The organism is Actinacidiphila sp. bgisy167 (assembly GCF_057707665.1).
Map to the genome: position 1 here is coordinate 1 of NZ_JBYIQP010000026.1, position 81,029 is coordinate 81,029.

The following is an 81,029-nucleotide window of genomic DNA, read 5'->3' on the forward strand; positions in this document are numbered from 1 at the left end:
GAGGCGGAGGGGGGAACCCCCCCCCCGGGCCGACTTCCCCCCGCGGCGGTTGCATCACTACCATCGACTCCCACGGTCAAGTCGCCGCAACCGCTGGGGGATCCGTTGACCTCGCACCGTCCGTCCGCCTACGTCGCCGTCACGGCGGCCGCCGTCCTGGGTGCCCTGTACTTCGTGCCCAACGCGTCCGCCAGCGCGGAGCACACGGCGAGCACCACCGCGCAGTCGTCCGCCTCCACCGCCGCCCTGACCAGGTCCGGCACCGGTCAGGAAGAGCATCTGGCGGACACCGGAAGCGTCGACACCACGCCGTACCTGGTCGGCGGTACCGCCTTCCTCGGCCTAGGCGCGGCACTCCTGATCAACGCCGGCCGTCGCGCCCGCGACGTCCACTGAAGTCCCCTCCCGCCCGGTCCCGGCCCGCGGGCCGGGACCGGGCGGGTCCGGGTTTGGGCGGGTCCGGGTTTGGGCTCAGGAGAGCGGGCCGGTCACCGACTCGGCTGCCGCCACCAGGGCGCCGCCGCGCACGAAGTCGTACGCCGCCGCCAGATCCGGGGCCAGGAAGCGGTCCGGACCGGGGCCGCCCACTCCCGCCTCGCGCGCCGCCTTCAGCACCGCCTGGGTCGCCGGGGCGGCCACCAGAACCTCGCTGCCCTGCACACGCAGCTCGACGGCACGGGCGGCGGCCATCAGCTCGACCGCGATGATCCGGGCGAGGTTGTCCACCGACTGCCGCAACTTGCGCGCGGCCGACCAGCCCATCGAGACGTGGTCCTCCTGCATCGCCGAGGAGGGGATGGAGTCCACCGACGCGGGCACCGCGAGCCGCTTGTTCTCGCTGACCAGCGCGGCCTGCGTGTACTGGGCGATCATCAGGCCGGAGTCCACGCCCGGGTCGTCGGCCAGGAAGGCCGGCAGGCCGTGCGAACGGCTCTTGTCCAGCAGCCGGTCGGTGCGCCGCTCCGCTATGGAGCCGAGGTCGGCGGCGGCGATGGCCAGGAAGTCCAGCACATAGGCGACGGGCGCGCCGTGGAAGTTGCCGTTGGACTCCACGCGTCCCTCACCCGCGGTGTCGCCGAGGAGGACGACCGGGTTGTCGACGGCGGCGGCCAGCTCGCGGTCGGCCACCGTCATGGCGTGCGCCACGGTGTCCCGGCCCGCGCCGGCCACCTGCGGGGCGCAGCGGATCGAGTACGCGTCCTGCACCCGCGGGGCGTCGTCCTGGTGGTGCCCGGTGAGCCCCGAGCCGGCGAGCACACGGCGCATGTTCTCGGCGCTGGCCGCCTGACCGGGGTGCGGGCGGATCGCGTGCAGCTCGGGCGCGAGCACCTTGTCGGTGCCCAGCAGCGCCTCCAGCGACAGCGCGGCGGTGACGTCGGCGGCGGTGAACAGCCGGCGCAGGTCCTCGATGGCCATGACGAGCATGCCGAGCATGCCGTCGGTGCCGTTGATGAGGGCCAGGCCCTCCTTCTCGCGCAGCTCGACGGGCTCGATGCCGTGCTCGGCCAGCAGCTCGGCGGCGGGGCGCACGACACCGTCGGGGCCCTCCGCCTCGCCCTCGCCCATCAGCACCAGCGCGCAGTGCGACAGCGGCGCCAGGTCGCCGGAGCAGCCCAGGGAGCCGTACTCGTGGACGACGGGGGTGATGCCCGCGTTGAGCAGCGAGGCCATCGTCTCCGCGACGACGGGACGGACCCCGGTGCGTCCGGAGGCCAGGGTCTTCAGCCGCAGGAACATCAGCGCGCGCACGACCTCGCGCTCCACACGCGGGCCCATGCCGGCGGCGTGCGAGCGGACGAGGCTGCGCTGCAGCTGTGCGCGCAGCTCGGGGCTGATGTGCCGCACCGCGAGCGCGCCGAAGCCCGTCGAGACCCCGTACACCGGCTCCGGTTTCGCCGCCAGGGCGTCCACGACCTCGCGGGCCGCGGCGATCCCGGCCAGCGCCTCCGCGGACAGCTCCACCCGCGCACCGTCGCGGGCCACCGCCAGCACATCCTCCGCCGTGACCCCGTGGGCCTCGACCACCACGCTATGCATACCCATATTCACGAACCCTACGGACTGTATCGCTACCTGTCACGTGCCGGACGGACCTCTTCCGCGCAGCCCGGGCGCCGACGGGGCGGGGACTTCCGGGCTCTGCTCCTGACGCCGGCCACCCGGCTGCCCGGCCGCCGCTCAGTCCCGCCCGCGGAAGCGGCGCCGCTCCACGTCGGGGCCCGCGGGCTGGTCGGCCAGGCGGACCACCGGGTCCTCGGGCGCCCCACGCCCGGCGACCACCGGCTCCACCGAGTGCAGCGCCTTCGCCCGGTACTGGGCCGCGTCCGCCAGCCGGAACAGCCGGCGCCCCGAGGCCACCACGCCGATCTCGGCGTCCGTGGACGCCACCCCCACCGCCACCCCGTCGCCCAGGCCCAGCCACTTGGCGCGCACGCACAGCTCCTCGGCGACCGCCACGACCTCCTCGGCGCTGTGCCCGACCGAGAGCAGGCAGAACTCGTCGCCGCCCAGCCGCGCCACCAGGCTGCCCTCCAGGGCGGACCCGCACAGCGACAGCACGGAACCGAAGCCGACCAGCAGCCGGTCGCCGACGGCGTGACCGAGCTGGTCGTTGACCCGCTTGAGCCCGTTGAGGTCGCAGACGACCAGGCTCACCGGGGTCCCGTCGGCACGGTGCCGCTCCACCGCCTCCTCCAGCCGCTGGTCGACGGCCCGCCGGTTGGCCAGCCCGGTCAGCGGGTCGCTGAAGGCCAGCCGGCGCACCTCCGCCAGCCGTTCGGTCTGGGCGATCCCGGCGGCGGTGAGGGTCGCCAGCACCGTCGCGAACTCGGCGTCGTCCCGGTCGAAGACCGGCCGTCCGGCGCCCCGGGCGACGTACAGCTCCCCCCAGGCGAGCCCGTGCAGCATGATCGGCGCGATGACGCAGGAGGTGCGGCCCCGCCGCCGCAGCGTGGCCACCCGCTGGTGGCAGTAGGCACCGCCACGGCCCGGGCACGGACCCTCGGCGGTCTCGATCCAGGCGTGCGGCTCACCGCCCTCGGTCCACTTGGCGTGCAGGAACTCCACGATCTCCGGGAAGTCCGCGACCGAGTACACCTCCTCGGCGGGTTGCGGCTCCTCCCCCGGCGCCAGGTCCCCGTCGTTGACCAGGACCCGCAGCCGTCCCCGGTCGCGCTCCCAGCGGGAGATCGCCGCCATGGAGCCGCCTAGCGCGACCCGTGCCGAGGAGGCGGCGCCGACGGCCGCCTCCATCGGCGACTTCGCCGCCGCCACCGCCCGCGCGAGTTCGGCGACGGCGCGCAGTCGAGCGTCCCCGCCGGTGCCGTTCATGCGCCCGTCTCCTGTCGCAGCCAGCAGATCTTCCTACCAGTCTGCGACAGTCGCACGGCCCCGCACGTCACGCGGCGGCGGCACGGTCGTGTCCCCGCTCAATCACTCACCCGGCCACACCGGGTCGCGCTTCTCGTTGAACGCCGCGACGCCCTCGGCACGATCCCCGGAGAAGGCCACCGCCCGCCACGCCGCGTCCTCCACATCCAGCCCGGTCCGCAGATCCGCCCCCTGCCCCAGACGCAGCGCGCGCTTGGCCGCCCGCAGCCCCACCGGGGAGTTGGCCGCGATCGTGGCGGCCAGTGCCAGCGCCTCCACGCGGTCCTGGCCCTCCTCCGCGAGCACGTCCACCAGCCCCAGCGCCAGCGCCTCCGCCGCGGGCACCCGGCGACCGGTGAAGACCAGCTGCGCCGCCCGCGCCGCACCCACCCGGCGCGGCAGCAGCTGCGTGCCGCCACCTCCGGGGATCACACCCACCGTGACCTCGGGCAGCCCGACGACGGCCGTGGGGTCAGCGACGATCACGTCGCACGCCAGGGCCAGCTCGTACCCGCCGCCGAGGGCGAAGCCGTGCACCGAGGCCACCGAGGGCATCGGCAGCTCCAGCACGCCCGTGTAGGCGGCCCGCGTGTGCGGGCGCTGCCGCGCGAGGTCGGCGTCGGTGAAGGAGTTGCGCTCCTTGAGGTCGGCGCCCACGCAGAACGCCCGCTCATGGGTGGAGGTGAGCACGACGCAGCTGACCGAGCGGTCCGCGGACAGCGCCGCGCACGCCTCGGTGAGCGCCCGGGCCATGTCCGTCGAGATGGCGTTCATCGCCTTGGGCCGGTCCAGCACCAGTTCCGCCACCCGCCCGGCGTCACCGTGCCTGCGTACCGCCACCCACTCGCCAAACCGCTGCTCGGTCATCGCGCCGCCACCTCCGGGTCGCCGTTAACGATCGTGAACGTCGACGGCCAGCGTAGTGGCCGCGCCCGCTCAGCCGCCCCGGCGGTTCAGCAACCAGGGCTCGACCACGCCGAGACCGCGCACCGGCCGCCGCCACATCGGCTGCAGACCGAAGCGGTACTTCTCCTCCGACCCGGGCTCGAGCTCCGCCTCCGACTCGGGCGCCTCGCCCGCCGCGACGAGCGCCTGCGCCAGCTCACCGTCCACCAGCACCGCATTTCGAGGCGCTATCGAGGTCAACCGGCTCGCCAGGTTCACCGTGGTGCCGGCGCCGGTCTGGCGCCGTCGACGACCGCGAACCCCGACCACGATTTATTAGTGGCCGCGCCCGCTCAGCCGCCCCGGCGGTTCAGCAACCAGGGCTCGACCACGCCGAGACCGCGCACCGGCCGCCGCCACATCGGCTGCAGACCGAAGCGGTACTTCTCCTCCGACCCGGGCTCGAGCTCCGCCTCCGACTCGGGCGCCTCGCCCGCCGCGACGAGCGCCTGCGCCAGCTCACCGTCCACCAGCACCGCATCCCGAGGCGCTATCGAGGTCAACCGGCTCGCCAGGTTCACCGTGGTGCCGAAGACGTCGCCCATGCGGGTCGTGACGGTGCCGAAGGCCATGCCGACCCGCAGCGCCGGCATGGTCTCGTCCCCGTTCATCGTCTCGATGAGCCGCATGCCGATCTCGGCGGCCGTGCCGGCGTCGTCCGCGACGAACAGCACTTCGTCGCCGAGGGTCTTGATGAGCCGTCCGCCGTGCGCGGCCACCTGGTCGGCGGCCGTGGTCTCGAACGCCTCCACCAGCTCGCCGAGTTCCTCCTCCTCCAGCCGGCGGGTGAGCCGCGTGAAGCCCACCAGGTCCGCGAAGCCGACGGCGAGCCGGCGGTCCACCGCCTCCTCGTCGTCCGAGCGGACGACCCGGCTGGTGGCGGCGGCGAGCTGCCGGCGCCACACGTACGTCAGGAACTCCTCCAGCTCCGGCAGCAGCAGCTCGACCAGCGGGTAGGCCACCTCACCGCGGGTCATGCCCGGTTCGGGCGGCTCGGTCAGCTCCTCCAGGAAGGAGTCGGTCTGCCACTCGGCCAGCCGGGCCGTGGTCTGACCGGTGGAGCGCGCGACCTGGATCGCCGTGCTCTCGCTGATCAGTCCCGCCTCGACCAGACCGGCCAGCCGCCGCAGCGCCAGGACGTCGGCCTCGGTCAGCGCGCGGGCCTGGCCTATGTCGGCGAAGCCCATCGCGCGCCAGAACCGGGCGGCGAGGTCCATGGAGACGCCGGCACTGCGGGCCGCCTGGAAAGGGGTGTAGTGCCGTTCGTAGCCGATGATCAGCTGTTCCAGGCGGAGCGCGATCGGGTCCTCTTCGAGGACGTGCCCGCGGGCGGAAGCGCCCCGTTCCTCGGGCTCCTCACGCTCCTCGCGTTCCGGCTGCCCGTCGTCAGGCCCGCCCGGCTCTTCCTGCGGCGGGAGGCCGCTCGCGTCGTCCACGGTCACCGCCCGCCCCCTCCTGGGTCCCTGCGCACCGGCCCTTCCGATCACCGCGCCGGAGGCTGCCGCCTCAACAATACGGCAGGTGTGGCCTGGCTCACTCTCCCGCCGGGCGCACATGGACGACGTCGCCCGCGCCGACCGCCCGCTCGCCCTCGCCGGTCGCCACGACCAGCCGCCCGTCGTCGTCGACCGCCACCGCGCGCCCGGTGATCGTCTCCCCGCCCGGCAGTTCGGCCCGCACGGTGCGGCCCAGCGTCACGCACCCGGCGGCGTACGCCTGCTGCAGCCGGGAGCCGCCCGGCTCGCCGCCGGCGCCCAGCCACTCGCCGTACCAGTCGGCGAGCGAACGCAGCACCGCGCGCAGCAGCGGATCGCGGTCGGTGACCTCGGCCCCGGCGAGCGCGAGTGAGCCGGCGGTCGGGACCGGCAGCTCCGCCTCGCGCAGTGTGACGTTGAGGCCGATGCCGATGACCACGGCGTCGTCGCCGACGCGCTCGGCGAGGATGCCGCCGGTCTTGCGCTCCTCGCCGCCGACCGTGACGAGCACGTCGTTGGGCCACTTCAGCCCGGTGTCCACGCCCGCCGTCCGCGCCACGGCGCTCGCGGTCGCCACGCCGGCCAGCAGCGGCAGCCAGCCCCAGAGCCGGTGCGGAACGGCGGTCGGCCGCAGCAGCACGGAGAAGAAGAGCCCGGAGCGGGCGGGGGCCTGCCAGCGGCGGTCCAGGCGGCCGCGCCCCGCGGACTGCTCCTCGGCGACCAGGACCGCGCCCTCGGCGGCGCCCTGCCGCGCCCGGGCCCCCAGGTCGCTGTTGGTCGAGCCGGTGGAGTCGACCACGTCCAGGTCGGTCCACAGGCTTTCCGGGGTGACGATCGCGCGGCGCAGGGCGGTCGCGTTGAGCGGTGGCCGCTCCAGGTCGGACCAGCGGTTCGAGGTCATGATCCCAGCCTAGGGTCTGCCCCCCGGATCGCCGCGGACGCGGCCCGCCCGGCTCCGGGACGACGCGGCGGCCGGGAAGGCGGACCCTGGGAGTGGGTGTGTCCAACGCCGCACTGACCACGCAGCATCCGCGCGGTTACGCTACGGAAACAGCGTTCTACCCGCCAGTCACATCACACCCCCCAAACGACCCGACGAGAGCAGGAGAGCCGCCCCCCATGGCCGAGCCGGAGATCGACATCCACACCACCGCGGGCAAGCTGGCGGACCTGCGCCGCCGCAGTCACGAGGCGACCCACGCCGGCTCGGCGCGCGCGGTGGAGAAACAGCACGCCAAGGGCAAGCTGACCGCCCGCGAGCGTGTCGAACTGCTGCTCGACGAGGGCTCCTTCGTCGAGCTGGACGAGCTGGCACGGCACCGCTCGACCGCCTTCGGCCTGGAGAAGAACCGCCCCTACGGCGACGGCGTCGTCACCGGCTACGGCACCGTCGACGGCCGCCCGGTGGCGGTGTTCTCCCAGGACTTCACCGTCTTCGGCGGCGCGCTCGGCGAGGTCTTCGGCGAGAAGATCGTCAAGGTCATGGACTGGGCGCTGAAGACCGGCTGCCCGGTCATCGGCATCAACGACTCCGGCGGCGCGCGCATCCAGGAGGGCGTCACCTCGCTCGGCCTGTACGGCGAGATCTTCCGCCGCAACACCCACGCCTCCGGCGTCATCCCGCAGATCTCGCTCATCCTGGGCCCCTGCGCGGGCGGCGCGGTCTACTCCCCCGCCATCACCGACTTCGTGGTGATGGTCGACCAGACCTCGCACATGTTCATCACCGGCCCGGACGTCATCAAGACCGTCACCGGTGAGGACGTCGGCTTCGAGGAGCTGGGCGGAGCCCGTTCGCACAACACCGTCTCCGGCAACGCCCACCACATGGCCGGGGACGAGAAGGACGCCATCGAGTACGTCAAGGCGCTGCTCTCCTACCTGCCGTCCAACAACCTGCAGGAGGCCCCGGCCTACCCGCAGGAGGCCGAGCCGGCGGTCACGGCGCAGGACCTCGAACTCGACACACTGATCCCGGACTCGGCGAACCAGCCCTACGACATGCACCAGGTCGTCGAGCACGTCCTGGACGACGGCGAGTTCCTGGAGACCCAGGCGCTGTTCGCGCCCAACATCGTCACGGGCTTCGGCCGGATCGAGGGCCACCCGGTCGGCGTCGTCGCCAACCAGCCGATGCAGTTCGCCGGCTGCCTGGACATCAACGCCAGCGAGAAGGCGGCGCGCTTCGTGCGCACCTGCGACAGCTTCAACATCCCCGTCCTCACCTTCGTCGACGTCCCCGGCTTCCTGCCCGGCACCGACCAGGAGTGGAACGGCATCATCCGGCGCGGCGCCAAGCTGATCTACGCGTACGCCGAGGCCACGGTGCCGCTGATCACCGTCATCACCCGCAAGGCCTTCGGCGGCGCCTACGACGTCATGGGCTCCAAGCACCTCGGCGCCGACCTCAACCTGGCCTGGCCGACTGCCCAGATCGCCGTCATGGGCGCCCAGGGCGCGGTCAACATCCTGCACCGCCGCTCCCTGGTCGAGGCGGGCTCCCCGCAGGAGGCCGACGCGCTGCGCGCCCAGCTGATGCAGGAGTACGAGGACACCCTGCTCAATCCCTACACCGCCGCGGAGCGCGGCTACGTCGACACGGTCATCCTGCCCTCGGAGACCCGCCTGCACCTGGTGAAGGCGCTGCGCACGCTGCGCAACAAGCGCGAGAGCCTGCCGCCCAAGAAGCACGGCAACATCCCCCTGTAAGGAGCGCGCCCACTCATGGTGATCAAGGTCGAACGGGGCAACCCGACCCCCGAGGAGCTGGCGGCCGTCGTGGCCCTCGTCCAGGCCCGGGCCGCGGCGGCCGCGCGGCCCGCCGACGGTCCGCCCGCGGCCGACGAGTGGGCGTCCCCCGCCCGGAACGTCCCCCTCGGGGTGCCGCGCCCGGCGCCGGCGTCCTGGCGCTCCACCTACTGGCCGCACTGACCCGCCTGCCGACCGCGCCGGCCCGCGCCGGACGCCGGGCCGGTCCGGGGCGGCTTGGGACGTCCTGGCTGATCAAGGCGGTCTGCCCGCGCCTGAGTATCCGTACTCAGGCGCGGGCGTCCGCCAGGGCGCAACCTGGACGGCATGCTGTGGTCAGACCCGTCCGAGGAACCCCCCGACGAGATGCGGCAGGCGCAGGCGATGCTGCGCCGCGCGATGCTCCTGATCGCCGTCGCCGTCGTCCTGGTCACCGCCCTGGTGGCCTGGCACGGCTGACTACGATGGCGCACATGACCGACAGCAGCCGCACCCCCCGTCCGCTCGTCCTCGCCTCGGCCTCCCCCGCGCGCCTGGGGCTGCTGCGGCAGGCCGGCCTCGACCCGCGGGTCGTCGTCAGCGGTGTGGACGAGGACGCGATCAGCGCGGACAGCCCCGCCGAGCTGGCCCGGGTGCTTGCCGAGGCCAAGGCCTCCGCGGTCGCCGCGGGGCTCCGCGACGCCGAGGTCGTCATCGGCTGCGACTCCGTCCTGGATCTGGACGGCCAGGCCCTGGGCAAGCCCGTCGACGCCGAGGACGCCACGGCCCGCTGGAAGTCCATGCGCGGCCGCCACGGGGTGCTGCGCACCGGGCACTGCGTCATCGATCTCGCCACCGGCCGCCGGGTCTCGGCGACCGCCTCCACCACGGTGCGGTTCGGCACCCCGGACGACGCCGAGATCGCGGCCTACGTCGCCTCGGGCGAGCCGCTCCACGTGGCCGGCGCGTTCACCCTGGACGGCCGCTCGGCGCCGTTCGTCGAGGGCATCGAGGGCGACCACGGCAACGTCATCGGTCTCTCGCTGCCGCTGCTGCGCCGTCTGCTCGCCGAGCTGGACCTGCGCATCACCGACTTCTGGGTCTGATCCGACCGCCCGGCGCCGGGCGGCCCGGCATCGGGCCCGGCCCGGCCGGTTCGGCCCGGCTCACACCGCCGCGGGGGCGACGGGCGGCGGGGGTGTGCTCCCGTCGGGCGCGTCGCGCCGGACGGCTTGCGGCGTCTGCCCTGCGTAGAGCACGAGGGTGAGCACCACGAACCCCAGGACGACCATCATCACCGCGTACGCGGCCCAGCCCACGGGGGCGGCCAGCGCCGCGCCCAGGACCCCGTGGGTCACCGCGCACAGCAGGAGGGCGATCCGTCCGACGCGGCCCGGGGCCCGGTCGCGGCGCGCCATCCGCACGAGGACGGCCGCGCATGCGATGAGGAAGAGCGCCATCGCCACACCGGCCGCCCAGGCGCCCGCCGCCATCGCGCCCGGGTCGAGCCCGGCCAGGGACATCTGCTGGTGGCGCACGGCGATGCCCATGATCCAGTGGACGAGGGCGAAGCCCAGGGCCTCCAGGACCAGCACCACGGCCGCCGCCGCGGCGACACTTCTGCGCACTGCGCCTCCCCGTCCCAGGCCCCTATTACCGGCGGTATTCCCCGAGGCGCACGCTACTAACGGGTAGAAGATGCGGCAAGAGTCCGCGCGGCACCACCCGTATGGGGCGCAAGTCCGGCAAAGATTTACCCGGGCCTTCGTGGAGTTCCCACAAAAACAGTGCCCCGTCGGTCACGGTGGAGGGCGGTGACCGGGCCCACACCGCTGGGCTCCAAGCACCGGGATAAAGAGGGCTTTACCGTAGGAAGCCAAGGCATCCGGGTCCCGATGCGGGGCCCGAATCACCCTCCGTGTGGGCAAGCTCACCCCCAGGGGTGCCTCGGCACGAAGTGTCGCCAGTACCTAAACTCTGCTTGTTTCAAGGAGGGAGCCATCGTGCGCAAGGTGCTCATCGCCAACCGCGGTGAAATCGCAGTCCGCGTCGCCCGTGCCTGCCGGGATGCCGGGATCGCCAGCGTGGCCGTCTACGCGGAGCCCGACCGGGACGCGCTGCATGTGCGCGTGGCCGACGAGGCGTACGCGCTGGGCGGTGACACTCCGGCCACCAGTTACCTGGACATCTCCAAGGTCCTGACGGCCGCGGCCGAGTCCGGGGCCGACGCCGTCCACCCCGGCTACGGCTTCCTGTCGGAGAACGCCGACTTCGCCCAAGCCGTCCTGGACGCCGGGCTCACCTGGATCGGCCCCCCGCCGCAGGCCATCCGCGACCTCGGCGACAAGGTCGCCGCGCGGCACATCGCCCAGCGCGCCGGAGCCCCCCTGGTCGCCGGCACCCCGGACCCCGTCTCGGGCGCCGAGGAGGTCGTCGCCTTCGCGCGTGAGCACGGTCTGCCGATCGCGATCAAGGCCGCCTTCGGCGGCGGCGGACGCGGCCTGAAGGTCGCCCGCACGCTGGAGGAGGTCCCCGAGCTCTACGAGTCGGCCGTCCGCGAGGCCGTCGCCGCCTTCGGCCGCGGCGAGTGCTTCGTCGAGCGCTACCTCGACCGCCCGAGGCACGTGGAGACCCAGTGCCTGGCGGACACCCACGGCAACGTCGTGGTCGTCTCCACCCGTGACTGCTCCCTGCAGCGCCGCCACCAGAAGCTGGTGGAGGAGGCCCCCGCGCCCTTCCTGACCCCGGAGCAGAACGCCCAGCTCTACGCGGCGTCCAAGGCCATCCTCAAGGAGGCCGGCTACGTCGGCGCCGGCACCTGCGAGTTCCTCGTCGGCACCGACGGCACCATCTCCTTCCTGGAGGTGAACACCCGTCTGCAGGTCGAGCACCCGGTCACCGAGGAGGTCACGGGCATCGACCTGGTCCGCGAGATGTTCCGCATCGCCGACGGCGAGGAGCTCGGCTACGACGACCCGCCGATGCGCGGCCACTCCTTCGAGTTCCGCATCAACGGCGAGGACCCGGGCCGGAACTTCCTGCCCGCCCCCGGCACCGTCACCCGTTTCGATCCGCCGACCGGACCCGGTGTCCGGCTGGACGCAGGCGTCGAGGCCGGCAGCGTCATCGGCCCGGCCTGGGACTCCCTGCTCGCCAAGCTCGTCGTCACCGGCGCCACCCGCCAGCAGGCCCTGCAGCGCGCCGCGCGCGCCCTCGCCGAGTTCCAGGTCGAGGGCATGGCCACCGCCATCCCGTTCCACCGCGCGGTGGTCGCCGACTCGGCGTTCGCTCCCGAGGTCTACGGCGAGACCGGTCCCTTCACCGTCCACACCCGGTGGATCGAGACCGAGTTCGTCAACGACATCAAGCCCTTCGCCGCCCCGGCCGACGCCGAGGAGGACATCGAGTCCGGCCGCGAGACCGTGGTGGTCGAGGTCGGCGGCAAGCGCCTGGAGGTCTCCCTGCCCGCTTCGCTGGGCATGACCCTGGCCCGTACCGCCGCCGCCGGCGGCGCCCGCCCCAAGCGCCGCGCCGCCAAGAAGGCCGGCGCGGCCGCCTCCGGCGACTCCCTGACCTCCCCGATGCAGGGCACCATCGTCAAGGTCGCCGTCGAGGAAGGCCAGCACGTCAACGAGGGCGACCTGGTGGTGGTGCTCGAGGCGATGAAGATGGAGCAGCCCATCAACGCCCACCGCTCCGGCACCGTCAAGGGCCTCACCGCGGACATCGGTTCCTCCGTGTCCTCGGGCGCTCTCCTCTGCGAGATCAAGGACTGACCTCTCCCTCGCGGACCGCAGCACGAACACCGCGGGTCCCGGCCGCTCGTCCGGCCGGGGCCCGCGGCGTCTCGCCGTCAGGGGCCGGCGGCTACCGCCTGCGCGGGGCCAGGTCGGCGATCCGGGCCGACTGCTGATCCCCGCTCAGAGGGGTGGTGCGCAGCGGTGACATCCCCGACATACCGCCGACCGACTGGCCGGCGGCCCTGGCACGCGGCTCGCCGGGAGCCGCCCCGCCCGCATACGGACCGGAGGGCTGCTGGTGGCGCCGTGGGCCCGGCACGGGCGGCATGTCCCGCCGCTGCCGGCCGTGGGACATCCCGGACTCCGCGGAGTCCGTCGACGCGACGGAGACCTGGACACCGCAGTCGGCCAGGGCCTGGAGCTCCGTGGCGGCGCGGTCGTCGCCGGCCGGCGGCTCGTCCGTGACCAGATGGGTGATCAGGTCGGTGGGCACCGTCTGGAACATGGTGTCCGTGCCCAGCTTGGTGTGGTCTGCCAGGACCACGACCTCCGCGGCCGCCTGGACCAGGGCCCGGTCGACGCTGGCGGAGAGCATGTTGGACGTCGACAGCCCGCGTTCCGCGGTCAGACCCGCCCCGGACAGGAAGGCCCGGGACACGCGCAGCCCTTGCAGCGACTGCTCGGCCCCGCTGCCGACGAGGGCGTAGTTGGAGCCTCGGAGCGTGCCGCCGGTCATGACCACCTCCACCCGGTTCGCATGCGCCAGGGCCTGCGCCACCAGCAGGGAGTTGGTGACGACGGTCAGACCCGGCACCCGGGCGAGCCGGCGCGCCAGCTCCTGGGTGGTCGTGCCGGCGCCGACGACGACGGCCTCGCCCTCCTCGACGAGACCTGCCGCGAGATCGGCGATCGCCGTCTTCTCCGCGGTCGCTAGATGGGATTTCTGCGGGAAGCCGGACTCCCGGGTGAAGCCCCCCGGCAGCACCGCACCGCCGTGCCGGCGGTCGAGCAGTCCTTCTGCCTCCAGCGCCCGCACGTCACGCCGTACGGTCACTTCCGAGGTCTGGACGACGCGGGCGAGCTCGCGGAGCGACACCGCTCCGTTGGCACGCACCATTTCGAGGATCAATTGGCGACGTTCTGCTGCGAACACGAAACTGACAGTAACGCCAATGACCGTCTGCTATCAGCAGTTTGCACCGATTAACAGAAGTTGTTCGCAGAGGCGGACGTGCCGTGCTATATGCATCCCCGGTCACGGTGCCGGGCACGCGCGGACGCGGCCGCCCGGCACGTGCCGCCGCGGATCACAGCTCGCCGGCCGCCTTGCGGGTGGCCAACTGCCGCGCGGATTCGGCGATCGAGCCCGACAGCGAGGGATAGACCGTGTAGGTGTTCGCTATCTGCTCGACCGTCAGATTGTTGTCGACCGCGATCGCGATGGGGTGGATGAGTTCGCTGGCGCGCGGCGAGACGACGACGCCGCCGACCACGATGCCGGTGCCAGGACGGCAGAACAGCTTCACGAAGCCGTCCCTGATGCCCTGCATCTTGGCCCGCGGGTTGCGCAGCAGCGGGAGTTTGACGACCCGTGCGTCGATCAGGCCCGCGTCGACGTCGGCCTGGGTGTAGCCGACGGTGGCGATCTCGGGGTCGGTGAAGACGTTGGAGGAGACCGTCTTGAGGTTGAGCGGGCCGACTGTCTCGCCCAGGAAGTGGTACATCGCGATCCGGCCCTGCATGGCGGCGACCGAGGCGAGCGCGAACACGCCCGTGACGTCGCCCGCCGCGTACACGCCGGGGGCCGAGGTGCGGGAGACCTTGTCCGTCCAGATGTGGCCGGACTCCTTCAGCTTGACGCCCGCGCCCTCCAGACCCATGGCGGCGGTGTTCGGTATCGCGCCGACCGCCATGAGGCAGTGGCTGCCGGTGATCACACGCCCGTCGGAGAGGGTGACCTCGACGCGGTCGCCGACCCGCTTGACGGCCTCGGCGCGGGAACGGGCCATGACGTTCATGCCGCGGCGGCGGAAGACGTCCTCCAGGACGGCGGCGGCGTCCGGGTCCTCGCCCGGCAGGACGCGGTCGCGTGAGGAGACGAGCGTCACCTTGGAGCCGAGCGCCTGGTACGCGCCGGCGAACTCGGCGCCGGTCACGCCCGAGCCGACCACGATGAGCTCCTCGGGGAGCTCCTCCAGGTCGTAGACCTGGGTCCAGTTCAGGATCCGCTCGCCGTCCGGCTTCGCGTCGGGCAGCTCACGGGGGCGGCCGCCCGTGGCGATCAGCACGGCGTCGGCGGTGAGGGTCTCCGTACTGCCGTCGGCCGCCTCGACGACGACGGTGCGGGAGCCGTCGATCGCCTGCATGCCCTCCAGCCGGCCGCGGCCGCGCATCACGCGGGCGCCCGCGCGGGTGACGGAGGCGGTGATGTCGTGGGACTGGGCGAGCGCGAGGCGCTTGACGCGCCGGTTGACCTTGCCGAGGTCGACACCGACGACGCGGGCGGCCTTCTCGGTGGGCGGTGTGTCGTCCGCCACGATGATGCCGAGTTCCTCGTACGAGGAGTCGAAGGTGGTCATCACCTCAGCTGTCGCGATCAGGGTCTTCGACGGGACGCAGTCGGTGAGCACCGAAGCCCCGCCCAGGCCGTCGCAGTCGACGACCGTCACCTCCGCACCCAGCTGGCTGGCCACCAGGGCCGCTTCGTATCCGCCGGGTCCGCCACCAATGATCACGATCCGAGTCACGTACCCCATTGTCCCGCACGCGCCAACTGATCACTTACGGGGGCGGCGTCCCCCTGTCGTACTCTCGTGTCCATGTCGCTCTACGCCGCCTACGCCGGCAACCTCGACGCCCGGCTGATGACGCGCCGCGCCCCGCACTCCCCCCTGCGCGGCACCGGTTGGCTCAGCGGCTGGCGGCTGACCTTCGGCGGCGAGCAGATGGGCTGGGAGGGCGCGCTCGCCACCCTGGTGGAGGACCCGCTGCACCAGGTCTTCGTCGGGCTCTACGACATCGCCCCGGTCGACGAGGAGGCGGTGGACCGCTGGGAGGGCGTCCCACTGGGGATCTACCGGCGCCACATGGTGCGGGTGCACACCCTCGACGGCGACCTGCCCGCATGGATCTACGTCCTCAACGACTACGAGGGCGGACTGCCGTCGGCGCGCTATCTCGGCGAGATCGCGGACGCGGCCGAGTCGGCGGGCGCCCCGCACGACTACGTCATGGAGCTGCGCAAGCGGCCCTGCTGACGGCGTTCGGCACGACCGCGCGCGCCGGAACGCGCGGCAGGGCGCGCGGTGCCGCGGAGGACACCGCGGCAGCGCCGCGTGCGGCACCTCGTCGCACCCCGGATCAGGCCGGCCCGGCCGGGCGCCCATGGCGCGGCGTGACGGCCCTCCCAGGCCCCCGCGCGGGCAGTCAACCGGCGGATTCTCTGAAATTTCGCAGACCGTGACCCGGAGCGTCTACGCGCGTAGGAGATAACCGGCTACTCTCATGCGCGTGAACTCTTCCGCAACTCCCCCCGCCGCCCGCACCCCGCTGGGCGACCCGTACGCCGCCGCCACGGCCGCCGCCGCCCGCCTGCGCGAACTGACCGGCGGCGAGACCCACGACGTCGCCCTGGTCATGGGCTCCGGATGGGTGCCGGCCGCCGACGCCCTCGGCGAGGCCGAGTACGAGTTCGCGGTGACCGAACTGCCGGGCTTCCCGCCGCCCGCCGTGGCGGGACACTCCGGCACCGTGCGTTCCGTGCGGATCGGCGACAAGCGGGCGCTGGTCTACCTCGGCCGCAACCACTACTACGAGGGCCACGGAGTCGCCACCGTCGTGCACGGCGTGCGCACCGCCGTCGCCGCCGGCTGCAAGACCGTCGTCCTGACCAACGGCTGCGGCGGGCTGCGCCCCACCTACCGCCCCGGCCAGGCCGTGCTGATCGGCGACCACATCAACATGACGGCCACCTCGCCGATCGTCGGCGCCAACTTCGTCGACCTCACCGACCTGTACTCGCCGCGTCTGCGTGCCCTGTGCAAGGAGATCGACCCCTCCCTGGAGGAGGGCGTCTACGTCCAGCTCCCCGGCCCGCACTACGAGACCCCGGCCGAGATCAACATGGTGCGGGCCATCGGCGGCGACCTCGTCGGCATGTCCACCGCGCTGGAGGCCATCGCCGCCCGCGAGGCGGGCGCCGAGGTGCTCGGCATCTCCCTGGTGACCAACCTCGCCGCCGGCATGACGGGCGAGCCGCTGAACCACGAGGAGGTCCTGGAGGCGGGCCGCGACTCAGCCGCCCGGATGGGCAGCCTGCTCGCCCAGGTGCTCAAGCGGATCTGACCACCCCGCGCGCGAGTTCGAGGGTGCCCTCACTCTGGTGAGGGAAGGCACCCCACACGGGGAGGTGGGGAGCGGCGCTCGCCGCCGCGGCCGGCTCCGCCGCCCGGCCGGAGGCGACCGTGCCACACGCCCCGCCCTTCCGCCGAGGCACCCGTCACGGCACGACGGGCCGAGGCCAGGCCGACCCGAGCGCGGCGCGGTCGGCACCGAAGACCGAGACATCGCAGGAGATCACGTGGCAAGCGCAAGCGAGAACGCGGAACTGATCCCTCAGGCGCGCACCTGGCTGGCCGAGGACCCGGACCCCGACACCCGAGCCGAGCTCGAGGCCCTGCTCGCGGCCGTCGAGGCCGGTGACACGGCCGCGGCCGACGACCTCGCGGCCAGGTTCGCGGGCACCCTGCAGTTCGGCACGGCGGGACTGCGCGGGGAACTCGGCGCCGGCCCCATGCGCATGAACCGCTCCGTGGTCATCCGGGCCGCCGCCGGTCTGGCCGCCTACCTCAAGGCGCGGGGACAGGGCGACGGGCTGGTCGTCGTGGGACACGACGCCCGCCACAAGTCGGTGGACTTCGCCCGCGACACCGCCTCCGTCATGGTCGGCGCCGGCCTGCGGGCGGCCGTGCTGCCCGGCCCGCTGCCGACACCCGTGCTGGCCTTCGCCATCCGCCATCTCGGCGCGGTCGCGGGCGTCGCGGTGACCGCGAGTCACAACCCTCCGCGCGACAACGGCTACAAGGTCTACCTGGGCGACGGCTCGCAGATCGTCCCTCCCGCCGACGCCGGGATCGCCGAGGAGATCGCCGCGGTCGGCCCGCTCGCCGGCGTGCCGCTGGCCGACGAGGGCTGGGAGACGCTCGGCGAGGAGGTCGTGGAGGCCTACCTGGACCGCGCCTCCTCCGTCGTGGACCGGCACACCCCGCGCGACGTCTCGGTGGTCTACACCCCCCTGCACGGGGTGGGTCGCGATGTGCTGACCGCCGCCTTCGTGCGGGCCGGGTTCCCCGCTCCGCACGTCGTCGCCGAACAGGGCGAGCCCGACCCGGACTTCCCGACCGTCGCCTTCCCCAACCCGGAGGAGCCGGGGGCGATGGACCTGGCCTTCGCCGCCGCCCGGGCGCTCGGCCCCGACATCGTCATCGCCAACGACCCCGACGCCGACCGCTGCGCCGTGGCCGTGCCCGACCGCGCCGCCGCGGGCGGCTGGCGGATGCTGCGCGGCGACGAGGTCGGCGCGCTGCTCGCCACCCATCTGGTGCACCGCCGGGCCATCGGCACCTTCGCGGCCAGCATCGTCTCCTCCTCCCTGCTGTCCCGCATCGCGGCCCGCGCGGGCCTGCCCTACGCCGAGACCCTGACCGGCTTCAAGTGGATCTCCCGGGTGGAGGGCCTGCGCTTCGGCTACGAGGAGGCGCTCGGCTACTGCGTCGACCCCGCGGGGGTGCGCGACAAGGACGGTGTCACCGCCGCCCTGGCCGTGGCGGAGCTGACCGCCGAGCTCAAGGCCAAGGGCCGCACGCTCGCCGACCTGCTGGACGACATCGCCCTGGAGTACGGGCTGCACGCCACCGATCAGCTCTCGGTGCGGGTCGCCGACCTGTCGGTCATCGACGACGCGATGAGCCGGCTGCGCGAGCGGCCGCCCAGCTCGCTGGCCGGACTCTCCGTCGTCACCGCCGAGGACCTCGCCAAGGGCAGTGCGGAGTTGCCGCCCACCGACGGGCTTCGCTACCGGCTGGCCGGCTCCCCGGACGCCGGTGTCGAATCGGCCCGGGTGATCGTGCGGCCGAGCGGCACGGAGCCCAAGCTGAAGTGCTACCTGGAGGTCGTGCTGTCCGTGCCGGGCGCCGACCGGCTGGCAGCGGTCCGCGCGCAGGCAGCCGAGGTCCTGGCGGCCGTCAAGGCCGACCTCGCGACCGCCGCCGGGCTCCCCGGGGACGAGGCCGCGGCACGCCCGTGACCCCGCGGGGTGGCGCCGCCCCGAGCCGGCCCTTCCCGGCGCGGGCGCGGGGCCGCGTCATCCCCGTCCCTGCGGGTGCTCAGCCGATGGGCGAGCACCGCGTCCGGTGCGCGCTCAGCCGATGGCGAGCAGCACAATCAGCACGACCGCACCGGCCACCGCCGGGGCGATCACCTCGAACGCCCAGCGGACCGTGACCTCGCTGGGAGCGCCTTCCCGGCCGCCGTGCCGCTGCGCGAGCTCGCGCAGCTCGTCCACCACGCGGTCGGACCAGGCCCTGGTCGCGTCCTCGGTGCCGGCACGGGACCCCGGGGTCACGCCCGGCTCGCCCCCGGTGGCCGCGCGCGAGGCGGCCCGCGCCGCCCGCTTGCGCGCCCGCATCGACACCGGGATGGCCCACATCTGGTACTTCCTGCCCTCCGCGAACAGCTCGGTCGAGTACCCCGCGCGCAGCCCCTCCACAGCGCCCCAGGACGCGCTGATGGTGCGGAAGGGATTGCGGACCAGGATGCGGTCCTCGCCGGCCCGGACCACCGGGCGCAGGGTGAACGCGACGATCAGCGGCACGATCAGCAGCATCAGCGCGAGGGCCACCCAGGGGGTGTTCCCCGTGCCGCGGACGATCGCGTCGATGCCGAGCCACAGCGTGATGGCGAGCATGAGCGCACCGCCGGCGACACCGGCCGCCGAGCGGAAGGACCGCTCGGCGTACTTCGGCTGCCCGGGGCCGGGCTGCGGTTCGGGGGCGGGGTTCTTGGAGCTCGTCATGAGATCAGATTGTGCCTGACCCCGGAGCTTCGCCGGGCGGCGCGGAGGTTGCGTTAGTGCATCGGCGTCAGCGCTCGCCTACTGGTACGCCTTGTCCTTTCGCGAGTCGTAGACGCGCTTGCCCGCAGCGTCGTAGCCCTGGATGTGGGGCAGGGATTCCTCCGGCGCGGTGAGTATCCCGGTCGCGACGAAGTAGCCGTGGTCGAGCGCGGCCTGCTGCGTGACGCCGCCCCAGGAAACGGTGACCTTGGCGACCCCGGGGTCGACCGTGCCGATGCTGCCCCAGCGGAAGGGAAGCTTGATGGGCAGCCGCGGTCCGGTGGCGCCGTACTCCTTGTAGAGCTGGTAGCCGTTGTCGTCCGGCACGACGGGCCCACGGCCCGCAGCGCCGTCCGCTCCGACACTGCTGCCGACACTGCCCGCCTCCCCGTTCTTGTCCGTGCAGATCAGACGGACGGGGTTGCCGTCCACGGTTGCGACCGCCACGACGCGGATGCCATCGCCCGGGGAGTTCTCGTCACCTGAGGCGTTCAGCGCGAGTATCACGCGGTAGTCCTCGGCGTTCCCGTAGTCGCGTGCGAAGGGGAACCCCTTGGGTCGGTGTTCCCCGCTGTACGCGAGGCACCTCCCCAGTACCTCGGCCGCCTGCTCCATCGTGATCCCGTCGGCCAGCTGCCCCGGTGTCGCCGGGCCCGCGGGCCCGCCGGGCGACGCGCTCGTCCGCCCCGGGGCGGACGAGTGCGACTCGGCGGCGCTCGCCGGCGCCGACAGGCGGGTGTCATTCGCGGGCTGGGCAGCGTCTGGCTGGTAGTGCATCGCGATGGCCGTGCCGGGCACCGCGACCAGCGCCGCCAGCCCCGCCCCCGCGGCGAGCACCCGGCGTCTGCGGCTCGTCCTGCCGTGCCGCACGATCGTGGCGTAGGGCGCCTCGCCCGTGCGCAGCACGTCCGTCTGTTCCTCGAGGAGCTCGCGCAGCCGCGCCTCGAACTCCGTGTCACCGTCCGCGGGGCCGTGCCCCGGCGTGTTCCCCATGTCCCTCATCAGGCTCCTCCTCCGACCTTCGCGTCCTTCGCCATGCCCCACGGCCCCGTCCCAGCGCTCGCCCCAGCCCCGGGCCCCGCGGCCGCCCCGGCGCCGACGGGCTCCGCAGCCGGCACGGCCGTGCCCAGCCGGGCCCGCAGCTTGGCCAGGCCCCGGGCCGCCTGGCTCTTGACCGTGCCGGCCGAGCAGCCCAGCACGTGGGCCACCTCGGTCTCCGACAGGTCGTCCCAGTACCGCAGCACGACCACGGCCCGCTGCCGTGCGGGCAGCTCACCGAGCGCCGCCAGCAGCACCTCGCGCTGCGCCACCCGCGCGGTGGGGTCGGCCCCCGCACCTTCGGGCGGTATGTCTGTGAGCCGTTCGGCCACGCGTTTCTTGCGGAAGCGGTCCTTGTTGCAGCTGATCAGGATCCGCCGCACATACGCGTCCGGATTGTCGCTGCGCTGCACCCGCCGCCAGGACCGATAGGCCTTGGCCAACGCCGTCTGCGCCAGGTCCTCGGCGTGATGCCCGTCACCTGTGAGCAGATAGGCGGTCCTGACCAGATGGGTCCATCTGGCGCGGACGTAGCCTTGGAATTCCGCCTCGTCGTCTGGATTCATCGATGACCCCCTTCACCCACCAGACCACCGGTTCCGCCGATTCGGTTGCCGGGCCCCGCCTGCGAGTCCGAACAGACCCATCCCGACCGGTGACATCCGCTACGCGCGTAGATATGCTGGCCTGGTGACCATGCCCAGCACTGTTCCCGCTCACGGCCCCGACGCCGCGGCCCGGCTGGCGTCCATGGCCGACGTCACGGCCTCCGACGCCGCGCTGCGCCGCTTCCTGCACGGGCTGCCCGGCGTCGACGCGGTCGGCCTCGAAGCCCGCGCCGCAAGCCTCGGCACCCGCTCGATCAAGACCACGGCGAAGGCGTACGCCATCGACCTCGCGATCTCGATGATCGACCTCACCACACTCGAGGGCGCCGACACCCCGGGCAAGGTCCGGGCGCTGTCCGCCAAGGGCGTCAACCCGGACCCGACCGACCGCGCGACCCCGCGGGTCGCCGCGATCTGCGTCTACCCGGACATGGTCGCGACGGCCAAGGAGGCCCTCGGCGGCTCCGGCGTGCGTGTCGCCTCCGTCGCCACCGCCTTCCCCGCCGGGCGGGCCGCGCTGCCGGTCAAGCTGGCCGACACCGCCGACGCGGTGGCCGCGGGCGCCGACGAAGTGGACATGGTCATCGACCGGGGCGCCTTCCTGTCCGGCCGGTACCTGAAGGTCTTCGAGGAGATCAAGGCGGTCAAGGAGGCATGCCGCCGCCCTGACGGCAGCTCCGCCCGCCTCAAGGTGATCTTCGAGACCGGCGAGCTCGCGACGTACGACAACATCCGCCGCGCCTCCTGGCTCGGCATGCTCGCCGGCGCGGACTTCATCAAGACCTCCACCGGCAAGGTCGCGGTCAACGCCACCCCCGCCAACACCCTGCTGATGCTCGAGGCCGTGCGCGACTTCCGCGCCGCCACGGGCGTGCAGGTCGGCGTGAAGCCGGCCGGCGGCATCCGCACCTCCAAGGACGCCATCAAGTTCCTGGTCCTCGTCAACGAGACCGTGGGCGACGAGTGGCTGAGCAACGAGTGGTTCCGGTTCGGCGCGTCCAGCCTGCTGAACGATCTGCTCATGCAGCGCCAGAAGCTGAGCACCGGCCGCTACTCCGGTCCCGACTACGTGACGGTGGACTGAGAACTCACGATGACCAAGACCAAGCACAACCAGCAGCCCCAGCAGACCCCGCCGGCCGGGCAGCCGAAGCCGGGCTCCGCCTTCGCCTACGCGCCGGCGCCGGAGTCCCGTTCCGTCGTCGACATCGCCCCCTCTTACGGCCTGTTCATCGACGGCGAGTTCACCGACGCCGCCGACGGCCGGGCCTTCAAGACGGTGAGCCCCTCCAGCGAGGAGGTTCTCTCCGAGGTCGCCCGGGCCGGCGAGGCGGACGTCGACCGGGCCGTGCGGGCCGCCCGCAAGGCCTTCGCCTCCTGGTCGGCGCTGCCCGGCTCGGAACGCGCCAAGTACCTGTTCCGCATCGCCCGGATCATCCAGGAGCGCTCGCGCGAGCTGGCGGTGCTGGAGACACTGGACAACGGCAAGCCGATCAAGGAGACCCGCGACGCCGACCTCCCGCTGGTCGCCGCGCACTTCTTCTACTACGCGGGCTGGGCCGACAAGCTCGCGCACGCCGGCTTCGGCCCGGACCCCCGCCCGCTGGGCGTGGCCGGCCAGGTCATCCCCTGGAACTTCCCCCTGCTGATGCTGGCGTGGAAGATCGCCCCGGCGCTGGCCACCGGCAACACGGTCGTCCTCAAGCCGGCCGAGACCACCCCCCTGTCGGCCCTGTTCTTCGCCGACATCTGCCGCCAGGCGGGCCTGCCCAGGGGCGTCGTCAACATCCTCCCCGGCTACGGGGACGCCGGCGCCGCGCTGGTGGCCCACGAGGGCGTCGACAAGGTCGCCTTCACGGGCTCCACCGCCGTCGGCAAGCAGATCGCCCGCACCGTCGCCGGCAGCCGCAAGAAGCTCACCCTGGAACTGGGCGGCAAGGGCGCCAACATCGTCTTCGACGACGCGCCGGTCGACCAGGCGGTCGAGGGCATCGTGGGCGGCATCTTCTTCAACCAGGGCCAGGTCTGCTGCGCGGGCTCCCGGCTGCTCGTCCAGGAGTCCGTCGCGGACGAGGTGCTGGACGCGCTCAAGCGCCGGCTGTCGACGCTGCGCCTCGGCGACCCGCTGGACAAGAACACCGACATCGGGGCCATCAACTCCGCCGAGCAGCTCGCCAGGATCACCGAGCTCGCCGAGGCCGGCGAGGCCGAGGGCGCCGAGCGCTGGTCGCCCGCGTGCGAACTGCCCTCCACGGGCTACTGGTTCGCTCCCACCGTGTTCACCGGGGTGACCCAGGCGCACCGCATCGCCCGCGAGGAGGTCTTCGGCCCGGTGCTGTCGGTGCTGACCTTCCGCACGCCGGCCGAGGCCGTGGAGAAGGCCAACAACACCCCGTACGGGCTGTCCGCCGGGATCTGGACGGAGAAGGGCTCGCGCATCCTCTCGGTCGCGAACCAGCTCCGGGCCGGGGTGGTGTGGGCCAACACGTTCAACAAGTTCGACCCGACCTCGCCCTTCGGCGGCTACAAGGAGTCGGGCTTCGGCCGCGAGGGCGGCCGCCACGGTCTGGAGGCGTACCTCGATGTCTGACGCAAGGCTGTCCGTCTTCAAGACCTACAAGCTGTTCGTCGGGGGCAAATTCCCCCGCAGCGAGAGCGGGCGGGTGTACGAGGTGACCGACTCCAAGGGCGCGTGGCTCGCCAACGCCCCGCAGTCCTCCCGCAAGGACGCCCGTGACGCGGTGTCCGCCGCCCGCAAGGCGTTCGGCGGCTGGTCGGGCGCGACCGCGTACAACCGGGGGCAGATCCTCTACCGCGTCGCGGAGATGCTCGAGGGCCGCCGGGAGCAGTTCGTCCGCGAGGTAGGCCAGGCCGAGGGGCTGTCGAAGTCCAAGGCGGCGGCCGTGGTGGACGCCGCGATCGACCGCTGGGTCTGGTACGCGGGCTGGACGGACAAGATCGCTCAGGTCGTGGGCGGCGCCAACCCGGTGGCGGGGCCGTACTTCAACCTGTCGAGCCCCGAGCCGACCGGTGTCGTCGCGGTCGTCGCGCCCCAGGAGTCGTCCTTCCTGGGTCTGGTCTCGGTGATCGCCCCGGTGATCGCCACCGGCAACACCGCGGTCGTGGTGACCAGCGAGCGGGCCCCGCTGCCCGCGCTGTCGCTGGGCGAGGTACTGGCCACCTCCGACCTGCCGGGCGGGGTCGTCAACATCCTCTCCGGCCGCGCCTCCGAGGTCGCTCCGACGCTCGCCGCGCACATGGACGTCAACGCGCTGGACCTGGCCGGGACGGTGGACGACCCCGAGCTCGCGAAGGAACTGGAGGTCGCCGCCGCGGACAACCTCAAGCGCGTGCTCCGTCCACAGGCTGTGGACTGGGCCGCCGAGCCCGGCACGGACCGGATGACGGCCTTCCTGGAGACCAAGACCGTCTGGCATCCGGCCGGGGCCGGCGCGTCCTCGGGTTCCGCCTACTGACCGCTTCCCCCCGGCGGCCCGTCCCGTCACCGGGACGGGCGGCGCCCGCACGGCCGTACGGCCCCCACGACCGATGCGTCGGCGCGGAGGCCCGCCGCTCGCCTGTACCGGCGACGGCGTCAGCCGCGCTGCAGCTTGCCGACGCCGTCGCCGACCAGCGGCAGGTCGGCGACGGTGCGGCTGTCGGCGACCGGCTTGGTGACGTACGCCGTGGAGACCGGCTTGAAGTCGGCGACCTGCGAACCCACGGAATTGTCCAGCGGGTTGACTGCCGTCCGCGCGAGCGGGTTGACCGGCAGGTGGTTCACCGTGCCGACCAGGGCAGACGTCGCGGCCCGGCCGTTCTCGGCGAGCGTGGCCTCACCTCCGCTTCGGGCGTCCGCGTGCGCCGCCCCCGCGGAGGCGACGGCCGCGACGGACGACACCGCGAGCACGGCGGCGCGGAGGAGATGACGGGAGAACTGCGGCATGAGGATCCACCTGCCTGGTCGCCGGCCCGCGCACGGACCGGTCAGCGGACGGCGCGACGGCCGTCGCCTAACGCGACAATGACGTCACCAACCGTAGTTGGTTGAACATCACGCATCCAAAGCATGTCCCGGCGGGTCACTCCAAAGACGGAATGCGTCACACTGGTGTCCCGTGAGCTCTCGCCCTCCCGCCGCCCGCGTGATCCTGCTGACCGGCCCCTCCGGGTCCGGCAAGTCCTCCCTCGCCGCCCGCACCGGCCTGCCCGTCCTACGGCTGGACGACTTCTACAAGGAGGGTGACGACCCGTCCCTCCCGATGCTGCCGAGCGGCATCGGCACGGACTGGGACTCCCCCCGGTCGTGGAACGCCGACGCCGCCGTCGCCGCCGTCGCGGAGCTGTGCGCCACGGGCCGGACCGCCGTTCCGGTCTACGACATCGCCACCAGCTCCCTCACCGGACGGACGCAGATCGGCCTCGCCGGGGCTCCGCTCTTCATCGCCGAGGGCATCTTCGCCGCCGACATCGTCGCGCGCTGCGCCGAACTCGGCCTGCTCGCCGACGCCCTGTGCCTGAGCCGCGGCGCGGTCACCACCGCCCGCCGCCGCTTCGTCCGGGACCTGCGCGAGGGGCGCAAGTCGCTGCCCTTCCTGCTGCGCCGCGGCTGGAACCTGATGCGCGCGGAGCGGGGCATCGTCGCCCGCCACGCGGAGCTCGGGGCGCATGTGTGCGACCGGGACGAGGCGGTGGAACGGATCGGTCGCGCGACCGCCCCACCGGCCGCCGTCCGGGTCTGAGACCGGCGGCACGCGGGTCCCTTCGGACATGCACGAGGGAGCGGTGCGCACGGACCCCCCGCCGTGCGACCGCTCCCTCGTGCTTCCCGTTCCCCCGGTGGTCCCCCCGTTCCCCCGGGCCGGGCCCCGTTCCCCCGTGTCCCCCGACCCGGAGCCCGTTCCCCCCTGTTCCCCCGGTTCCCCCCGGCGTCAGGCCACCAACTCGCCGAACGCCGCCGCCTCGTCGACGCCCGCGCTGAGCGTCGCGTCCTCACGCAGCCGGCGCAGGGAGCGCCAGATGCTGCTCTTGACCGTGCCGACGCTGATGCCCAGGATCTTGGCGATCTCCGGGTCGGTGCGGCCCTCGTAGTAACGGAGCACCAGCATCGTGCGCTGCGGCTCCGGAAGCTTGGCCAGTGCCTGCCACAGCACGGCCCGCAGCTCGGTGCCGCGCATCGCGTCCGTCTCGCCCACCGTCTCCGGCAGCTCCTCGGTCGGGTACTCGTTGAGCTTGCGGCGCCGCCAGGCGCTGATGTGCAGGTTGGTCATGGTCCGCCGCAGGTAGCCGCCGACCGCGGCCTTGTCGCTGATCCGGTCCCAGGCGCGGTAGGTGGAGAACAGCGCGGTCTGCAGCAGGTCCTCCGCCTCGTGCCGGTCGCCCGTCAGGTGGTAGGCGGTCGCGTACAGGGAGGCCCGGCGCTCCTGGACGTAGGCGGTGAAGTCCGCGTCCGCGGTGAAGCACCGCTGCCCCGGGATCTCCCGGGGCCCCGTGTCCTCGCCCTGAATACCCTGAATGCCCTGACCGCCCTGACCGCCCTGACCGCCCTCGATCGCCGTGATGTAGGACGGCCGGTTGCGGAGGGCCTGGCGAACGGCGCCACGGGCGCACCCGCCCCCGCGCCTCGCGGCAGCGGGCATCTCGGCGTCACGTCCCGCGGTGTGCAGGCGCGGCTGAAGGACTGCGGTGGCCGTCGTGCTGTGCAGTGCGTTCATTTCGCGCCCCCCGTGGGTGGAGCCGGTCCGGTCGTCGTACCCCTCCGGCGGGGGCCGCCCGATGGCGTCCCCGTCGATGACCACTAGCGTGCCCGGCCAGTTTCATGGCGCTGTCCGCCGAGTGTCACAACCGCGCAACAGACCACGGCGGTACCTACCGGGTGCCCTCTTGGGAGAGAATGCGAGGGTGCCTTTCCTGTTGCTGATCGAGGACGACGACGCCATCCGAGCGAGCCTCGAACTCGCCCTGTCGCGCCAGGGCCACCGTGTGGTGGCCGCGGCCACGGGCGAGGACGGGCTGCAGCTGCTGCGCGAGCACCGGCCGGACCTGATCGTGCTGGACGTGATGCTGCCGGGCATCGACGGCTTCGAGGTCTGCCGGCGCATCCGCCGCACCGACCAGCTGCCGATCATCCTGCTGACCGCGCGCAGCGACGACATCGACGTGGTGGTGGGCCTGGAGTCCGGCGCCGACGACTACGTCGTCAAGCCCATCCAGCCGCGCGTCCTGGACGCCCGTATCCGCGCCGTGCTGCGCCGGGGCGAGCGCGACAGCACCGACTCGGCCGCCTTCGGCAGCATCGTCATCGACCGCTCGGCGATGACCGTCACCAAGAACGGCGAGGACCTGCAACTCACTCCGACCGAGCTGCGGCTGCTGCTGGAGCTGAGCCGCCGCCCCGGGCAGGCCCTGTCCCGGCAGCAGTTGCTGCGCCTGGTGTGGGAGCACGACTACCTCGGCGACTCGCGGCTGGTGGACGCCTGCGTGCAGCGGCTGCGCGCCAAGATCGAGGACGTGCCCTCCTCGCCGACCCTGATCCGTACCGTCCGGGGTGTCGGGTACCGCTTGGACGCACCGGCGTGAGTCGACCCGACCACCAGGACACGGCCGGTGACGACGATGCGGATCGGCCGCTGAGCGGCTGGAGGTCACGGCTGCTGCGGCTCACCAGTCTCCGGCTGCGCCTGGTCGCCGTCTTCGCCGCCGTGGCACTGGCGGCCGCCGTCTCCGCCTCCGGCATCGCCTACTGGCTCAACCGCGACGCCGTGCTGACCCGCGCCCAGAACGCCGCCCTCAACGACTTCCGCGCCTCGATGACCCGCAACGCGGGCTCGCTGCCGCGCCATCCGTCCTGCGACAAGCTGGCCGACGCGGCGCGCGGCATCGGCGCCGGCACCCAGAACTACCAGGTACTGCTGATCGGCACCGGCCCGGACGGCGAGCGCTGCGCGACCAAGTCGCAGAGCGACGGCTTCTCGCTGGACGCCGTGCCCCTGAGGCTGCGCAAGGCCGTCAGCAAGCGCAACCCCAAGACGGGCGACCCCGCGGAGTACCACCTGTACTGGCAGCGGGTCACCCTCGACGACCAGCCGTACCTGGTGGGCGGGGCCAAGGTGATCGGCGGCGGGCCGACCGGCTACATGTTCAAGTCGCTGGAGGCCGAGCGCAAGGACCTCAACTCGCTGGCCTGGTCGCTCGGGATCGCCACCGCCCTCGCCCTGATCGGGGCGGCGCTGCTGGCCCAGGCCGCCGCGTCCACCGTGCTGCGGCCGGTGGCACGTCTCGGCGAGGCCGCCAGGCGGCTCGGCGAGGGCAAGCTCGACACCCGCCTGCGGGTCACCGGCACCGACGAACTCGCCGAGCTGTCGCGGACGTTCAACCGCACCGCCGAGCGGCTGGAGCGGCGGGTCGACGAGCTCAGCCAGCGTGAGGCGGCCAGCCGCCGCTTCGTCGCCGACATGTCGCACGAGCTGCGCACCCCGCTGACCGCGATCACCGCCGTGACGGAGGTGCTGGAGGAGGAGACGGACTCGCTCGACCCGATGATCGCTCCCGCGGTGCGGTTGGTGGTGAGCGAGACCAAGCGGCTGGGGGAGCTGGTGGAGAACCTGATGGAGGTGACCCGCTTCGACGCGGGCACCGCGCGCCTGGTCCTGGACGACGTGGACGTCTCCGACCTGGTCACCGCCTGCATCGACGCCCGCGCCTGGCTCGACGCGGTGGAACTGGACGCGCCGCGCGGCATCATCGCGCAGCTCGACCCGCGTCGCATCGACGTGATCCTCGCCAACCTGATCGGCAACGCCCTCAAGCACGGCGGCTCGCCGGTCCGGGTCAGGGTCCGGCAGGACGGGGACGAACTCGTCGTCGAGGTCGCCGACAACGGCCCCGGCATCCCGGAGGACATACTGCCGCACGTCTTCGACCGGTTCTTCAAGGCGGACGCCTCCCGGGCCCGTTCCGAGGGAAGCGGCCTGGGCCTGTCCATCGCCTTGGAGAACGCCCACATCCACGGCGGGGAGATCTCCGCGGCCAACAACCCCGGGGGCGGCGCGGTGTTCACGCTGCGGCTGCCGATGCGCACCGAGGCGGGCCGGGCGGCGGAGCCCGGGGAAGGGAACGACAGCACATGACGCAGCCGTCCCGGGAGACGGCGCCGGACGCCCCGGGCGCCCGCCCAGCGGGCGCCGCCGCCCGGCGTGCCCCGCTCCTCGTCCTGCTCGGCGTCGTCCTGCTGGCGGGCTGCGGCATCCGCACCACCTCTGTGCCGGTGGACGCGGGGCCGGCGCCGTCCCGCGTGTCCTGCGCGGTGCCGGACGAGGAGGCCACCACCACGGCGACGGCCTCCGCGTCGCCCAGGGGACTGACCGCGCGGGTGTATCTGGTGTGCAGCGCCCAGGTGGCCGCGGTGAGCCGCTCGGTGCGGGCCGAGGGCCTGGACCGGCTGGGCACCGCCGCGCTGCTCCTGCGCGAGCTGCAGCGCAAGCCGCGCGCCGGCGAGGCGTCGGCCGGGTTCACCACGGCGGTGCAGGGCGATCTGGCGGTGGGGCGACCGCGCCGCGGCGACCCGCGCGGGTCGCTGCGGCTCAGCGCCCCGCTGAGCGATCTGCCTCCGTTCGCGCTCGCCCAGGTGGTGTGCACCTACGCCGGATCGGCGGTGGGCTCCGGTGACGGCTCGGTTCTTCTGGGCGGCTCCGACGGCACCCCGGTGCGCCGCTACACCTGCACCGGTGACCTGCGCACCGACCCGGAGGCGGCGGAGACCGCCGGAACCGCCGTGAAATGACAGACGTCCTTCCAGACGTGCGGCGCGACGGCTCTTACCCGAAAGTGCGCGCGGTGGGACTGGTGCTCACCGCCGTCCATCTGGCTCTGGTCGGGTGGCTGACACTGCGCCCGCAGTACGTGCCCTGGGTGGACGCGCCCAACCTGCGACCGTTGGCCACCCTCCGCTCCGACCTCGCCACGGGCCCCGCGGAGGCTGCCCGCCGGATCGGCACGGGGCTGGCCCTGCTGGCCCCGCTGGGTGTGCTGCTGCCGCTGGCCGGAGGGCGGGTACGGGTGTCCGCGGCGGGCTCGTTCGCGCGCACGGTCTTCGCGGGGCTGATGATCTCGCTCGCCCTGGAGTTCGCCCAGACCGGGGTGCCGGGCCAGATCTTCGATGTGGACGCCCTGCTGCTGAACACGGCCGGCGTCGCGCTGGCCCACCTCGCCGTGGTGCCCGCGACGCGCGCGTGGGCGCACCGGCGCAGCGTCCGTCGGCAGGATCAACTGAGCGGTGCTCAGGGACGCACCCCGACGCTTCCCAGGGTCGGGATCGCACCGTAGAGCGACGTCGCGCGGTGGTCCGCTCTCCTACGGTGATGTCATCGGCCGGAGAGACCGGCCCGGATCGCGAAGGAGCACCCGCCATGTCCGCACTGGTCCGCCCGCGTCAGCGCCGGATGATCGCCGGGTCTGCGCCGGGCTCGCAGACCGGTTCGGCACCTCCGCCACCACGATGCGCGTGATCTTCCTGCTGTCCTGCCTGCTGCCGGGACCGCAGTTCCTGCTCTATCTCGCGTTGTGGCTGCTGCTGCCGAACGAGACAGGCGCCAGGGCCGCCGTGTGACACCACGGGCCCCGGAGCACCGACGGGCCGCGCCCCTTAAGAGGGGGCGCGGCCCGTCCGGCGTTCGTCTCGCGGTGCTCAGCCGCCGATCGGCAGGCCCTGCAGCGGGAGCTGGCCGAGCTGGCCGCCGACGGGGAGACCGCCGAGCAGCGTGTTCACGCCCTGGGGCGTGTTCTGTGCGCCGGGGATGAGCTTGGCCGAGGCCGGCAGGCTGCCGGCGACGGCGTCGACCGGGACCGCCTTCGCGACGCCGGAGACCGGCACCGAGGCCGGGACGGCGGCCGGCAGGGTCGCGGCGTCCGGCAGGCCCAGGCCGGAGGGCAGCGGAGCGGCGGAGGCGGCGCCCGCGGCTGCCCCGACGAAGGCCACGCCCAGCGCGGCGGCACCGAGAGTCTTGACGGTTCCGGTCTTCATGGTGGTGTCCTCGTGATGGGGAATGGTGCGTCCGCCGCGCCACACACGGAAGGTGTTCGCGGGATGTCGCAACGTAGCGACGGAAGGCGGGGCGGTGCAAGCAGCGCCGCGCGGCAGCCCGGGGGCCGCCCCGTCCGACGCCGCAGGGCCGGACAGCCGGGCGCTCATCCCTCTTCCGGCGGGGAATCGCTGGCCACGGCGGTCGCGGCGGTCGTCTGGCGGAACAGCCACTCGGCTTTCAGCTCCGAGTACCCGGGCTTGATCACGTCATTGATCATCGCGAGACGTTCGTCGAAAGGGATGAAAGCGGACTTCATCGCGTTGACCGTGAACCACTGCATGTCGTCGAGGGTGTGACCGAAGGCGGCGACCAGTTCGGTGAACTCGCGGCTCATGGTCGTGCCGCTCATCAGGCGGTTGTCGGTGTTGACCGTGACCCGGAAGTGCAGCCGGCGCAGCAGGCCGAGGGGGTGCTCCGCGTAGGAGGCGGCCGCACCGGTCTGCAGGTTGCTGGTGGGGCACATCTCCAGGGGGATGCGCTTGTCGCGCACATAGTTGGCGAGCCGCCCGAGCGAGACCGTGCCGTCGTCGGCGACCTGGATGTCGTCGATGATGCGCACGCCGTGGCCGAGCCGGTCGGCGCCACACCACTGGAGGGCCTGCCAGATGGAGGGCAGCCCGAACGCCTCGCCGGCGTGGATGGTGAAGTGGAAGTTCTCCCGCTGGAGGTACTCGAAGGCGTCGAGGTGGCGGGTGGGCGGGAAGCCGGCCTCGGCGCCCGCGATGTCGAAACCGACGACACCCCGGTCGCGGTAGCGGATGGCGAGTTCGGCGATCTCCTGCGAACGGGCGGCGTGCCGCATCGCGGTGAGCAGGGCGCCCACCCGGATCCGGCCGCCCGCCTCGCGGGCGCGCCGTTCGCCCTCCCGGAAGCCCTCGTTGACGGCCTCCACGACCTCGTCGAGGCAGAGCCCGCCTTCGACGTGGAGTTCGGGGGCGTAGCGCACCTCGGCGTAGACGACGCCGTCGGCCGCGAGGTCCTCGGCGCACTCGGCGGCGACCCGGGTGAGCGCCTCGCGGGTCTGCATGACGCCCACCGTGTGCGAGAACGTCTCCAGGTAGCGCTCCAGTGAGCCGGAGTCGGCGGCCTCGCGGAACCAGGTGCCGAGCTTGTCCGGATCGGTCTCCGGCAAGCCGTCGTAGCCCGACGCGCGGGCCAGGTCGACGACGGTGCCGGGGCGGACGCCGCCGTCGAGGTGGTCGTGTAGCAGCACCTTGGGGGCGCGCCGGATCTGCTCGGGCGTGGGGGTGGCCCCCGCAGCGCCCGCGGGGAAGGGGAGCGTGCTTGAGCTCGTCATTCCCGAAACATACCCTCTATGCGCGTAGAACTCGGGGTGATGCCGAATATTGACCTGCCGACCAGGTCGTGCGCACCATGCCGTCTGCCATGGTTACGCCATGGCTTCGCAAGCTTTACCGGTGCGTGGTGCGCGGTTGGGGAAGAGGGTGACCCCGGGTCTGAGCCCGGCGGCCTGGCGGGAGACGGACGGCGAGGCGGTCCGTGCCGCGGTGCTGCTGCTGCCCGGCGGACGTGCCTCGAGCACGCGCCGCCGCTCCCCCGTGGCCGCTGCGGCGATGGTGCCGCTGGCCCTCCGTATGGTGCGGGCCGCGGGCCGCGGCGAGGGCCTGGCCGTGCACGTCGTGCACTACCGCTTCCGCGGCTGGAACGGCGGGAACGACCACCCGGCCGAGGACGCGCGATGGGCGGTCGACGAGGTCGTCCGCCGTTACGGTGACGTGCCGGTGTCGCTGGTCGGCATGGACATGGGCGCCCGTGCGGCGTTGCGGGCGGCGGGCCACCCGGCCGTCACCTGCGCGGTCGCCATAGCCCCGTGGCTGCCGGACGCGCACGAGCCCGAGCCGGTCAAGCAGCTCATAGGCCGCCATGTCCTGATCGTGCACGGCACGAACGACGACTCCACCGACCCCGGTCTGTCCTACCGGCTGGCCGAACGGGTCAAGAAGGTCAACCGGGACGTGTGCCGCTTCGAGGTGCACACAGCAGGCCATCAGCTCCGCGACCACCGGGAGGAAGTCGCCGCCCTGGCCTCCGACTTCGTCCTGGGCAACCTGCTGGGGCGGTCCTTCGCCCGCCCGGTCGCCGACGCGCTGGCCGCCCCTCCCCCGCTCGGCCTGCGCATGCCTCTGGCCTCGGGTTTCGGCCGCTCGTTGCGGGCGCGCTGAGGCGGCCGCGGGTCCCGCCTTCGCGCCGGCGGGGTGGGCGGGGTCGGCGGAGTCAACGGAGTCGGCCTACGCAGGTCCGGGATCGGCACGCCGTCGTACTCCCCGACGGCCTCCCGCCGTCGGGGGCGCCGGTTCCCCACCTGGGATGTCCTGCCTGCCGTCAGCTGGGTTTCTCGGGGATCGACGACAGGTGAACACGCGAGCCCAGCAAGCCGAGAGCCGTTGCCGGAGTGGGGAGGGCCGGGCGCGCGCCGTCAGTCGGGGAGGAGCCGACCGCGCCGGTCCAGCAGGAACTTCTTGAACGCGGCCACGGGAGGCGTGTCGGGGTGGCCGCCGAGCCAGGCCACCCCGATCTCCCGGACCGCCCGCGGGGCGGTCACCGTCAGTTCCACGACACCCGGCCGCGGGACGAGCGGCGGCGGCAGCAGGGCCACCCCGAGACCGGCGGCGACCAGCCCGCGCAGGGTCTCCGCCTCCTCCCCCTCGAAGCCCACCCGCGGGGTGAAGCCCGCCTCGGCGCACAGCGCGTCGGTGATGCGCCGCAGCCCGTAGCCGGCCTCCAGGCTCACGAACAGCTCCCCGGCCGCCTCCGCCAGGCGCACCCTGCGGCGCGACGCGAGACGGTGGTCGGCGGGGACGACCAGCCGCAGCCGCTGCTCGTCCAGGCGGCGGACGACCAGGTCGGGCGCCTCCGGCACTGGCGAGGTCAGACACAGGTCCAGTTCGCCGGCGCGCAGCCCGGCGAGCATCGCCTCGCCGTAGTTCTGCACGAGTTGGAAGCGGATCCGCGGGTGGTCGGCGCGAAAGGCCCGCAGCAGGGCCGGCACGGTCTCCGGGCCGAGCGTGTGGAGGAAGCCGAAGGCGACCCGTCCGGCCTGCGGGTCGGCATCGGCGCGCACGGACTCGGCCGAGCGCTCCACCTCGCCCAGCGCCCGCTCCACGGAGGCGAGGAAGCCGCGGCCCGCGGGGGTGAGCGAGACCGTCCGGCCCTGTCGGGCGAAGAGCGTGACACCGAGGTCGAGTTCGAGCCGCGCCATGGAGCGGCTGAGCGTCGACTGGGGCACGCCCAGCTCGCGCGCCGCACGCGTGACGTGCTCGTGTCGCGCCACGGCGGCGAACTGGGCGAGCCTGGGCGCCAGCACCGCCGCCCAGGACGCGCTGTCGAGCTCCGCCCGTATGTCTTTCGCGTCACCGGACGGCGACACCGACCGGGCCGACCTCGCCTCATGCGCCATGGGAACGATTATCGCCACTTCATGCATTGGACGCATGAAATGGCCCCGGCCTAACGTGAAGACATGCCTCCCGCCGATACCGGGGCGTCCGCCGTGACACGGCCGGGCGCCGCCGCCTCAGCCCCAGCCGGCACGCTCCGACCGGGAGAGCCCGGCTACCGCCGCGCCATCGCGGCCCTGTTCGCCGCGGGTCTCGCCACCTTCGCCCTCCTCTACTCGACGCAGGCCCTCCTGCCGGCGCTCTCCACGGGCCTGTCCCTCAGCCCGGCCCAGGCCAGCCTCACCGTCTCGGCCACCACCGGCGCGCTGGCGCTGGCCCTGCTGCCGGTGAGCGCGCTCAGCGAGAAGTACGGGCGCACCGCCGTGATGACGGCATCGGTCTTCAGCGCCTCGGCACTGGCCCTTGCCGTCCCCTTCGCACCGGACCTGACCACGCTGGTCGTGCTGCGTGCCGCGCAGGGCGTGGCCCTGGCCGGACTCCCGGCCACCGCGATGGCGTATCTCGGCGAGGAGATCCACCCCAAGGCCGTCGCCTCCGCGATCGGCCTGTACGTCGCGGGCAACAGCATCGGCGGCATGAGCTCGCGGGTCCTGACCGGCGCGGTGGCACAGGCCTTCGGCTGGCGCGCCGCACTGCTCGCCGCCGGCGTCATGGCGGTGCTGTGCGCCACCGCCTTCCGCCTGCTGGTCCCCGCGGCCCGCAACTTCCGTCCTGGCCCGGTCAGTCCCGCAGCCCTGTGGCACACGGTCACCGGCCACCTGGGCACCCCGCTGCTGCGCCGGCTCTATCTGATCGGGCTGTTGTTCATGGCGGTCTTCGGTGCCGTCTACAACGTGCTGGGCTACCGGCTCGCCGCCGCGCCCTTCGGCCTGTCGCAGACCGCGATCGGCCTGATCTTCCTGGTCTACCTGGTCGGCACCGGCGCCTCCGCGGCCTCGGGCGTCCTGCACGGCCGCCTCGGCCGGCGCGGCGCCCTGTACGTCGCCGTGGTGCTGGCCGCGGGCGGGCTGCTGCTGACGCTCGCCGGTTCCCTCGTGCTGGTGCTGAGCGGGCTGGTGCTCGTGACGGCCGGCTTCTTCACCGGCCACTCCATCGCCTCCGGCGCGGTCAGCCGTACCGCCACCACCGGTCGCGCCCAGGCCTCCGCGCTCTATCTGACCGCGTACTACGTCGGCAACAGCCTCGGCGGCACCCTCGGCGCCTCCGCCTTCCACTCCGCCGGCTGGACCGGCACCGTCGCCTTCTGCCTGGCCGCCGTCCTCGGCGTCGCGGGGGTCACCCTGCACGCGGCCCGGCGGGCGGCCGCGGACCGGCGGTTCGGCGCCTCGGTGGGCCGGACGACCCGGCGGGCGGCCTGACGGACGGCTTCTGACGGAGGGCTTCTGACGGCTTTCGAAGGACGGCCCGTCGGGGGAACGCGAACGGGACCGGTGGAAGGCCACCGGTCCCGTCGGTTTGCCGCGGGGCGCCCCCGCCCGGGCGATCAGGCGATGCGGTCCAGCACGATCGGGTCCGGCGTGTACGCCGCGCCCGCCGGGGAGATCTCGACGCCGCCGCTGAGGGCTTCGAGCGCGTACCCGAACTTCTCCGGGGTGTCGGTGTGCAGGGTGAGCAGCGGCTGGCCCTGGGTGACCTCGGCCCCCGGCTTGGCGTGCAGCTCGACGCCCGCGCCGGCCTGCACCGGGTCCTCCTTGCGGGCCCGGCCGGCGCCCAGGCGCCAGGCGGCGACGCCGACGGCGTAGGCGTCCAGGCCGGTGAGGACCCCGGAGCGCTCGGCCGTGACGACGTGCTGCTCGCGCGCGACGGGCAGCGCCGCGTCCGGGTCGCCGCCCTGGGCGGCGATCATGCGCCGCCACACGTCCATGGCGGACCCGTCGGCGAGCGCCTTGGCCGGGTCCGCGTCCTTCAGGCCCGCCGCGTCGAGCATCTCGCGCGCCAGGGCGAGGGTCAGCTCGACCACGTCGGCCGGGCCGCCGCCCGCCAGCACCTCGACGGACTCGCGGACCTCCAGCGCGTTGCCGGCGGTCAGGCCGAGCGGGGTGGACATGTCGGTGAGCAGGGCCACCGTCCGCACCCCGTGGTCGGTGCCGAGGCCCACCATGGTGGAGGCCAGCTCGCGGGCCTGCTCGAGGTTCTTCATGAAGGCGCCGGAGCCGACCTTGACGTCAAGCACGAGCGAGCCCGTGCCCTCGGCGATCTTCTTGGACATGATCGAGGAGGCGATCAGCGGGATGGCCTCGACGGTGCCGGTGACGTCGCGCAGCGCGTACAGCTTCCTGTCGGCCGGGGCGAGGCCGTCGCCGGCGGCGCAGACGACGGCGCCGGTGTCGCCCAGGACCCGCAGCATCTCCTCGTTCGACAGCAGCGCCCGCCAGCCGGGGATCGACTCCAGCTTGTCCAGGGTGCCGCCGGTGTGGCCGAGGCCGCGGCCGGAGAGCTGGGGGACGGCCGCGCCGCACGCCGCGACCAGGGGGGCGAGCGGCAGCGTGATCTTGTCGCCGACACCGCCGGTGGAGTGCTTGTCCGCCGTCGGGCGGGGCAGCGAGGAGAAGTCCATGCGCTCGCCGCTGGCGATCATCGCGGCCGTCCAGCGCGCGATCTCCGCCCGGTCCATGCCGTTGAGCAGGATCGCCATCGCGAGCGCGGACATCTGCTCGTCGGCGACCTCACCCCTGGTGTAGGCGTCGATGACCCAGTCGATCTGGTCGTCGCCGAGGCGGCCGCCGTCGCGCTTGGTGCGGATGACGGAAATGGCGTCCATGGTTCACGTACCTTCTTAGCGGTTGGTCAGGTCGTCCGGGCCGAACGCGTCGGGGAGCACCTCGCGCATCGTGCGGATGCCGTCGGACATCTCCACCAGCAGGTCGGGGCCGCCGTGCTCCCACAGCAGCTGGCGGCAGCGGCCGCACGGCATCAGCTGGTCGCCGTTGCGGTCCACGCAGGTGAAGGCGACGAGCCGGCCGCCCCCGGTGGCGTGCAGGATCGACACCAGGCCGCACTCGGCGCACAGGCCGAGGCCGTAGCTGGCGTTCTCCACGTTGCACGCCGCGATGACCCGCCCGTCGTCCACCAGCGCGGCCGCGCCGACGGGGAAGCGGGAGTAGGGCACATAGGCCCGGGACATGGCGTCCCGGGCCTGCGCCCGCAGGCCGTCCCAGTCGACGGCGTCGACGGCGTCGACGCCGTCGGCGCCGGCCCGGCCCGCGGGGCCGCTCACTTGCCCTGACCCTTCCGGTACCTCATACCGTCAGCCTTGGGCATCCGCAGGCGCTGTGCCGACAGGGAGAGCACCAGCAGGGTGACGACGTACGGGGTCGCGCCCACGAACTCGCCGGGCACCTCGTCGGTGAGCAGGTACCAGGCCAGCACCAGCGCGCCGACGACGAGGCTGACGCCGCCCTGCCAGAAGCTCCGCTTCCACAGCTTCCAGGCCGCCAGCAGCACCAGCAGGACCACCAGGAGCAGCAGCAGCGCGTGCACCGTGGGGCCGCCGTTGCGCAGCTGGAGCGCGTCGGAGTAGCCGAAGAGGCCGGCGCCGGTGGCGAGGCCGCCGACCCGCCAGTTGCCGAAGATCATCGCGGCGAGGCCGATGTAGCCGCGGCCGCCGGTCTGGCCCTCGAGGTAGATGTGCGCGGGCACCATCGCCAGGAAGGCGCCGCCGAGGCCGGCGAGGCCGCCGGAGGCGATCACGGCGACGTACTTGTACAGGTAGACGTTGACGCCCAGCGACTCGGCCGCGACCGGGTTCTCACCGCAGGAGCGCAGCCGCAGGCCGAACGGGCTGCGCCACAGCAGGAAGAAGCTGCCGACGAAGAGCACCACCGCGACGACCGTGAGCGCGGACACGTCGGTGACCAGGCCGCCGAGGATGCCGGCCAGGTCGGAGACGAAGAACCAGCCGTGCTTCTCGATGCTCGCCAGCCCGTCGGACAGTCCGGGGATGTCGAACGTCGGCAGGGCGTCGACCGGTGGGGACTGCTTGGGGTTGCCGCCCTTGGTGGCCGCCTCACCGGTGGAGAACCACAGCTTGGCGAGGTACTGGGTGGCGCCGAGCGCCAGGATGTTGATGGCCACACCGGAGATGATGTGGTCGACGCCGAAGGTGACGGTGGCGATCGCGTGGATCAGGCCGCCGAGCGCACCGCCGACGACGCCGGCGAGGACGCCCACCCAGGGGTTGGTCTGCCAGCCGGCCCAGGCGCCGAAGAAGGTGCCGAGGATCATCATGCCCTCGAGGCCGATGTTGACCACGCCGGAGCGCTCGGACCACAGGCCGGCCAGACCGGCGAGGCCGATCGGCACGGCGAGACCGAGCGCCGCCGTGATCTGGCCCTGGGCGGTGAGCTGGTCCTGGCCGGTGATGATCCGGACCACCGACACCAGCGCGATGGCTGCGGCGATGATCAGCAGGATCACCGGGAAGGAGAGGCGGCCCTTGCGGCCCGTGGCCCCTGCGGCCTTGGGAGCCGCGGGCGGCGGGGTCTGGGTCGTCGTGGCGGTCACGCCGTCACCTCCTTCTTCATGCGGGCCTGGGCGGCGAGCTCCTCGCCGACCTTCTGCTGCTGGCGCTTGAGGCCGTAGCGTCGGACGAGTTCGTAGGCGATGACGACGCTCAGGACGATGACGCCCTGCATCACGCCGACTATCTCCTTGTCGTAGCCGTTGAACTCCAGCCGGCCGGAGCCGCGCTCCAGGAAGCCCCACAGCAGCGCGGCCAGCGCGATGCCGACCGGGTTGTTGCGGCCCAGCAGCGCCACCGAGATGCCGGTGAAGCCGATACCCGCGGGGAAGAGGTCGGCGCCGTATGCGTGCACGTCGTTCAGCAGCAGCGGCAGGCCGGTGAGGCCGGCCAGGCCGCCGGAGATCAGCATGCTGACGACCACCATGCGCTTGACGCTGACGCCGCTCGCGGTGGCCGCGCTCTCGGACAGGCCGACGCTGCGCAGGTCGAACCCGAAGCGGGTGCGGCCGAGGACGAACCAGTAGCCGACGCCGATGACGACGGCGAACACGACGAAGCCGTAGATCTGGCCGACGTTCTCGCCCAGGTCGAAGGTGAACAGGTGGCCCGAGGAGGGCAGCGGCGTGGTCGACACCGAGGTCTGCGCCTTGTCGAGGTGGCCGAGTCGGCCGTCCTTGAGCAGGTAGCCGACGATGTAGGTGGCGATCGAGTTCAGCATGATCGTCGCGATGACCTCGCTGACCCCGCGGGTGGTCTTCAGCACGCCCGCGATACCGGCCCACAATGCGCCGACGACCATGGCGATCACGATGATCAGCGGGATCTGGAGGTAGCTCGGCAGGGTCACCGCCCCGCCGACAGCGGCGGCGAAGAAGACGCCCAGGCGGTACTGGCCCTCGACACCGATGTTGAACAGGTTCATGCGGAAGCCGACGGCGACCGCGATACCCGCGATGTAGTAGTAGCTGGCCTTGTTGATGATCTCGACCTGGCTGTCGCTCTTGAAGCCGTAGTCGAACATCGTCCCGAAGGCGCCGAACGGCTCCTTGCCCGTGGCGGCCAGCACCAGGGCCGTGATCACGAACGCGGCCACGAGCGCCAGCACGGGGGCGGCTATGGCGAGGAGCACCCGCTCCTTGTCGATCTTCTTCATCGGTCCTCTCCCCCGTGGGCGGTGTCGCCGTCCTCGTGCTCGAGATGGCCGGCGGCCGCGCCGGTCATCGCGGAGCCCAGCTCCTCCGGGGTGATGGTGGCGGGGTCGGCGTCGGCGACCAGGCGGCCGCGGTACATGACGCGCAGGGTGTCGGACAGGCCGATCAGCTCGTCCAGGTCGGCGGAGATCAGCAGCACGGCCAGGCCCTCGCGGCGGGCCTCGCGGATCTGGTCCCAGATCTGCGCCTGGGCGCCGACGTCCACACCGCGGGTGGGGTGCGCGGCGATCAGCAGCTTGGGCTGGTGGCTCATCTCGCGGCCGACGATCAGCTTCTGCTGGTTGCCGCCGGACAGGGACGCGGCGGTCACCTCGATGCCCGGGGTGCGGACGTCGTACTCGCGCACGATCCGCTCGGTGTCGCGGCGGGCCGCGGCCGGGTCGAGGAAGGCGCCCTTGCTGTTGGGGCGCTCGGTGACGTGGCCCAGGATGCGGTTCTCCCAGAGGGGGGCCTCCAGCAGCAGCCCGTGCCGTTGCCGGTCCTCGGGGATGTAGCCGATGCCGCCCTCGCGGCGCTTGCGCGTCGCGAGGTGGGTGATCTCGGCGCCGTCCAGGACTATCCGGCCCTCGTCGGGCGGGAGGATGCCCATGATCGCCTCGACCAGCTCCGCCTGGCCGTTGCCCTCGACACCCGCGATGCCGAGGACCTCGCCCTTGTGGATGGTGAGGGAGATCCGGTCCAGGACGACGCGCTCGATGCCCTCCAGGTCGGTCTCCGACAGGTGCAGACCCTCGACGGTCAGCATCGGGACGTCGGTGACCGTGGACTCGCGGGTCTCGGGGGACGGCAGCTCGCTGCCGACCATCAGCTCCGCGAGCTGCTTGGGGGTCGTGGTCGCCGGGTCGGCGCTGCCGACCGTGGTGCCCCGGCGGATGACGGTGATCTCGTCGGCGACGGAGAGCACCTCGCCCAGCTTGTGGGAGATGAAGATGACGGTCAGGCCCTCGGCCTTGAGCTCGCGCAGGTTGTCGAAGAGCGCGTCGACCTCCTGCGGGACGAGGACCGCGGTCGGCTCGTCGAGGATCAGCGTACGGGCGCCGCGGAAGAGGACCTTCAGGATCTCGACGCGCTGACGGTCGGCGACACCGAGGTCCTCCACCAGGACGTCCGGGCGCACCCCGAGGCCGTAGGCGTCGGAGATCTCGCGTATCTTCGCCCGCGCGCGGCCGCCGATGCCGTACAGCTTCTCGCTGCCGAGGACGACGTTCTCGAGGACGGTGAGGTTGTCGGCGAGCATGAAGTGCTGGTGCACCATGCCGATGCCGCGGGCGATGGCGTCGCCCGGGTCGTGGAAGGTGACCCGCTCGCCGTCGATGGTGATGGTGCCCTCGTCCGGCTTCTGCATGCCGTAGAGGATCTTCATCAGCGTCGACTTGCCGGCGCCGTTCTCTCCCACGAGGGCGTGGACCGTGCCACGGCGAACCGTGATGTCGATGTCGTGGTTGGCCACGACGCCTGGGAATCGCTTGGTGATGCCGCGGAGCTCCACGGCATGGGGGCTGCTGGGGGGGCTGGACGCGTTGATGGCGCACTCTCCTCGCGGAAAAGAGCGGGGCGGGCGGGGTGTTGGCGAACGTACCGCGAGAAGAGGTCTCTACGCGCGTAGCATTGCCAGATCCATAACGTGGTAAGTCACACAACGGACACCGCGTGCGCGGCACCGGCCGCACGCAGGCGCGAGGCCCGGAAAGGGGAGCCTGGGCTGTCCCCTCCCGAGCCTCGCGACCGGTGCCTACGAGAGACCGGACGTCACTTGACGGTGGTCTTGACCTTGATCTCGCCGCTGACGATCTTCTGCTTGGCGGCGTCCAGCTGGGACTTGATGTCGTCGATGAAGCCGCCGCTGGTGGACAGGCCGACACCGTCCTTGGCCAGGTCGTAGGAGCGGGTGCCGGTCAGCGGGCTGCCGTCCTTGACCGACTTGACCGCGTCGTAGACCGCGACGTCCACGTTCTTCAGCGCGGAGGTCAGGATCGAGTCCTTGTACTTGGCCAGACCCGGCTGCTCGTGCTGGTCGGAGTCGACACCGATCGCCCAGGCGCCGGACTTGCCGGCGACGGCCTCGATGGCGCCGTTGCCGGAGGAGCCGGCGGCGGCGTAGATCACGTCGATGCCGTTGTCCAGCATGCCCTGCGCGGCGGCCTTGCCCTTGGCGGGGTCGGAGAAGCCGGAGATGTCCGAGCCACTGGTCAGGTACTGGGTGGTGACCTTGACCTTCGGGTTGGTCTCCTCGACGCCCTGGCGGAAGCCGGCCTCGAACTTGTTGATCAGCGGGATGTCCACGCCGCCGATGAAGCCGACCTTGTTGTCCTTGGTCTTCAGGGCGGCGGCGACACCGGCGAGGTAGGAGCTCTGCTCCTCGGTGAAGACGATGCTGTCGACGTTCTTGGCGTCGACGACGGAGTCGACGATCGCGAAGGTCGTCTTGGGGTACTTCTTGGCCGCGGCCGTGATGGACTCGGCGTACGCGAAGCCGACGCCGATGACGGGGTTGTAACCCGCGTCGGCCAGGTCCTCCAGGCGCTGCTCGCGGTCGGCCTCGGTGTCGGAGGTCTTGGCGGTCAGCTCCTTGACGTCGACACCGAAGTCGGCCTTGGCCTTGTCCAGGCCCTTGGCGGCGGAGTCGTTGAACGAGTGGTCGCCACGACCACCCACGTCGTAGGCGACGCCGACCTTCAGCTTGTCGCTGTTGCCGCCGTCACCACCACCACTGTCCTTGGAGCTGCTTCCGCAAGCGGTCGCGGTGAGCGCGAGAGCCGCGGAGGCTATACCCGCGGCGGCGATCTTGGTTACCCGGCGCAAGAGGGTACCCCTTCAACTCTGAGCGCCCCGTCCGGCGCTGGCTTAACCCGGAGCTTAACGCGCGTAGATGTCAGGTAAAGGGGGGTTGGCGGCCCGTTATCGGATCGTCGCATTTCGGCCAGGTGACCCGGCCGTGTCGACCGGGTCACCGACCGTCATGCCAGCAGCGCAGCGGAGGTGAACAGCTCCACTCCGACCTTGATCGCGCCTTCGTCGACGTCGAAGTCACCTTGGTGCAGATCACGCTTTGACGTGTCCCCAACGGGACGGACACCCAACCGCGCCAGCGCGCCCGGAACCTGTTCCAGGTACCAGGAGAAGTCCTCACCGCCGAGGCTCTGCTCGGTGTCCTCGACGGTGTGCGCGCCATAGCGGGCCGTCATGGCGTCGCGCAGCAGCTCGGTGGCGTCCGCCTCGTTCACCACCGGCGGTACGCCGCGGTGATAGGTCAGCTCCCACTTGGCCCTGTACATGGCGGCCACCTGGTCGATCACCTCGTGGACCAGGTCGGGCGCCTCGTGCCAGGCGTCCAGCTCCAGGCAGCGGACCGTGCCCTCGAGCTCGGCGTGCTGCGGGATGACGTTGGCCGCGTGGCCGGCCTCGATGCGGCCCCACACGATGCTCATCCCGGCCCGGGGGTCGATCCGGCGGGCCAGCGCCATCGGGAGTTCGGTGGCCATCTTGGCGGTGGCCATCACCAGGTCGGTGGTCAGGTGGGGGCGGGCCGTGTGGCCGCCCGCGCCGTCCAGGGAGAGCTCCAGCCGGTCCACGGCCGAGGTGATCGGCCCCTGGCGCAGCCCGATCCGCCCGACCTCGACCTTCGGGTCGCAGTGCACGGCCAGGATCCGGCCCACGCCGTCCAGCGCGTCCGCCTTGATGGCGTCCAGCGCGCCGCCCGGCATGACCTCCTCGGCCGGCTGGAACACCAGCCGTACCGGACGCCTCAGCTTCCCCTCGCGCTCCAGCTCCGCCAGCACCAGGCCGGCGCCGAGCACCACCGTGGTGTGCACGTCGTGACCGCAGGCGTGCGCCCGGCCGGGCACCGTCGAGCGGTACTCCACGCGCTTGGTGTCCGGGATCGGGAGCGCGTCGAGGTCCGCGCGCAGCGCCAGCCGCGGACGCTCCGGGTCCGTGGCGCCGATGTCGCACACCAGACCGGTGCCCCCCGGCAGCACACGGGGGCTGAGGCCGGCCTGCTCCAGGCGGGCCTTGACCGCGGCGGTGGTACGGAACTCCTGTCGGCCCAGCTCGGGGTTCATGTGCAGGTCCCGCCGGAACGCCACGAGTTCGGCACGGAGCCGTTCGGGGAGGACGCCCAGCAGGGCGCCGTCGGGTGCGGAGGGAACCGTGGGCGCCACAGGCACGGGATTTTCGGAGGGTTCGGTGGCTGAGTCGTTCACCTCCGACAGGCTAGACCGCATCTGTGCTCCTGATCGCTACATCGCCGTAAATTCATGCCTCGCGAGAAAGAAAAACTCCCCGTTCGGTGCGTACCCCGCCGGGGACAGGGGTATGAACCAGGTTTATCTCTCGCCACTCCATAGTGGCCCAACGATCGCCCAGCCGCGAGGCAACGCCGTGTGAGCGACCCGGAACGGCCCATGACGCGAGCGTGCCACCGCCCCGGCCACGGAGGGTGACGCCGCAGGCTCGTCGCACCCCCGCTCGGCGGTCAGGGGGCTCGCGAAGTGGTGCCGGGGGACCGGGAGACCCCGGTCTTCGCTCACGCTGAGCTACGTCGCGGACGGGCGACGCGCCATGATCCGACCCCGCACCGGCGGGGCGGGAAGGCCACCGGGGACTTTGCGTGATACCGCTCACGCCCGCAGGGCGGCGGCTGACGCGTGGGTGAAGTGGCAAGAGCGGGGGCACGGTGCCGGCTGCTTCCGCGGGACCACTCACCCGGGACGCCGCCCCGGCACGCCCGGCCGCCGGTCAGGTCCGGCTCCGCGGCGCGGCCGATCAGGGCGCGGGCGCAGGTGCGTCCGGGTCGGGGCCCGGTCGGCGCGGCGCGCGGGGTGCCGGCCCTGCGGCGCGCGACCGGGCCCGGCCACCTCTGCACGGCCGCGACGGTGCCGGACGGCGCGGTGCCGTCGGCCCGGGGTCGGCGGAGGTACCCCGACGCGGAAGGCGGTCGTCCTCCGTACCCGAAGCGCCGCACCACCGGCACGGGGTGCGAACGGCGGTCCGGAGCGGGGACGCGGTCGGGAACGGGGATTTCAGACGACCGGGTTCGCGCCCGAGGCCACCGAGGACAGGCCGTGCAGGTCGCGGGCGCTGCCCGTGATCCCGGACAGGAAGCTCTGCGCCCGCGGCGAGGCCTTGCCGGTCAGCCACTCCGGGTCGACGTCGCAGACGGTGATCTTGACGCCGGTGCCCTCCAGAGCGAGCGGCAGGGTGTGCACGACGGTGGAGGGGAAGCTCACGATGGTGTGGCCGATCGGGCCGCGGCGGGCGATCAGTTCCAGCGGCAGGTCGGGCCGGACGATCTGCAGCCCGGTCTCCGCGGTCAGCCGGTGCAGCTTGTCGGCGCTCTCACGGCGGTGCGCGAAGTAGCGGGTGGCACCGTGCGCCCTGGTCAGGGACGCGACGGCGGCCAGATAGCGCTCGGGGTCGACCACCCCGGTCTCCACCAAAGAGGTGCCGACGATGTCGGTGCCGGCGCTGATGGTGGGCGGGCCGAAGCGTGCCCGGGTCCAGGCGAAGCGGTTGGCCCGCACCGCCATCCCGGCGGGAGGCGAGGCGGGCATCGAACTGAACAGCTCGACCCGCCGCCCGGGGCCGGGAGTGAGCCGGCGCCGGGCCGCCGAGGCGAAGCCCCCGAAGGCCGCGTCCACCGGCGAGAGCCGGCGGCCGCTGCGGTGCCAGCGGACGAGCCGGGCGCGCTTGGCGAGCAGTTCGGTGAACTCCATGGTCGCCGTGCCGTCGTCCACGACGGTGATCTCCTTCGCCCGGCTGAGCGGCAGGAGCACCTGCACCAGCCGGGAGAAGGGGTCGCCGAGGACGATCCGCCCCGCGGCCCGCAGGCCCGGGGCCAGTTCGGCGGCGGTGCGCAGCAGCGAACCCCTGGAGGCGCGGGCTTCGCACCAGCGCACCGTGATGCCCTCGTCCATGGCCAGCTCCGCCATACGGCGGAGCTGGCCGCGCGTCATGGGGTCACGCGGGGCGAGGGCCACGATGGTCAGTGGCCGCCCGGGCGCCACCGGACCCGGCACGGACGGGGCCGTCCCGGGTCGCGGCGAGAGCACCGCGGGCGGGTGGACATGCGCCCACTCCAGCACGTTGAGCAGCTGAACGGGGCTCTCCACGAGTGCCAGAGTGCCGCTGTCGCTCATGGATCAGGCCGACACCGACGCCGGCTCGGCGGCGGCCGCGGCCTGGGCCGCCTCCTGCTCGGCGATGACGCCGGGCACGCGGCGCAGCTTCTTCATCGGGCCGAGCTCGCCCTCGTAGACCTTCTTGACACCGTCGCCGAGCGCCTGCTCGATGATGCGGATGTCGCGGACGAGGCGGTCCAGGCCCTGCGGCTCGACGGAAGCGGCCTGGTCCGAGCCCCAGTTGGCGCGGTCGAGGGTGATGTGGCGCTCGACGAAGACGGCGCCGAGGGCGACGGCCGCGAGCGTGGTCTGCAGGCCGATCTCGTGACCGGAGTAGCCGACCGGCACGTTCGGGAACTCACGCTGCAGGGTGTTGATCATCCGCAGGTTGAGCTCCTCGTGCTTCGCCGGGTAGGTCGAGGTGGCGTGGCACAGGATGATGTTCTCGCTGCCGAGCACCTCCACCGCGTGGCGGATCTGCTTCGGGGTGGACATGCCGGTCGAGAGGATGACCGTCTTGCCGGTGGCGCGCAGGGCGCGCAGCAGCTCGTCGTCGGTCAGCGAGGCCGAGGCGACCTTGTGGACCCGGACGCGCTCGAACTTCTCGAGGAACTCCACGGACGGGACGTCCCACGGGGAGGCGAACCAGTCGATGCCCTTCTTGGCGCAGTACTCGTCGATCGCGCGGTACTCGTCCTCACCGAACTCCACCTTGTGGCGGTAGTCGATGTACGTCATACGGCCCCAGGGGGTGTCGCGCTCGATGTCCCACTGGTCGCGCGGGGTGCAGATCTCAGGGGTGCGCTTCTGGAACTTCACGCCGTCGGCGCCGGCCGTCACGGCCGAGTCGATCAGGGCGAAGGCGTCCTCGAGGGAGCCGTTGTGGTTGATGCCGATCTCGCCGGTGACGTAGACGGGCTGGCCGGGGCCGACCAGGCGGTCGCCGATCGGACGGAGGCGGGCGTTGGTGGTGGTCACTGGGAGAGTTCCCTTCGGGAAAGTGAGGGGCCGAGGATCCAAGAGGCGATCTCGCGGATCGCTCCGCTTCCTCCGGGCGTTGCGGTGACGGAGCGGGCGGCGTCCTTGACGATGTCGTGCGCGTTGGCGACGGCCGTGGGCCAGCCGACGAGCCCGAAGCAGCCGAGGTCGTTGACGTCGTTGCCGACGTACAGGACCCGCTCGGGGGCGATTCCTTGCTCCTCGCACCACTGCTTCAGTGCGAGGTCCTTGCGGTCGATGCCGTGGAGCACGGGGACCTTGAGCTTGCGGGCCCGCGCGGCGACGACCGGGTTGGTCTCCGTGGACAGGATCAGGACGGGCAGACCGTTGTCCCGCAGGGCGGCGATCCCGAGTCCGTCGCCGCGGTGCACGGTGACGGTCTCGCGTCCCTCGGAGTCGACCAGCACCGTGTCGTCGGTCTGGGTGCCGTCGAAGTCGAGTACGACCGCGTCGATGTCGTCGCGGGTCGGGCGCGCCGGAGCCCCGGCGGTGTCCTCCGCCGCGGGGGCGGGGTCCAGCAGGGGGGCCAGGGCGCGGGCGCGGGCCAGGTCGTCCGGCTCGTCGATCTCCAGGACCTTGGCGGGGTCGGTGCGCACCAGCGCGGTGTGGCCGAAGAAGCGGTGCCGCGCCTCGCGGAAGCCCGGGGCGCGCATCGCGTAGGCGGCGCCGGTCTCCAGCAGGTCCTGCGGCCGGTCCTGGCGGCGCGGGCGGTGGGCCTTGTCGTGGTTGACCCCGTAGCCGCCGGTCGCGTCCGCCGCGGCGGCGCCGATCCCCTCGGCGGCGTCGCGCCAGACGAAGCCGTGGAAGGGGGCCACGGTCACCGCGGTGTCCGCGCCGTCCTCGACGACGGCGGCGGCCACGCCGCCCACGTCCTCGCTGGTGATGAAGGGGCTGGTGCACTGCACCAGCAGCACCACGTCGGTGCGGCGCCCGGTCCGCTCCTCGTGCGCGTCCATCGCGTGCAGGACCGCGGCCTCGCTGGTCGCGGTGTCCCCGGCGATGGCGGCCGGGCGCAGGACGACCTCCGCGCCCGCGGCGCGGGCCGCGTCGGCGATGGCGGGGTCGTCGGTGGAGACGACGACGTCGGTGACGAGGGCGGCCTCGCGGCAGGCCCGCACGGCGCGGGCGACCAGCGGCAGACCGCCGACCGGGGCGAGGTTCTTGCCGGGTACGCCCTTCGAGCCGCCGCGGGCGGGAATGACGGCCAACACCGTTGGCATGGAGGCTCCTTGCGACTTGGGGGGCGGGTTCACAGCTGGCCCCACCTGCGGATCACGGGCGCGACGCGCTGCACGCCCTGGCGGTACGCGGCACGCGCCGAGTTGCGCGCGATGTCGCGCACGGCCCCGCGCAGCCCGCTGGGCGGGGCGGACTCGGTCGCGGCGCCGGGCAGGGGCTCGCCCTTCGGGTCCAGCCCGTGGCGGGCGAGCACGCCGGGCAGGTAACCGGGCGCGGTGGCGGTCGTGTAGTACGGCGCCAGCGGCGGCAGGGCAGGGGCGGCGGCCAGTTCGCCGACGCGCTCGCGCACCGCCTGGAAGGGGTCGCCGTCGGAGGCGATGCCCTGGGCGCGGGCCCACTGCGGGCGCACCCTCGGCGCCGCGCCGGAGTCGATCTCGTCCCAGGACGCGTAGGCGCCGGAACCGAGGAAGTGGTGGTTGCCCAGCGCCTCGCGGACGCCGAGGTCGGTGAGGACGGCCGTGGGGATGCCGCGGTGCATCGACTCCAGCGCCGCCGTCGAACTCACGGTGACCAGCAGGTCGGTGCGGTCCAGGACCTCGCCCATGTGCCCGTAGACGAGCGAGAGGTTCTTCGGCGGGTCCAGCTTGGACACCAGCTTCTGGTAGGGCTGCTCCTCGATGTGCGTGGTGTGCTCACCGGGCTTGCTGCGCAGCTTGACCAGGACCTCGCGCTCCGGGTGGAAGCGGGCGTGGTCCACCGCGCGACGCAGCAGGTAGGTGCGGTCCCCGCGGTTGTCCGGCACGGAGGGCTGGACGGCGAAGACCACGGTGAACGGCCGGTCGCCGGACGGCTGGTAGGGCTTGCCCTCCAGAAAGGGCAGGGCGGTCTCGACGACCGTCCCGGCGTCGGCGCCGACGCCCTCGTAGACCTCCCGGAAGCGCCGCGCGTCGTGCGCGCTGTTGGCGAGCACGGCGTCGGCGCCGGCCCGCAGCAGGAGGCCGTCGGCGAGCTTCTCGTAGACGACTCCGACGTAGCCCGTGACGACGACCGGGCGGCGGGGGGCGCCCCGCCAGGCACGGGCGAGTCCGTGCAGCATGGCCTGAACGGTGCCGCCGACGCAGGAGAGCACGACGACGTCTGCGGTGTCCCGGGAGGCGCCGGCCAGGAACTGTGCCGCCGTGACCTCGCGCATCGAGTCCGCCGGGATGCCGACCTCCGCCAGCTGGCGCTCGGTCGGGGTCGCCCGGCCGCGGAGCAGGCGGGCGTCGAGCCGCGCCTCCGGGGCGATGCGGCGCGCCGTCAGCGCACCCCATTTCCATCGGGTGTCCGAGTCGGCGAGGACGGTGACCCTGAGCGGGCCGTCGGTACTTGCTGGCACGTCGCAGACGCTAGGAATGGATTTCGAGCGGGCCTCCAACACCGCACCAACGGTTGGTTAACAACGCGCCGCCGAATGAAGACCCGGTTGCCCCGGGCACCCGATTCACTGTTCCTTCGATTTCCGTTCATCTTGCGGTGGGGGAGGCTTCAGGGTCGGGGACCAGGCCGCCTCATAGGGTGCGCCGCGTGGTCAAGCTCTCCGTCATCGTCCCGTTCTACAACGTGCAGGCATTCGCCCCCGACATGGTGAAGAGCCTCCGCGCGAATTCCCGCGCGGATTTCGAGTTCATTCTCGTGAACGATTGTGCGACGGATGACACCCCGGCGATTCTCGAGCGCGCGCTGCCCGACCTGCCCGGGGCGCGACTCGTCTCCCACGAGCGCAACGGCGGGCTCGCCACCGCCCGCAACACGGGCATCGACGCCGCCCGGGGCGAGTACCTGACCTTCCTGGACGGCGACGACTGGCTGGCCGACGGCTATCTGCCGTGCCTTCTGGAGGCCATCGAGACCCTCGGCACCGACTTCGTGCGCACCGACCACGTCGTCTCCCACGGACGCAAGCGCACCATCGCCCGGGTGCCGCACGGCCGCCGCGGGGTCGCCCTCGACCCGCGCGAGGCGATCCTGCCGGCCGACCGCACGACCTGCGTGGACTACCCGTACGCCTGGGCCGGCGTCTACCACCGGCGGCTGGTCGACGCGGGGCTGCTGCACTTCCCCGACGGGCTGCGCACCGCCGAGGACCGGCCGTGGATCTGGCGGCTGCACCGCGAGGCGAAGTCCTTCGCGGTCGTCGGCCTGCTGGGCGTCTTCTACCGGCGCGGGGTCGCCACCTCGCTCACGCAGATCGGCGACGTACGGCAGTTGGACTTCATCCGCTCCTTCGACCAGGTCCTCGCCGAGACCGCGGCGGACCCGGACGCGGACCGCCTCCTGCCCAAGGCGGTGCGCACCTACTGCGCGGTGATCGCGCACCACCTGGGCGCCATGGGCCGCTACGAGCCCCAGGTCGCGCGCGCGCTGAAGGCGATGAGCGCGGCGGCCCTGAAGCGGATGCCCCAGGAGATCCTGAACGAGGTGCTGGACACGATGGACATGCGGCGCAGCGTGCTGCTGCGCCGCACACGCAGGCGCCTCGGCGCCGCCGGGACGGTGGCCGCCTGATGCCCAGGACCCAGGTGATCCTCGCCTCGACGCTGTCCGGCGCCGCCACGGTGGCCGCCGCGTTGGACGCCGGGCTCCTCGCCCCGGCCGACCGCAGGCTGCTGCTGGTCAGCAACAACGCCGCCGTCCCCGAGACCGCGCCGGCGCTCGACACGGCACCGGGCTTCGCGGCGCTGCGCGACCGCTTCGGCCGGGTGCTCTCGTGGAACGACGCGATCGCCCCGCTGCACCCGTCGGGCTGGTCGCCCCGCCCGGACGACGCGCCGATGTGGGAGCGGTACCTGCGGCGGCTGTGGGACCTCGGCGAGGACGAGGTCGAGTTGGTCGTCGAGTCCCTGCACACCGACCCGGCCCTGGCCCTGGCCGGCGTCTTCCCCGGCGCGCCCCTCGAGGTGTACGCCGGCGGACTCATGGCCTACGGCCCGACCCCGAACAAGCTGGAACCGCTGGTCACGACCAGGGTCAACCGGGTGCTGCACCTGGATCTGGTCCCCGGGCTGCGGCCGCTGCTGCTGTCGGAGCACGGCGTCCCCGCCGAAGCCGTCCCCGCGGACGCCCTCACCGGCGTCGTCACCCGGATCGCGGAGCACGACGAGGCCGCGGCCCCGCTTCCGGAGGGAGGCGCGCTGCTGCTCGGCCAGTACCTGTCGGCGCTGGACGTCCTCACCGCCGCCGAGGAGGAGGAGCTGCACGTCCGCATGGTGCGCGGCGCCGTCGCGGCGGGTCACCGGACGCTGGTCTTCAAGCCGCACCCGGCGGCGCCCGCGCACTGGTCGCGCCTGCTGGAGCAGGAGGCACGCACCCTGGGGGCGGAGCTGACCGTCGCCGGGGGGCCGGAGCTCGCCGAGGCGCTCTTCGTACGGACGCGTCCGCGCCTGGTCGTCGGCTGCTTCTCCACCGCGCTGTTCACCGCGTCCGCCCTGTACGGGCTGCCGGTCGCGCGCGTCGGCACGGGACGGGTCCTGGAGCGGCTGTCGCCCTACGACAACGGCGAGCGCGTGCCCGCCACGATCGCCGACCGGCTCCTGCCGGACCTGGAGGGCCCGCAGGCGGTGGAAGCCTGGCGGCCGCCCACGGTGGAGCGGGTGGAAGCCGAGCTGGTGCCGCTGCTGCGGGCCGTGGGCTACTGCATGCAGCACCAGACGTACCCCCACCTGCGCGAGGACGCGGTGCGCTATCTGACGGGCGGCCTGGACGGCGGCACCTGGCGCTACTTCAGGCGGCGCCGGCTGGCGTCCCTGGGACTGCCCGGGGCGGTGCCGTCCCACCTGGCGTTCCTGCCGGCCAACCCGGCGGTGCGCAGGGTCGCACGGCGGATCAGGCACGTCGCGTCCCGCCGCTGACCGCGGGCGCCGGGCCGCGAGGGGCGCCGGGCCGCAGTACGCGTCGGCGACGGGGGTGCCGACGACCGGACATGACGAGCGCGTGGGTGACGACCGCGCACCGTGGGGGCGAGGGTCCGCTCGATGCCCGCGACGCGCAGCCCGGTCTCGAAGCGCGCGTCGCAGTGGTCGAGCCTCTCCCGGCCGGCCTCGCCCCCCAGCGACGCCCGCGGCGCTGGGGGGCGGCGTTGCCCGCGCACACCGCACCGGGCCCGGGAGCGCGGTCCACCGCAGAGGGCCTGTTCGTGATCCGTTCGGACGGCTACGACGGCCTCGCCACGCGCGAACCTGAGCGTGTCACCGCCTGGCTCGCCCGCTTCGCCGGGTGGGTCAGAACGCGTCCGCGGGGGCGTACGTCCCCCAGACCTCGCGGAGCGCGTCGCAGACCTCGCCCACCGTTGCGCGGGCACGCAGCGCGTCCCTCATCGGGTACAGGACGTCCTCCGTGCCCTCGGCAGCCTTCCGCAGCGCGGACAGCGCCGTGTCCACGGCCCGCCCGTCGCGCCCGGCGCGCAGCGCGGCCAGCCGCGCCACCTGCGCCTCCTCGATCGCCGGATCGACGCGCAGCGGCTCGTAGGGCTCCTCCTGCGCGAGCTGGAAGCGGTTGACGCCGACGACCACCCGCTCCCCGCCGTCGGTCTCCTGCGCGATCCGGTAGGCGTTGCGCTCGATCTCGGACTTCTGGAAGCCGCTCTCGATCGCGCTCACGGCCCCGCCGAGCTCCTCCACCTTGGCCATCAGCTCCAGGGCTGCCGCTTCGAGGTCGTCGGTCATCGACTCCACGGCATAGGACCCCGCGAAGGGGTCGACGGTGGCCGTCACGTCGGTCTCGTACGCGAGGACCTGCTGGGTGCGCAGCGCGAGCCGGGCGGACTTCTCGGTGGGCAGCGCGATCGCCTCGTCGAAGGAGTTGGTGTGCAGCGACTGCGTGCCGCCCAGCACCGCCGCCAGTCCCTGGACGGCCACCCGCACCAGGTTCACCTCCGGCTGCTGGGCGGTGAGCTGCACTCCCGCGGTCTGGGTGTGGAAGCGCAGCATCTGCGACCTGGGGTTCCGCGCCCCGAACTCCTCGCGCATCACACGGGCCCAGATGCGGCGGGCGGCACGGAACTTGGCGACCTCCTCCAGCAGGGTCGTGCGCGAGACGAAGAAGAAGGACAGCCGCGGCGCGAAGTCGTCGACGTCCATGCCGGCGGCGAGGGCGGTGCGGACGTACGCGATGCCGTCGGCGAGCGTGAAGGCGATCTCCTGCGCGGGCGAGGCCCCGGCCTCGGCCATGTGGTAACCGGAGATGGAGATGGTGTTCCAGCGCGGGATCTCGGCGCGGCAGTAGCGGAACAGGTCCGCGACCAGCCGCAGCGACGGCTGGGGCGGGAAGATGTAGGTGCCGCGGGCGATGTACTCCTTGAGCACGTCGTTCTGGATCGTGCCGGTGAGCCGGTCCGCGGGCACCCCCTGCTCCTCGCCGACGAGCTGGTACATCAGGAGCAGCAGGGCGGCGGGCGCGTTGATCGTCATGGATGTGGAGACCCGGTCCAGCGGGATCCCGCCGAACAGCACCCGCATGTCCTCGACCGAGTCGACCGCCACGCCGACCTTGCCGACCTCGCCGTGGGCGAGGGGGGCGTCGCTGTCGTGCCCCATCTGGGTCGGCAGGTCGAAGGCGACGGACAGGCCCGTGGTGCCGTGGGCGATCAGCTGCCGGTAGCGCCCGTTGGACTCGGCCGCGGTGCCGAAGCCCGCGTACTGGCGCATCGTCCAGGGCCGGCTGGTGTACATCGTCGGGTGCACACCGCGGGTGAAGGGGTAGCCGCCCGGCTCGCCGAGCCGCTCGGCCGGGTCCCACCCGTCCAGGGCGTCCGGGCCGTAGACGGGCTCGATCGGCAGACCGGATTCGGACTCGCGTGCCATGCATCAGCCTCCAGCGACTCGGTCCCCTTCCCACAGTGTGCGGCGAACAGCGCACGCGCCGGTGCAACTACATGCCGGGAAAAACAGTCAAAGGGTGTACCGACTCATTTCCAGGGGGATGACGTGGAACTCATACGCGTCGCAAGATCACGCGCGGCGACCGCCGCCGCCGCGGTTCTCACCGCGGCACTCCTCGCCGGCTGCACGGCCCAGGCGAGCGAGCCCACCGCCGGGCCTTCCGTGCCGCGGGAAACCGCCGGTTCCGGGACGAGCCCGACGGCCGACCCGACGGCGAGCCCCACCGCGAGCCCCAGCAGCGCGCCGAGCACCGGCGCTCCCTCGCCGACGGCCTCGGCGTCCGCTTCGGCGTCCGCCACGAAGAAGCCCCAGACCCACCGCACTCCGCCGCCGGTCGTCGTCATCGCGCGGGGCAGCAGCAGCGCGAAGGTCCGCGAGCTGCAGGCCCGGCTGAAGCAGCTCGGCCTCTTCGGACGCATCCCCACCGGCTACTACGGCGACGTCACCGCCACCGCGGTGCGCGCCTTCCAGTCCCGGCACAAGCTGCCCGTCTCGGGCAGCGTCACCGACGTGACCTGGGCGAAGCTGCGCTCGGTCACCCGGCAGCCCACGCGCGCCGCCATGTACCCGCCGGCCAGCAACGCGGTGGCCAAGCTCGACCCGCGCTGCATGACCGGCCGCGTGCTGTGCATCAGCAAGACCAGCCGCACGCTGGCCTGGGTCGTGGGCGGCACGGTCGTCTCGGCGATGGACGTCCGCTTCGGCTCCCAGTACACGCCCACCCGCGAGGGCACCTTCAGCGTCTTCGCCAAGAGCCGGAACCACGTGTCGACGATCTACCACACGCCCATGCCGTACGCGATGTTCTTCAGCGGCGGCCAGGCGGTGCACTACTCCGCCGACTTCGCGGCCCGCGGCTACGCGGGGGCCTCGCACGGCTGCGTCAACGTGCGCGACCGGGGCAGGATCGCGGCGCTCTTCGACCAGGTGCGGATCGGCGACAAGGTCGTCGTCTACTGGTGAGCCCGGGCCAGCAGCCCGTCCAGCGCCCGCCCGAACAGCAGCCGGCCGGCCCACTGCGTGGGTCGGTCGAAGGCTCTGGGCAGCGGGCGCACCCGCACATCCTCGCGCCAGACCACCCGGGAGCCCCCGTCCTCCCCCGGCCACACCTCGATCTCGGCCCAGCCGAGGACGGTCCTGCCGCGCTTCTCCAGCCGGCAGCGCCCGGGGCGGTCCGCGTCCGGCGGCTCCCAGCGCACAATCTCCATGGGGTCGTCGACGGCCACCCGGCCGAGGCCGGTGCGTGCCGTGAAGGACCGCTCTCCCGTGACGACGGCGGTGGTGAGAGGGACCAGCGCGGCATGGCGTTCCCAGTCGGTGACCCGGCGCCAGGCCTCGGCGGCGGGGAGCGGACAGCGCCGCTCGATGCGGAAGACCACGCTCCCGACCATACGCCGACACCAGTGCGGCGCTACGCGAGGACGCGGGCGGAGCGGGGGGAAGGCGCTCCGCCCACGTCCCTCGTTGGGGGCCCGGGCACAGGGTGACCGGGCGACCCATCGACCGATGACCAGTCGGTCTACTGGTTACAGCGCGCGGGGGGCGGAAAGTGTCACACCCCGGGCTCTGCGGCCGCGGGGGACGGACGTGGGGCACGGTGCGAGGAGCGCAGGACGCCGACAGGCGTCACTCGCCGGCGGTGCCGCTCGGGACGGGGTCCTCCTGGCGGTCGTGCCCGGGAGGAGGAGCCTCGTGACGACCTCCGCCGTCCCGGGAGTCGTCGTCCGCCGGCGCCTCTTTCTTCTCTTTCTTTTCGGTCTCCTCGGCCTTCTTGGCCTTCTCGGTCTTCTCAGTCTTCTCAGCGGTGTCGGCCGTGTCGGCTTCACCGGCCTTGCCGGCGTTGCCGCTGGTCCCGGGGTTGCCGCTCTCGCCGAGGAGCCCGGCGCAGTAGCGGCGGATCGTCCCCTGGCCTCCGCCCGCCGCCTCGCGCAACCGCTGGTAGACCTGCTCGTCCACGTTCTTGTGGTGCCGGCCCGCCGCCTCGAAGGCGCGGCACAGCGCCGTGTGGTCCAGGGCCGGCGCGGACGGCGGACCAAAGGAGTGGCCGGGCGCGACGGTGCCGTGGGTGTCGCGGGTGCCGTGCGTGCCGCCGCCCGTCGGGCGGTCGTGTCCGGGGTCGGGGCTGGCGGAGGCCGACAGTGCGGTAGGGGTCGGGGACGGCGAAGCGCTGACCGGGACGACCGGGGCCGCGACCTGGGTGTGGGCCGGGGCGGGTGCGGGGCGGTCGAGCAGGGCGGGCAGCGCGCCGGCCGCGGCGGCCGCCACGCTCATCCCCGCCACCGCGGCGGTCGCGACAAGCGTTCCCGTCAGCGATCGGGAGCGCCGGGCCGTGCGACTCCACCTCTTCCTCACCGCACCGGCACCGCCGACGGCCGGCCGGGCATCGGCCGCGCAGAGGCGGACCGCCGCGGGGGCCGCCGCGAGCGCGTCGTCGCCGCGAGCGGCCCGGAAGGCGGCGACGGCCGCCTCCTCGCGTTCCGGGTCGATGGGCGCGGGAGCGGCCGCGGCGGCCAGCAGCCCCGCCAGGGCGGCGGCGCGGTCGTCGCGCCAGACCCCCTCGGCCGGGTCGTCACCGTGGGCACCCCGCAGCAACCGCTCGGCGGTCGCGTCGTCCAGCCAGTCGTGTCCTCGGTTATCGCTCATCTCATGTCCTCAAGCGTTCGGGACGCCGAAAACGTCACACGTGACGCCCCGCCGTCGGAACCGAGCACCTCGGCGAGACGGCGCAGGCCGCGACTGGCGGCCATCCGCACCGCGCCCGGCCGTTTGCCCACGACCTCGGCCGCCGACCGGGAGTCCAGACCCATCACCACGCGCAGCAGCACGGCCTCGGCCTGGTCCCGGGGAAGGGCGGCGATGGCCTCCAGGGCGGCGGCGCTGCCCAGCGCGGCGACCGCCTCCTCGGCGGTGTCCGAGACGGCCGGCCGGTCGAGCAGCTCCTCCACCCCGGCGGCGGCGAGCGGACGGCGGCCCGCCGCCCGCAGATGGTCCAGCGCCCGGTTGCGGGCGACCCGGGCCGCCCAGCCGCGCACCGCGTCCCCGTCGCCGCGGAAGCCCGGCAGGTCGCGCGCGATCTGCAGCCACGCCTCCGAGGCCACGTCCTCGGCGTCCCCGGCGCCGACCAGTGAGCGCACGTACTGCAGCAGTTGCGGCTGCACCGCTCGGTACACGAACCGGAAGCCGTCCTCGTCCCCTTCTTGCGCCGCGCGTACCGCGGTCGCCAAATCCACGTTCGGGCCTCCCCCTCGGTCGCGACCATCCTGCCCCATCGTGGGCGCCCACGGGGCCCCGGGGGCGGCTACCCGCGGGTCACCAGGGGTGGGGAATCGGGCCGGCGACTGCGGAGGGCCGGGGCACGCGCCTCCCCTGCGCGCCCGCCGTGGCACGGACGGAACCCGGGCCGTGCGGGTGGCCGGGAAACAGCGGTCGGACCGGCCGGCGGAAACGGTGGCCGCATACGGCTCGGGGCAGCCCGGAGCAGCGTCTTTCCCCCGGCGCGTCCGCCCGGGGCCGCCGTTGTGGATCATGCCGAACCGTCGCCCCACGGGGGCCTCGCGACGAGGGGTGTGACATTTTCGGCCGCGCCGGCGCTTTAACCATCAGAGGCGGCCGGAGACGCTCCTGTGGGGGGAGGCGGACCTCCGGCCGCTTCACTTGTCGCGCCCCGCGGCGTCATCACACCTGTGCGCGCCCCGTGGCGCCGCTCAGCCGGCCCGCTCGGCGAGGGCGGTGAAGGCGGGCCAGCTCAGGGCGGGCGGACCGGGGTCCCAGAGCTTCTGGATGAGCGCGCGCAGCGGCATCCGGACACCGGCCGCGACCTCGTCCTCGGTCTGCGCGTCCGCCTGATCGCACCAGACGGCCAGCCGCGCGCCGAGGATGCGGTCCGGTCCCGCGAGCCCCGCCGGCACGGTGCGGTCCCGGTAGACGACGGCCGGGGTCCACTCCTCGTAGATGCGCTGCCCGCTGGGGTAGGGGAAGTTCCCGGGCGCGCCGAGGACGTAGTAGAGGTACCAGGAGTTGAGGTTGAGCAGCTGCCGGCCCTCGCGCAGATACTCCTCGGGCAGGCGTCCGCGCAGTTTGTTGCTGGACCAGTAGGCCACGACGCGGTCCGGGTCCGCGGCGACCCGGGCGCCGTCGGTGAAGCCGTCGTTCCACGCCTCGGCGCGCTTGCCGAGGGAGCGCAGGGTGGCGGCGCGGTCGTTGAGCCAGCCCGCCGCCGCGTCGGCCACCCCGGCGTCCGGGCCGTAGCGCTCGCGCGCGTACGCGGCCAGACGCGGGAAGGACGCCTCGGGGTCGGCCGCCGTGAGCGGGCGGTACTCGTCGCCGCCGATGTGCCAGGAGGTGCCCGGGAAGAGCGGCGCGTACTCCTTGAGCAGGTCGTCGACGACGGCAGCCGCGCGGGGGCTGGAGACGTCGAGCGTCCCGGGTGCGGGCGTGCCGTCCGCGGAGCGCAACTGGAGGTCGGGGTGGGCGTCGAGCACGGCGCCCATGTGGCCGGGGCTGTCGATCTCGGGGACGACCGTGATGTGCCGCCGCGCGGCGAGGTCGACCACGGCGCGGACGTCCTCCTTGGACAGGTGGCGGGCCGAGACGACCTCGGGGTGGCTCTCGCTCTCCACACGGAAGCCCTGGTCGTCGCTGAGGTGCAGATGGAGCTGGTTGTACTTGAGGTCGCCCAGCTCGCGGACCCTGGCCTCCAGCCACTCACGGCTGAAGTGCTTGCGCCCGATGTCGATCATCAGCCCGCGTTCCGGGCGGTCGGGGCGGTCGTTCACGGTGCCGGCCGGCACGCGCCCGGTGGAGCGGACCGCCTGCAGGAGGGTGCGGGTGCCGTAGAAGACCCCGGTGTCGGTGCCGGCGCGGAGTGTCACCCCGTCGGCCGAACTTGTCATCTCGTACGACTCGGGTCCCGCATTACTCCGTTCGAGTGAAAGTGAGATGTCCCCCCGCTCCGCCGGCCCACTGGCGTACGGCCGGCGCAACTCCTCCGCGAGCAGCCGCGCCTCGTCCTCCACGGCACTCCCCGCGGGCGCCACCACGCGGGAGCCCGGCCCGGGGACGAAGGCGGCGACGCCGGCGGCAGGAGTGAAGGAGCGGACGGCGGGGATCGAGGGGAACCCGTCGGACGCGCCCGCCGCACCCCCGGGGGCAGCGGCCGCCCCGGGCGCGGCGAGCGCCGGACCCGCCCCGAGCACAACGGTCAGTACGGCCGTCACCGCGCACCCCGGCGCACGTTTCGCCCGCATCTGCCACATGATCCGAACGTATGCCTGTGGTGCGGATCCCGCCGCGCGGACCAGGGGAAGACGTGCATGTTCGTTCCCGTACGAGTGAAATTCGCGCATCCGTCGTACAGGGCCGAACATAGGCCGATACGGTGGTCGTCACCCACCGTCCCGCTGTGGTTCACGCCGCGCAGTCGCCTCGCGGTTCCCCCCACCGCCGACCCGTTCCCTCCCAGGAGCCCACCGCTGTCCAGCGACACCCCTGCCGTCCCGCCGACGCCGCCGACACCGGCGCACCTGCCCGCGCAGTCGCGCGGGCGGATGCCCCGGCCCGCCCCGGTCGGCCGCCCCTCCCGCCCCGGGCTCCCCCACGGCCTGCGGCAGCTCAACGAGCTCTCCCCCGAAGCGGCCGAGGCCATCCTGCTGACCTGCTGCGGCAGTCGGCGCTGGGCCCGCCGCGTCGCCGCGCACCGCCCCTACCCCGGCCTGGACACGCTGCTGGCCGCCGCAGACGAGGCCGCCTACGACCTCGCCCCCGCCGACCTCGCCGAGGCCCTCGCGGCCGAGGCGTCCGGCGCCCCGCCGGACTCCGCCCCCGCCCGCGGCAGCCTCGCCGCGTACACGGCGCTGCGGGCCGCGCAAGCCGCGTACGAGGCGCGCTTCGGGCACGTCTTCGTGCTGTCCCTCGCCGGGGTGCACCCCGGCGAGTCCCTCGACCGGATGCTGGCGTCGCTCCGGCAGCGCCTGGGCAACGACCCTGACGAGGAACGGGTCACGGCCGCCGAGGAACTGCGCCGCGTGACCCGGTCCCGCCTGGCGCGACTGGCCCACGCGGACGCGGAGGACGGGCCGGAGGTTCCCCGCCGGTACACCCACCCGTGCGGGATCGATCACACCTGAAGGACCCGGCAGGACGCAGCCGACAAGCCGTCGCTACGATGGCCAGGGCCGGTGGACCGTACCCGGCCGGGCCGACCGACCAACGAAGCCGGCAGGCCCCACATCCGCTCCCGGAGGGTTTTTTCCGTGCCGGCTGGAACGTTGTACCGCGGCCGGGAAGGCATGTGGTCATGGGTGGCTCACCGAGTCACCGGTGTCCTCATCTTCTTCTTCCTGTTCGTCCACGTCCTCGACACCGCACTGGTGCGGGTCTCCCCCGAGGACTACGACAAGGTCGTCAACACCTACAAGCAGCCCATCGTCAGCCTGCTCGAGTACGGGCTGGTCGCGGCTGTCCTCTTCCACGCTCTGAACGGCCTGCGCGTCATCGCCGTCGACTTCTGGTCCAAGGGGCCGAAGTACCAGAAGCAGATGCTGTGGACGGTCGTCGGAATCTGGGTCGTGCTGATGATCGGGGCCATCTACCCCGTCCTCGGCCACGCCGCACGAGTGCTGTTCGGGAGCTGAGCGAAGCCATGTCCCCAACCGACCACGTGGAGCTCAGCTCCTCCAGCGCCGCCTACGGACCGGACAACCCGGCCCCCGTCATCGAGCCGCCGCGCGCCCGGACCAAGCGCACCCCGCGCAGCACCCGGACCAACTTCGAGATGTACGGCTGGCTCTTCATGCGCCTGTCCGGCATCGTCCTGGTCGTCCTGGTCCTCGGCCACCTGCTGATCCAGCTCGTGCTGGACGGCGGCGTCACCAAGGTCGGCTTCGCCTTCGTCGCCGGCCGCTGGGCCTCGCCGTTCTGGCAGACCTGGGACCTGGTCATGCTGTGGCTGGCGATGCTGCACGGCGGCAACGGCCTGCGCACCGTGATCAACGACTACGCGGAGCGGGACACCACCCGGTTCTGGCTGAAGATGCTGGTCTACACCGCGACCGCGTTCACCATCATCCTCGGCACGCTGGTGATCTTCACCTTCGACCCGAACATCCGCTAGCCAGGGCTGGACAGGGAAGCGACCCCTCATGCAGATCCACAAGTACGACACCGTCATCGTCGGCGCCGGCGGCGCCGGCATGCGCGCCGCCATCGAGGCGACGAAGCGCAGCCGCACCGCCGTGCTGACGAAGCTCTACCCGACCCGCTCCCACACCGGCGCCGCCCAGGGCGGCATGGCCGCGGCCCTCGCGAACGTCGAGGAGGACAACTGGGAGTGGCACACCTTCGACACGATCAAGGGCGGTGACTACCTGGTCGACCAGGACGCCGCCGAGATCCTGGCGAAGGAGGCCATCGACGCGGTCCTCGACCTCGAGAAGATGGGCCTGCCCTTCAACCGCACCCCCGAGGGCCGGATCGACCAGCGCCGCTTCGGCGGCCACTCCCGCAACCACGGCGAGGCCCCGGTCCGCCGTGCCTGCTACGCGGCCGACCGCACCGGCCACATGATCCTCCAGACGCTGTACCAGAACTGCGTCAAGGAGGGTGTGGAGTTCTTCAACGAGTTCTACGTCCTCGACCAGATCATCGTCGAGGAGGACGGCGTCAAGAAGTCCGCCGGCGTCGTCGCGTACGAGCTGGCCACCGGCGAGATCCACGTCTTCCAGGCCAAGGCCGTGGTGTACGCCTCCGGCGGCACCGGCAAGTTCTTCAAGGTCACCTCCAACGCGCACACCCTCACCGGTGACGGCCAGGCCGCCGTCTACCGCCGCGGGCTGCCGCTGGAGGACATGGAGTTCTTCCAGTTCCACCCGACCGGCATCTGGCGCATGGGCATCCTGCTGACGGAGGGCGCCCGCGGTGAGGGCGGCATCCTCCGCAACAAGGACGGCGAGCGCTTCATGGAGAAGTACGCGCCGGTCATGAAGGACCTCGCCTCCCGTGACGTCGTCTCCCGCGCGATCTACACCGAGATCCGCGAGGGCCGCGGCTGCGGTCCCGAGGGCGACCACGTCTACCTCGACCTGACCCACCTGCCGCCGGAGCAGCTGGACGCCAAGCTCCCGGACATCACCGAGTTCGCGCGGACCTACCTCGGGATCGAGCCCTACACGGACCCGATCCCGATCCAGCCGACCGCGCACTACGCCATGGGCGGCATCCCCACGAACGTCGAGGGTGAGGTCCTGTCGGACAACACCACCGTCGTCCCGGGCCTGTACGCCGCCGGGGAGGTCGCCTGCGTCTCCGTGCACGGCGCCAACCGCCTCGGCACCAACTCGCTGCTGGACATCAACGTCTTCGGCCGCCGGGCCGGCATCGCCGCGGCCGAGTACTCCGCGGAGCACGACTACGTCGAGCTCCCCGAAGCGCCGGAGCAGTTCGTGGTCGACCAGGTCGAGCGGCTCCGCGCCTCCACCGGAGGCGAGCGGGTCGCGCAGCTGCGCAAGGAGCTGCAGGAGACCATGGACGCCAACGTCATGGTGTTCCGCACCGAGCAGACCATCAAGACGGCCGTCGAGAAGATCGGCGAGCTGCGCGCCCGGTACAAGAACGTGTCGATCCAGGACAAGGGCAAGCGGTTCAACACCGACCTGCTCGAGGCCATCGAGCTCGGCAACCTGCTCGACCTCGCCGAGGTCATGGCGGTCTCGGCCCTGGCCCGCAAGGAGTCCCGCGGCGGCCACTACCGCGAGGACTACCCGAACCGCGACGACGTCAACTTCATGCGGCACACGATGGCGTACCGCGAAGTGGGTGCCGACGGCACCGAGTCGATCCGGCTCGACTACAAGCCGGTCGTGCAGACCCGCTACCAGCCGATGGAGCGTAAGTACTGATGAGCACCGCGACCCTCGACAAGGTCGAGGCCCAGGCCTCGCCCTACATCACGGTCACCTTCCGGATCCGCCGGTTCAACCCGGAGATCTCGGACGAGGCCACCTGGCAGGACTTCCAGCTGGAGATCGACCCCAAGGAGCGGGTCCTCGACGGCCTCCACAAGATCAAGTGGGACATGGACGGCTCGCTGACGTTCCGCCGGTCCTGCGCCCACGGCATCTGCGGCTCCGACGCCATGCGCATCAACGGCCGCAACCGGCTGGCCTGCAAGACGCTGATCAAGGACATCAACCCGGACAAGCCCATCACCGTCGAGCCCATCAAGGGCCTGACGGTACTGAAGGACCTGGTCGTCGACATGGACCCGTTCTTCCAGGCCTACCGGGACGTGATGCCCTTCCTCATCACCAAGGGCAACGAGCCGACCCGCGAGCGCCTGCAGTCCCCCGAGGACCGCGCGCGCTTCGACGACACCACCAAGTGCATCCTGTGCGCCGCGTGCACGTCGTCCTGCCCGGTCTTCTGGAACGACGGCCAGTACTTCGGCCCGGCGGCCATCGTCAACGCCCACCGCTTCATCTTCGACTCGCGTGACGAGGCGGGCGAGCAGCGGCTCGAGGTGCTGAACGACAAGGACGGCGTGTGGCGCTGCCGCACCACGTTCAACTGCACCGACGCCTGCCCGCGCGGCATCGAGGTCACCAAGGCCATCCAGGAGGTGAAGCGCGCGCTCATCACGCGTCGCTTCTGATCCCCTCCCCCGAGGCTCCCCCGAGGGCTCCGCGCCCGGTTTCCACCGGACGCGGAGCCCTCGGGCGTTCACGGGTTCAGCGCCCGAAGGATCTGCTTGCGGGTGGCCGTGTGCTCGACGCAGCCCGCAAGCCTGCGCAGCTCGTCCCGGCCGGCGCCGCCGTCCAGCCGGGCCAGGGCGCGTATGCCCGCACCGGCGACGACGGTCTTGACCGAGGGCCGTTCGACGAGAGCGCCCAGGACGCGGACGGTCTCGGGGCGGGGCGGCACGGTGGGGGACGACAGCAGCCAGGCCAGGCCCCGGACGGCGGTGACGTTCCAGGGGTCGCGGGCGCCGTGGGCAGCGAGGGCCAGCCAGGCGGTGGCGGTGCGGCGTACCGCCTCGGGGTCGATGCCGTCGAGGACCGCGGCGGCCGTCCGTTCCCAGCGCGCACCGGGGGTCGGCCCCGCGGCACGCAGATGCGGGATCAGTTTCCGCCAGGGGTCGCCGAGTTCCGGCAGCTCCGCCAGGACGCGGTCGGACCAGGGCTCACCGGGGTTGAGGGGCGGCTCGGGGACGCGGTCCAGGAGGAGTTGCGCCCAGCCGAGGCCCATGTGCGCGGATCTGCGCAGCAGGCCGACGACCTCGCCGGACAGCGGCCGCCCGGCGTCCAGCAGGGCCTCGGCGAGGGTGGGCACGTCGTCGCTGGTCTGCGACCACCAGAGTTCCGCCGCCTGGCGTTCCAGCATGCCGTTCCACCGCGCGCACCAGGAGTCCTCGGCGAAACCGCGGGAGACAGCGGCGAGTAGGAGCCAGAGCCTCTCGTGTTTCTCCGGCACCTGCTGCGACGCCTCGAGCTGTCGGACGAGGAGGTCGGCCAAGGCCATGCGCCGCTGCCTGGGCATCGCGCGCAGCCGGGACACGGCTCCGTGGCCCTCGTCCCAGCCGGCGGCCGGCTGCAGGAGTGCCTCCGCGAGCTCGGAGAGATCCCCCTCCGCCGCGAGCCGGGCGATGAAGGCGATCCGTCCCTCGTCCTCCCACGGCGAGCATTCGGGGGTCCGCACACGTTTCACAGCCGCCTCACGATCGTCGGGTCGGTGATCTCCGTGTCGCGGGCGAGGAGCAGCGCCTTGGCGAGGATCACCGGCAGCATGGAGTCGCCCTCGAAGGGCAGGGGGCCCGGGACCGTGCCGGGGCGCGTGCGCGGGACGACGCAAAGGTGGCGGTCGCCGGGGGACACCAGGACATCGCCGGAGCCTATGTGGATCCCATAGGTGTGCCGGTCGCCGCGGACGCGCAGGAAGCGGTCCTCGACGGCGCAGCGGCCGGCGACGGCCAGGCGCGGCACGAGGTGGGAGAGCACCTCGCGGCGGGTCTCGCCGCAGGGCGTCAGCCCGGCGGAGACATAGGACGTCCAGTAGGCCCGGAAGCGGCCGTCGGGGCCGCCGTCCTGCCAGGTGGGGTCGTTGCCGATGCCGGCGGCCCCCACGAAGAGGTCCACGTCGCGCAGGACCTCGCTGAGGACGAGCGGCGGGACGTCGGCGAGCGGGAGCGGGTCGGCCCGCTCCCCGGGGGCGTCCAGGGGGCGGAAGCACACCCAGTCCGCGCCGATGTGCGCCGGGCCGTCGCAGCGGCCGGGGCCGCCGTCTTCGGCGTCCCCGCCGACGCCGCTGAACCGCAGCTCCGCGCGCAGTCCCCACCGCGGGAGCTCCCGCGTGGCGGGCGGGAAGGCTCCCTCCGCCGCCGGAGGAGGGGAGTACCTCCACCCGCGGGCGGTGGCCAGCGCGGCGAACCGCTGCCGCCGCAGGACGTGGCGGGCGGCCAGGAGGCGTTCGGCGTCTGCGGGGCCGTAGACCTCGCGGTGGGCCTGCGCGAAGGGCTGGGTGACGCCGTGCCGCTCCAACCACTGCCGCCAGGCCGTGATCTCCGCGCGCTCGCGCCCCAGCGGGTGCCACAGGGCGACGGCGGCCTCCCCGCCGGCGCGCACCGGCCGGCCGTCCAGGGTGCGCAGGCCGTCCGCTGCCCAGCCGCAGGCCACGCCGTCGACCGTCCACAGCAGCCGCCGGGCGAGGGCGCCCAGCAGCGGGTGGTCCGCGACGTCCCTGCGCCACACGGCGTACGGCCAGGCGGACCGCTCGGAAAACCGCCGGTCCAACCGGGCGGCCTGCGCCGCCAGTGCCCGGTCGATGTGCCCGACGGCCGCTCTGAGCCGCGTCAGCTCTGCCGCGTGGTCACGCCGCACGCCGCCGGGGGCGCACCGCAGGGCCCTGCCCGCAGCGTTCCGCCACTCCAGCGCCGCCCGTCCGTCCCGGATGACCAGCTCCGCGGTGACGTCGCCCAGTCGCTGCGCCACCCCGAGCCCGTACCCGGGCACCGCCGGCCCCTCGACGTCCTCCAGCCTCATCACGCTCACCGTCCACCCCCATGCGGCGACCCACACGTCCCCCGTCCCCGCCGAGCGTAGGGCCGCCCTCCGACAACGGGTCCCGAGGCGTCCCCCGTTCGGCGCAAGTACCCCCGCGGTGCTGGGCCGACCGGCGTCCGCGGCGGTGCCCTCGGTTCGGCGGCGGAGGCGGCAGCTTGTACCGTCCCTCCATGGCCGCGACACACCCCACACCGCCGCGACGTGCCGTCCTCGGACTCGGCGTGGCCGCCGCCCTGCTCCCCGCGGGGAAGGCGGCGGCCGGCCGGCCCGTGGTCGGCGGCGAGCGGCTGGGACGGCACGGGGCGCAGGTAGCCGCGGGGGCGCCGAGGCTGCCGAAGACGAACTCTTTGTCGTGGATCGTGGCGGACGCCGACTCCGGCGAGGTGCTGGCGTCGTACAACGCACACCGGCGGCTGCCGCCGGCGAGCACGCTGAAGATGCTGTTCGCCGACACCCTGCTGCCCCGCTTCGACCGGCGCACACAGCACCGGGTGACGCACGCGGACCTGGCGGGCCTAGGGTCCGGGAGCAGTCTGGTCGGCATCGAGGCCGGCATCACCTACTCGGTCGAGCAGTTGTGGCTCGGGGTGTTCCTGCGGTCGGGGAACGACGCGGTGCACGTGCTGTGCTCGATGAACGGCGGCGTGGACAAGACCGTCCGGGACATGCGGGCGCGGGCGCGGGAGCTGCAGGCGAACGACACATACGTGGTGAGCCCGGACGGCTACGACACACCCGGCCAGCTGTCCTCGGCCTACGATCTGACGCTCATCGCGCGGGCGGGGCTGCGGAACCCGGACTTCCGGCACTACTGCCGCACGCGGATCGCGCGCTTCCCCGCGGAGAAGGGCAAGACGTTCGAGATCCAGAACACCAACCGGCTGCTCGGCGACTACGACGGCATGATCGGCGTGAAGAACGGCTACACGACCGACGCCGGCAACACCTTCACCGGCGCGGCGGAGCGCGACGGGCGGACGCTGCTGGTGACCGTGATGCACCCCGAGTCCGGCTACGACGAGGTGTACCGGGAGGCGGCCGACCTGCTGGACTGGGGCTTCGGCGCGGTGGGCCGCGTGGAGCCGGTCGGGGAGCTGGTGCCGACGCTGAGCCAGGTGCGCGCGATGGCCGGCGGGCCTCCTGCCGACGGCCCAGGCCGTGGGCCCGGCCCCGATTCGCGGCCTGTGGCGGCCGAAGGGCCGAAGGGGTCCTCGTGGATCACCCCCGCCGCGGAGACCGTCCTGGTGGCGGCCGTCTCGGCGTTCATCCTGGCGATCAGGCGCCGGCCGCTGCCGCAGCGCGCCGCGCCGACCCGGTCCGAGGCGGGAGCCGGGTCCCGGCGCGGCCGGCCCGCCGAGGCTGCCGGGCGGCGCAGGTCCCGCTGACCGCCGACCCTGGCCTGTCTTCAGTTCCTGGCGATCCAGACCTGGTTCAGCTGCTCCTGGTAGTAGAACGAGGTCAGCCCGAACGCGGGCGCCAGCAGCAGTCCCTTGAGGCCGGAGACCGTGTCGTGCAGACCCGCGCGGCGCTGGGCCCGGGCGATACGGCAACCGGTGTTGTAGAGGGAGACGACGGCGGGCACGAGCAGCGGCGCGCCGAGGCTGACGGCGAGCACCGCGAGGAGCGGGCGGACTTCGATGCCGGGGTCGAACTCCCGCAGTTCCTTGTTGGCCCGGTAGTACCAGACGAGCCAGGACACGCCGAAGGTGAGGGGCCCCAGCAGCCACACGGCCCCGGGGCGGCGCATGTCGCCGGACGGCGTGGCGAGTCCCACGCCCCCGGAGGCGGGGAAGCCCGGGAAGGGCCCCCTCGGACAGGGGAGGGTGCGGTAGTAGCGGTCCTCGTTGAACATGCTGCTCCCAGGTCGATCCCTCGGCAGTGACGGAGCGGTTGCGCGCCGAGGAGAAGGTAAAGCTACTCGGCGGTCAGGCGACCTGTCAGCGGGGAAGACCCACAAATCCCGCACAGGGCGGCGGGATCGTGCCGGGTCCTGCGCTCAGCCGCCCTCGGCCCTCACCATGACGCGTCGCAGCAGGTCGGAGAGGCGCCGGCGTCCGTCGGCGTCGAGGGCGTCGAGGGCGAGGGCGTCGAGGGCGTCGAGGGCGGAGCCACCCGGGCGCGACCACCACCCGGGGCGGGGCGGGCCGGCGGCCCACCGCCCCTGCGGGCCGCGGCACTTCACGCTTGAACATGTTCAAAAACAGGTCTAGAGTCATCGGCGACGGGTTTTGAACACGTTCGAAAAGGGTGGGACCCATGGACCTATCGGTCGTCGCATACGTCGTCTACCTGCTCATCAGCGTCGCGCTGACGGTGTGGGTGGCCCGGACCCTCAGCCGGGCCGGCAAGGTCTTCCTCGAAGACGTACTCCATGGCAACGAGAAACTGGCCGAGGCCGTCAACCACCTCCTGGTGGTGGGCTTCTACCTGGTGAACCTGGGCTTCGTCGCGCTGTACCTGAGGAACGCCGACCCGGTCGGGAACTCCCGCGAACTCTTCGAGGCCCTGTCGGTCAAGCTCGGTGTCGTCCTGCTCGTCCTCGGAGTGCTGCACCTGGGCAACGTCTACGTCCTCAACAAGATCCGCCGCCGGGGCGTCATGGACCGCGAGCAGGTCCCGCCCGTCCGTCCGCAGGGCTGGACCGCCCCCGCGCGGCCCGGGGCGTGACGGCGATGGACCGCACCCCAGCGACCGGGGCCGCTCCGGCGGCCCCGGTGCCGGTCCGCCTGCTGACCGTGCTGTACGACCCCGACTGCTCGCTGTGCACCTTCGTCCGCCGCTGGCTGGAGCGCCAACGGCAGATCGTGCCGCTGGAGCTCGTCGCGGCCGGGTCGGACCAGGCCCGGAGCCGCTTCCCGGAGCTCGACCACACCGCGACCCTGCGCGAGATCACCGTCGTCGGTGACTCGGGGCAGGTCTACCAGGGCGACGCCGCCTGGCTGGTCTGCCTGTGGGCGCTCGCCGAGTACCGCCCGCTGGCGCACCGCCTCAGCACCCGCGCCGGAGCGCCCGTCGCCCGCGCCGCCGTGCTCGCCGCGGCCCGCTACCGCGAGGCGCAGTGGGGCCGCCCGGCCGCCGCCGCGGGCTGGGGAGAACGGCCGCACACCGGTGGCGATGGCGGGTCGCACCGCCCCGAGGGCGGCTGGACGCGCACCGCCCCCGAGGCCGCCGGAGACGGCTGCGCGGACGGGTGCGCGGACGGGTGCGCCCCACCCGGTTAGGCTCACCGACGTGGAAGAAGCACCCCGCCGCACGACCCCCGGCACGTCCCCGGACACGCCCACCGGGACGCCCCGGCCTGCGAAGAGCGAGCAGACGCGCGCCCTGATCCTCGAGACCGCCATGCGGCTGTTCGAGGAACGGGGCTACGACAAGACGACGATGCGCGCCATCGCCAAGGAGGCCGGGGTCTCGGTCGGGAACGCCTACTACTACTTCGACGGCAAGGAACACCTCGTCCAGGGGTTCTACGACCGCCTCGCCGCCGAGCACGCCGCCGCGGTCCAGGACGTCCTGGCCGGCGGCGGCGACCGGGACCTGGCGGCGCGGCTGCTCGCCGTGATGAACGCGTGGGTCGACGTGGCCCGCCCCTACCACCAGTTCGCCGCCCAGTTCTTCAAGAACGCCGCCGACCCGGCGAGCCCGCTCAGCCCCTTCTCCCCCGAGTCGCACCCGGCCCGCGACGCCGCCATCTCCATCCACGAACGGGTGCTGTCCGGCTCCGACATCAAGGTAGACGCCGAACTCGCCGAGGTGCTGCCCGAACTGATGTGGATGTACCAGATGGGCATCGTCGTCTACTGGGTCTTCGACCACTCCCCCGACACCGAGCGCACCCGCCGGCTCGTCGCGCGCACCGCGCCGCTCGGCGCGCGGATCCTCCGGCTCTCCCGGTACCGGCTGTTGCGGCCGATCGTGCGCGAGATCCGCGAACTGCTAACGGAGTTCCTCTTCCGTCGCTGAGCCGGGCCGCCTGCCCGGCCGCGCACGGCACGCGGCGCCGACCCTCGGTGCCGCGCACCCGGTCAGCCCACGGCAGGCTCTGCCAGCACCACCCAGACCGTCTTGCCGTGCCGACCGCGCTCCCGGACGCCCCAGGTGTCCGCGAGCGCCTGCACCAGCCGCAGTCCGCGCCCCGTCTCGTCGCCGTCCCCCGCGTCGCGCGGCACGGGGCGGGACCGCGCCCCGCCGTCGGAGACCTCGACGACGCACGAGCCGTCGGAGTGGACGGTCACCGCCACCTCGAACTCGCGCTCCAGCAGCGGACTGTGCCGTACGGCGTTGGTCGCCAACTCCGACACGACCAGGACCGCGGACTCGACGGTCCCCCCCTCCTGCTCCCATCCCTCGAGGTGGTCGCGTACCCGGTGCCGGGCCAGCCCGACCGACGTCGGGTGCCGGGGCAGCCGGAACGCGCGGCGCCTCACCTGGTCACTCTCCTCATGCGCGAACGCCCCCCTTCGTCGCATCATCCCTTACCGATTTTGGCCTCGAGAATGCGCTCCGTGCCGCATTGTGCGCCTGTGATGAGCGGTTTCCGGCCACCTCAGGCGCGTGGAGAGGCGAGGGTCACGATCGTGATGTCCGAGGGCGCGCCCACCCGGACGGGCGGACCCCAGGCGCCCGCGCCGCGGGTGACGTACAACCGGGTGTCGCCGTACGCCTCCAGACCGGCCACCGTGGGATTGGCCAGTTCCGCGAGGTAGTTGCCGGGCCACAGCTGCCCGCCGTGGGTGTGCCCGGACAACTGCAGGTCGACGTTGTACCGGACGGCCTCGTGGATCATCACCGGCTGGTGGGCGAGGAGCACGACCGCTCGCGAGGGGTCCCGGTCGCCGAGCGCCTTGGCGTGGTCGGGGGCGTGGTCGTGGTCCGCGCCGCTGATGTCGTTGACACCGGCCAGGTCGAAGCCGGCGAGTTCGGTGCGGGCGTTCTCCAGCGGGTGGACACCGAGGTCGCGCACGAAGTCGATCCAGGGCGCGGCCCCGGAGAAGTACTCGTGGTTGCCGGTGACGAAGTAGCTCCCGTCCCGCGCCCGGAGCCGGGCCAGTGGCTCGGCCGCAGGACCCAGGTCCGGCACCGAGCCGTCGACCAGGTCGCCGACGATGGCGACGAGGTCCGGGCGGGCCCCGTTGATCGTCTCCACGATCCGCTGGGTGTGCGCCTTGCCGAGGATCGGGCCGATGTGGATGTCGCTCACCACGGCGATCCGGTAGCCGTCGGCGCTCGCGGGGAGCTTGGCGAGAGGCACGGTGACGTGCTTCAGGCGCGGCCCGCGCAGCACGCCGTACGTGCCCTGGCCGACCGTCACCCCCGCGGCCACGGCCGCGGCCGCACCGACCGTACGGGCGACGAACAGCCGCCTTGTCGGCCCGGCGGAGGCCGGTACCGGCGGCGGCCCCGACGATGCAGCGGGGGCCGCCGTGGTTGCGGTGGCTGCGGTGGTTGCCGCAGTCGCCGCAGTCGCTGCGACCTGCTGGACCGGCCCGGCGGACGCGGCGGGCGGGGCAGGCTCGGCGGCCCGCGCGTCCCGGGACCGCTCCCGGGACGCCAGCGCCCGCCGCAGCAGCGGCCGTACGGCCTCGCCGGCCAGCGTCGCGAGCGTCAGGTAGAGCAGCACCGCCAGCCACAGGAAGCCCGGCCAGGCCAGCCACCGCGCCGCCGACAGCGGCAGCGCCCGCCCGCCGGCCAGCGCGCCCAGGCTCAGCAGCGGCAGGACGACCGCCAGGACCGTCCCCGTCCGCCGCCACCAGCCGCCCGGCACGGACACGTCGCGGACCAGCCGGCGCCACAGGTAGTAGTGCACGGCGGCGAATAAGGCGAGGACGACCGCGACGGCGGCGAACGCGACTATCACCGGGCCGCCCTCAGGGCCCTCAGACCGCGGACGCCGATGACGCCGACCGCGGTGCCGAGCACCAGCGAGGTGACGGCCAGCGCCAGGTGCACCCAGAAGTACCCGGTGGGCGAGCCGTGGTCACCGCCCTCGAAGGCGAGCCCGCTGGCGTCCTTCCACAGGTTCTTGACGAACGTCGTCCACACGATCCAGCTCCACACCCCGAAGGCGGTCAGGAACCAGGACACAGGGCGGCTGAGCTTCATGCGTCCAGTATGCGGGCCGCCGCGCGGTCTCCTCGGGCAGGGTCGCCCCGCGCGACGTCCGTCGCGGGCAACGGCTCAGGACGCCCGTGGGCAGCGCCCGGTTGCACGGCGCGGACGTGGGATCGGTCACGGCCCCGATCGGCCCTCCACGCCTGCCGCGGCACCGGAACGGCCTGTAACTTCTCATCGTGCCGAACTCCTCCCACCACACCATGCGCCGTTCCGCCCTGGTTCTGTCCGCTCTCGCACTCGTCGGCGGTGCGGCCCTGACCACCGCTCCGGTCGCGCACGCGAAGCCCTCCTCCCCGTCCGCCACACCGACGCCGCCCGCGCGGATGTCGAGGATCGGCGGGGACCGGCTGGGACAGCCCGGCACCCAGGTCAGTCTGCTGCCCGGGGCTCCCGCCCTGCCCGGGAACATCACCTCGCGCTCGTGGATCGTCTCCGACGCCGAGACCGGGCAGGTGCTCGCCGCCCACAACGCCCACTGGAAGCTGGCCCCCGCCAGCACGCTCAAGATGCTGTTCGCGGACACCCTTCTGCCGAAGCTGGACCCGTCGCGGACGTACAAGGTGCGGCCGTCCGACCTGGACGGCGTCGGCGCGGGCAGCAGCGTCGTCGGCGTCAAGGAGAACCTCACCTACACCGTCCGCGACCTGTGGCTCGGGGTCTTCCTCCAGTCCGGGAACGACGCCGTCCACGTCCTGTCCGCCATGAACGGCGGCGTGGACGCGACCGTCCTGGAGATGCAGCGCAAGGCGGCCGAACTGCAGGCGGAGGACACCACCGTGATCTCCCCCGACGGCTACGACATGCCCGGCCAGGTCTCCTCGGCGTACGACCTGACGCTCTTCGCGCGCTCCGGACTGCAGAACGCGGACTTCCGCGAGTACTGCTCCACCGTGCGGGCGAAGTTCCCCGGCAAGTGGAAGACGGTCAAGGGGAAGAAGGGCGAGAAGGCCGCCAAGAAGCGCGAGACCTTCGAGATACAGAACACCAACCGGCTGCTCACCGGCGACTACGACATCCCGACCTACAACGGCATCGCGGGTGTGAAGAACGGCTACACCTCCAAGGCCGGCAACACCTTCACCGGAGTCGCGCAGCGCGGCGACCGCACGCTGCTGGTGACCGTCATGCACCCCGGCGCGGGGCACAACATGGCCTACAAGGAGGCGGCGAAGCTGTTCGACTGGGGCTTCGAGGCGGAGGGCGTGGTCACTCCCGTCGGCACCCTGGTGCCGCCGAAGTCCGCCGTCGTCTCCTCCCCCGCACCCTCCGCCTCGCCCTCCGCCTCCTCCGGCAAGACAGCCCGCCGGCACGTGGCCGCGCCCGCCTCCTCAGGAGGCGGCGGCGGTGCGTGGACGGCCGCCGCGCTCGCCGGTGGCTCGGTGCTGGCCGTCGCCGCCCTGGCCTACCTCGTACGGCGCCGCTGGCCGCTGCCGCAGCAGCCGGCGACGGCCGTCATCCCCGCCCCGGCCAAGCCCGGCGACGACACGTCCGCGAAGCCCAAGGGCGCGGTGAAACCCGGCGGTAAGAAGACGGAAGCCGAAGCGCAGGCGCGGACGGAAGATGCGGCCGCGTCGAAGGTGACGGCGGCCGGGAAGGCCGCGGAGCAGAAGAGCGCCGGGGGGAAGGCCGCGGAGAAGGAGAACACCGCCGAGGAAGGCGCCGGGCGAGAGGACCGGGCCACGGCGGACCGCACGGCCTGAACGCCGGGCCGCACGGCCTGAGCTGTGCGGGCCGCCCGGTCCACACGCCGCGGGCCGCCCGGTCCGACCGCCGGGCCGCACAGCTGACCGCCGGGCCGCGCGGCCTGATCCGCACCGTCCCACTCCACCGTCCGGCGCCAACCCCGCGACGCGACGGGGCCGGTGGCTCCCCGCCGCCGACCCCGTCGCGTCTTGCCATGCGCACATGCCCCCGGCGGGGGCGCTTGACGGCGCGCGTGCGGCTCGTGCGCCCACCCCGCTGCGACCGCCCCCTGCCGCACGGGCGGCCCGGCCGGTACCCAGGTACCAGGGAACCGCTAGGGGAAGGGAGCGTGCCATGGGCACGTTGTCGGTCATCGGGCTCGTCCTGGGCCTCGTCGCGGTCGCCTACTGCGTGCGCTCGGCCTTCCTGGCCAAGACCCCGGCCGGTCGCGTCGGCTGGATCATCGCCGCCCCGGCGGCCGTGCTCGCCGGGGTCTACCTGGTGGGGTACATCCTGGTCACCGCCCTGGTGCTGGCCGCCGTGTGGTTCACCGCGGCGCACTTCCTTCGCTGAGGCACACGGAACGGCGCGCGGTCGGCCCTCGGCCGTCGGGGCGCACCGCGCCTCGTCCCGAGCAGCGCGGCAGGGCAGGGCGGTTCGGGAAGGCGGCGGAGACCGCAATGCCGCGGAGGCTGGAGGACGGACTGCAACGTGACGGGGGTGCCGATGCGCGCGGCGGCCGCGGCAGGTGAATGCTGAGGTTCTGGAGCCGGTTGGAGTCGGGGATGTAGGGGATGCCCTTGGCGGCTATGACCGGGATGCGACGACCGAGATGCGGGCTCGCCACCTCGGCGGGCTGCCAGCGGGCCTGCCTGGCGTCCTGGGCCCGGTGAAGTCTGCGCGGATCGACAGCGTGCGCCTACCCCCGGCCAGAGATCCGTGTGCCGGGGTCGCTGAGCTCGATGATGGTGCCGACGTTGTCGGTGACGAAGGCGATGCGCTGGCCGGTTGCCGGTATCTCCATGGGGCCGCCGATCAGCGGCACATCGAGTTCGAGCAGCCGGGACAGCGCCCCGTCGAGATCTGCTACGGCCAGGCAGAAGTGGTGTAGGCGCGACGTGCGCATGCTCGTGAGGATGTTGTCGGTCGGCGCCGCGCCCCGGTTCGACGCGCCAGCGAGGAGCTCGATCTTGACGTCGCCTGCGGTGAGGAAGACGAACGTCGTGCCATGAGACTCAAACTTTCGTTCTACAGCGAAGCCGAGGTTGCGCGCATACCACGCGATGGTGGCGTCGAGGTCCTCTGGCGTAACGGTGATGCCCACGTGGTCGTGGGAGAACGTCAAGGTCATGTCGACAAGAATCATCGGTCGCCGGGCCGGCAACCAGAGAGAGGAATTCGGTGGGAAAACCATTACCACCTTCGGGGTGGCGCCCGGTGCGACAATCCGTCTCATGACCGCTGACGTCGCGAAACTCGGACCGATGCTGCGCACCTGGCGCAGCCGTGTCGCGCCGGACACGGCGGGACTGCCCAGCCGCCATAGGCGCCGGGTCACGGGACTGCGCCGGGAGGACCTTGCCGAGCTCGCGGGGATCTCGGTCGATTATGTGGTCCGCCTGGAGCAGGGACGCCATGTGACCCCGTCGGCGCAGGTGACCGCGGCGCTGGCACGCGCCCTGCAGCTCACCGACGCCGAGCGGGACCATCTCTACCGGCTGGCCGGGCTTGCCCCTCCGGCCGGCGGGGAGATCTCTGACCACATCCCGCCCCGCCTGCACCGCATGCTGAACCGGCTCGGCGACTCCGCAGCCGCCGTGTTCGCCGCGGACTGGCAGCTCATCTGGTGGAACCGTTGCTGGGCGGCGCTGCTGGGTGACCCGTCCTCAACGCCGTCGCCACTGCGCAACTTCGCTCGCGACACCTTCCCGGCCGACGGGGCCGCCCCCTGCCTGTCGCACTGGCCGGTGACCTCGCTCAGCCAGCCGGAGGTCGAGGCTTCCGTCGTGTCCGACCTGCGCCGCGCCACGGGACGGTTCCCGGACAGCGAGCGCCTGGCCGGCCTGATCCGGGACCTCACGACGGTCAGCCCACGCTTCGCCGAACTGTGGGCCTCCGGCGTGGTCGGCGCACACCGGGAAGACCACAAGATCGTCCAGCACCCGGCGACCGGGCCAATCTCAGTGGACTGCGACGTCCTGACCGACGGCGACGCGGAACGCAAGATCGTCGTTCTCACCGCAGCCCCCGACACCAAGGACGAAACCAAGCTCCGCCTGGCGGTGGTATCGGGCATTTCCAGCTCCGCTCACGCCTGAGCGGAACAACCCGGTGATCAGGTTGCATGCGCGCGCTGTGATCGTTGATCAGGACGGTTGCAAGGGCCGACGCCCTCGAAGCCTCCGGCTCGACCTGGCCAGGCAGGGTACCTGGCCGACCGCGCGGGCCTTCTGACGCCCGAAGTCAAGCGCTCTCGGGCCGTGTGTGCCCCGCCTCGCCCGGCCGGCCCTCACGGGCGCCGGCGTGCTCCGCACGGTGCGGGGTGGCCGTCCAGGCCGCGCAGAACAGCAGGAGCTTCGCCGTGAAGTTGATCCACAGCAGCAGCGCGATGGGCACGCCGAAGGCGCCGTACACGTTCTTGGTGGCCACGCTCTGCAGATAACCGCTGATGAGCAGCTTCAGCACCTCGAAGCCGATCGCGCCGATGAGGCTCGCCACGACGACGTCGCGTCGGCGCGGGGTGACCTGCGGCAGCGCGGTGAGCAGGTAGGCGAGGACAAGCAGATCCACGGCGACGGCGACGCAGAAGCCCGCCACCGACAGCAGGGCCCGCCCGGGACCGTGTTCGTCGAGACCGATGGCGTCGCCGACGCGGCCGACCGCCGTCGCGGCGAGGGTCGAGCACCCGGCGGAGAGCAGCGCCACGACGCCCAGGCCGACCAGGACTCCGAAGTCCTTGAGCTTCTGCAGGAGGAGGTTCTCGGTCTCGTCGTCCCTGTGCCAGACCGCCCTGAGGCAGTCGCGCAGGGAGCCGACCCAGCTGACGCCGGTGAAGACCAGCAGGACGGCCGCGATGGTCCCGACAGTGCCGGCGTTGTCGACGAGTCCGCCGATGTCGAGCCGGTCCGCGATGCCGGGCACCTGCTCGGCCACCTTGTCCTGCAGCTGCCTGAGCTGACGGGGTGACAGCAGGGCCGCGCCGACGGCGGCGGCCACGGTCAGCAGCGGGAAGAGCGCCACGAAGCTGACGAAGGTGATGGCGGCGGCGAGCCGCGCCCAGTGCACGCTCTCCAGGTGTTCGTAGGTGCGCCAGGCGTGGGTGCGCATGAGCCGCGCCATCCACGGTCCGATCACCGGGAGCCGAGTCAGCCAGTCCATACCGCGCGCCTACCCTCCGTCACGACCTGCAGTCTGGTCAGGGAAGCAGGCCGAGGGACATCGCCGTGGTCACCGCCGCCGTGCGGTCGCCCACGTCCAGTTTCACGAACGCGCGCAGCAAGTGGGTCTTCACGGTCGCCTCCGTGATGTGCAGCAGCCGACCGATGTCCGCGTTCGTGTGCCCTCGCGCCACCAGTGACAGTACCTCCACCTCACGGGCCGAGAGCAGCGAAGGCGCGGTACGCCGCCGGGTCTCGCGGGCCGGCCGCGACGCCACCGTCGGGGCCAGCACCGTCTCCCCCCGGGCCGCGTCCCGCACCGCCGAGGCGAGGGCCGAACGGGTGGCGTCCTTCAGCAGGTACCCGGACGCCCCCGCCTCCACGGCACGCAGGATGTCCTCGTCCGTCTCGTACGTCGTCAGCACCACCACGCGCGCCGACGGCAGCCGGGACCGGATCGACGACGTGGCGCCGACCCCGTCGAGGCCCGGCATCCTCAGGTCCATGAGGATGCCGTCCGGCCGCAGCGCCAAGGCGACCGCGACCGCCTCCTCCCCGGAACCCGCCTCGCCGACGACCAGGAGCCCCGACTCGGCCTGGAGCATTCCCCGCAGCCCGTCGCGCACGACGGGGTGGTCGTCGACCAGCAGGACCCTGATCACGAGGACTCCCCGAGCGGCAGCGTGACGGCGACGTCGGTGCCCGCTCCGGGTGCGCCGGACACCGTGCACGAACCGCCCGCGCACTTCGATGGGTGACATACGTCGATGGTCTCGGCCGGACGGACGGCGCGGGTCAGCCGGTCGACGGACATCCGGGCGCCGGGCCGTACATGACGATGCGTCGACCGAGCAGCCGGCCACGTGCGATTCGCCGACTCGCCGACTCGCCGTCTCCCGCCTCGATGTCGCGCAGCGCCGTCGCGCTACTGGGCGGCGGTCGCCGTGAGCGGCGGCGACGGCCCCGGGACGCGGTCCGTGTCGTCCGCGGAAGTGCGCCGGCGGGACACCGTCGGGGCTGCGGCTCGGCCCGGGGGCACCGCCGTGCGGCGCTCATCGGCTGCCGGCTCGCCGAAGGCCACCGCCTCGCCGCTCGAGGGGCTTCGGGCAGGTGCGCTCGGTCCGCGGCGGCCGCGCCGGCGGGCGATCACGTGTGCCCGCCCCGGTCACCCCTGCGGGCCTCCCGCCGGAGCCGTGCTGAGCGGCTCGCACGCACCGGGCTGGTGCGGCACGAGGGGATGCCCGGCGCCGCCGAAGGGGTAGTCGCGCAGACTGCGCCAGACCCCCGCCTCGTCCTGCTCGTACAACGAGAAGCAGCTGACGGTCCAGGTCGCGACGAAGTCCGCGAGTTCCGCCTCTGCGCGGTCCAGCGCCTCGTCGGGGATGCCGTGGCCGATGGTGACGTGCGGGTGGTACGGGAACTGGAGCTCGCGGCGGACCGGGCCGGAGCGGACCCGCTTCTGCAGCTCGTCGCAGTCGGGGCCGCCCTGGACGAGATCGACATAGACGACCGGGGTGACCGGCCGGAAGCTCGCCGTGCCCTCCAGCCGCATGGGGAAGGCGCGGCCGGCGGCGGCGACCTCGGCGAGATGCTCGCGGAAGGCCGGAAGCAGCGCCGGGTCCACCTCGGTCGGCGGCAGCAGCGTGACGTGGGTGGGGATGCAGTACGCCAGCGGGTCTCCGTAGCCGGCACGGCGCTGTTGCAACAGGCTGCCGTAAGGCTCGGGGACCGCGATCGACACGCCGATCATGCGGTTTCCCACGCGTTCACCCCTTCCCCGGGTCGGTGCGCGGCGTCGCACGCACGCATACGACACAACTCCGTCAGTGCCAGTGTGACGCTCGCGCGCCCTGACGCGCGAGCGTCGTCCGTCACACCCCGCACGGGACCTAAGCCCTCCGCAGCCGTGCGCGCCCGGGCGTCCCGAAGCCGGAACGGGCCGTCAGTGCTTGGCCGGCAGGAAGCCGATCCTCTCGTACGCCGTCGCCAGGGTCTCCCCGGCGACGGACCGGGCCTTCTCGGCGCCCTTGGCCAGGACCGAGTCCAGCGTCTCCGGGTCGCCCAGGTACTCCTGGGTGCGCTCGCGGAACGGCGTGACCCACTCGACGAAGACCTCCGCGAGGTCGGTCTTCAGCGCGCCGTAGCCCTTGCCCTCGTACTGCTGCTCGAGTTCCGGGATCGCGGTGCCGGTGAGGGTGGAGTAGATGGTCAGCAGATTGCTGATGCCCGGCTTCTCCTGCTCGTCGTAGCGGATCACGGTGTCGGTGTCGGTGACCGCGCTCTTGATCTTCTTCGCGGAGGCCTTGGGCTCGTCCAAGAGGTTGATCAGGCCCTTGGGGGACGCCGCCGACTTGCTCATCTTCGACAGCGGTTCCTGCAGGTCGTAGATCTTCGCCGTCTCCTTGACGATGTAGGCGTCGGGGACGGTGAAGGTGTCGCCGAAGCGGCCGTTGAAGCGCTCCGCGAGGTCGCGGGTGAGCTCGATGTGCTGGCGCTGGTCCTCGCCGACGGGGACGGCGTTCGCCTGGTACAGCAGGATGTCCGCGACCTGCAGGATCGGGTACGTGAACAGGCCGACGGTGGCCCGATCGGCGCCCTGCTTGGCGGACTTGTCCTTGAACTGCGTCATGCGGGACGCCTCGCCGAAGCCGGTGAGGCAGTTGAACACCCAGCCGAGCTGAGCGTGTTCGGGGACGTGGCTCTGGACGAACAGGGTGCAGCGCTCCGGGTCGAGCCCGGCGGCAAGGAGCTGGGCGGCGGCGAGCCGGGTGTTGGCGCGCAGCTCGGCCGGGTCCTGCGGAACGGTGATCGCGTGGAGGTCGACGACCATGTAGAAGGCGTCGTGGGTCTCCTGCAGGGCCACCCACTGACGGACCGCGCCCAGGTAGTTGCCCAGGTGGAACGAACCTGCGGTGGGCTGGATGCCGGAGAGCACACGGGGACGATCGAGAGCCATGGCACTCATTCTCTCAGGTCCGCGCCGGATCTTGGCCCGGGATGGGAACCCGGGGCGGGGCAGCGGTGTAGAAGGGGTGACGGGGCCGCACGGGGACGGCGCCGGGTGACGGGAGGGGGTCCGCCACGGACGGGGAGGCGGCGTTGATCGCGCGCGTACGCGCCGGTGAGCGGGAGGCGTACGCGGAGCTGGTGCGCCTGCACGCGGACGTATGCCGCCGACGACTACGTGCTGTGGCGTCGCGCGTCCGCGTCCCTCGGCCCGCTGCTCGAAAGGCTCGGCCTGTTCGAGCCGGGCGGGCCGAAGGGGACGGCGGAGCAGCGTGAGAGCCTGGCCGGCGGCGACGGTCCGGCGGAGGGCTGGTGGGCCCTGGCCGGTCTCGCCGCCGGGTCGGGAGCGACGGCGCTCGTATGGCGGTGGCGCCGTGGCACCACCGCCGGCTGATGC

At 72.9% G+C, this 81,029-nt stretch carries 79 protein-coding genes and 2 pseudogenes; 36 read left to right on the forward strand and 45 right to left on the reverse strand.

Features of this window, described 5'->3' with window-relative positions; all coding sequences use genetic code 11:
* Positions 1-105 precede the first annotated feature (105 nt).
* Positions 106-396, forward strand: a complete 291-nt coding sequence (locus AC3ET4_RS12940) for a hypothetical protein (RefSeq protein ID WP_431948866.1) — start codon at positions 106-108, stop codon at positions 394-396.
* 75 nt (positions 397-471) lie between these two features.
* Here AC3ET4_RS12940 and hutH read toward each other — a convergent pair whose 3' ends face one another.
* The 6 genes and pseudogenes from hutH to AC3ET4_RS12970 form a co-directional block, all read right to left on the reverse strand.
* Complete coding sequence (hutH, locus tag AC3ET4_RS12945; RefSeq protein WP_431948938.1) at positions 472-2,037, reverse strand: histidine ammonia-lyase; 1,566 nt, start codon at positions 2,035-2,037, stop codon at positions 472-474.
* Positions 2,038-2,178: 141 nt separating this feature from the next.
* Positions 2,179-3,330 carry a GGDEF domain-containing protein gene (locus AC3ET4_RS12950; RefSeq protein ID WP_431948867.1) on the reverse strand — a complete coding sequence of 384 codons (1,152 nt, stop codon included), beginning with the start codon at positions 3,328-3,330 and terminating at the stop codon, positions 2,179-2,181.
* Between the two features lie 102 nt (positions 3,331-3,432).
* Entirely contained in the window at positions 3,433-4,236 is an 804-nt protein-coding gene (locus AC3ET4_RS12955) for an enoyl-CoA hydratase/isomerase family protein (protein WP_431948868.1), read from the reverse strand.
* Positions 4,237-4,305: 69 nt separating this feature from the next.
* Positions 4,306-4,542, reverse strand: a pseudogene (locus AC3ET4_RS12960) (adenylate/guanylate cyclase domain-containing protein); the annotation flags it as partial.
* Positions 4,543-4,607: 65 nt separating this feature from the next.
* A complete protein-coding gene (locus tag AC3ET4_RS12965; protein ID WP_431948869.1) occupies positions 4,608-5,756 on the reverse strand; it encodes an adenylate/guanylate cyclase domain-containing protein in 1,149 nt (382 codons plus the stop codon).
* A gap of 91 nt (positions 5,757-5,847) precedes the next feature.
* Positions 5,848-6,690, reverse strand: coding sequence for a biotin--[acetyl-CoA-carboxylase] ligase (locus AC3ET4_RS12970; protein WP_431948870.1), 843 nt, complete (start codon positions 6,688-6,690; stop codon positions 5,848-5,850).
* Positions 6,691-6,908: 218 nt separating this feature from the next.
* On the opposite strand from AC3ET4_RS12970, the gene AC3ET4_RS12975 reads away from it, so the two are divergent.
* The 4 genes from AC3ET4_RS12975 (at position 6,909) to AC3ET4_RS12990 (ending at position 9,622) form a co-directional block, all read left to right on the forward strand.
* Positions 6,909-8,498: an acyl-CoA carboxylase subunit beta gene (locus tag AC3ET4_RS12975; protein WP_431948871.1), complete on the forward strand. Its 1,590-nt coding sequence runs from the start codon at positions 6,909-6,911 to the stop codon at positions 8,496-8,498.
* A 15-nt stretch (positions 8,499-8,513) separates the two neighbouring features.
* Positions 8,514-8,720, forward strand: coding sequence for an acyl-CoA carboxylase epsilon subunit (locus AC3ET4_RS12980; protein ID WP_431948872.1), 207 nt, complete (start codon positions 8,514-8,516; stop codon positions 8,718-8,720).
* Positions 8,721-8,864: 144 nt separating this feature from the next.
* On the forward strand, positions 8,865-8,996 hold the full coding sequence (gene mmpB / locus AC3ET4_RS12985) for a morphogenic membrane protein MmpB (protein WP_431948873.1): 132 nt from the start codon (positions 8,865-8,867) through the stop codon (positions 8,994-8,996).
* Between the two features lie 14 nt (positions 8,997-9,010).
* Complete coding sequence (locus AC3ET4_RS12990) at positions 9,011-9,622, forward strand: nucleoside triphosphate pyrophosphatase (protein WP_431948874.1); 612 nt, start codon at positions 9,011-9,013, stop codon at positions 9,620-9,622.
* 60 nt (positions 9,623-9,682) lie between these two features.
* Here AC3ET4_RS12990 and AC3ET4_RS12995 read toward each other — a convergent pair whose 3' ends face one another.
* Positions 9,683-10,144 (reverse strand): hypothetical protein, encoded by a 462-nt coding sequence (locus AC3ET4_RS12995; RefSeq protein ID WP_431948875.1) that lies wholly within the window; start codon positions 10,142-10,144, stop codon positions 9,683-9,685.
* Between the two features lie 375 nt (positions 10,145-10,519).
* On the opposite strand from AC3ET4_RS12995, the gene AC3ET4_RS13000 reads away from it, so the two are divergent.
* Positions 10,520-12,292 carry an acetyl/propionyl/methylcrotonyl-CoA carboxylase subunit alpha gene (locus AC3ET4_RS13000; protein ID WP_431948876.1) on the forward strand — a complete coding sequence of 591 codons (1,773 nt, stop codon included), beginning with the start codon at positions 10,520-10,522 and terminating at the stop codon, positions 12,290-12,292.
* 91 nt (positions 12,293-12,383) lie between these two features.
* Here the strand turns inward: AC3ET4_RS13000 and AC3ET4_RS13005 are convergent, their stop codons facing one another.
* Both AC3ET4_RS13005 and AC3ET4_RS13010 read right to left on the reverse strand, forming a co-directional pair.
* Positions 12,384-13,373, reverse strand: a complete 990-nt coding sequence (locus tag AC3ET4_RS13005; protein ID WP_431948939.1) for a DeoR/GlpR family DNA-binding transcription regulator — start codon at positions 13,371-13,373, stop codon at positions 12,384-12,386.
* Between the two features lie 190 nt (positions 13,374-13,563).
* Positions 13,564-15,012 (reverse strand): NAD(P)H-quinone dehydrogenase, encoded by a 1,449-nt coding sequence (locus tag AC3ET4_RS13010; protein WP_431948877.1) that lies wholly within the window; start codon positions 15,010-15,012, stop codon positions 13,564-13,566.
* A 63-nt stretch (positions 15,013-15,075) separates the two neighbouring features.
* Between AC3ET4_RS13010 and AC3ET4_RS13015 the strand changes: the two genes are divergently transcribed.
* The 3 genes from AC3ET4_RS13015 (at position 15,076) to AC3ET4_RS13025 (ending at position 18,560) form a co-directional block, all read left to right on the forward strand.
* Entirely contained in the window at positions 15,076-15,513 is a 438-nt protein-coding gene (locus tag AC3ET4_RS13015; RefSeq protein WP_431948878.1) for a gamma-glutamylcyclotransferase family protein, read from the forward strand.
* Between the two features lie 253 nt (positions 15,514-15,766).
* Positions 15,767-16,600: a purine-nucleoside phosphorylase gene (locus AC3ET4_RS13020; protein WP_431948879.1), complete on the forward strand. Its 834-nt coding sequence runs from the start codon at positions 15,767-15,769 to the stop codon at positions 16,598-16,600.
* Positions 16,601-16,835: 235 nt separating this feature from the next.
* Positions 16,836-18,560: a phospho-sugar mutase gene (locus AC3ET4_RS13025; RefSeq protein ID WP_431948880.1), complete on the forward strand. Its 1,725-nt coding sequence runs from the start codon at positions 16,836-16,838 to the stop codon at positions 18,558-18,560.
* A 114-nt stretch (positions 18,561-18,674) separates the two neighbouring features.
* Here AC3ET4_RS13025 and AC3ET4_RS13030 read toward each other — a convergent pair whose 3' ends face one another.
* From AC3ET4_RS13030 to AC3ET4_RS13040, 3 genes are all read right to left on the reverse strand, one after another.
* The gene (locus AC3ET4_RS13030) at positions 18,675-19,328 is read right to left on the reverse strand and encodes a PH domain-containing protein (RefSeq protein WP_431948881.1); all 654 of its coding nucleotides are present in this window, start codon (positions 19,326-19,328) and stop codon (positions 18,675-18,677) included.
* A 78-nt stretch (positions 19,329-19,406) separates the two neighbouring features.
* The gene (locus AC3ET4_RS13035) at positions 19,407-20,369 is read right to left on the reverse strand and encodes a hypothetical protein (RefSeq protein WP_431948882.1); all 963 of its coding nucleotides are present in this window, start codon (positions 20,367-20,369) and stop codon (positions 19,407-19,409) included.
* Entirely contained in the window at positions 20,369-20,971 is a 603-nt protein-coding gene (locus AC3ET4_RS13040; protein ID WP_431948883.1) for a SigE family RNA polymerase sigma factor, read from the reverse strand. Before AC3ET4_RS13040 ends, AC3ET4_RS13035 begins: the two co-directional genes overlap by 1 nt.
* Positions 20,972-21,101: 130 nt before the next feature.
* Here AC3ET4_RS13040 and deoC point away from each other — a divergent pair, with 130 nt between their 5' ends.
* Genes deoC through AC3ET4_RS13055 form a run of 3 tightly spaced genes read left to right on the forward strand, consistent with a single transcriptional unit; the run spans position 21,102 to position 24,489 of the window.
* Entirely contained in the window at positions 21,102-22,097 is a 996-nt protein-coding gene (deoC, locus tag AC3ET4_RS13045) for a deoxyribose-phosphate aldolase (protein WP_431948940.1), read from the forward strand.
* A gap of 9 nt (positions 22,098-22,106) precedes the next feature.
* Positions 22,107-23,603 carry an aldehyde dehydrogenase family protein gene (locus AC3ET4_RS13050; protein WP_431948884.1) on the forward strand — a complete coding sequence of 499 codons (1,497 nt, stop codon included), beginning with the start codon at positions 22,107-22,109 and terminating at the stop codon, positions 23,601-23,603.
* A complete protein-coding gene (locus AC3ET4_RS13055; protein ID WP_431948885.1) occupies positions 23,596-24,489 on the forward strand; it encodes an aldehyde dehydrogenase family protein in 894 nt (297 codons plus the stop codon). The genes AC3ET4_RS13050 and AC3ET4_RS13055 overlap by 8 nt, the downstream gene beginning before the upstream one ends.
* A gap of 119 nt (positions 24,490-24,608) precedes the next feature.
* Here the strand turns inward: AC3ET4_RS13055 and AC3ET4_RS13060 are convergent, their stop codons facing one another.
* On the reverse strand, positions 24,609-24,959 hold the full coding sequence (locus AC3ET4_RS13060; RefSeq protein ID WP_431948886.1) for a hypothetical protein: 351 nt from the start codon (positions 24,957-24,959) through the stop codon (positions 24,609-24,611).
* Positions 24,960-25,131: 172 nt separating this feature from the next.
* On the opposite strand from AC3ET4_RS13060, the gene AC3ET4_RS13065 reads away from it, so the two are divergent.
* Positions 25,132-25,755 (forward strand): uridine kinase family protein, encoded by a 624-nt coding sequence (locus AC3ET4_RS13065; protein WP_431948887.1) that lies wholly within the window; start codon positions 25,132-25,134, stop codon positions 25,753-25,755.
* Between the two features lie 189 nt (positions 25,756-25,944).
* Here AC3ET4_RS13065 and AC3ET4_RS13070 read toward each other — a convergent pair whose 3' ends face one another.
* The gene (locus AC3ET4_RS13070) at positions 25,945-26,727 is read right to left on the reverse strand and encodes a SigE family RNA polymerase sigma factor (RefSeq protein WP_431948888.1); all 783 of its coding nucleotides are present in this window, start codon (positions 26,725-26,727) and stop codon (positions 25,945-25,947) included.
* 187 nt (positions 26,728-26,914) lie between these two features.
* Between AC3ET4_RS13070 and AC3ET4_RS13075 the strand changes: the two genes are divergently transcribed.
* From AC3ET4_RS13075 to AC3ET4_RS13095, 5 genes and pseudogenes are all read left to right on the forward strand, one after another.
* Positions 26,915-27,592, forward strand: coding sequence for a response regulator (locus AC3ET4_RS13075; protein WP_431948889.1), 678 nt, complete (start codon positions 26,915-26,917; stop codon positions 27,590-27,592).
* The gene (locus AC3ET4_RS13080) at positions 27,490-29,142 is read left to right on the forward strand and encodes an ATP-binding protein (protein WP_431948941.1); all 1,653 of its coding nucleotides are present in this window, start codon (positions 27,490-27,492) and stop codon (positions 29,140-29,142) included. The genes AC3ET4_RS13075 and AC3ET4_RS13080 overlap by 103 nt, the downstream gene beginning before the upstream one ends.
* A complete protein-coding gene (locus tag AC3ET4_RS13085; protein WP_431948890.1) occupies positions 29,139-29,795 on the forward strand; it encodes a hypothetical protein in 657 nt (218 codons plus the stop codon). Before AC3ET4_RS13080 ends, AC3ET4_RS13085 begins: the two co-directional genes overlap by 4 nt.
* Positions 29,792-30,337 carry a VanZ family protein gene (locus AC3ET4_RS13090; protein ID WP_431948891.1) on the forward strand — a complete coding sequence of 182 codons (546 nt, stop codon included), beginning with the start codon at positions 29,792-29,794 and terminating at the stop codon, positions 30,335-30,337. Before AC3ET4_RS13085 ends, AC3ET4_RS13090 begins: the two co-directional genes overlap by 4 nt.
* An 83-nt stretch (positions 30,338-30,420) precedes the next feature.
* Positions 30,421-30,620: pseudogene (locus tag AC3ET4_RS13095) on the forward strand (PspC domain-containing protein).
* A gap of 78 nt (positions 30,621-30,698) precedes the next feature.
* Here AC3ET4_RS13095 and AC3ET4_RS13100 read toward each other — a convergent pair.
* Together AC3ET4_RS13100 and AC3ET4_RS13105 are read right to left on the reverse strand one after the other, a co-directional pair.
* Entirely contained in the window at positions 30,699-31,034 is a 336-nt protein-coding gene (locus tag AC3ET4_RS13100) for a hypothetical protein (RefSeq protein WP_431948892.1), read from the reverse strand.
* Positions 31,035-31,198: 164 nt separating this feature from the next.
* A complete protein-coding gene (locus AC3ET4_RS13105) occupies positions 31,199-32,392 on the reverse strand; it encodes an adenosine deaminase (protein WP_431948893.1) in 1,194 nt (397 codons plus the stop codon).
* A 100-nt stretch (positions 32,393-32,492) separates the two neighbouring features.
* Between AC3ET4_RS13105 and AC3ET4_RS13110 the strand changes: the two genes are divergently transcribed.
* Complete coding sequence (locus AC3ET4_RS13110; RefSeq protein WP_431948894.1) at positions 32,493-33,278, forward strand: alpha/beta hydrolase; 786 nt, start codon at positions 32,493-32,495, stop codon at positions 33,276-33,278.
* 254 nt (positions 33,279-33,532) lie between these two features.
* Here AC3ET4_RS13110 and AC3ET4_RS13115 read toward each other — a convergent pair whose 3' ends face one another.
* The gene (locus tag AC3ET4_RS13115) at positions 33,533-34,513 is read right to left on the reverse strand and encodes a LysR family transcriptional regulator (RefSeq protein WP_431948895.1); all 981 of its coding nucleotides are present in this window, start codon (positions 34,511-34,513) and stop codon (positions 33,533-33,535) included.
* A gap of 63 nt (positions 34,514-34,576) precedes the next feature.
* On the opposite strand from AC3ET4_RS13115, the gene AC3ET4_RS13120 reads away from it, so the two are divergent.
* Positions 34,577-35,872 (forward strand): MFS transporter, encoded by a 1,296-nt coding sequence (locus AC3ET4_RS13120; protein WP_431948896.1) that lies wholly within the window; start codon positions 34,577-34,579, stop codon positions 35,870-35,872.
* Positions 35,873-35,997: 125 nt separating this feature from the next.
* Here AC3ET4_RS13120 and AC3ET4_RS13125 read toward each other — a convergent pair whose 3' ends face one another.
* The 11 genes from AC3ET4_RS13125 to AC3ET4_RS13175 form a co-directional block, all read right to left on the reverse strand.
* Positions 35,998-37,275: a thymidine phosphorylase gene (locus AC3ET4_RS13125; RefSeq protein WP_431948897.1), complete on the reverse strand. Its 1,278-nt coding sequence runs from the start codon at positions 37,273-37,275 to the stop codon at positions 35,998-36,000.
* A 15-nt stretch (positions 37,276-37,290) separates the two neighbouring features.
* A complete protein-coding gene (locus tag AC3ET4_RS13130) occupies positions 37,291-37,731 on the reverse strand; it encodes a cytidine deaminase (protein ID WP_431948898.1) in 441 nt (146 codons plus the stop codon).
* Positions 37,728-39,017: an ABC transporter permease gene (locus AC3ET4_RS13135; protein ID WP_431948899.1), complete on the reverse strand. Its 1,290-nt coding sequence runs from the start codon at positions 39,015-39,017 to the stop codon at positions 37,728-37,730. Before AC3ET4_RS13135 ends, AC3ET4_RS13130 begins: the two co-directional genes overlap by 4 nt.
* Entirely contained in the window at positions 39,014-40,129 is a 1,116-nt protein-coding gene (locus AC3ET4_RS13140) for an ABC transporter permease (RefSeq protein ID WP_431948900.1), read from the reverse strand. Before AC3ET4_RS13140 ends, AC3ET4_RS13135 begins: the two co-directional genes overlap by 4 nt.
* Entirely contained in the window at positions 40,126-41,676 is a 1,551-nt protein-coding gene (locus tag AC3ET4_RS13145; protein WP_431948901.1) for an ABC transporter ATP-binding protein, read from the reverse strand. Before AC3ET4_RS13145 ends, AC3ET4_RS13140 begins: the two co-directional genes overlap by 4 nt.
* Positions 41,677-41,936: 260 nt before the next feature.
* Positions 41,937-42,989, reverse strand: a complete 1,053-nt coding sequence (locus tag AC3ET4_RS13150; protein WP_431948902.1) for a BMP family lipoprotein — start codon at positions 42,987-42,989, stop codon at positions 41,937-41,939.
* A 155-nt stretch (positions 42,990-43,144) separates the two neighbouring features.
* A complete protein-coding gene (locus tag AC3ET4_RS13155; RefSeq protein ID WP_431948903.1) occupies positions 43,145-44,410 on the reverse strand; it encodes a M20 family metallopeptidase in 1,266 nt (421 codons plus the stop codon).
* Positions 44,411-45,208: 798 nt separating this feature from the next.
* A complete protein-coding gene (locus AC3ET4_RS13160) occupies positions 45,209-46,324 on the reverse strand; it encodes a hypothetical protein (protein WP_431948904.1) in 1,116 nt (371 codons plus the stop codon).
* A gap of 3 nt (positions 46,325-46,327) precedes the next feature.
* A complete protein-coding gene (locus tag AC3ET4_RS13165; RefSeq protein ID WP_431948905.1) occupies positions 46,328-47,284 on the reverse strand; it encodes an N-acetylneuraminate synthase family protein in 957 nt (318 codons plus the stop codon).
* A complete protein-coding gene (locus AC3ET4_RS13170) occupies positions 47,281-48,525 on the reverse strand; it encodes a cytidylyltransferase domain-containing protein (protein ID WP_431948906.1) in 1,245 nt (414 codons plus the stop codon). The genes AC3ET4_RS13165 and AC3ET4_RS13170 overlap by 4 nt, the downstream gene beginning before the upstream one ends.
* 29 nt (positions 48,526-48,554) lie before the next feature.
* Positions 48,555-49,862 carry a DUF6716 putative glycosyltransferase gene (locus AC3ET4_RS13175; protein ID WP_431948907.1) on the reverse strand — a complete coding sequence of 436 codons (1,308 nt, stop codon included), beginning with the start codon at positions 49,860-49,862 and terminating at the stop codon, positions 48,555-48,557.
* 188 nt (positions 49,863-50,050) lie between these two features.
* Between AC3ET4_RS13175 and AC3ET4_RS13180 the strand changes: the two genes are divergently transcribed.
* Together AC3ET4_RS13180 and AC3ET4_RS13185 are read left to right on the forward strand one after the other, a co-directional pair.
* Positions 50,051-51,031: a glycosyltransferase family 2 protein gene (locus AC3ET4_RS13180; RefSeq protein WP_431948908.1), complete on the forward strand. Its 981-nt coding sequence runs from the start codon at positions 50,051-50,053 to the stop codon at positions 51,029-51,031.
* On the forward strand, positions 51,031-52,374 hold the full coding sequence (locus tag AC3ET4_RS13185; RefSeq protein WP_431948909.1) for a polysialyltransferase family glycosyltransferase: 1,344 nt from the start codon (positions 51,031-51,033) through the stop codon (positions 52,372-52,374). Before AC3ET4_RS13180 ends, AC3ET4_RS13185 begins: the two co-directional genes overlap by 1 nt.
* A 369-nt stretch (positions 52,375-52,743) precedes the next feature.
* On the opposite strand, the gene AC3ET4_RS13190 is transcribed toward AC3ET4_RS13185, so the two are convergent.
* Positions 52,744-54,324: an acyl-CoA mutase large subunit family protein gene (locus AC3ET4_RS13190; RefSeq protein ID WP_431948910.1), complete on the reverse strand. Its 1,581-nt coding sequence runs from the start codon at positions 54,322-54,324 to the stop codon at positions 52,744-52,746.
* A 123-nt stretch (positions 54,325-54,447) separates the two neighbouring features.
* On the opposite strand from AC3ET4_RS13190, the gene AC3ET4_RS13195 reads away from it, so the two are divergent.
* Positions 54,448-55,365 carry a L,D-transpeptidase family protein gene (locus AC3ET4_RS13195; protein ID WP_431948911.1) on the forward strand — a complete coding sequence of 306 codons (918 nt, stop codon included), beginning with the start codon at positions 54,448-54,450 and terminating at the stop codon, positions 55,363-55,365.
* Here the strand turns inward: AC3ET4_RS13195 and AC3ET4_RS13200 are convergent.
* From AC3ET4_RS13200 to AC3ET4_RS13215, 4 genes are all read right to left on the reverse strand, one after another.
* Positions 55,356-55,793, reverse strand: coding sequence for an SRPBCC family protein (locus AC3ET4_RS13200; RefSeq protein WP_431948912.1), 438 nt, complete (start codon positions 55,791-55,793; stop codon positions 55,356-55,358). The genes AC3ET4_RS13195 and AC3ET4_RS13200 overlap by 10 nt on opposite strands.
* Before the next feature lie 235 nt (positions 55,794-56,028).
* A complete protein-coding gene (locus AC3ET4_RS13205) occupies positions 56,029-57,045 on the reverse strand; it encodes a hypothetical protein (RefSeq protein WP_431948913.1) in 1,017 nt (338 codons plus the stop codon).
* Entirely contained in the window at positions 57,042-57,632 is a 591-nt protein-coding gene (locus AC3ET4_RS13210; protein ID WP_431948914.1) for an RNA polymerase sigma factor, read from the reverse strand. The genes AC3ET4_RS13205 and AC3ET4_RS13210 overlap by 4 nt, the downstream gene beginning before the upstream one ends.
* 474 nt (positions 57,633-58,106) lie before the next feature.
* Positions 58,107-59,648, reverse strand: a complete 1,542-nt coding sequence (locus tag AC3ET4_RS13215) for a family 20 glycosylhydrolase (RefSeq protein WP_431948915.1) — start codon at positions 59,646-59,648, stop codon at positions 58,107-58,109.
* Between the two features lie 300 nt (positions 59,649-59,948).
* Here AC3ET4_RS13215 and AC3ET4_RS13220 point away from each other — a divergent pair, with 300 nt between their 5' ends.
* From AC3ET4_RS13220 to AC3ET4_RS13240, 5 genes are all read left to right on the forward strand, one after another.
* Positions 59,949-60,527 (forward strand): 2-oxo-4-hydroxy-4-carboxy-5-ureidoimidazoline decarboxylase, encoded by a 579-nt coding sequence (locus AC3ET4_RS13220; protein WP_431948916.1) that lies wholly within the window; start codon positions 59,949-59,951, stop codon positions 60,525-60,527.
* A gap of 126 nt (positions 60,528-60,653) precedes the next feature.
* Positions 60,654-61,034, forward strand: coding sequence for a succinate dehydrogenase, cytochrome b556 subunit (gene sdhC / locus AC3ET4_RS13225; RefSeq protein ID WP_078620037.1), 381 nt, complete (start codon positions 60,654-60,656; stop codon positions 61,032-61,034).
* An 8-nt stretch (positions 61,035-61,042) separates the two neighbouring features.
* Entirely contained in the window at positions 61,043-61,513 is a 471-nt protein-coding gene (locus tag AC3ET4_RS13230; RefSeq protein WP_431948917.1) for a succinate dehydrogenase hydrophobic membrane anchor subunit, read from the forward strand.
* Positions 61,514-61,541: 28 nt separating this feature from the next.
* Positions 61,542-63,296 carry a succinate dehydrogenase flavoprotein subunit gene (gene sdhA, locus AC3ET4_RS13235; RefSeq protein ID WP_431948918.1) on the forward strand — a complete coding sequence of 585 codons (1,755 nt, stop codon included), beginning with the start codon at positions 61,542-61,544 and terminating at the stop codon, positions 63,294-63,296.
* On the forward strand, positions 63,296-64,048 hold the full coding sequence (locus AC3ET4_RS13240) for a succinate dehydrogenase iron-sulfur subunit (protein WP_431948919.1): 753 nt from the start codon (positions 63,296-63,298) through the stop codon (positions 64,046-64,048). Before sdhA ends, AC3ET4_RS13240 begins: the two co-directional genes overlap by 1 nt.
* A 68-nt stretch (positions 64,049-64,116) precedes the next feature.
* Here the strand turns inward: AC3ET4_RS13240 and AC3ET4_RS13245 are convergent, their stop codons facing one another.
* Both AC3ET4_RS13245 and AC3ET4_RS13250 read right to left on the reverse strand, forming a co-directional pair.
* Positions 64,117-65,091, reverse strand: coding sequence for a hypothetical protein (locus tag AC3ET4_RS13245; RefSeq protein WP_431948920.1), 975 nt, complete (start codon positions 65,089-65,091; stop codon positions 64,117-64,119).
* 5 nt (positions 65,092-65,096) lie between these two features.
* Positions 65,097-66,431, reverse strand: a complete 1,335-nt coding sequence (locus tag AC3ET4_RS13250; RefSeq protein WP_431948921.1) for a DUF4132 domain-containing protein — start codon at positions 66,429-66,431, stop codon at positions 65,097-65,099.
* 191 nt (positions 66,432-66,622) lie between these two features.
* Here AC3ET4_RS13250 and AC3ET4_RS13255 point away from each other — a divergent pair, with 191 nt between their 5' ends.
* A complete protein-coding gene (locus tag AC3ET4_RS13255; protein WP_431948922.1) occupies positions 66,623-67,837 on the forward strand; it encodes a D-alanyl-D-alanine carboxypeptidase family protein in 1,215 nt (404 codons plus the stop codon).
* Between the two features lie 20 nt (positions 67,838-67,857).
* On the opposite strand, the gene AC3ET4_RS13260 is transcribed toward AC3ET4_RS13255, so the two are convergent.
* Together AC3ET4_RS13260 and AC3ET4_RS13265 are read right to left on the reverse strand one after the other, a co-directional pair.
* Positions 67,858-68,304: a DUF4234 domain-containing protein gene (locus AC3ET4_RS13260; RefSeq protein WP_431948923.1), complete on the reverse strand. Its 447-nt coding sequence runs from the start codon at positions 68,302-68,304 to the stop codon at positions 67,858-67,860.
* A 144-nt stretch (positions 68,305-68,448) separates the two neighbouring features.
* The gene (locus AC3ET4_RS13265) at positions 68,449-68,634 is read right to left on the reverse strand and encodes a hypothetical protein (RefSeq protein ID WP_431948924.1); all 186 of its coding nucleotides are present in this window, start codon (positions 68,632-68,634) and stop codon (positions 68,449-68,451) included.
* A gap of 74 nt (positions 68,635-68,708) precedes the next feature.
* Between AC3ET4_RS13265 and AC3ET4_RS13270 the strand changes: the two genes are divergently transcribed.
* The 3 genes from AC3ET4_RS13270 to AC3ET4_RS13280 all read left to right on the forward strand — a co-directional run bounded on the left by AC3ET4_RS13270 (position 68,709) and on the right by AC3ET4_RS13280 (position 70,415).
* On the forward strand, positions 68,709-69,119 hold the full coding sequence (locus tag AC3ET4_RS13270) for a hypothetical protein (protein ID WP_431948925.1): 411 nt from the start codon (positions 68,709-68,711) through the stop codon (positions 69,117-69,119).
* 5 nt (positions 69,120-69,124) lie between these two features.
* Positions 69,125-69,673: a thiol-disulfide oxidoreductase DCC family protein gene (locus tag AC3ET4_RS13275; RefSeq protein WP_431948926.1), complete on the forward strand. Its 549-nt coding sequence runs from the start codon at positions 69,125-69,127 to the stop codon at positions 69,671-69,673.
* 103 nt (positions 69,674-69,776) lie between these two features.
* On the forward strand, positions 69,777-70,415 hold the full coding sequence (locus tag AC3ET4_RS13280) for a TetR/AcrR family transcriptional regulator (protein ID WP_431948942.1): 639 nt from the start codon (positions 69,777-69,779) through the stop codon (positions 70,413-70,415).
* Between the two features lie 62 nt (positions 70,416-70,477).
* Here AC3ET4_RS13280 and AC3ET4_RS13285 read toward each other — a convergent pair whose 3' ends face one another.
* The 3 genes from AC3ET4_RS13285 to AC3ET4_RS13295 form a co-directional block, all read right to left on the reverse strand.
* Complete coding sequence (locus tag AC3ET4_RS13285; RefSeq protein WP_431948927.1) at positions 70,478-70,879, reverse strand: ATP-binding protein; 402 nt, start codon at positions 70,877-70,879, stop codon at positions 70,478-70,480.
* 119 nt (positions 70,880-70,998) lie between these two features.
* A complete protein-coding gene (locus tag AC3ET4_RS13290) occupies positions 70,999-72,309 on the reverse strand; it encodes a metallophosphoesterase (RefSeq protein ID WP_431948928.1) in 1,311 nt (436 codons plus the stop codon).
* Entirely contained in the window at positions 72,306-72,554 is a 249-nt protein-coding gene (locus tag AC3ET4_RS13295) for an SCO4848 family membrane protein (RefSeq protein WP_431948929.1), read from the reverse strand. The genes AC3ET4_RS13290 and AC3ET4_RS13295 overlap by 4 nt, the downstream gene beginning before the upstream one ends.
* Positions 72,555-72,766: 212 nt before the next feature.
* On the opposite strand from AC3ET4_RS13295, the gene AC3ET4_RS13300 reads away from it, so the two are divergent.
* Complete coding sequence (locus tag AC3ET4_RS13300) at positions 72,767-74,266, forward strand: D-alanyl-D-alanine carboxypeptidase family protein (protein ID WP_488175936.1); 1,500 nt, start codon at positions 72,767-72,769, stop codon at positions 74,264-74,266.
* 337 nt (positions 74,267-74,603) lie between these two features.
* On the forward strand, positions 74,604-74,822 hold the full coding sequence (locus AC3ET4_RS13305) for a hypothetical protein (RefSeq protein WP_431948931.1): 219 nt from the start codon (positions 74,604-74,606) through the stop codon (positions 74,820-74,822).
* A 346-nt stretch (positions 74,823-75,168) separates the two neighbouring features.
* Here the strand turns inward: AC3ET4_RS13305 and AC3ET4_RS13310 are convergent, their stop codons facing one another.
* A complete protein-coding gene (locus AC3ET4_RS13310; protein ID WP_431948932.1) occupies positions 75,169-75,600 on the reverse strand; it encodes a VOC family protein in 432 nt (143 codons plus the stop codon).
* Here AC3ET4_RS13310 and AC3ET4_RS13315 point away from each other — a divergent pair.
* Positions 75,599-76,567, forward strand: coding sequence for a helix-turn-helix transcriptional regulator (locus AC3ET4_RS13315; RefSeq protein ID WP_488175935.1), 969 nt, complete (start codon positions 75,599-75,601; stop codon positions 76,565-76,567). The two genes, AC3ET4_RS13310 and AC3ET4_RS13315, sit on opposite strands and share 2 nt — an antisense overlap.
* 145 nt (positions 76,568-76,712) lie before the next feature.
* Here the strand turns inward: AC3ET4_RS13315 and AC3ET4_RS13320 are convergent, their stop codons facing one another.
* From AC3ET4_RS13320 to trpS, 4 genes are all read right to left on the reverse strand, one after another.
* A complete protein-coding gene (locus AC3ET4_RS13320; RefSeq protein ID WP_431948933.1) occupies positions 76,713-77,627 on the reverse strand; it encodes a YihY/virulence factor BrkB family protein in 915 nt (304 codons plus the stop codon).
* A 37-nt stretch (positions 77,628-77,664) separates the two neighbouring features.
* Positions 77,665-78,288, reverse strand: coding sequence for a response regulator (locus AC3ET4_RS13325; RefSeq protein WP_431948934.1), 624 nt, complete (start codon positions 78,286-78,288; stop codon positions 77,665-77,667).
* A gap of 503 nt (positions 78,289-78,791) precedes the next feature.
* On the reverse strand, positions 78,792-79,388 hold the full coding sequence (locus AC3ET4_RS13330) for a 2'-5' RNA ligase family protein (RefSeq protein ID WP_431948935.1): 597 nt from the start codon (positions 79,386-79,388) through the stop codon (positions 78,792-78,794).
* 180 nt (positions 79,389-79,568) lie between these two features.
* Positions 79,569-80,582 (reverse strand): tryptophan--tRNA ligase, encoded by a 1,014-nt coding sequence (gene trpS / locus AC3ET4_RS13335; RefSeq protein WP_431948936.1) that lies wholly within the window; start codon positions 80,580-80,582, stop codon positions 79,569-79,571.
* 165 nt (positions 80,583-80,747) lie between these two features.
* On the opposite strand from trpS, the gene AC3ET4_RS13340 reads away from it, so the two are divergent.
* Positions 80,748-81,026, forward strand: coding sequence for a hypothetical protein (locus tag AC3ET4_RS13340; protein ID WP_431948937.1), 279 nt, complete (start codon positions 80,748-80,750; stop codon positions 81,024-81,026).
* Positions 81,027-81,029 lie beyond the last annotated feature (3 nt).

What these genes read in the sequence shown, in the direction of transcription:
- AC3ET4_RS13055 (WP_431948885.1), top strand. Translation starts at nt 23,596, where the DNA reads ATGTCTGACGCAAGGCTGTCCGTCTTCAAGACCTACAAGCTGTTCGTC.
- AC3ET4_RS13310 (WP_431948932.1), bottom strand. Translation starts at nt 75,600, where the DNA reads ATGACCTTGACGTTCTCCCACGACCACGTGGGCATCACCGTTACGCCA.
- AC3ET4_RS13105 (WP_431948893.1), bottom strand. Translation starts at nt 32,392, where the DNA reads ATGACGAGCTCAAGCACGCTCCCCTTCCCCGCGGGCGCTGCGGGGGCC.
- AC3ET4_RS13040 (WP_431948883.1), bottom strand. Translation starts at nt 20,971, where the DNA reads ATGAATCCAGACGACGAGGCGGAATTCCAAGGCTACGTCCGCGCCAGA.
- AC3ET4_RS13010 (WP_431948877.1), bottom strand. Translation starts at nt 15,012, where the DNA reads ATGGGGTACGTGACTCGGATCGTGATCATTGGTGGCGGACCCGGCGGA.
- AC3ET4_RS13160 (WP_431948904.1), bottom strand. Translation starts at nt 46,324, where the DNA reads ATGAGCGACAGCGGCACTCTGGCACTCGTGGAGAGCCCCGTTCAGCTG.
- AC3ET4_RS13300 (WP_488175936.1), top strand. Translation starts at nt 72,767, where the DNA reads ATGCGCCGTTCCGCCCTGGTTCTGTCCGCTCTCGCACTCGTCGGCGGT.
- AC3ET4_RS13260 (WP_431948923.1), bottom strand. Translation starts at nt 68,304, where the DNA reads ATGTTCAACGAGGACCGCTACTACCGCACCCTCCCCTGTCCGAGGGGG.
- AC3ET4_RS13250 (WP_431948921.1), bottom strand. Translation starts at nt 66,431, where the DNA reads ATGAGGCTGGAGGACGTCGAGGGGCCGGCGGTGCCCGGGTACGGGCTC.
- AC3ET4_RS13230 (WP_431948917.1), top strand. Translation starts at nt 61,043, where the DNA reads ATGTCCCCAACCGACCACGTGGAGCTCAGCTCCTCCAGCGCCGCCTAC.
- AC3ET4_RS12970 (WP_431948870.1), bottom strand. Translation starts at nt 6,690, where the DNA reads ATGACCTCGAACCGCTGGTCCGACCTGGAGCGGCCACCGCTCAACGCG.
- sdhA (WP_431948918.1), top strand. Translation starts at nt 61,542, where the DNA reads ATGCAGATCCACAAGTACGACACCGTCATCGTCGGCGCCGGCGGCGCC.
- AC3ET4_RS13035 (WP_431948882.1), bottom strand. Translation starts at nt 20,369, where the DNA reads ATGAGGGACATGGGGAACACGCCGGGGCACGGCCCCGCGGACGGTGAC.
- AC3ET4_RS13200 (WP_431948912.1), bottom strand. Translation starts at nt 55,793, where the DNA reads ATGGTCGGGAGCGTGGTCTTCCGCATCGAGCGGCGCTGTCCGCTCCCC.
- AC3ET4_RS13140 (WP_431948900.1), bottom strand. Translation starts at nt 40,129, where the DNA reads ATGAAGAAGATCGACAAGGAGCGGGTGCTCCTCGCCATAGCCGCCCCC.
- AC3ET4_RS13255 (WP_431948922.1), top strand. Translation starts at nt 66,623, where the DNA reads ATGGCCGCGACACACCCCACACCGCCGCGACGTGCCGTCCTCGGACTC.
- AC3ET4_RS13115 (WP_431948895.1), bottom strand. Translation starts at nt 34,513, where the DNA reads ATGGCGCATGAGGCGAGGTCGGCCCGGTCGGTGTCGCCGTCCGGTGAC.
- AC3ET4_RS13270 (WP_431948925.1), top strand. Translation starts at nt 68,709, where the DNA reads ATGGACCTATCGGTCGTCGCATACGTCGTCTACCTGCTCATCAGCGTC.
- AC3ET4_RS12955 (WP_431948868.1), bottom strand. Translation starts at nt 4,236, where the DNA reads ATGACCGAGCAGCGGTTTGGCGAGTGGGTGGCGGTACGCAGGCACGGT.
- AC3ET4_RS13170 (WP_431948906.1), bottom strand. Translation starts at nt 48,525, where the DNA reads ATGCCAACGGTGTTGGCCGTCATTCCCGCCCGCGGCGGCTCGAAGGGC.
- AC3ET4_RS13015 (WP_431948878.1), top strand. Translation starts at nt 15,076, where the DNA reads ATGTCGCTCTACGCCGCCTACGCCGGCAACCTCGACGCCCGGCTGATG.
- AC3ET4_RS13060 (WP_431948886.1), bottom strand. Translation starts at nt 24,959, where the DNA reads ATGCCGCAGTTCTCCCGTCATCTCCTCCGCGCCGCCGTGCTCGCGGTG.
- AC3ET4_RS13275 (WP_431948926.1), top strand. Translation starts at nt 69,125, where the DNA reads ATGGACCGCACCCCAGCGACCGGGGCCGCTCCGGCGGCCCCGGTGCCG.
- AC3ET4_RS13085 (WP_431948890.1), top strand. Translation starts at nt 29,139, where the DNA reads ATGACGCAGCCGTCCCGGGAGACGGCGCCGGACGCCCCGGGCGCCCGC.
- AC3ET4_RS12990 (WP_431948874.1), top strand. Translation starts at nt 9,011, where the DNA reads ATGACCGACAGCAGCCGCACCCCCCGTCCGCTCGTCCTCGCCTCGGCC.
- AC3ET4_RS13185 (WP_431948909.1), top strand. Translation starts at nt 51,031, where the DNA reads ATGCCCAGGACCCAGGTGATCCTCGCCTCGACGCTGTCCGGCGCCGCC.
- AC3ET4_RS13295 (WP_431948929.1), bottom strand. Translation starts at nt 72,554, where the DNA reads ATGAAGCTCAGCCGCCCTGTGTCCTGGTTCCTGACCGCCTTCGGGGTG.
- AC3ET4_RS13120 (WP_431948896.1), top strand. Translation starts at nt 34,577, where the DNA reads ATGCCTCCCGCCGATACCGGGGCGTCCGCCGTGACACGGCCGGGCGCC.
- AC3ET4_RS13005 (WP_431948939.1), bottom strand. Translation starts at nt 13,373, where the DNA reads ATGGTGCGTGCCAACGGAGCGGTGTCGCTCCGCGAGCTCGCCCGCGTC.
- AC3ET4_RS13215 (WP_431948915.1), bottom strand. Translation starts at nt 59,648, where the DNA reads ATGCGGGCGAAACGTGCGCCGGGGTGCGCGGTGACGGCCGTACTGACC.
- AC3ET4_RS13050 (WP_431948884.1), top strand. Translation starts at nt 22,107, where the DNA reads ATGACCAAGACCAAGCACAACCAGCAGCCCCAGCAGACCCCGCCGGCC.
- AC3ET4_RS13205 (WP_431948913.1), bottom strand. Translation starts at nt 57,045, where the DNA reads ATGAGCGATAACCGAGGACACGACTGGCTGGACGACGCGACCGCCGAG.
- AC3ET4_RS13070 (WP_431948888.1), bottom strand. Translation starts at nt 26,727, where the DNA reads ATGAACGCACTGCACAGCACGACGGCCACCGCAGTCCTTCAGCCGCGC.
- AC3ET4_RS12975 (WP_431948871.1), top strand. Translation starts at nt 6,909, where the DNA reads ATGGCCGAGCCGGAGATCGACATCCACACCACCGCGGGCAAGCTGGCG.
- mmpB (WP_431948873.1), top strand. Translation starts at nt 8,865, where the DNA reads ATGCTGTGGTCAGACCCGTCCGAGGAACCCCCCGACGAGATGCGGCAG.
- AC3ET4_RS13090 (WP_431948891.1), top strand. Translation starts at nt 29,792, where the DNA reads ATGACAGACGTCCTTCCAGACGTGCGGCGCGACGGCTCTTACCCGAAA.
- AC3ET4_RS13030 (WP_431948881.1), bottom strand. Translation starts at nt 19,328, where the DNA reads ATGACGAGCTCCAAGAACCCCGCCCCCGAACCGCAGCCCGGCCCCGGG.
- AC3ET4_RS13315 (WP_488175935.1), top strand. Translation starts at nt 75,599, where the DNA reads ATGTCGACAAGAATCATCGGTCGCCGGGCCGGCAACCAGAGAGAGGAA.
- AC3ET4_RS13190 (WP_431948910.1), bottom strand. Translation starts at nt 54,324, where the DNA reads ATGGCACGCGAGTCCGAATCCGGTCTGCCGATCGAGCCCGTCTACGGC.
- AC3ET4_RS13110 (WP_431948894.1), top strand. Translation starts at nt 32,493, where the DNA reads ATGGCTTCGCAAGCTTTACCGGTGCGTGGTGCGCGGTTGGGGAAGAGG.
- hutH (WP_431948938.1), bottom strand. Translation starts at nt 2,037, where the DNA reads ATGCATAGCGTGGTGGTCGAGGCCCACGGGGTCACGGCGGAGGATGTG.
- AC3ET4_RS13100 (WP_431948892.1), bottom strand. Translation starts at nt 31,034, where the DNA reads ATGAAGACCGGAACCGTCAAGACTCTCGGTGCCGCCGCGCTGGGCGTG.
- AC3ET4_RS13125 (WP_431948897.1), bottom strand. Translation starts at nt 37,275, where the DNA reads ATGGACGCCATTTCCGTCATCCGCACCAAGCGCGACGGCGGCCGCCTC.
- AC3ET4_RS13240 (WP_431948919.1), top strand. Translation starts at nt 63,296, where the DNA reads ATGAGCACCGCGACCCTCGACAAGGTCGAGGCCCAGGCCTCGCCCTAC.
- AC3ET4_RS13305 (WP_431948931.1), top strand. Translation starts at nt 74,604, where the DNA reads ATGGGCACGTTGTCGGTCATCGGGCTCGTCCTGGGCCTCGTCGCGGTC.
- AC3ET4_RS13220 (WP_431948916.1), top strand. Translation starts at nt 59,949, where the DNA reads ATGCCCCGGCCCGCCCCGGTCGGCCGCCCCTCCCGCCCCGGGCTCCCC.
- trpS (WP_431948936.1), bottom strand. Translation starts at nt 80,582, where the DNA reads ATGGCTCTCGATCGTCCCCGTGTGCTCTCCGGCATCCAGCCCACCGCA.
- AC3ET4_RS12950 (WP_431948867.1), bottom strand. Translation starts at nt 3,330, where the DNA reads ATGAACGGCACCGGCGGGGACGCTCGACTGCGCGCCGTCGCCGAACTC.
- deoC (WP_431948940.1), top strand. Translation starts at nt 21,102, where the DNA reads ATGCCCAGCACTGTTCCCGCTCACGGCCCCGACGCCGCGGCCCGGCTG.
- AC3ET4_RS13155 (WP_431948903.1), bottom strand. Translation starts at nt 44,410, where the DNA reads ATGCGGTCTAGCCTGTCGGAGGTGAACGACTCAGCCACCGAACCCTCC.
- AC3ET4_RS12980 (WP_431948872.1), top strand. Translation starts at nt 8,514, where the DNA reads ATGGTGATCAAGGTCGAACGGGGCAACCCGACCCCCGAGGAGCTGGCG.
- AC3ET4_RS13320 (WP_431948933.1), bottom strand. Translation starts at nt 77,627, where the DNA reads ATGGACTGGCTGACTCGGCTCCCGGTGATCGGACCGTGGATGGCGCGG.